We start from the raw sequence: 107768 nt of genomic DNA, 5'->3' as shown, positions 1-107768 counted from the left end.
GCTGCCGCCACCGGCGCCACCGGCGCCGCCGCCCGCCGCGGCCGCGCCGGCCAAGCCGGCGGCGCGGCCCGCGCGCATCGACTTCGCCAGCTGCGCGCGGCCCGACTACCCGGCCGCCGCACGCCGCGCCAACGTCGAAGGCGTCACGCGCATCCGCTTCACGATCGACGCCAGCGGTGCCGTCGTCAAGGCCGAGATCGAGCGCGCGTCGGGCACCTCGCGCGAGCACCGGCTGCTCGACCGCACCGCCGTCGACGCGCTGAGCGCGTGCCGCTTCGAGCCCGGCGTCGACGAGGACGGCCGACCGGTCGGCGCGACGTCGGTCGTCGAGTACGCGTGGCGGCTGGAGTGACCCCCTGTCCCTGTTCGTGACATCGAAGTGACCGTGACTGGAACCCCTGGAGAGAGCATGCCCCTGTCGAAGACCGTGCGCGCCACCCTGGCTGCGCTGCTGCTGGCGCTGACCATGTCGATCGCCGCGTGGCCGCCCGCCGCACGCGCGCAGACGGCGCCCGCCCCCGCCACCGCGCCGCTGCCCCCGCCGCCGCTGCCCGACACCGTCGTCGTCGACAACCCCTACGGCCTGCAGGCGCTGTGGGCGCAGGGCGACTGGGTCGCGAAGGCGACGCTGCTCGTGCTGCTCGCGATGTCGGTGGGCAGCTGGTGGGTCATCGTCGTCAAGCTCGTCGAGCAGCGCCGGCTGATGGCGCATGCCGCGGCGGCGCAGCAGTCGTTCTGGCGCGCGCCGACGCTGGCCGACGCGGCGCGCGCACTGCCCGGCGACAGCGCGCTGCGCTTCGTCGCCGAGCAGGGCCTGAAGGCCAGCGAGGCGCAGGCCGGCACGCTGGTGGCGAACGTCGACCGGCCGACGTGGATCGCGACGAGCGTGCAGCGCGCCGTCGACGCGGTGCAGCTGCGGCTGCAGAACGGGCTGGCGCTGCTGGCCACCGTCGGCTCGACAGCGCCCTTCGTCGGCCTGTTCGGCACCGTGTGGGGCATCTACCACGCGCTGGTGGCGATCGGCGTGTCGGGCCAGGCGTCGATCGACAAGGTCGCCGGGCCGGTCGGCGAGGCGCTGATCATGACCGCGATCGGGCTGGCCGTCGCGGTGCCGGCCGTCATCGGCTACAACGCGCTCGTGCGGCGCAACAAGGTCGCGATGGAGAAGGTGCGCGCCTTCGGCGCCGACCTGCAGCAGGTGCTGCTCGCGGCCAGGCCCTGAACCCCGCACGGACGCACCGCGATGGCCATCCCGCTGCCCGGCACCGACGGCGACGACGACGCGCTGAACACGACGATCAACACGACGCCGCTGGTTGACGTGATGCTCGTGCTGCTGATCATCTTCCTGATCACGATCCCCGTCGTCACCGCGTCGATCCCGCTCGAGCTGCCGAAGGAACGCACGACGCCGGCACAGAGCCCGCCGCCGACGATCGTGCTCGCCGTCAACCGCGACGGCGCGATGTTCTGGGGCACCGAGCACGTGCCCGACGTCGCGACGCTGGTCGAGCGGCTGAAGGCCGAGGCCGTGAAGACCCCGCAGCCCGAGGTGCATATCCGCGGCGACGCGCAGGCGCGCTACGAGGCGGTCGGCCGCCTCGTGCTCGCGTGCCAGCGCGCGGGCATCCGCAAGGTGGGCTTCCTGACCGAGCCGCCGGCGCGGGCCGCGGCGCGCTGACGGGAGGGCCCGACGATGGCGATCCCGCTCGGACCCCAGCGCGACGACGACGAGCCGATGGTCGACATCAACACCACGCCGCTGATCGACGTGATGCTGGTGCTGCTGATCATGCTGATCATCACGGTCCCGATCCAGACGCACGCGGTGAAGATGGCGATGCCGGTGCCCGCGGCGCAGCCGCCGGCCGAGCCGCGCGCGCCGGTGCGCATCGACATCGAGGCCGACGGCACGCTCGGCTGGAGCGGCGAGGTGCTCGCCGGCCGCGCTGAGCTCGAGGCGCGGCTCGCGCGCGTGGCCGCCGACCCCGACCCACCCGAGGTCCACGTGCGCCCGAGCAAGGACGTGGCCTACGAGCACGTCGCCGCCGTGCTCGCGAGCGCGCAGCGCGTGGGCGTCGCGAAGATCGGCATCGTCGGGCACGAGCAGTTCGTCGACGCGCTGCGCTGAACGCGCGGGCGCCCGACGGGCCGCTGCCTAGAATGCCGCACATGACGGCCACCCTTCCCGCCTGGATCGAGCCGCTGGGCCACGGCATCCACGCGATCGACACCGGCTTCCACCGCGCGCGCTTCGACGCCGCGTACCTGATCGTCGAGCGCGGGCGCGCCGCGTTCGTCGACACCGGCACGCATTTCGCGCTGCCGCGGCTGCTCGGCGCGCTCGACGCGCTGGGCATCGCGCGCGACGCGGTCGACTACGTAATCCCGACGCACGTGCACCTGGACCACGCCGGCGGCGCCGGCTCGCTGATGCGCGAGCTGCCGCGCGCGACGATGCTCGTGCACCCGCGCGGCGCGCGGCACATGATCGACCCGAGCGCGCTGTGGGCCGGCGCGACCGCCGTCTACGGCGCCGACGAGATGGCGCGTTCCTACGGCGAGGTCGTGCCGGTGCCGGCCGAGCGCGTGCGCACGACCGACGACGGCATGACGGTCGAGCTGGCCGGCCGGGCGCTCGCGTTCATCGACACGCCGGGCCACGCGCGCCACCACCACTGCCTCTGGGACGAGGCCAGCCGCGGCTGGTTCACCGGCGACACGTTCGGGCTGAGCTACCGCGAGTTCGACGTCGACGGCCGCGCGTGGATCGTGCCGACGTCGACGCCGGTGCAGTTCGAGCCCGACGCGCTCGAACACTCGATCGGCCGCCTGCTCGCCCGCGCGCCGGCGTGCATGTACCTGACGCACTATGGGCGCGTGGACGACGTGCAGCGGCTGGGCGCGCTCGAGCTCGGCCTGCTGCGCGAGATGGTCGCGATCGGGCAGCGGCTGCGCGACGCCGACGACCGCCACGCGCGGCTGAAGGCCGCGCTCGCGGCGCTGTACGTCAACAGCCTGCACGACCACGGCTGCACGCGGTCCGCGGCCGACATCGAGGCGCTGCTGGCGATGGACATCGAACTCAACGCGCAGGGCATGGCCGCGTGGCTCGACCGCGACCGCCGCAAGGAGCGTGCATGACGGCGATCCGCTTCGGGCTCGACGGCCGCGTCGTCGTCGTCACCGGCGCCGCACAGGGCATCGGCGAAGCCTGCGTGCGTCGGCTCGTCGACGACGGCGCCGCCGTCGCGCTGTGGGACGTCGCCGACGACGCCGGCCGCGCACTCGCGCAGTCGCTGAGCCAGCAAGGCGCACGCACGCACTACGTGCACTGCGACGTCGCGCGCAAGGCCGACGTCGACGCGGCGCTGGCCGCGACGCTGGCCGCGTTCGGGCGCGTCGACGGGCTCGTCAGCAACGCCGGCATCTTCCGCGCGGCGCCGTTCCTCGAGATCACCGAGGCCGACTGGGACGCGGTGATCGGCGTCAACCTGAAGGGCGCGTTCCTCGTCGGGCAGGCGGTCGCGCGCCAGATGGTCGCCCAAGGCCGCGGCGGCGCGATCGTGCAGATGAGCTCGGTCAACGGGCGGCTGGCGATCCCGACGATCGCCAGCTACAACGCGAGCAAGGGTGGCATCGACCAGCTCACGCGCGCGATGGCGCTCGCGCTCGTCGACCACGGCATCCGCGTCAACGGCGTCGCGCCGGGCACGATCGCCACCGAGCTGGCGAAGAACGCCGTGCTGACCAGCGACGAGGCCAAGGCGCGCATCATGAGCCGCACGCCGATGCGGCGCCTGGGCGAGCCGCGCGAGGTGGCCGACGTCGTCGCGTTCCTGCTCAGCGATGCGGCGAGCTACGTCACCGGCGAGACGGTGCTCGTCGACGGCGGGCGCATGACGCTGAACTACACGATGCCGCCGGCCTGAGCCGCGCCGCGCTCCCCGGCCCGCCTGCGTCCGCCTCCTTGCTCGAAGCCTTCTTCGTCTCCACCGGCGTCGTCGCGCTCGGCGAGGTCGGCGACAAGACGCAGCTGCTCGCGCTGCTGCTGGCCGCGCGCTACCGCAAGCCGCTGCCCATCATCGCCGGCATCCTCGTGTCCACGCTGCTCAATCACGCGGCCGCGGCGGCGCTGGGCGCGTGGCTCGCGCGCACGATCGACCCGCAGTGGATGCGCTGGGGGCTCGGACTGTCGTTCCTTGCGGTCGCGGTGTGGATGCTGATCCCCGACGAGGCCGACGAGGTCGAAGGCCGAAGCAGCGGGCGTCTCGGCGTGTTTGGGCTGACGGTCGTCGCGTTCTTCCTCGCCGAGATGGGCGACAAGACGCAGGTCGCCACCGTGATGCTCGCCGCGCGCTTTGATGACCTCGTCGCCGTCACTGTCGGTACGACGCTGGGCATGATGATCGCCAACGTACCCGCGGTGCTGCTGGGCGACAAAGCCGTGAAGTTCATGCCGGTGCAGTGGGTGCACCGCATCGCGGCCGTGGTGTTCGCGGCGATCGGCGTCGCGGTGCTGGCGGGAGTCGGCGCACCTTGACCGGTGCCAGCGGCCCCGGGACGTGCGGAGCGCCGACGATGCGTCTGCGGCAGCGGCCGCTGCCGCAGCCCGCTCTGAAGATATCGCCACGGCACTCGGGCGCTGGCGACGTGGGTCGCGCACGGCACGTCGTCCAGGTCGCAGGCGTGCAGCAAAGCGTGGATGTCCGGCCCGTGCCGTGCGATTGCGGCGTCACCGGCGCGAGCACCGCCGCGTGCTCGCGCGCCGGTGCCACCATCGCGTCCGGTCGTGAACGATCGGCGCGACGCGCGCGGCCTCACTTCCTGCGCAGCCTTGCCAGCTCGGCTTGGGTCTCGTCCCACAGCGCCTGGCCGACGTTGGCGGCGATGCCGGCGTTGATCCGGGCCAGCCGCTCGCGCATGCGCGCCGCCTCGGCGGCGGGCAGCTCGTTGACCTCCATGCCCTTGGCCTTCAGCTCGGCGAGCGCCTTGGCAGCCTCGTCGCGCGTGTCCTTGCGCTCGAAGTCGCGGCTCGCCTTCGCAGCGTCGAGCAGGATCTTCTGCTCGTCCTTGCTCAGTCCGTCCCACCACTTCTTGCTCGCGAGCACGACCCACGGGCTGTAGACGTGGTTGGTCACCGTCAGGTATTTCTGGACCTCGAAAAACTTGCTGCTCAGGATCGTGTTGAACGGGTTCTCCTGGCCGTCGACGGCCTTCGTCTCGAGCGCACTGAACAGCTCCGAGAACGGCAGCGGGATCGCATTGGCACCGAGCGACTTGAAGCTGTCGAGGTAGACCGGGTTCTGCATCACGCGCAGCTTGATGCCTTCCATGTCCTCGAGACGGTTGACGGCGCGCCGGTTGTTGGTCAGGTTGCGGAAGCCGTTCTCCCAGTACACGAGGCCGACCAGCCCCTTGTCCTGCAGACGGTCGAGCACCTTCTGGCCGATCGGGCCGTCGAGGATCGCGTCGGCCTCCTGCACGTTGTTGAACAGGAACGGCGTGTCCCACAGCGCCATTTCCTTCGTGATGCCGACCAGCGTGGCGGTCGAGCCGACCATCATCTCCTGCGCGCCGCCGATCAGCGCCTGCTGCATCTGGGTGTCGGGACCGAGCGCGGCTGCGCCGATCGCGCGCACGCGCATCTTGCCGCCGCTGGCCTTCTCGACGTGCTCGGCGAAGACCTTCACCGCTCGGCCCTGGTTGCTCTGCTCGTTCAGGCCGTAGCCGAAGCGGATGATGCGCGGCTTGATGTCCTGCGCGTGGGCGGCCAGTGGCACGGCGAAGGGAATGGCAGCCGCGGCGATGGCGGCCACGAGGGTGCGACGCAACATCGGGAAGTCTCCTTGGGAGCGAAGGGGTGGGGAAGTCGATCAGCGCATCCACGCCAGCGGCGCGGTGACGATCTGCGGGAAGGCGACGAACAGCGAAAGGATCACGAGGTAGGTGAGCAGGAACGGCGCGACGCCGCGCACGACCTCGTCGAACCGCAGCCGTCCGACGCCGGCCACGACGTTGAGCACGGTGCCCACCGGCGGTGTGATCAGGCCGATGGCACCGTTGAGAACGAACATCAGCCCGAAGTACACCGGGTCGATGCCAGCCTTGACGGCGATCGGCAGCATCACCGGCGCCAGGATCAGGATGCTCGGCGTGAGGTCCAGTGCAGTGCCGATGACCAGCAGCGTGAGCATCATCACCGCCATCAGCAGGCGCGGGTGGTCGACCAGCGGGCCGAGCAGGCCCGCCAGCGTGTTCGGCAGGTCCGCCAGCGTGACCATGTAGCTCGCCACCGCGGCGCCGGCGCACAGGAACATCACGATCGCCGTCGTGCGCGCGGCGCGCACGAGCACACCGTGCAACTGCGCCAGCGTCAGCTCGCGGTGGACGAACAACGCGATCACGAGCGCATAGAACGCAGCCACCACCGCCGCTTCGGTAGGGGTGAAGACGCCGGTCTTCATGCCGCCGATGATGATCACTGGCATCAGCAGCGCCCAGAACGCCTTCGCGGTGGCGCGCAGCCGCTCGCCCAGCGGCAGCTTCGGATCCTGCTGCACCCGCAGGTCGCGCAGCACCAGCTTCCACGCGATCACGAGGCCGATGCCCATGATCAGTCCCGGCACGATGCCGGCCAGGAACAGCTGCGAGATCGAGGTGTTGGTCGTCACGCCGTAGATCACGAACGGCATCGACGGCGGAATGATCGGCGCGATGATGCCGCCCGAGGCCATCAGCCCGGCCGAGGTGTGCATCGGGTAGCCGTGCTGGCGCATCATCGGCAGCAGGATCGTCGCCAGCGCCGCGGTGTCGGCGAGCGCCGAGCCGCTCATGCTGGCCATCAGGATCGCGGCGCCGATCGTCACGAAGCCGAGCCCGCCGCGCACGTGGCCGACCCAGGCCTGCGCCATCGCGATGATGCGGCGGCTGATGCCGCCGGCGTTCATCAGCTCGCCGGCGAGGATGAAGAACGGCACCGCCAGCAGCGGGAAGCTGTCGACGCCGGCCACCAGGTTCTGCGCGAGCAGCTGGGTGTCCCAGAAGTCGAGCGCCCATGCCATCGCCGCGCCGGTCAGCAGCAGCGCGAAGGCCATCGGCACGCCCAGCCCCATCAGGCCGATCATCGAACCGACGAAGACGAGTGCGACCCAGCCTTCGCTCATCGCGGTGTCCCTGCGCCGGGCGCGGCGCGCGGCGGCGCGTCGGCGCCAAGGTCGATCGTCCGTCCGCGCCAGAGGTTGACGAGCGCCATCACGCCGATCGCGACGGCGGCGAAGAGAGCCGGCAGCGGCAGCAGCGCGGTCGGGTAGCCGAGCACGACGCTGCGGCTGGAAAGGCCGACGACGACCTGCTGCCATGCCCCCCACCCGACCAGCACGCAGCCCAGCAGCACGAGGGCGTGAACAACCCGCGTCAGCACCGCCAGCACGCGCCCGCCGGCGGCGTGGCGCCACAACCGCAGCAGCCCGGTGAACGCCATGTGCTGCCCGTACGGATAAGCCAGCGTCGCGCCGATGAAGACCACCCAGACGAAGAGCAGGCGCGACAGTTCCTCGCTCGCCGCGATGCCGCTGCCGAAGCCGTAGCGCAGCACGACGTTGATGAACACCGCGGCAGCCATCACCGCCAGCGTGAGGCCCATCACCGTCTCGCCGATGCGCACGACCAGCGGCGCGCGGGGTGGCGACGCGCTCATCGCGGCGCTCCCGCAACAGTGGCCGCCGCCAGCGCGCCGAGCCAGCGCACGGCATGCGCCGTCAGCTCGACCAGCGGCCGGGTGGCGTCGAGCGTCAGCACGGCGCTTTCGTGCAGCGGCGGCTCGAGGGCCTCGAACTGGCTGTCGACGAGCGCGGGCGGAAACAGGTGCTCGGCCGCGCGCGCGGTGACGCGGCGCAGCGCTTCGTCGCGGTCGAGCGTCAGGTGCACGAAGCGCACGCCGGGCGCGGCGGCGCGCAGGCGGTCGCGATAGCTGCGCTTGAGCGCCGAGCAGGTCAGCACCGCACCGCCGGGATGCGCGCGCAGCGCATCGGCCAGCGCGTCGAGCCAGCCGGCGCGGTCGGCGTCGGTGAGCGCGACGCCGGCGCGCATCTTGGCGACGTTGGCCGGCGGGTGGAAGTCGTCGCCCTCGATGAGCGGCCGGCCGAGCGACGCGGCCAGGGCACGGCCGAGACTCGACTTGCCGCAACCGGCCACGCCCATGACGATCACCGAATCCATCGGAGTTGTGCGTAAGGTCGATTCACGATTGGATAGCGCTATCTCACGCGACCCGAAAAAGGAGCGGACTCGGTCCGCTCCTGCCGTCGCGAAATCTCTGCATTCCCGTCCTTCGACGGGTGGACGCGAACTTGCGCGAGGTCGTTGGATAGCGCTATCCTAGACCTCCGCGCCAACGCCGAGACTCCGTGTTTACCCTTGCCCAGCCGATCCGATGACCACCGTCCCCGCCCCCGCGCCACGGGTCGCGTGACGCTCGACGACGTCGCGCGCGAAGCCGGCGTCAGCCGCATCACCGCATCGCGCGCGCTGCGCGGCCAGCGCAGCGTCGATCCCAGCCTCGCGCGCCGCGTGCGCGACGCCGCCCAACGCCTCGGATACGTGCCCGACCCGGCGGCCCGGGCGCTCGCCTCGGCGCGCAGCTCGCACGTCATCGTGCTGGTGCCGCTGCTGTCGAACACCCTCTTCGTCGATCTGCTCGAAGCGGTGCAGGCCACGCTGATGCCGGCCGGCTTCCAGACCCTGATCGGCATCACGCACTACGACCGCGACGAGGAGGAGCAGCTGCTGCGCAGCTACATGGCGCACCGACCGGCCGGACTGCTGGTGACCGGCTTCGACCGCAGCGAGGCAAGCCGCCGCCTGATCGCCGCCAGCGGCGTGCCCTGCGTGCACCTGATGGAGACCACCGACGCGGCGGGCGTGTACAGCGTCGGCTTCTCGCAGACCGCCGCCGGACGCGCGATCACTGAACACCTGCTGGCGCGGCGACGGCAGCGCATCGCCTTCGTCGCCGCACAACTCGACCCGCGCGTGATGCAACGTGCCGAGGGCTATCGCCAGGCGCTGCGCGCCGCCGGCCTGTACGACGCGCGGCGCGAACTGCTGAACCCGCAGTGTTCGTCGATCGCGCTCGGCGCACAGCTGTTCGAACAGCTGATGGCACAGCAGCCCGACACCGACGGTGTGTTCTTCTGCAATGACGACCTCGCGCAGGGCGGGCTGCTGGCCGCGCTGCGGCTGGGGGTCAAGGTGCCGCACAAGGTCGCCGTGGCCGGCTTCAACGACCTGCCCGGCAGTGACCAGATGTGGCCGCCGCTGACGACGGTGCACACGCCGCGGCGCGAGATCGGCGCCGCGGCAGCGGGCATGCTACTGGCACTGATGCGCGGCGAGCCGGTCGCGAAGCCTTGCGTGGACGTGGGTTACTCGATCGTCGTGCGCGGCAGTACCTGAAGCCACACGCCTGGCCTTCGACGAAAAAGCGCAGGCCCACCGCGCGGCGGGCCGACTGGGTGCAGTCCGGCCCTGGATGCGCTCACGGCACCGGCCCCTCGCACTCGAGCACAGCGACGAAGGGGTCGACGTGACGGAGACGGTGCTGTCAGCCGGTGCCTCATGCCAGCCGGACGGCTCGCCTTCGGGCGTGGCGTCGCGCGCGCGGACAGCGGTCCCGGCACGCACAGATCATGCGGCAGGTCGTCAAGACCACCAGCAAGTCGGTGTCGCTGTCGGAACCGGCCCCAAAGCGAACGCCGCGTTTGGCCCGTCGGCAGCGGCGAACAGGCCGCGAGGCACGGCAGCGGCACAGTCGGCTGCTGGCCATCGTGCAGCGCCCGCATGCGGCGCGCGCAACGCAGTGGCTCGCCGCCGTGCGGTCGGTGCAGCAGGCACCGACGCGTTACGCTCGCACCTTCATCCACCCCGAAGCTTTGCGAAGCCCCACGACGATGAGACTGCTCCACACGATGCTGCGCGTCGGCAACCTGCAGCGTTCGATCGACTTCTACACCCAGGTGCTGGGCATGAAGCTGCTGCGCACGACGCGCCGGCCCGACCAGAACTACGACCTCGCGTTCGTCGGCTACGCCGCGAACCCCGAGCAGGCCGAGATCGAACTGACCTACAACTACGGCGTCGACCGCTACGAGATGGGCACCGCCTACGGGCACATCGCGATCGGCGTCGACGACGTCTACGCGACCTGCGCCGCGCTGCGCGAGAAGGCCGCGCAGTACGGCGGCGCGATCACGCGCGAGCCGGGGCCGGTCAAGGGCGGCACGACGGTGATCGCGTTCATCACCGACCCCGACGGCTACAAGATCGAGCTGATCCAGCGCGACGCGTGAACCTCCGCCTACGCGCTTCGCGCGCCCCCTCCCGGGGAGGGGGCACCGCCAGCGGACCGGCCGAGCCGGATCCGCGGCGGTCGCTTGAAGGCGCGAGGCTTATTGGCGACGTGTGCCACATGCTCGACGTGGACCCCTGACATGTACCGGCCCGCGCACTTCGCCACCGACGAGCCCGCGGCGCTGGCCGCGCTGATGCGCGCGCACCCGCTGGCCACGCTGGTGCACCGGCACGACGGCGCGCTCGACGCCGACCCGATCCCGCTGCTGTACGACCCGGCCCCGTCGCCCGAAGCGCCGCACGGGTGGCTGCGCGGCCACGTCGCGCGCGCCAACCCGCTGTGGCGCACCGCGGACAGTCGCGACGTGCTCGCCATCTTCCACGGCCCGCAGGCCTACGTGACGCCGTCGTGGTACGCGAGCAAGGCCGCCACGCACAAGGTCGTGCCAACGTGGAACTACGCCGTCGTCCACGCGCACGGGCCGCTGCGCGCCGTCGACGACGCGGCGTGGCTGCACGCGCTCGTCACGCGGCTGACCGACACGCACGAGGCGGCGCGCGCGCAGCCGTGGGCCGTGTCCGACGCGCCGCCCGACTACGTCGCGCAGATGCTGCGCGCGATCGTCGGCATCGAGATCGCGGTGACGCGGCTCGAGGGCAAGTTCAAGCTGAGCCAGAACCGCGACGCCGCCGACCGGCGCGGCGTCGCCGACGGGCTCGCGCACGACGATGCGCCGCAGGGCGCCGACCTCGCACGCTGGATGTCGCGCTGAGCACCGGCGGCGCAGCCCTCAGCGCGTGCCGCCGGCGACGTCGATGCGGCGCTGGATGCGCGCCGCCTCGGCCGCGTCGCCGGCGCGCTCGGCCTGCCTGCGCTGCACGTGCAGCCACGCGAGCAGCGCGCGCCGCCAGCCCTGCGCCGACGCGGCGTCGACGGCCTGCGCGACGACCTCGGGCGTCGCGCGTCCCGACTGCAGCAGCACGGCGGCGGCCACCAGCCGTCCCAGCGGGTCGTCGGTGGCGGCCGGCGCCTTCGCGTCGCCTGCTGCGGCGCGGCGGTGGTGCTCGGGCAGCCGCGCGGCGTCGGCCCGCTCGAGGCGGCCGGCGAGATAGTCGGCATACGCGCGGTCGGCTGCGGTCGCGTCGGCGCGCAGTGCCTCGAAACCCGTGCACACGCCGAGGTCCAGCCGCGCGGCGTGCGCCGCGCAGCGCATCAGCTCGACGCGTGCGAGCAGCTCTGGCCGGCCGGTGCGCGCGATCTGCGTGCGTGCGCGCTCGAACTCGACCGCCTCGACGCGCGCATGGCCCTCGAGCGCTGCGGCCACCGCGCGGTCGAGCGCGCCCTTCGCGTCGGCGGCCCAGTCGGGCGGCGGCGTGCCGGCACAGCCGGCCAGCGCCGCGGCCATCACGAACGCCGACACCGCACGGCCCGTCATGGCAGCTTCACCTCGGTGTCGCGCGCGAACGGCCAGCGGCGGTTGACCTCGCCGATCAGGTGGTCGATGCGGCGCAGCGTCGCCTCGACCTCGGCGCGCAGCGCGTCGAGGTCGACGGTGGCCGCGCGCACGTTGCCGGCGATGCCCTTCGTCTCGTCGAGCACGGCGTTGACCTTCTCGACGCTCGTGCGCGCGTCGGCGAGCAGCGCGCGCAGCTCGACGACGCCGGCCTGCACGTCGGCGAGCACGCCGCCGTCGCCGAGCACGCGCGCGTCGGCGCGCGCGACGACGCCGTCGATGCGCGCGATCAGCGCGTCGGTGCGCGCGACGGCGCCCTCGAGGCGGCTCACGAGCCGCTTCGCCTGCTGCTCGTCGCCGACCACGGCCCCGAGTGCACCGCCGGGGCCGTTGAGCCGCTCGGCGAAGCGCTGCGCCTGCGCCAGCGTGCCGGCCAGCGGCGCGTCGGCCGCCGTCAGCGCCCTCAGGTTGGCGATCAGGTCGCGCGCATCGCGCACGAGCTGCGGGATCTCGGCGGTGGCGTCGCCGACCAGCACGCGCCGCTCGGCGCCCGGCGGCAGCGGCGGGTCGCTCAGCACGCCGCTGTAGGCGCGCAGGCTGGTGCCGCCGACGAGGTTGCGCACCAGCACGAACACGCTCGACTCGCGCAGCCACTTCGCGTCGCGCACCGGCACGTCGACGACGATGCGCACGCTGCCGTCGTCGGCCAGCGCGATGCGGCGCACGCGCCCGATCGCGAAGCCCGAGAACGTCATGTCCATGCCGACGCTGACGCCCTCGGAGTCGTCGGCGACGAGCACCAGCTCCTGCGTGCGCTCGAACGCGCCGCGCGCGTACAGCAGGTACGTCACCGAGGCGGCCAGCAGCAGCGCGAGCGCGACCAGCAGCAGCGTGGCCTTGAGCTCGAGCCGCGCATCGCGCGCCGGCGTCGGCGGCGCAGGGCTGTCGGGCGCGGGCAGCATCGCGTCGTCAGTAGTAGTTGCCCATCAGCGAAGCGATCTCGACGAGCAGCAGCAGCACGAACATGCGCACGAGCGCGCGCAGCTCGACGCGCGTGCGCGAGGCGCCCGGCGGCGCGTCGTACACCGCCGAGGCGATCGGGATCAGCGCGACCGTCACGCTGAAGGCGAGCGTCTTCAGGCTGAAGATCAGCACCACGGGCGGGTTGAAGATGTGGCCCACCGTGCGCGTGTAGCCCGCCAGCGCCCACGGCGTCAGGCCGTGGATCGACACGTACGCGATCACGAGCGCGACGACGCAGCTGACGCCCGCCAGCATCAGCACCGCGAACACGCCGGCCGCCACGCGCGGCAGCAGCTCGCCCGCGAGCATCGCGCGCGAGCGCATCGCGGCCGTGTCCAGGCCCAGGCGCCGGCGCAGCCCCACCAGCTCGGCGCCGGCCGGCAGGCTGTAGCGCAGCGCGACGAACAGCGCACCGGCCAGCGGAATCAGTTCGAGCACGAGCACGCGCACGACCATCTCGAGCGCGTACTGCGACAGGCCGTAGCTTTGTGCCGTGACGATCACGATGCGGATCAGCACGACGCTCAGGAACGCCGACAGCAGCGTGAACCCCGCCAGCGTCGGCGCCGTGCCGAGCACGAGCTGGCGCGCCATCTGCGGCCGCTGGCGCGCCGCGTAGCTCGACGGCGACAGCGCGAGCACGAGCAGCACCGCACCGAGGTGAATCACGCGCCACCAGCCGGCGAGCCAGCCCGCGACGGCCCGCCACGGCGCCAGACGCGGCAGCGACGTCCATGCGTCGCGGGCGTCGGCGTTCGAGTCGAGGCGCACCATGGCCGGATGATAGGCAACGCCCGCGCGGCGTCCCGGCGGCGTCAGTCGGCCAGCCTTGGCGCCTGCTGGAACTGCGCGTGCAGCCACGCGACGAAGGCCTCGACGTGCGCGCGCCGCGCCGTCGCCGGGTTGACGACCAGCACGTGGCGAAAGCCCGCAGGCATGCGCAGCTGCGGCAGCGGCATCACGAGGTCGCCGCTGGCCACGCAGTCCTGCAGGAACGGCGAGCGCACCAGCGCGACGCCTTGGCCGCGGATCGCGGCCTGCACCGCCTGGTCGACGAACGAGAACACGAGCCGCCCCGCGCGCGGCGCGACGACGCCGGCGCCGGCGAACGCGAACCACGACGCCCAGTTCAGCCGTCGCGCGCCGGCGACGCTGTCGTCGAGGTCGAGCAGCGGCCAGCGCGCGAGGTCGGCCGGCGCGTGCACCGCGGCCTGCTCGAGCAGGCGCGGGCTGAGCGCGGGGGCGACGACGTCGTCGACGAGCAGCGTCGCACCCGGCGGCGTGCGCTCGTGCGGCACCCAGCGGATCGCGAGGTCGACGTCCTCGGCGCGCAGGTCGACGACGCGGTCCGACGCGTCGAGGCGGATCTCGATGTCGGGGTGCGCGCGCTGGAACCCGGCCAGCCGCGGCACCAGCCACAGCGACGCGAACGACGCGTAGGTCGTCAGCGTGACGCGGCGCGCATGGCCGACGCCGCGGATCTCGCCGACGCACTGGTCGATCGACGCGAGCGCCTGCTGCACCGCGCGCTGCAGCGCGGCGCCGGCGGCCGTGAGCTCGAGCGCGCGCGTCTTGCGCACGAACAGCGCCGCGCCGACCTGGCGCTCGAGCGCCGCGACCTGGCGACTGATCGACGACTGCGTCAGGTGCAGTTCCTCGGCCGCGGCGGTGAACGACAGCCGCCGCGCGGCGGCCTCGAAGCCGCGCAGCGAAGCGAGCGCGATCGGGCGCGTGCGTCGGGCGCGGGGAGTGGATCGCGTCGGCATCGCCGCACGATACATGCACGAAGCGCATGCATCAACTGCGTTCTTTTCGTTTGTCGTCTAGGGTGTCCTCGTCGTTCAATGCCTGCGTGCGTCACTCACCGATGCACGCAACGAATGGAGAACGCGATGGACACGATCGAACTCTCCGCCGGCCAGCTGCTGGTGATCGACTGCGCTGCACGCCTGCGCGTGCAGTGCGGCCGCCTGTGGCTCACGCGCGAGCGCGACGCGACCGACACGGTGCTGCACGCCGGCGACGAGGTCGCGCTGGGCAGCGGCCGCGTCGTCGTCGAGGCGCTGGCTGCCGCGCGGCTGCAATGCCTGCCCGCCGAGCCCACCGCCGTCGCGGCGCGGGCGCTGCCGGCACTCGCGCGCGCGGCGCAGCGCGTGCGCGCGCACCTGGCCGCCGCGATCGTGCGGCTGCAGCTCGGCCCGGCGCCATGCCACTGACCCGCGGCGCACCATGGCACCCGGCGCAGGGTGCCCGCGGCTGCGCGACACCGCAGCCCGCTCGGGCGCCTCGCCCGTGGCGACGCTTTGCGGCGGTGTGGCTGCTCGGCGCCGCGGGCGTCGCTTCGCTGCTGCTGCAGGCGCCGCCGCCGGCCGTCGTCGCCGCCGCGCCGCCGACGGTGGCCGCATCGCCGCTGGCACTGCGCGCGCTGCTGGCGCTGCCACCGCTGGCCCTCATGACGCTGGCGGCGCTGGCCGGTGCGGCCTGGGCGCACCGCGTCGGGCTGCGCAGCGTGCTGGCCGGCACGCAGGGCAGCGGCGGTGGCCGCGTCGCGGCGATGCTCGGTGCAGGCGGCGCCATCGGGCTGCTGCTGGGGACCGCCATCGGCGTCGTTGAGGTCGCGCTGCCGCGCGCAGGTAGCAGCACGGCACCATCGGCGTGGACGCCGCTGGCGGTGGCGCTTCTCTACGGCGGCCTGGCCGAAGAGGTGCTGATGCGCTGGGGCCTGATGGCGGCGCTGACGCTGGCGCTGGCGAGGCTGCTGCCGCGCCCGCGCGCTGCGGGCACGCGGCGCGTCGACCGCAGCGTCGTCGCGGTCGCCGTCGTCGTGACGTCGCTCGTGTTCGCCGCCGCGCACCTGCCGGCGCTGGCGGCGCTCGTCGCGGCGCCGACAGCGGCCGACGTGCTGCGCGTGCTGGGGCTCAACACCACCGCCGGCGTCGTCTATGGCGCACTCGCGTGGCGGCACGCGCTCGAATCGGCGATGGCCGCGCACGCCGCCACGCACCTCGGCCGCGTCGCGGTGCACGCCGCGTGGGTCTGACGGCGGTGGCCGTCAGACGCCGGCGGCGATCCAGCGCGCGGCCTTCTCGGCGATCATCAGCGTCGGGCTGTTGGTGTTGCCGCTCGTGATCGTGGGCATCACGCCGGCGTCGACGACGCGCAGCGCGCGCACGCCGCGCACGCGCAGGTGCGGGTCGACGACGGCCAGCGGGTCGTCGGCGCGGCCCATGCGCGTCGTGCCCACCGGGTGGAAGATCGTGCTCGCGATGTCGCCGGCCAGCCGCGCGAGCTCGTCGTCGCTCTGGTACTGCACCCCCGGCCTGAACTCCTCGGGGCGGAAGCGCTGCATCGCCGGCTGCGCGACGATGCGCCGCGTCACGCGCAGGCTGTCGGCGGCCACGCGCCGGTCGGCGTCGGTGCTCAGGTAGTTCGGCGCGATCGCCGGCGCGTCCTCGAAGCGCGGCGTCTTGATGCGCACGTGGCCGCGGCTGGTCGGGTTCAGGTTGCACACGCTCGCGGTGATCGCATCGAAGCGGTGCAGCGGCTCGCCGAACGCGTCGAGCGACAGCGGCTGCACGTGGTACTCGATGTTGGGCCACGGCTGCTGCGCGTCGCTGCGCGTGAAGGCGCCGAGCTGGCTCGGCGACATGCTCAGCGGGCCGGTGCGCCACAGCGCGTACTCGAGCGCCATGCGCGCCTTGCCCCACCCCGAGTGCGCCAGCGTGTTGAGCGTGCGCGCGCCGTGCACCTTGTAGACCGCGCGGATCTGCAGGTGGTCCTGCAGGTTCTCGCCGACGCCGGGCAGATCGTGCGCGACCGCGATGCCCAGCGACTGCAGCAGCGGCGCCGGCCCAATGCCCGACAGCTGCAGGATCTGCACCGAGCCGATGCTGCCGGCCGCGAGGATGACCTCGCCGCGCGCCCGCACCTCGACCGCGTGGCCGTCGCGCACGACGCGCGCGCCGGTGCAGCGCAGCGCGCCGTCGGCGTCGCGCTCGAGCAGCAGGTGCGGCACGCGCGCGCCGGTCCACACGGTGAGGTTCGTGCGGTGCCGCACCGGGCGCAGGAAGGCCTTCGCCGCGTTCCAGCGCCAGCCCCCCTTCTGGTTGACCTCGAAATAGGCGACGCCCTCGTTGTCGCCGCCGTTGAAGTCGCGCGTGGGCGGGATGCCCGCCTGCTGCGCCGCGAGCGCGAAGGCGTCGAGCACGTCCCAGCGCAGCCGCTGGCGGTCGACGCGCCACTCGCCGGTGCTGCCGCGGCGGCCGTGGCCGTGCAGCGCGGCGAATGCGGGGTCGTGCTCGCCGTCGCCGCCGGCGTCGAGCCGCCAGTGGTCTTCGTGCGCGACGAAGTCGGGCAGGCAGTTCGCCCACGTCCACGCGTCGTCGCCCGTCAGCGCGGCCCAGCCGTCGTAGTCGCGGCGCTGGCCGCGCATGTAGATCATGCCGTTGATGCTCGAGCAGCCGCCCAGCGTGCGCCCGCGCGGGTAGCGCAGCCGGCGACCGTTGAGCCCGGCGTCGGGCTCGGTGTGGTAGCACCAGTCGGTGCGCGGGTTGCCGATGCAGTACAGGTAGCCGACCGGGATGTGGATCCAGGGATAGTCGTCCTTGCCGCCGGCTTCGAGCAGCAGCACGCGCTTGGCGGGGTCGGCGCTCAGCCGGTTGGCGAGCAGGCAGCCGGCAGTGCCGGCGCCGATCACGAGGTGGTCGAACGTGAGGTCGCTCGGGGAAGGGTTCATGGGCTGGCATTGTCGGCGCGCGGCGGCACCGGTGCAGTGCGTCGGCGCGCCGATACACTGCGCGGCCTTGCCGGCGGCCGCCTTGCGCGCCGCGCACAGCCCACCGACCGCCCGCGATGTCCGACCGCCTCGCCGTTCTCGCCCAGCACCTGCTGCCCAAGCTCGCGCTGACGCGACTGATGGGGCGCCTGGCCGACGCCGAAGCCGGCGCGGCGACGACGGCCGTGATCCGCTGGTTCGTGCGTCGCTACGGCGTCGACCTGACCGAGGCGGCGCAGCCCGACGCCGCGGCGTACCGCACGTTCAACGCGTTCTTCACGCGCGCGCTCAAGCCGGGCGTGCGGCCGCTGGCGGACGCGGCGTGGATCTGCCCGGTCGACGGTGCGATCAGCCAGTTCGGCGCGCTCGACGGCGAGCGCCTCGTGCAGGCCAAGGGCCACGACTACACCGCCACCGCGCTGCTCGGCGGCGACGCCGGGCTGGCACGGCGCTTCCACGGCGGCCACTTCGCGACGCTGTACCTGAGCCCGAAGGACTACCACCGCATCCACATGCCGGCCGACGGCCGGCTGCGGGCGATGACGCACGTGCCGGGGTCGCTGTATTCGGTCAACCCGACGACGGCACGCGCGCTGCCGGGGCTGTTCGCGCGCAACGAGCGCGTCGTGTGCGTGTTCGACGGCGCGACGGGGCCGTTCGTGATGGTGCTGGTCGGCGCGACGGTCGTCGGCAGCATGGCCACCGTCTGGCACGGCGTCGTCAACCCGCCGCGCCCGCGCACCGTGCGGCGCTGGACCTATGGCGACGACGCGCCGCGGCTGCGCCAGGGCGACGAGATGGGCCGCTTCCTGCTCGGCTCGACCGTCGTGGTGCTGCTGCCGCCGGGGCCGCTGGCGTTCAACCCGCAGTGGGCGCCGGGCCGCCCGATCCGCATGGGCGAGGCGATGGCCGGCGCGCGCTGAGCGCGCTGCGCGTCAGCCGCGCAGCGCCGCCGCCGCGCGCGCGAGTGCCGTGATGCGCGCCCAGTCGCCCGCGTCGACCGCGTCGGTGGGCGTCAGCCACGAGCCGCCGACGACCCGCACGTTGGGCAGCGCGAGGAACTGCGGCGCCGTCTCGGCCGTGATGCCACCGGTCGGGCAGAACGCGACGTCGGGAAACGGGCCGGCCAGCGCCTTCAGCAGCGGCACACCGCCGGCCGCGGTGGCCGGGAAGAACTTCAGGAACGAGAAGCCGTCGGCCTGCGCGCGCATCACCTCGCTCGCGGTGGCCACGCCGGGCAGCAGCGGCAGGCCCGCGTCGCGGCACGCGGCGCCGACCTCGCCGGTGTAGCCGGGGCTGACGGCAAACCGTGCGCCGGCATCGCGCGCCGCGCGCGCGTCGCCGACGCTGCGCACCGTGCCGGCGCCGACGATCGCGTCGGGCACCTCGCGCGCGATCGCCTCGATGCACGCCAGCGCCGCCGGCGTGCGCAGCGTCACCTCGAGCACGCGCACGCCGCCGGCCACGAGCGCGCGCGCCAGCGGCACCGCGTCGGCGACGCGCTGCAGCACGATCACGGGAATCACCGGGCCGTGGCCGGCGAGCTCGAGCGGGTCCATCGGCAGCGTGCTCATGCGGGCAGCCAAGTGCAGGCGCCCTGCTCGGCGCTGGTGACGAGCCGGCGCATGCCGGCGAACAGCTCGCGCCCGAGGCCGTGCGCGTGGTCGTCGGCCTGCGCGGCGTCGATCGTGGCCGGTGTGCGCGCCGCCCACTCGGCCGCATCGACGAGGGCCTCCAGCGTGCCGGCCACCGCATCGACGCGGACGCGGTCGCCGTCGCGCAGCTTCGCGAGCGGCCCGCCGTGCAGCGCCTCGGGCGTCACGTGGATCGCCGCCGGCACCTTGCCCGACGCGCCGCTCATGCGCCCGTCGGTGACGAGCGCGACGCGAAAGCCCTTGCCCTGCAGCACGGCCAGCGGCGGCATCAGCTTGTGCAGCTCGGGCATGCCGTTGGCCGCCGGTCCCTGGAAGCGCACGACGACGACGACGTCGCGCTCGAGCTCGCCGGCCTTGAACGCCGCCTGCATCGCCTCCTGCGACGCGAACACGCGCGCCGGCGCCTCGACGACGTGGCGGTCGTCGGGCACGGCCGAGGTCTTGATCACCGCACGGCCGAGGTTGCCGACGAGCAGCTTGAGCCCGCCGGTGGGCGAGAACGGCCGCGCGGCCGGCCGCACGATGGTCTCGTCGCCACTGGCCGCCGGCAGCGGCTGCCAGCGCAGCGCGTCGCCGTCGAGCGCGGGCACGCGGCCGTAGGCAGCGAGGCCGCCTTCGGCCACCGTCGTCACGTCGGGGTGCAGGCAGCCGGCGTCGAGCAGCTCGCGCAGCACGAAGCCGGGGCCGCCGGCGGCCTGGAACTGGTTCACGTCGGCGCTGCCGTTGGGGTACACGCGCGCCAGCAGCGGCACGGCGGCCGACAGGTCGGCGAAGTCGGTCCAGTCGATCACGATGCCCGCGGCGCGCGCGACCGCGACCCAGTGGATCAGATGGTTCGTCGAGCCGCCGGTGGCCAGCAGCGCGACCATCGCGTTGACGATGCAGCGCTCGTCGACGAGCCGCCCGATCGGCGCGAAGCGCGGCGTGCGCGCCGTGATGCCCAGCAGTGTGCGCACCGCCTCGCGCGTCAGCGCCTCGCGCAGTGCGGCGTGCGGGTGCACGAACGCGCTGCCCGGCACGTGCAACCCCATCGCCTCGAGCAGCATCTGGTTGCTGTTGGCGGTGCCGTAGAAGGTGCAGGTGCCCGGGCCGTGGTAGGCGGCCGACTCGGCCTCGAGCAGCTGGTCGCGGCCGACGAGCCCCTGCGCGGCGAGCTCGCGCACCCGGGCCTTCTCGCTGTTCGACAGCCCCGAGCTCATCGGCCCGGCCGGCACGAACACGCACGGCAGGTGGCCGAAGTGCAGCGCGCCGATCAGCAGCCCCGGCACGATCTTGTCGCACACGCCGAGCAGCAGCGCGCCGTCGAACACGTCGTGCGTCAGCGCGACCGCGGTGGCCATCGCGATCGTGTCGCGCGAGAACAGGCTCAGCTCCATCCCCGGCGTGCCCTGCGTGACGCCGTCGCACATCGCCGGCACGCCGCCGGCGACCTGCAGCGTGGCACCCTGGCGGCGCGCCTCGTCGCGCAGCACGGCCGGGAAGCTCTCGTACGGCTGGTGGGCCGACAGCATGTCGTTGTATGCGGTGACCACCGCCAGGTGCGGTGCGCGCTCGGCGACGACGCGCAGCTTGTCGGCCGCGGGCAGCGCCGCGAACGCGTGCGCGACGTTCGCGCAGCCGAGGCGGTCGCTGCCGCGCGGGCGGGCGATCAGCCGCTCGACGCGCTCGAGGTACGCGCGCCGCGTGGGCGCGCTGCGGGTGCGGATGCGCTCGGTGATCTCGGCAACGGCGGCTCGCATCGGGGGGCTCTCCGGGGGCGCGGCAGGGCGGCCAGAGGCCGCCTGTAACCAGTTTGGGGATTTTGATGTAACCGAGTTACAACGTCAAACGCTGTGCACGGGAACGCAGGCTCGCGCGCTGAGATCATTGCCAGACGCGTCCCGGTTCCGATGATCCCCCAGCCGCCCACCGTCCATCGCGACCCGCAGCACCTGCTGCACCACGTGCGCGCGCAGTGGGGCGGGCGTGGCGACCTGTGGGTGTTCGGCTACGCGTCGCTGATCTGGCGCCCGGAGTTCGAGCCCGACGAGCAGCGCCCGGCCTTCGTGCACGGCTATCACCGCGCGCTGCGCATGGTCTCGCGCATCAACCGCGGCACGCCCGAGCGCCCGGGGCTGGTGTTCGCGCTGCTGCCGGGTGGCGCGTGCCGCGGGCTGGTCTACCGCATCGACGCCCACCGCGCGCACGACGAACTCGAGCGGCTGTGGGCGCGCGAGATGCCCACCGGCGTGTACGACCCGCGCTGGCTCGACTGCCGCACGCCGCAGGGTCCGGTACGCGCGCTGGCGTTCACGCTCAGCCGGCGCAGCCCGAGCTACACCGGGCGGCTCGGCGACGACACGATCGTCGAGATCCTGCGCGAGGCGCGCGGGCGCTACGGCACGACGCTCGACTACCTGGTGCGCACCGCGCAGGCGCTGCGCCACCACGGCATCGCCGACCGCGAGATCGAGCGGCTGGTGGCGCTCGCGCGCCGCCACCGGCTGCTCGACTGAACGCGGCGCGCCGCTAACGCGATGCGCTCGTCGCCGCAGTGCCGCCGGCGGCGGCGTGCAGCAGCGACATCGCATCGACCGGTCCGGCCTCGCGCAGCGTGCCGGGGTCGTCGACATCGACGCCCACCGACGGGTAACGTGCGACGAGGCGGCGCGCACCGGCGGCACCGTCGAGCACGACGAGCTCCGAGAACAGCTCGGCGGCGAAGCCCACCGGTTGCCCGGGCCGGCCGGCGTGCTGCGCGTAGGCCACCGGATGCTCGTCGAGCGCGCGCGCGACGGCGGCGATCGTCGACGGCTGCACGAGCGGCATCTCGGCCGGCAGCAACACCCAGCCGCGCGCATCGGCGCACGCGGCCACGCCGGCAGCGATCGTTCGGCCGAGCCCGCGTGCGGCGTCGTCGTCGCTCAGCACGACGACGTCGTGCACGGCAGGGTTCGCGCGCACCTGAGGCGCGTGCGCCAGCGTCGTGACGACGACCACCGGCAGCAGGCTCGCGAGCGCGTGCTCGATCGTCGTGGCCAGCACCGCCGGCACGAGCCCGAAGGCCCTCGCACCGCCACCGGCAGCGAGGACGACGACGAAGGGTCGGGACGGCGACATGGCGTTGCGGGCTTCGGGCGGGCAGCGCGTGGGCGCCCGCCTGCTGCACCGAGGATCGCCGTCATGTGCTGCCGACGGAACCCGGACCTGTACCTAAGGCCCACTCCGTACGCGCAACGGCGTACCCCGTCGGGGGGATGGCCACGCGCGGGCGGGTATCCTCTTCGCATGAACCCCCGCATCGCCGAACTGCGCAAGAGCTACGAGAAGGCCGAGCTCGACGAGTCGAGCGCGCTGCACGACCCGCTGGCCCAGTTCCACCTCTGGCTGACGCAGGCCATCGAGGGCGAACTGCCCGAGCCCAACGCGATGACGCTGGCCACCGTCGGCGCCGACGGCCGGCCCTCGACGCGCGTCGTGCTGATCAAGGGCTACGACGAGCGCGGCATCGTCTGGTACACGAACTACGAAAGCCGCAAGGGGCGCGAGCTCGCCGTCAATCCCTATGCCGCGCTGCAATTCCACTGGGTCGAGCTCGAGCGGGTCGTGCGCATCGAGGGCCGCGTCGAGAAGACGAGCGCCGAGGAGTCCGACGCCTACTTCGCCAGCCGCCCGCTCGATTCGCGCATCGGTGCGTGGGCCTCGCCGCAGAGCCAGGTCATCGCGTCGCGCGCGGTGCTGGTGGCCAACGCGGCGCAGTACGCGGCGCGCTTCGCGTTGCACCCGCCGCGCCCGCCGCACTGGGGCGGCTTCCGGCTGGTGCCCGACGCGTGGGAGTTCTGGCAGGGCCGCAAGAGCCGGCTGCACGACCGGCTGCGCTACCGCCGCGACGGCGACACCTGGGTGCGCGAGCGCCTGGCGCCCTGATCAAAGCGTCGTGTCGGCGCCACCGGCGCGGCGCTGGATCAGCGCGTCGATGCCGGTGAGGAAGCGCGTGACGTCGATCGGCTTGGTCCAGTAGTCGTCGCAGCCGGCGTCGAGCGCGGCGCGGATGTCGTCGGGCAGCACGTTGGCCGACAGCCCGATCACGGTGCAGTCGACGGTGCGCGGGTCGGCGCGCAGCCGCCGCAGCACCTCGTGGCCGTGCAGGTCGGGCAGCTGCATGTCGAGCAGCACGACGTCGGGCGGGTCGGCGAACGCCTGCGCGAGGCCGTCGGCGCCGTCGACCGCGGTGCGCAGCCGCAGCTGCGGCCGCAGGCCGAACAGCCCCTCGAGCAGCGCGCGGTTGACCTCGTTGTCCTCGATGCACAGCACCGACAGCGGCTCGAGCGCGCCGGGTGCGGTGTCGACCGCCGGCGGCGGCATCGACGCCGACGCCTTCGGCGCGGCGGCGGCCGCGGGCAGCCAGACGCAGAACTCGGAACCCTCGCCGGGCGTGCTGTCGACCTCGATCGAGCCGCCCATGCGCTCGACGAGCCGGCGCGCGATCGCCAGCCCGATGCCGTTGCCGGCAATGCCTTCGCGCTCGACGCCGAGCCGCTCGAACGGCTGGAACAGCCGCGCGCGCTGCTCGGCGCTCAGGCCGCGGCCGCTGTCGCGCACGACGATGGCGCACTGGCGCTGGCCGTCGCGCGTGCGCTTGCGGCTCTCGAGCCGCACCCAGCCGCCGCGGCGGTTGTACTTGACCGCGTTGGTCAGCAGGTTGCTCGCGACCTGCAGCAGCCAGCGCGCGTCGGCGCGCACCGTGCCGCCCAGCCGTGCCGGCGCCTCGACGCGCACGCCATGCTGCGCGGCCAGCGTCGCGACCCACGGCAGCGCCTGCGCGGCCACCGACGCCAGCGACACCGCCTCCCACTGCGGCACGCGGTCGGCGGCGTCGACGGCGGCGAGTTCGAGCAGGTCGTCAATCAGCGACAGCAGGTGGCGCCCGGCCTGGCGGATGCGCGCGACGTGCTCGGCCTGCGCCGGCGACAGCGCGCCGCCGGCGTCGGCGGACAGCAGGTCGGCGAAGCCGAGCACGGCGTTCATCGGCGTGCGCAGCTCGTGGCTCACGCGCGCCAGCAGCGCCGCCTGCGCGCGGCCGGCCTGCTCGAGCCTTTCGCGCTCGCGACGCTCGGCCTCGGCGACGTGGCGGTCGGTCACGTCGACGTTGACGCCGAAGGCGTAGCGGCGGCCGTCGCGCTCCTCGCGCCCGGCCCAGCTGTAGATCCAGCGCTCGCGCCCGTCGGCGGTGCGCACGCGGTAGTCGTGGTGCCGCACCGGACGGCCGCTGCGGTCGGCCTGCGCCGCCTCGGCCAGCACGCGCTGGCGGTCGTCGGGGTGGACGAAGCGCTCGACGAACTCGGCCCACGACGGCGCCGCGTCGTCGTGCAGCAGGCCGTGCAGTTCGAGGTTCGGCACGTTCCACCACATCTCGCCGGTGTCGACGTCGCGGCTGAACAGCCCGATGCCGGCGGCATCGGTGATCAGTGCGAGCCGCTCGGCCAGCCGCGCCGCGTTCTCGCGCTCGGCCACCAGCTCGGTCAGGTCGATCGACACGCCGTGCAGCTGCGTCGCGCGCCCGGCGGCGTCGCGGGCGGCCACGCGCCGGGTCAGCAGCGTGCGCCAGCTGCCGTCGCTGCGGCGGTAACGCGCGATCACGTCGACCGGGGCGTCGCCGCGGACCGCCTGCTCGAACGCCGCGGCAACGGCGGCGCGGTCGTCGGGGTGGATCGTCGCGCGCACCTCGTCGAGCGGCACACCGTCCGGCGGCGGCGCCGCACCGCGCACGGCGCCACCCGAGGTGCTGAAGTGCAGCCGCATCGTGGCCAGGTCGATGCGCCACACCGTGATGTCGGCCAGGTCGACGGCACGCTCGAGCTCGGCGCTGCGTTCGCGCGCGGCCTGCGCCTCGGCGGCGGTTTCGGTCTCATCGATCAGCACGCCGCGCACCAGCACCGGCGTGCCGTCGTCGTCGAAGTGCACGTCGACGTACGAGCGCACGTGGCGCACGACCCCGTCGCGGCGGCGCAGGCGAAAACGAATGTCGGCGCGCGGCTGCCCCGTGGCGCGCACGTGGGCGTGGAACTGGCGCAGCCGCTCGACGTCGTCCTCGTGCGCGTACGACAGCGCCTCGTCGAGCGACGGCGTGCCCTGCGCCGGGTCGAGCCCGTGCAGCGCGAACATGCCTGCATCCCAGCGGCCCGCGCCGGTGCGCAGGTCGCGCTCGAACACGCCGATGCGCCCGGTGCCGCGCAGGGCGTGCGGCACCGGCGGCAGGCGGGACGGCGGTCGGCGGGGAGCGTCCATCGGCGGGGGTCGGGCGCCGCGCAGTGTAGCGACCGCGGCGCCGCGGGCCGACCCCGCCGCCCCCCGGCTCAGCGCACCTCGGCGGCCTCGCTCAGGCGGTAGAACAGACCGTAGCGGTCGTCGGTCAGCACCGCCAGGCGCCCCTCGAGCGTCACCGCATCGACGCTGTAGCGCACCGGCGCGCGCGTGCGCACCTCGACCAGGCCTTCGGGTCCGGCGGGCACGCAAAACGAACACGTCGTCGGCACCGCCGACAGCAGGAAGTGCGACTGCCGCTCGCCCGGCTCGAGCGGCAGCATGAAGCCCTGCAGCTTGACCTTCTGCCCGTCGAGCGCCTTGACCGGGTCGGGGAACGTCGGCACGACGCGGTGGCCACTGACGCGCGTCGTCACCATCGCGAGCAGCTTCCACGAGACGACGCCCTCGCGCTCCTGCAGCGGCGGGATCGCGCTGCGCGGGTCGTGGTAGCCCGGCCCCTGCCCGGGCACCGGCGGCGTGGCGGGCTGCGCCACGGCGGCCAGCGCAGCGGCCAGCAACGCCGCCGCGAGGCCGGCGCGGCCGCCCCTGCCGCTCGCAGAGCTCGCGGCCTTCGCGCCGTCCAAGCCCGCGCAGGCGGGCTTGGAGCCGCGGCGCTCAGTGTTCATGGCGCATGCCGCAGTAGCGGCCGATCGCCAGTCCCTTGCACTCGGTGCGCAGCCGCTCCTGGCACTCCTGCTCGGGCCTGCCCGCTTCGAGGCAGCGCGCCGCGTTCTCGTGCGCGGCAGCCATCGCGCGGTGGCGCTCGATGTCCTTGCGCACATGCTCCGACACCTTGGGCTGCGCGAATGCACTCGCCGACGTGGCGATTGCCGCCAGCGCCAGCCACCATCTCCATCGGGCCTCGTTCATGGTCGACGAACTTCCCTGTTCCTTCATCGTGCCGCCTGCAGCAGCGTCGTCACGTCCAGCGTCGCGGCACGCCGCGCCGGCCACGCCGCCGCGATCCACGCAAGCGCGAACGCGGCGATCACGAGCACGGCCTCGGCAGCGCTGAACCACACGCCGGTGACCGCCAGCGAACGCTCGGCGGCCAGATACCAGCCTAGCAAATGTGTCAAGCCATGGCCGAGCGTCAGGCCACCGGCGACGCCGAGCGCCGCGAGCCACGACGCCTCGGCCGCGACCAGCGCCGCGACGCGCGCCGGCGGCGCGCCCAGCATGCGCAGCATCGCGAGGTCGCCCTCGCGTTCGCGCACCGCGTGCGTCAGCGCGACGAACACCGACAGCGCCGCCACCAGCACCATCAGCGCGCCGAAGCCGCGCAGCACCTCGGTGCCGGCGCCCACCAGCCGCAGCAGCCGCGCCGACTCGATCGCCGGCGCCGCCGCCTGCAGCCCGGCCTGTGCGTTGACCCAGCGCGGCAGCGTGGCTGCCGCCAGCGGCGAGCGGTAGCCCACCAGCAGCAGCGTGACCTCGCGCTCGGCTTCGAGCACGGCGCGGTCGGTCTCGTCGGTCGCGGTGTCGTCCTCGTGCACCTGCCACACCGACTCGAGCGCGGTCAGCACGAGGCGGTCGAGCACGCAGCCGCAGCGCGCGAGCACGCCAGCGACGGTGTACGGCGTGTCGCCGTGCGGGTGGCCGTCGCGGCCGAGGCCGTGCTGGCCGGCGAACGTCGCGCCCGGTGCGAGGCCGGTGGCCGCAGCGACGTCGGCGCCGAGCACCGCCTGCATCGATGCGTCCCACGCGCGGCCGCGCGCGAGCGTCGCGCCGTACAGCGCGAGGTAGTCGGGCGTCGTGCCGACGATGCGAAAGCCCTGCACGCTGTCGCCGAGCGCGAGCGGGATCACGCGCTCGACGAGCGGGTGCGCGCGCAGCGTCTGCACCGCCGCCAGCGGGATGTTGCCGGTGGGCACGTCGAGGTGGAACACGCCCGACAGGATCAGCTGCAGCGGGCTGCCCTTGGCGCCGACGACGAGGTCGATGCCGGCCAGGTCGCGCTGCACCGCGCGCTCGACCTGTTCGCTCACGAGCAGCACGAACGTGATCGCGCCCAGTCCGAGCGCCAGCAGCGCGAGGTTCAGCGCCGCGGCCAGCGGCCGCGCCCACAGGTAGCGCCACGCGAGTGCGGCCAGGCTCATGCGTGCGCCTGCAGCCGCAGTTCGACGGCGTCGGGCAGCGCGGCGGCCACGCGTGCGTCGTGCGTGGCGACGACCAGCGTCGCGCCCTGCTCGGCCGCCCCCTCGGCGAGCAGCGCGACGACCTCGCGCGCGTGGTCGTCGTCGAGGCTGGCGGTGGGCTCGTCGGCCAGCAGCAGCCGCGGGCGGCGCAGCAGCGCCCGCGCGAGCGCGACGCGCTGCGCCTGGCCGACGCTCAATTCGCGCGGCCGCCGCGCGCCCAGCCCCGCGAGGCCGAGCCGGCGCATCAGCGCGTCGATGCGCGCACGGTCGACCGCTTCGCCGGCGGCCACGTACGGCAGCGCGAGGTTGTGCGCGACGTCGAGCGCCTCGCTCAGGTGCAGCCGCTGCGGCACGAAGCCCAGGTGCGCGCCGCGCCACGCGTCGCGCTCGCGCGCGCTCATCGCGAGCAGATCGGCGCCGGCGGCGACGACGCGCCCCGCGGTGGGCGTGAGCAGCGCTGCGACGATCGCCAGCCAGGTCGACTTGCCGCTGCCCGACGACCCGCGCAGCAGCACGCGCGCGCCCTGCGGCACGTCGAGGTCGGGAAAGGCGATCGCCGGCCCGCCGCGGTAGGCGTGGCGCAGCCCGTGCACCGCGAGCATCGGTCGCCCTTCAGCCGCGCACGCGCGCGGCGAACTGGCGCCGGAACTTGTCGACCTTCGGTGCGACGACGAACGCGCAGTAGCCCTGGTGCGGGTGCTTCGCGAAGTAGTGCTGGTGGTACTCCTCGGCGCGCCAGTAGTTGGCCACCGGCAGCAGCTCGGTCACGACGCGCCCGCCGTGCGCGGCATTCGCCTCGGCCAGCACCTCGCGCGCGACCGCCTCCTGCGCCGCGTCGTGCACGTAGATGCCCGAGCGGTACTGCGGCCCGACGTCGTTGCCCTGGCGGTCGCGCGTCGTCGGGTCGTGGATCGCGAAGAAGATCTCGAGGATCTCGCGCAGCGAGATGCGCTGGGGGTCGAAAGTCACGCGCACGACTTCGGCGTGGCCCGTGGTGCCGGTGCACACCTGCTCGTAGGTCGGGCGCTCGACGTGCCCGTTGCTGTAGCCCGACTCGACGGCGAGCACGCCGTCGACCTGCTCGTAGACCGCCTCCAGGCACCAGAAGCAGCCCCCGGCCAGCGTGATCGTCTCGGTCGTCATCGTCGTCGTTCCTGCGCGGCGCATTGGGTCAGCGCAGCGCGAGCGAAAGTTCCGCGCGCGGCGTCCACGGTGCCGTGTCGCCCGCCGCGTCGGCGGCGCCATCGGCCGCCGGATCGCCCGCCGCGGCGCTCGCCGCACCGGCCGGCACCGCGGCGCCGCCGGCGCGCAGCTTCGGCGCACCGAGGAACAGGCGGTCGGGCTCCATCCCGCGTGCGACCAGCGCCTCGCGCACCGCCAGCCCGCGCTGCAGCGCGAGCTCGCGCACGGCATTGTCGTCGACGGGGATCGCGGCCAGCAGGCGCGCCTCCATCTCGGCCAGCGGGATCGCCTTCGGCAATCCGAGCACGTTGCGCGGCTTGTCGGGCAGCGGCGTCTCGCGGTACAGGCGCGCGATGAGGGCCTCGCGCGCCTCGCCCGTCAGCGGCGGCAGCGGCGCGTCGGCCGCCGCGCCGGCGCGCAGCGCGTCCTTGCGCTGCTCGGCCACGAGGCGCGCCTGCAACGCGGCGCGGCGGATCGCGTCGCGCTCGAGTTCGCGGTCGGCGCTGCCGGCCACCGTCATGCGCAGCGCCGGGCGGTCGGCCATCGCCTTCGCGACACGGTCGAGCACGTCGGCGGCCGACGGCGCGAACGCGGAGGTGCCGGCGGCGAATTCGACGCGGCTGAGCTCTGGGCCGCCGCCGCCGGCAAAGACCGCGAACGGCGCCGTGACGACCTTGACGATCAGGTTGCCGACGATGCGCCACACCAGCCCCCAGATGCTGAACTGCGGGTCGTTGATGCTGCCGCGGATCGGCAGGTTGATGTCGACGACGCCGTTGCGGTCCGACAGCAGCGCGAGCGCGAACTTGATCGGCAGCTTGGTGGCCAGCGGCGAGTCGACCTTCTCGCCGAAGGTCAGCTGGTTGAGGATGACCTGGTTGCGCGCCTCGAGGCGACCGTCGGGGTCGATGCGGTAGGCCACGTCGACGCTCAACTTGCCGCGCTCGATCGTGTAGCCGGCGTACTTGCCGGCGTACGGCGACAGCGGCGCGAGCTCGAGCCCGGTGGCGCGCGCCTGGATGTCGAGCGCGAGCGGGTCGGCGCTGGGGTTGAGCGCGCCGCGGATCTCGAGGTCGGCGGTGCCGGCCGCCTTGCCGCGCAGCTCGAGTGCGGCCATCTCGCGCGTGCCGCTGCGAAACGCCCCGAGGCGGCCGTTCAGCGCGGTCAACTCGGCGTGGTAGTTCGGGCGGATGAAACGGTCGGTGAAGTCGACACGGCCGTTGACGAACTGCACGCCACCGACGGCGAGGTCGAACGGCCACGACGCGCCGAACCCCGCCGAAGCGGCCGCAGCGCTCGGTGCCGCGTCCGAAGCGGGCGCGGCAGGAGGCGGTGCCGCATCCGGCGCCGCACCGCCCGGCGCCGCGGGCGCGGGGGTGGGCGCGCCGCCCGCCGCGCGCGCGGCAGCGACGTCGCGCAGGTTGAAGCGGCCCTGCTCGTCGAGCAGCAGCCGCGTGTCGAAGTCCGACCACACGACCTCGCCGAGCTCGATCGAAGGCCGCCCGCCGGCGGGGACCTCGACGGCCACCTGCCGCAGCGCCAGCGACTGCCAGCCGATCAGCTCGCTGCCGGTGCGCGCGTCGCTGCCGCGCGTGTGCACGCGCACGTCGCCGAGCGCGCCGTCGCCGCGCACCGACACGGCCCAGCCCTGCGGCGCCTGCCGCACGTCGAGCGGTCCGCGCCAGCTCGCCTGCGCGCGCACGACGTCGACGTCGAGCGCGGTGCCGACGTAGGGCATGAACGCGTGCAGCGGCAAGCGCTCGGCGTCGAGCGTGCCGGTGAAGCCCAGCGGCTGCACGCGCGCGCGGCCGCGCAGGTCCAGGCGCCCCTCGGTGCGCGTGGCGGTGGCGTCATCGGCGGCCGTCGCGGCCGCCGACGTTTCGATGCGCGTGGCCAGCTGCACGCGCGCTGCGGGCGCCTGCGGCCCCTGCGGCCACTGGAAGTCGCGCACGTCGGCGCGCAGGCCGCGCAGCTCGAAGGCGACCGCCGCGGGGGTCGACGCGCCAGCGGGCGCGGCGGCCGCCGGCGGCGCCGGGCGCTCGTCGGCGAATTGCAGCCGGCCGCCGTCGATGCGCAGCTGCGCGGCCTGCAGCTGCCACGGCGCCTGGCCCGCGCCGGCCGCGGCGGACCCACCGGCCGCGTCGGCCCCGCTGGCGCCGGCGGCGGCGAACCACTGCTGCACGTTCCAGCGGCCCTGCGCGTCGCGACGCAGCCGCGCGCTCGGCTGCGTCAGCGTCAGTTGCGCCAGGCGCACGCGCCGCGCGCGCAGGTCGACGGTGGCGTCGGCGACCTCGAGCCGCCGCCACGCGGCGGCCGGCTCGCCGCGCGGCGCGTCGCGCACGCGCAAGCCGTCGACGGCGGCCGACGGCAGCGCAACGACGAGCGCCGGCGCGTCGCCGCCGGCCCACTCGAGCGCGAGCTGCCCGGCCAGCCGTCCCTCGACGCGTGGCGTCAGCGCCGCCGCCAGATACGGCGCGACGCGCTGCAGCTCCAGCGGCTGCACGTCGACGCGCACGCGCGCACGCTCGGCGGTGAACTCGCCCTCGCCGCTGACCGTCGTCGCCGCCGCCCCACCCGCTTCGACGGGGCCGGCGACGCTGAACTGCAGCGGCACCGGCGCCGTCGTCGGCCACGCCAGCGGACCGGCCGCGGCCGTGATCGGTGCGAACTGCCAGTCGACCGCCGGCCGCACCGCGGCGTCGCGCCAGCGCAGCCGCGCGTCGTCGAGTTCGACGCGCTCGACGGCCACCTGCCACGGCGACGCCGTGGGCGGCGGCGACGTCGAGGCGGCGCTCGGCGAGGCGGTGCCCCACGCGGGCACCACCAGTTCGCCGCGCGCGTCACGCCCGAGCTCGAGCTGCAGCCCCCGCAGCGCGACGCGGCCGAGCTGGACGCGCCGCTGCAGCGGCTGCACGTCGGCGAGCGCGACGTCGAGTGCAGCCCAGCGCACGCGCGGCGCGAGCGTCGCGTCGCCGCTCACGACGCCTTCGAGCGCGACGTCGCGCGCCGTCGCGTGGCCGCTGAGCGTCACGCGCGGCTGCCGGTCGGCACCGACCTCGAAGTCGACCCGAACCTCACCGGCCAGCCGTGCCGAGCGCAGGGCGAACGGCCAGTCGCGCGGCAGGTACGGCAGGTACGGCGCGAGGTCGAGGTCGCCGATGCGCAGCGTCATGCGCGTGCGCCGCTGGGGCGCGAACGGCGTCGACACGCCGCCGGTGTCGAACGCGGCACCGTTGAGGACGAACGCGAGCCGCGGCTCGACGTCGATGTCGGCGTCCAGCGGCAGGCTCGACAGGAACGGCAGCCCGAGGTCGATGGCACGCACGTCGTGCACCACGCCGGCACCTTCATCGGCAACGTGCAGTTCGCCATCGCTGACGCGGATGTTGTGCAGCGCGAACTTCGGCGGCGCGTCGGCGGGCGGCGCCGCCCCGGCGTCGGCTGCGGTCAGCCGGGCGCGGATGTCGTCGACGTCGGTCGAACCGTCGGCGCGCACGCGAAGCCGCAGCCGGGGCGCCTCGACGGTGAGCCGATCGAGCACCGGCGCGCCGGCCCACAGCGAGCGCCAGCGCGCATCGACCGTCAGGCGCCGCAGCTCGAGCTGGGGCGGCTGCGCCGCGTCGCGCGCGGCGACGCGCACGTCACCGAAGTCGACCAACAGACGCCACAGCGACGTCTCGACACGGCCGATCGTCACCTCGCGGCCGAGCAGCGCCGACAGCCGCTGCTGCGCCTGCGACTGCACCAGCGCGGGCAGGCCCCAGACGACGGCCGCCGTCGCGGCGGCCGCGAACACCGCCGCCGATGCCAGCCAGACCCTGATGCGACGACTCACGCGGTCAGTGTAGTGGCGCCCGCAAGCGCCACCGGCGGGCGGCCACCTGGGCAGGCGACACAGTGGGCGACACGGATCCAGCGCGGCCCAGAAGAGAAAAAAGCCTCTGTTGAATTCCGAGTGGGTAAGCCAAGGGGAGTTCAGGCCAAGGACCGGGGTCAAGGGCGGACGAAGCCCGGCGCAGCGAACCCTTGACGCCGGGTCTTGGCCGGTACGCTGACTGTCATGGCCGATGCGGCATCCTGACGCATCGGCCATGACGAGCGGGAGCGATCGAGATGCATGACAGGTTGTTCGAAGCGGCGCTGGGCATCGCCGCGCCGTGGTTCGTCGCCGGCGTGCGCTTCGACGAGGCTTCCAAGGTGCTGACGGTGGGCGTCGACTTTGCTGTCGGCAGCCGCTTTGCGGTCGAAGGGGTGGCTGGCGAGCACCCCGTGCACGACACGCTCATCAAGACCTGGCGGCACCTGAACTTCTTCCAGCACGAGTGTTTGCTCGAAGTGCGCACGCCGCGGGTGAAGCTGCCCGACGGGCGGGTCGTGCTGGTCAAGCCGCCGTTGGCGGGCAAGCTGTCGGGCTTCACGCTGCTGTTCGAGGCGCTGGTGCTGATGCTCAGCGTGCAGATGCCGTTTGCCGCCGTGGCGCGCATCGTGGGCATCTCGGCGTACCGGGTGCTGGCCATCTGCCGGCGCTATGTGGCGCTGGCGCTCGAGCAGGCCGACTTCAGCCAGGTCAAGGCGCTGGCCATCGACGAGACCTCGCGCGCCAAGGGTCACCACTACATCACGCTGGCGGCCGATGCGATCGCGCGCAGAGTGCTGGCCGTGGCCCAGGGGCGCGAGCTCAAGACCATCGAGGCGATCGCCGGCGAGCTGGCCGCACACGGCTGCGCGCCCGAGCAAGTCGAATCGGTCAGCATCGACATGTCGCCGGCGTTCATCAAGGGCTGCACCGAGCAACTGCCCAACGCCCGCATCACCTTCGACAAGTTCCACGTCGTCTGGCACGCCAACGCGGCGGTGGACAAGATGCGGCGCATCGAGCAGCGCGCCGACAAGTCCCTCAAGGGCCTGCGCTGGTCGCTGCTGAAGGACCGCGCCAGCCTCGAGCCCGAGGCCGCCGCCGACCTGGATGCGCTCATCGCCCGCATGAGCACGGTGCGCACCGCGCGCGCCCGGGTCTACAAGGAGCAGTTGCGCGAGATCCTCGAGCGCAGGCAGATCAATGTCGTGCGCGCGATGCTGCGGCACTGGTGTGCCTGCGTCATGCGCTCCAAGGTCAAGCCGATGAAGGAGGTCGCCGCGCTCGTGCGCCGCCACCTCGAGGGCATCGTCGCCTGGGCCCAGACGCGCCAGACCAACGGCTTCCTCGAGGCGTTCAACGGCCTGTTCCAGGCCGCCAAGCGTCGCGCCAGAGGCTACACGCGCTTCCAGACGATCAGGACCGTCATCTTCCTGATCGCCGGCAAGCTCGACTTGCGCGCGATCAACCCTCATGCCCCGCAACCCACTTGAAATTCAACAGAGCCGAAAAAAGGAAACCCCTCCGCGCCGAAGCGGGGAGGGGCTGGCGGCTGACGCCGCCGATTCGGGGATCCGGAGAGATGTGGTCCGGGGCCCCTGGGGGGCAGAAGACTGCCCCCGCCTTGAAGGCCTGCCTGCGGCAGGCGAGCCAACCTTACCGCCACCGCCTGCGGCGGACAAGCCCGATCGGCAGGCGCAGCGCGAAATTCGATCTATCGCGACCGGCTCAGCGCTTGGCCGGCTGCATCAGGTCGTCGAACAGGCCGGTCACGCGCGCCTCGACGGCCGCGTCCATCGCGATCGGCCGCCCCCACTCGCGGGCCGTCTCGCCGGGCCACTTGTTCGTCGCGTCGAAGCCGACCTTGCCGCCCAGGCCCGAGACCGGCGACGCGAAGTCGAGGTAGTCGATCGGCGTCGAGTCGACGAGCGTCGTGTCGCGCACCGGGTCCATGCGCGTCGTGATCGCCCAGATCACGTCCTTCCAGTCGCGGATGTCGACGTCGTCGTCGGTGACGACGATGAACTTCGTGTACATGAACTGGCGCAGGAAGCTCCACAGCCCGAACATCACGCGCTTGGCGTGGCCGGGGTAGCTCTTGCGGATGCTGATGACGGCCAGCCGGTAGCTGCAGCCCTCGGGCGGCAGGTAGAAGTCGACGATCTCGGGAAACTGCTTCTGCAGGATCGGCACGAACACTTCGTTCAGTGCGACGCCGAGCACGGCCGGCTCGTCGGGCGGCTTGCCGGTGTAGGTCGAGTGGTAGATCGGCTCGCGCCGGTGCGTCAGGCGCTCGATGCGAAACACCGGGAACCAGTCCTGCTCGTTGTAGTAGCCGGTGTGGTCGCCGAACGGGCCCTCCAGCGCGTGCCAGTAGCCGCCGATTTCCTTCATCGGCACGCCGTGCTCGCTGGTGGCGGTGGCCCCCGGCTCGGCCGGCGGGATGTGGCCCTCGAGCACGAACTCGGCGCTGGCCGGCACGTCGAGCCTCGTGTCGCCCTCGCCGACCGACGACGCGACGACTTCGGTGCGTCCGCCGCGCAGCAGACCTGCGAACTGGTACTCCGACAGCGTGTCGGGCACCGGCGTCACGGCGCCCAGGATCGTCGCCGGGTCGGCGCCGAGCGCGACGGCGATCGGGAACGGCTGTCCCGGGTTCGCGCGCGCGAAATCGCGGAAGTCGAGCGCGCCGCCGCGGTGCGCGAGCCAGCGCATGATGACCTCGCGCCGGCCGATCACCTGCTGGCGGTAGATGCCCAGGTTCTGCCGCCGGCGCGGGTTGGGCACCGACTGCGGCCCGCGCGTGATCACCAGCCCCCACGTGATCAGCGGCCCAGCGTCGCCGGGCCAGCACCACTGCACCGGGATCTGCCCGAGGTCGACCTCGGCGCCGTCGCGCACGACCTCCTGACACGGGGCCGAGCGCACCGTCGCGGGCTTCATGTCCCACAGCGCCTTGGCCATCTGCAGCAGCCGGCCGGCGTCCTTCAGGCCCTTCGGCGGCTCGGGCTCCTTCAGGCTCGCCAGGACGCGGCCGACGTCGCGCAGGTCGGCGAGGCTGTGCGCGCCCATGCCGCGCGCCACCCGTTCGGGGGTGCCGAACAGGTTGCCGAGCACCGGCGTCGTGTAACCGTCGGGCCGCTCGAACAGCAGCGCCGGGCCGCCGGCGCGCAGCACGCGGTCGCACAAAGCCGTCATTTCGAGGCGCGTTGACACCACGTTGGCGACGCGACGCAGCTCGCCGGCCGCCTCGAGCTGTCCGATGAAGTCGCGCAGGTCGCGGTACTTCATGCCGTATTGGAATGGATATGGTTTTCTTTATGCTTGACCGGTTATTTTTGGCGTTCCTAGAATCCGCCCAACCCGAACCGATCAGGGTTTACCCGTCGCCGCCGCAAGTTGGGACGCCGACGACGGACGCTGCAGCGCAGGCCATGCGCGCCGCTGCAGGCTGCACCGAGGTGCAGCAAACCATTATCGCCACCGCATCGCGGCCGTCTGCCGACGACCGCCTCCGCAGCGGTGACTTGAAGAAAGGAGCGTGTGATGAGCGTTCGCGATATCGCACACAAGGCCCGCGAAGGCGCGTCGGTGTTCTTGCGCGACGTCGGCCATGGGCTGCTCGCAGTCGGGCACAACGGGCTGGCCCTGCTGGGCTTCACGGTGCTGCTGGCCGCGGTGTTCGCCGTCGGGCACGACGACCTGCGTCACCGCGCCGAGGTCGCCGCGCTGGACTGGCTGCAGTCGCGGCAGGAAGCGCGCATCGACGCCGACGCCGACCTCACGGTAGCGCTGGCCGAGCCGACGGCGGTCGAACGCGCCACGGCGACCGACCCCGGCGCCCTCGACCGCCAGCAGGCGGCGGTCGCGCAGTGGATCTCGCGCCGCTACCGCGTCGCGCTCGAGCCCGTGAGCCGCCTGGTGCAGGAGGCCTGGCACCTGGGCGAGCGCGCCGGGCTGGACCCGACGCTGATCCTCGCGGTGGTGGCGATCGAGTCGCGCTTCAACCCTTTCGCGCAAAGCCCGGTCGGCGCCCAGGGCCTGATGCAGGTCATGACGCGCGTGCACACCGACAAGTACGAGCCCTTCGGCGGCGCGCACGCCGCGTTCGACCCGGTGGCCAACCTGCGCGTGGGCGTGCAGGTGCTCAAGGAATACGTCGCGCGCAGCGGCAGCGTCGAGGACGGGTTGCGCTGGTACGTCGGCGCGGCCAACCTCGACAGCGACGGCGGCTACGTCGGCAAGGTGCTCGGCGAGCAGAGCAAGCTCGCGCAGGTCGCGCAGGGCAAGTCGCTGTCGCCGTTCACGCCGCTGCGCCCGCAGCCGCCGGCCACGCCGGTGGCCGCGCCCGAGGCGCCCGCCGATGACGGCGCGGCCGACGCCGCGCACCCGGCCACCGCGGCCCCGGCGCCTGCGCCGGCGTCGGACGGCCCGCAGGGCTGGCCCAAGCTCGCGATGAACTGAAAGCCGCCGGGCGCGCGCGGCCACGCGGCGTCCGAGACGCGTCCGATACACTTTCGCCCTCTGCGCGACTGGCGATAGGCGCGCCCTCCCTGCGGCCCGCGGGCCGGGGTCGGCGCCCGAGGTGGACGACCACCGGGAAGCGCGGGCCGCCGTGCCACCGCCTGCGGTGCCGCGGCGGCGTGTGCCGTTCGCCTGGGCAGCCCTCGCCCCGCGCCGCCACGGCGGCTGTGCGCGGTGCGCGAAGGCCCTTCACTCCGACGCCTTGCGTGACTGTCCACGAGAAGGGAACTGCCATGTTCGACCGCACCCACCACACCCTCGCCACCATCGATCCCGAGATCTGGGCCGCCATCGAGGCCGAGAACCGCCGCCAGGAAGAGCACATCGAGCTGATTGCCAGCGAGAACTACACCAGCCCGGCCGTGATGGCCGCGCAGGGCTCGCAGCTGACCAACAAGTACGCCGAGGGCTACCCCGGCAAGCGCTACTACGGCGGCTGCGAGAACGTCGACGTCGTCGAGACGCTGGCCATCGAGCGCTGCAAGCAGCTGTTCGGCGCGAATTTCGCCAACGTACAGCCCAACTCGGGCAGCCAGGCCAACCAGGCCGTGTTCTTCGGCCTGCTGCAGCCCGGCGACACGATCATGGGCATGAGCCTGGCCGAGGGCGGGCACCTGACGCACGGCATGCCGCTGAACATGAGCGGCAAGTGGTTCAAGGTCGTCAGCTACGGGCTCGATGCGAACGAGGCGATCGACTACGACGCGATGGAGCGCCTGGCGCACGAGCACAAGCCGAAGCTCATCATCGCCGGCGCGAGCGCGTACAGCCTGCGCATCGACTTCGAGCGCTTCGCGCGCGTGGCCAAGGCCGTCGGCGCGTACTTCATGGTCGACATGGCGCACTACGCGGGGCTGATCGCCGCCGGCGTCTATCCGAACCCGGTGCCGCACGCCGACGTCGTCACCAGCACGACGCACAAGAGCCTGCGCGGCCCGCGCGGCGGCATCATCGTGATGAACGACGAGGCCATCGCGAAGAAGGTCAACAGCGCGATCTTCCCCGGCATCCAGGGCGGGCCGCTGATGCACGTGATCGCCGGCAAGGCGGTCGCGTTCAAGGAGGCGCTGTCGCCCGAGTTCAAGGCCTACCAGCAGCAGGTCGTGGCCAACGCCAGGGTGATGGCCGACACGCTGATCGAGCGCGGGCTGCGCATCGTCAGCGGCCGCACCGAGAGCCACGTGATGCTCGTGGACCTGCGCCCGAAGGGCCTGACCGGCAAGGAGGCCGAGGCCATCCTCGGTGCCGCACACATCACCTGCAACAAGAACGGCATCCCGAACGACCCGCAAAAGCCGATGGTCACCAGCGGCATCCGCCTGGGCACCCCGGCGATGACGACGCGCGGCTTCAAGGAGGAGCAGGCGCGCCTGACGGCGCACCTGATCGCCGACGTGCTCGACCGCCCGCACGACGAGGCCAACATCGCCGCGGTGCGCGCGAAGGTCGCGGCACTGACGCGCGATTTCCCGGTGTACCGGTAATCCGACCCGGGGCCCCATGCGCTGCCCCTTCTGCGGCCACGAGGAGACGCAGGTCGTCGAGACGCGCGACACCGACGAGGGTGGCGTCACGCGCCGGCGCCGGCGCTGCCTGAAGTGCGACAAGCGCTTCACGACCTACGAGCGGCCCGAGCTCGCGCTGCCCACCGTCGTCAAGAAAGACGGCTCGCGCGTCGACTTCGACCCGGCCAAGCTGCGTGCGTCGATGCAGCTCGCGCTGCGCAAGCGCCCGGTGAGCACCGAGCAGATCGACGCCGCGCTCGAGCGCATCCAGGACCGACTGCTCGCCAGCGGCGCGCGCGAGGTGCCCTCCAGCCGCCTGGGCGAACTCGTGATGCGCGAGCTCAAGCGCATCGACAAGGTGGCCTACGTGCGCTTCGCCAGCGTCTATCGCAGCTTCGAGGACGTCGACGAGTTCCGCCAGCTGATCCGCGACATCTGACGCGGTCCCGGCGCCCGCTGCCGCGCGCGCCCACCGGCAGGCCAACGGCACGGCGCGTGCGCTGGCGCTGCGCCGCACTGCGGCGTGCCGTCCCCCCGTTCTGACGCCCTCCTCGTTCCCCCCGCGCCTCCCACCGGCGCGGGACGCGCCGGGCGCGGCCGGTTCCTACAGTGACGCCATCGTCCACGCGTCACCCGCCGCCCGCCATGCACACCGCACCGCACCCCACCGCCCGCCGCCAGCGCGGCATCACGCTGGTCGAATCGACGACCGTGCTCGCCGTCGCCGCCGTCGTCGTCGGCATCGCGGTGCCGTCGTTCGACCAGATGCGCCAGCGCCAGCACCTCGAAGGCATCGCGCTGCAGTTCGAGACCGACGTGCACCACGCGCGCAGCGTCGCGGTCGCACGCCAGCAGACGGTGCGCATCAGTTTCGCCAGCGACGCCGCGGCGAGCTGCTACGTGCTGCACACCGGCGCGGCCAGCGCCTGCCACTGCGGCGCCAACGGCGCACCGGTGTGCGGCGCGGGCGCCGAGCCGCTGCGCACGGTGCGGCTCGACGCGGCGCGCGAGGCGCGGCTGACCGCCAACGTCGCGTCGATGGTCTTCGACCCGGTGCGCGGCACCGTGACGCCCACCGGCACCGTCACCGTGGCCACCGCCAACGGCCGCGCGCTGAAGCACACCGTCAACATCATGGGCCGCGTGCGCTCGTGCTCGCCCGACGGCGCCGTGCCGGGCTACCGCGCCTGCTGAACATCGCCACGCGCCGCCAAGCGCCTGCCGACGAGCGGTCGACCGCAGGGGACGAACGGCAGCCGCGTCCCGCTGCCCCGCCGGCGGCTTCCTGCTAAGGTGTGACCGATGTCACGGCAAGTATCCGGGTCGTTGGGAAGAAGGCACCGGCAGGCAGGCTTCACGCTGGTCGAGCTGCTGATCGCCGTCGTCGTGGTCGGCATCCTGGCCGCGGTGGCGCTGCCGTCGTTCGTCGACTCGGTGCGCAAGAGCCGCCGCACCGACGCCTTCGCCGCGCTGTCCGCGGTGCAGCAGGCGCAGGAGCGCTGGCGCAGCAACCGCGCCGCGTACGCGTCGTCGCTCACCGCGGCGGCCACCGACGACCCGCCCGGCCTCGGCCTGCCGGGCACCAGCGCCAAGGGCTACTACACGCTGGCGATCTCCGATGCGACGGCCACCGGCTACACCGTCACCGCGACGGCCAACGAAGGCACGACGCAAGCCGGTGACGGCAGCTGTCAGCGCCTGCGCGTGCGCGTGGCCGGCGGCAACATCTTCTACGGGTCGGCGGGTGCCAGCGGCGACTTCGACGAGTCGGCGGGCAACCGCTGCTGGGCGCGGTGATGAAGTCGCCGCGCGGGTTCACGCTGGTCGAACTGATGGTCGTCCTGGCCGTGCTCGGTGTCATCGTGGTGCTGGCGGCGCCGTCGCTGCGCGATTTCATCCTCACCCAGCGCCTGAAGAGCATCAACGCCCAGCTGGTCACCGACCTGCAGTTCGCCCGCAGCGAGGCCATCGCGCGGCGAACCTGGGTGCGCGTGGCGTTCCGCTCGAACAGCAGCGTGACCTGCTACACGCTGTACACCACCGTCAACAACGTCAACAGCGTGCGCTGCAACTGCCTGCTGGGTGCCGGCGCCGCCTGCGGGACCAACGCCACCGAGATCAAGACCGTGCAGGTGCCGGCCAAGCTCTCGGTGCGCGTGACGCCCGCGCAGTCGGACACCGCATTCGCGTTCGACCACATCACCAACTCGATCGCGCGCATCCCGACGGATGACTTCTCGCAGCCGGTCAACCGCTTCATGGTCGATGCGTCGATCGATTCGAGCCGCGTGCTGCGCACCATCGTCAATCGCGCCGGGCGCACCTCGGTATGCAGCCCGCCCGGGTCCACGCTGTCGGAGCCGCCATGCACGTGATGCACACCCGTCGGCATCGCACTGCGGCGCCCGGGCCGGCGCGTCAGCGCGGTCTCACGCTCGTCGAGCTGATGGTGGGCATCGCGGTGGGCCTGTTCATCGTCGCCGCCGCCGCGATGCTGGTGGTCACGCAGCTCAACGACAACCGCCGCCTGCTGCTCGAGACCCAGCTGCAACAGGACCTGCGCGCCGCCGCCGAGATCATCACGCGCGAGCTGCGCCGTGCCGGTCACTGGACACTGTCGGAACGCCTGGTGTGGACCGCCGCCGGCCCCAACGAGAACAACCCGTTCGCCGCCGTCACTCCCGACGAGGAGGCAGCGACAGAAGCCCAGTTCCGCTACATGCGGCGCCCCGGCGAGGAGGGCCCGTTCGGGTTCCGGCTCGCCACCGTCGGCAGCGGCAGCGCGGCGCGCGGCGTCGTGCAGACGCTGCTGGCCGGTGGCGGCTGGCAGGACTTGACCGACAGCCTCGTGCTCGACGTCACGACGTTTTCCGTGACGCCGCGCCACGGTGCGGCGCTGCCGATCGCGTGTGCGCGCCTGTGCGCCGACGGCAGCACCGACTGCTGGCCGACGCTGACGGTGCGCGAGTTCGTCGTCGACATCGTCGCGCGCTCGGTGCGCGACCCCCTCGTCGAGCGCCGCCTCACCACCGTCGTGCGGCCGCGCAACGACCTCGTCGAGTTCCGCACCGGCGTCGCCAACCAGGCCTGCCCCGGCTGACCCCATGCGCCACGCCGCTTCCATCCCCACTGCGCGCCCCAGCGCCGCCCGCCAGCGCGGCGCAGCGACGCTCGTCGTCGTGATGGCGCTGCTGTTCGTCGTCGCGCTGACGGCGGCCTACACCGCGCGCAACCTCGTCTTCGAGCAGCGCACCGCGGCCAACCAGTACCGCTCGACGCAGGCCATCGAGGCCGCCGAGGCCGGCATCGAGTGGGCCATCGGGCAGCTCAACAGCGGGCGCATCGACGAGTTCTGCCGCCCGCACGACGACGCCAGCGCCGCCGCGCTGCCCACGAGCTTTCGCCAGCGCTACCTCGCGATCGACGCCGCCACCAGCGCGATCACGGTGCGCACGAGGTCCGACGGCGGCGTGCTCACGGCCGGCTGCGTGTTCGAAGCCGACATCGACCCGCCGTCGTGGCGCTGCAGCTGCCCGCTCGACGGCCCGGTCGATCTGACACCCCCCACCGGCGCCGACGCGGCCCCGGCGTTTCGCGTGCGCTTCGTCAACGTGCCGAGCCGCCCCGGCGTCGTTCGCATCGAGGCCAACGGCTGCACCCGCCTCGACGATGCGTGCCTGGCCTTTCCGGCGCAGGCGGTCGGTGGCGAAAGCCGCGCGACCGTCTCGACCCTCGTCGCGTTGAAGAGCGCGCTCGTCACCCCCCCGGCAGCCGCCGTCACGGTGCGACGCACGATCGGCGGCGCGTCCGCGCTCGAGGCGTACAACGCCGACGCGGCGTCGGGCGGCCTCACGCTGCACGTCGGCGTCGGCATCGACGAGGCCCCCGCGGCGGTCGCCGGGCCGGCGGGCACACCGCCCGAGCGCACCCAGCTGCTCGGCGACGCCGCGATGGCGGCGCTGACGCCCGAGCGCATGTTCGTCTCGGTATTCGGCATGTTCCGCTCGACGTACCGCGAGCAGCCCGCGGCCCTGCGCCTGGACTGCGCCAGCGGCTGCGGCCGCGCGATGCTGGCCGATGCCGTGCGGCTGAATCCCGGGCGCCTGCTGTGGATCGACGGCACCGCCGACCTCGACACCAGCGGCGCGATCGGCGCGGCGGGCGAGCCGGCGCTGCTGGTCTTCAACGGCGACGTCGTCGTGCGCGCCGGCAGCGACGTGCGGCTGCATGGTCTGGCGCACTTCGTCAACGCCGGCGGCGGCTCGGCTTGGGACGGCGACGGGCGCCTCGTCGTCGTCGGCGGCCTCGTCGCCGAAGGCGACTGGACGCTCACCGGCACCGGTCGCACGGTGGTCGCCTACGACGGCGCGGCGCTCGCGCGGCTGCGCACGACGCACGGCTCGTTCGTGCGCGTGCCCGGCAGCTGGAAGGACTTCTGACGATGGCACGGCAGCGCCAGCTCGGCATCTCGCTCGTCGAAGCGCTCGTCGCGCTGGCGGTGATGGCCTTCGGCCTGGTGGCCTATGTCGGCGTGCAAAGCGCGCTGCGCGCCAACGGCGACATCGCGCGCCAGCGCGCCGAAGCCACGCGCATCGCCCAGGAAGCCATCGAGTCGTGGCGCGCCTTCACGGCGATGCATGCCGACCCCGACCACCCCGAGTTCGTCACGTACGACGCCGTCGCGACGCAGCCGAGCGACACCGTCGAAGGGCTCAACGCCACCTACACCGTCGAGCGCTTCGTGCTCGACGACGCGCCGCTCAACGCGAAGACCGTCGTCGTCGACGTCGACTGGCGCGACCGCAACGACGAGCCGCAGCGCGTGCGCCTGGCCACCGCGATCGCCGCGGTGCCGCCCGAGCTGGCCGGCACGCTGAGCGTGCGCGGCGCCGGCAACCCGGGGCGGCTGCCCGCCGGCCGCCACCCGGCCATCCCGCTCGATGCGGTGCCGATCGAAGGCGGCCGCAGCCGCCTGCAGTTCGAACAGCCCGGCGGCGGCACGGTGGCCCTCGTCTTCAACGACCTGACCGGCGCGATCACGACGGTGTGCAGTCCCGCCAGCGTCTGCGCCGCCGTCGACGCACTGCTGCTCACGGGCCATGTGCGCTATGCGACGACGTCCACCGCCCCCACCGCGGCGGACGCCGAAGCGCCGCCGAGTCCGGTCGACCCGGTTGTAGGCGTCACGCTGCAGCGCACCGCACCGTCGGCGCGAACCGTCACCTGCTTCGTGCAGCGCCGCACGACCGACCTGCGCTACCTGTGCGCGGTGCCGGTGGCCACCGAAGGCGACGGCGCGCTGCGCTGGTCGGGCCGGTCGCAGCTGATGGGGCTGCCCTTGGCCGTCGACCGCGACGACGCCAGCGCAGCGCGCTACCGCGTGTGCCGCTACACCACGCAGCGCTCGCACGAGACGCTGCCCAACGACCAGCACCCGCTGGACTACACCGACGTCACGGTGCCGCTGGCCAACCAGAACTTCCTCGTGATCCGCGCCGGCGACGGCACGCTCGCCTTCGACTGCCCCGACGACGACCCGGCCACCGAGTTCGTCAACGGGCGCACCTGGCACCACCAGCCGCCGAACTGAGCCTCGGCGGCGAGCGCCGCCCCGCCCGTAGACTGCGCGCATGCTCAGCGACGCCGACCGGCAACACCTGCAGCGCGCGCTCGCGCTCGCGCACCAAAGCATCGGCCTGAGCGACCCGAACCCGCGCGTGGGCTGCGTGATCGTCGGCGACGGCTGGCAGGCCGAGGGCTTCACGCAGGCCGCCGGCCAGGCGCACGCCGAGGTGATGGCGCTGCGCGCCGCGCGTGCGGCCGGGCGCGACCTGCGCGGCAGCACCGTCTACGTGACGCTCGAGCCCTGCGCCCACTTCGGCCGCACGTCGCCGTGCTGCGACGCGCTGGTCGAGGCGGGTGTCGGCCGCGTCGTCGTGGCCGTCGGCGACCCGAACCCCCAGGTCGCCGGCCAGGGCATCGCCCGCCTGCGCGCGGCGGGTATCGCGGTGGACATGGCCGACGACGAGCTCGCGACCGCGTCGCGCGAGCTGAACATCGGCTTCTTCTCGCGCATGGAGCGCGGGCGGCCGTGGGTGCGCGTGAAGGTCGCCATGTCGCTCGACGGGCGCACCGCGCTGCTCAACGGCGCCAGCCAGTGGATCACCGGCGAGGCGGCACGCACCGACGGCCACGCGTGGCGCAGGCGCGCCGGTGCCGTGCTCACCGGCATCGGCACCGTGCTCGCCGACGACCCGCGGCTCGACGTGCGGCTGGTTGCGACCACGCTGCAGCCGCTGCGGGTGGTGGTCGATTCGAGCCTGCGCCTGCCAACGACGGCACGCCTGCTCGCACCGCCAGGCTCTGTGCTCATCGCGGCTGCGAGACCGTCACCGCAGCAGGAAGCCGCGCTGCGCAACCGCGGCGCGGAGGTGGTGACGCTGCCGAACGCACTAGGAGGGGTGGACCTGCCCACCCTTCTCGCACTGCTCGGCGAGCGCGGCGTCAACGAAGTGCACGTGGAAGCCGGCGCACGGCTCAACGGCGCGCTGCTCGACGCCGACCTCGTCGACGAATGGCTCGTCTACCTGGCCCCGTGCGTGCTCGGGCCAGGGCGCGAGTTCGCGCAACTGCCCGCCCGCGAAGACCTGGCCCAGTGCACGCGGCTGCAGTACGTCGACATCCAGCCGTGCGGCAGCGACCTGCGCGTGCGCGCACGCCCGCAGGCCGGGGCGCTCGGGCCTCGCTGACCCGGGTGAAGCGCGTTGACGGAACTGCCGACGACGCAGCTCACGGTCTGGGTCAGACACGGTCCCGACCGAATCGACGGCGGCCGCCGGTGTCGCCACATTTGACACGCGAACGGGCGTCCATCCCCAAGTTGTTGATTCATGAGGCGGTCTTCTTTGGCTTGAACTTTGCTACCCACGCTTACCGCGTACTGCGAACCCGCAATTCAAGGCAGCCATGAACAACAGCATCCCGTCACGCATCGCCAGCACGATCGGCGCCGTCCTTCTCGTCGCCCTCGGGCTTTCGGCGCACGCGGCGACGTCGACGTATGTGGGCAGCGATGCCGACGCGAATGGGACGGTGCCGGATACGGGCGCGTCGGTGACGGCTCGCAACGATTTCTTGTCCGCCCTTGATCCCGCCCAAACTCCTTGGGAGGAGGGCTTCGAGTCCTTCAACAAAGATGACCTCGCGCCGTTGACCCTGTTTGGAGGTCGCGCTTCGCTGGGTTTCTCGAGTCCCGCCAGTCCCGCAGACAGTTCCGGGCGCATTGAGAACGCGCTTACCGGCGACGACGGATCATTTCCAGGCCGATTCAACACGACGCCCAATGGCAAGACCAAGGCCTGGTGGCAGTCATCGGGCAGCTTCACGATCACGTTCAAAGAGGCCGTCGAAGCGTTCGCCTTCTTCGCGACCGACCTCGGCGACTTCGACGGGTCGCTGTTGGTCGAGTGGTTCCTCAATGAGCAGTCTCAAGGTGAACAACAATTCGATGGATCAGCAACCGGGCCGAACGGCTCCCTCTTGTTCTTCGGCTTCACCAATGCGGACGGATTCAATAGGGTCGAGTTCACGATCACTCAGAACGCGAATGGGGCTGACGAATTCGACATCATCGGCTTCGACGATCTCATCGCCGGCTACTTGAAGCAGCCCACGAACGGCGTTCCGGAGCCCGCCTCGCTGGCCCTGCTGGGCCTTGGCTTGTGTGGTGTCGCCGCGTTCCGGCGCCGCCGTCCCTGAAGACTCGGCCGCGGCCACGCGCCGCCGCCCTGCCACAATGCCGGCATGTTCACCGGCATCGTCACCGCCGTCGGCCGCATCGTCGACTCCGCCCCGCTGGGCACCGAGCGCGAGCACGGTCGCCGGCTCACGGTCGAGACGCCGGCCGGCTACCTCGCCGACGTCGCTCTGGGCGACAGCATCGCGCTCAACGGCGCGTGCATGACGGTCACGTCGCTCGACACGGCGGCCTCGCGCTTCACCGTCGACGTCTCGGCCGAGAGCCTGGCGTGCACCGCCGGGCTCGCGCAGACCGGCCCGGTCAACCTCGAGAAGGCGCTGCGCGCGAACGACCGGTTGGGCGGCCACCTGGTCAGCGGCCACGTCGACGGCATCGGCACCGTCACGCACTTCGCCCCCGTGGGCGAGTCTTGGGAGCTGCGCGTGCTGGCGCCGAAGGAGCTGGCGCGCTTCGTCGCCTACAAGGGCTCGATCACCGTCAACGGCGTGAGCCTGACCGTCAACCGCGTCGACGACCGGCCCGACGGCTGCGAGTTCAGCATCAACCTGATCCCGCACACGGTCGCCCACACGACGCTCGGCACGCTGGCGCCCGGCGCGCGCGTGAACCTGGAAGTCGACCTGATCGCGCGCTACGTCGAGCGGATGCTGCGCCCGGCGTGAAGACACCCCCCGATTCGCGGGGCAGGCGCAGGCAGTTTGGCACGCCGGCCGGCGCCGCCGGGATCTTCCGGGCTGCGACGCGGGTCTCGACGGCTACGATGACGGCCGTGAAGTCAAGATTTCCGACACCGGCACTGCGAGCGCTCGCTTTGGCCGCGCTCGTGGCCAGCGCCCCCCTCGCCGACGCCGCCGTCGACACGCGCACGTCGCGCTACTACGAGGACGCGCTCGCGCGCTACGAGAAGAAGGACCTCGCCGGCGCGATCATCCAGCTGAAGAACGCGCTGCAGATCGACAAGAACTTGCTGCCGGTGCAGGTGCTGCTCGGGCGCGCCTTGCTCGACAGCGGCGACGTGGTCCAGGCCGAGGTGGCGTTCAGCGAAGCGTTGCGGCTCGGTGTCAACCGTGCCGAGGTCGTGGTGCCGCTGGCGCAGGCGCTCGTCGGCCAGGGCAAGCCCGATGCGGTGCTCAACGACCACCGATTCGCGCTCGACGGGCTGCCGCGAACGACGCAGTACCGGCTGCTGCTGCTGCGCGCCGGGGCGGCAGCCGAAATGGCCGACATGCGCACGGCGCTGAAGGCGGTCGACGACGCGCGCGCCATCGATGCCACCGACGCCGGAAGCTGGATCGCGGAAGTGCCGATCCGCATCCGCTCGCGCCAGCTGCGCGAGGCGCTGGCTGCCGCGGACCGCGCCGTGGCGCTGGCGCCGCGGCTCGCCGAGGCGCACTACACACGCGGCGAGGCGCTGCACGTGGTGCCCGACCTGCGCGCCGCGCTGGCCAGCTACGACAAGGCGATCGAGCTCGACCCCGGCCACGTCGCCGCGCGCGTCGCGCGAGCCGGCATTCACGTCGACCAGAACCGCCTCGACGCCGCGCTACGCGACATCGCCGAGGTCGACAAGGCCGGCGCCGGTGACCCGCGCGCGTTGTTCCTCAAGGCGGTCGTTGCCGAGCGCCAAGGTCGGACGGCCGACGCGCGTGCCGCACTCAACGAGGTGACCGCGCTGGTCGACCGCGTGCCGTCGCAGTTCCTGCGCTACCGGCCGCAGACGCAGATGCTCGGCGGCCTGGCGCACTACGGTCTGGGCCAGCGTGAGAAGGCACGGCCCTATCTGGAAGGCGTGCTGCGTTCGCACCCCGGCAGCCCGGTCGCCAAGGTGCTGGCAAGCCTCTACATCGCCGATCGCAACCCCGACGGCGCGATCGACGTGCTGGGCAAGTACGCGCGCGCCAACCCCGGCGACACACAAGCCCTGGTGCTGCTGGCCAGCGCGCACATGGCGCAGGGCCGCCATGGCCGCGCAACGCAGATCCTGCAGGACGCGCTGAAGCAGACGGACCAGCCGCAGCTGCGCACCGCGCTCGGACTGAGCCTGGTCGGCGGCGCGCGCTTTGGCGACGCGATCAAAGAGTTCGAGGCCGCCTTCGCGAAAGACCCGAAGTCGCTGCCCGCCGGATACGCGCTGGCCTCGATGTACGTGCACGCCGGCCAAGGCCGGCCGGCAGTGCGCGTGGCCGAAGCGGTGAACAAGGCACACCCCGGCAACGCCGGCGTGCTGGCGCTGCTCGGCTCGGCACGGCGGCTGGCCGGGGACTCGGCCGGTGCCCGCAGCGCGCTGCAAGCGGCGGTCGACGCCGACGCGTCGCTCGTTGCCGCCCACCTCGAGCTGGCACGACTGGAGATCGACACCGGCGCGCTGCCGCGCGCGCGCGAACACCTCGACCGTGCGCTGAAGCTCGACGCCAACAACACCCAGACGCTGATGACACTGGCCGAGGTGGCCGAGCGCGCCGGCCAGTTGGCCGACGCACAGCGCTGGCTGAGCCGCGCCGACGAAGTGGCCGGACCGAGCAGCGCCGCGCCGGCGCTGGCCCTGGTCGACTTTCACCTGCGGCATCGGCAACTCGACGCGGCGCGCGAGGCCGTGGCCAGCGCGATCGGCAAGGCGCCCGAGGCGGCACCGACCTCACTGGCCGCCGCCCGGGTCGCGCTGGCGCGCGGCGAGGCCGCGGCCGCGCGCAGCCACCTGCAGCGCGCTGCGACTTCGGCAGGCTACAACGTGCCGCTGCTCAGGCAGATCGCGGCGCTGCAACTGCAGGCCGGTGCGCCGCAGGCGGCGGCGCACCGGCCTGGACAAGGCGCTCGACGAGCGGCCGGACGACACCCCGTTGTTGGTACTGCGCACCGCAGCCGACATTCAGCTCGGCAACCTGGCCGCGGCCGAACAGCGCGCCCGTCGCGTCCTGGCGAGCCAGCCGCGCTCGGGGCTGGGGCACGCGCTGCTCGGCGACGTCGCCGCCGCTCGCGGCCAGCGCGATGCGGCGCTCGCAGCCTATCGACAGTCGCACGAACTCGAGCGCAGCTCGGCCAGCCTGATGCGCGTCTTCGCCGCGATGGCGCCGCGCGACACCGCTGGGGCCCTCCGCTTGGCCGAGCAGTGGCTCGCCAGTCACCCGGGCGACGCCGTGGTCTGGCGCGCGCTGGCCGACACGCAGCTCAACGCCGGCCAGGTCGCCGCCGCCCGCCGCAGCTACGAGGCGCTGCTGAGGCTCAGGCCCGATGACGCCGACGCGGTCAACAACCTCGCCAACATCCTCGTGCAGCAAAGCGACCCCGCCGCGCTGCCGATGGCCGAGCGCGCGCTCGCGCTGGCGCCGGGAACCCCGCACATCGTCGGCACCGTCGGCTGGGCGGCGTTCAAGGCCGGGCAGACCGACCGCGCGGTGCAGCTGTTGCGCGACGCGCGGCTGCGCGACCCGTCCAACGGCGACACGCGCTACTTCCTCGGCAGCGTGCTCGCGAGCCTGGGGCGCGACGCCGAGGCACGGGAGGAACTCAATGCGGCACTGGCCGCCGGGACGGGTGGCCAGCACCGCGCGCAAGCCCAGCAACTGTTGGCCACGCTGAAGTAGCCCCGAAGCCCGCCGTCCAAGGCCGGGGGCCGTGCGGCAGCCGCTGACGAGGCATCGGGCGACTGGCGCCGGCAGTGCGTCCGCCTTGCGTGGCCGGCGTCGACAAGGCGCGAGGCACCGGATCACGGGGTATCTGGATCTGTCGGCGCGGCTTACACTCCGTCACGCCTGAGCTGGATTCGAACTGCAAGTCCACGTCAGGCAAAGACTTTTCACCGTGGCCCGCTGATTGCTTGAAGCTGCCAAAGCCCGCTCTTGCGGCGAGCACCGCGATCCAGAAGGATTCCATCATGCCGAGCTTGCGCCTTGCCTTCGCCGCCCTCGTGATCGGCTCTGCGTTCGCCGCCCCGGCGATGGCCCAGACCAAGACCTGGAGCTTCGGTGATGCCACTTCGCCCGGCTCATGCTCGATCAACAACGGTTCGTACGGCAACGTGGCCAGCTGCACTCAGCAACCGGCCGGGACGGTCACCGACTTGACCGTGCGTGCCTACAGCTCGACGGGCACTGGGACCGTCTATGAGACAGCAGCGCTGAACTATTGGGGCCCTGATTCCGGGTTCGGTGTCTACAACCAGCTTGAAGGCACCAGTGTGGGATCCCCCAATCATTCGATGGACAACAGCACCAGCGTTGGCGCCATCGACATGATGTTGCTGAGCTTCACCAGCGCCGAAATCCTCAAGAGCGTCACGATCGGCTGGTCCGGCACCGATGGCGACTTCCAGGTGCTGGCTTACACCGGAAGCGCACCGTTCTCGACCGACTCGATTGTCGGCAAGACGGCTGCCCAGATGCTGACGGGAGGCTGGTCGCTGGTGACGACGGTCAACGGCGCCGGCAACATCTCGACACCCGATCTGAATTACGCGGTCAACGCAGGCAAGGTGTCGTCGAGCTACTGGCTGATCAGCGCCTTCAACAGCGCCTTCGGAGGATCGGGCGCAACCACGGGCGTTGATGCAATCAAGGTGCTGGCTGTCACGACGCAAGGCTCCACGAACGTGCCGCTGCCCAACACGCTGGCCCTGGCCGGACTCGGCCTGTTCGCCATCGCACGCATGCGCCGCCGTCAATCGATCTGAGGTGCAGCGGCGCGTTCGCCGCCGGGACTCAAGACGACAGCCCGACCCCGATCGGGCTGTTCGGCTTCTTGCCGCCCCTTCGCCGACCCGAAGCCATGGGCTCGCTCTCGCGCGAGTCGGCTGCCGTGCCGGTGGTGACCGTCCGGCAGGCTGACGGACCGCCTCGGGCGGCGACTTGCACCCGCCACCTACAATCCACCCCATGATTTCCCCCATCCCCGAGCTGGTGGCCGAGCTGGCCGCCGGCCGCATGGTGATCCTCGTCGACGAGGAGGACCGTGAGAACGAAGGCGACCTGGTGCTGGCCGCCGACCACGTGACGCCCGAGGCGATCAACTTCATGGCCCGTTTCGGCCGCGGGCTGATCTGCCTGACGCTCACGCGCGAGCACTGCCAGCGCCTGCAGCTGCCACCGATGGCCGCGCGCAACGGCACCAAGCACGGCACCGCGTTCACCGTCTCGATCGAGGCCGCGCAGGGCGTGACCACCGGCATCTCGGCGGCCGACCGCGCGCACACGATCAAGACCGCGGTGGCGCGCGACGCCAAGCCGAGCGACCTCGTGCAGCCGGGCCACGTGTTCCCGCTGCAGGCACAGGACGGCGGCGTGCTGATGCGCGCCGGGCACACCGAGGCCGGCTGCGACCTCGCGGCGATGGCCGGCTGCACGCCCGCAGCCGTGATCTGCGAGATCATGAAGGACGACGGCACGATGGCGCGGCTGGACGACCTCGTCGTCTTCGCGCGCGAGCACGGGCTGAAGATCGGCACCATCGCCGACCTGATCGCGTTTCGCAGCCACAACGAGTCGCTGATCGAGCGCATGGGCCGCCGCGTGCTCGTCACGCCGTGGGGGCCGTTCGACTGCACCGTCTTCAAGGACCGCACCGGTGGCGTGCACCTGGCGCTGGCCATCGGCCAGTGGAGCGGCGCCGACGAGGTGCTGGTGCGCGTGCACGAGCCGCTGTCGCTGATGGACGTGCTCGACGCCGGCAGCAGCCCGCACTCGTGGCCGCTGCCCGAGGCGCTGCGCGCGCTGCAGTCCGAAGGCCGCGGCGTCGCCGTGCTGCTCAACGCCGGCGACGACGCCGATGCGCTGCTCGCGCGCGCGCTGCCGGCCAGCGCCGCGCCGGCGCCGCGCGGGCAGATGGACCTGCGCACCTACGGTGTGGGCGCGCAGATCCTGCGCCAGCTGGGCGTCGTGCGCATGAGGCTGCTGGGCCACCCGCGCCGCATGCCGAGCATGACTGGCTACGGGCTCGAGGTGACCGGCTTCGTCGCCGGCCCCGCGGCCGCACTGCAGCGGGCCGCGGCATGAAGCACGCCGACCAGGGCCGCGCCGCGCGGCTCGACGGCTCGCGGCTGCGCGTGGGCATCGTGCGCGCGCGCTTCAACGACGCGATCACCACCCGGCTGCTCGACGCGTGCCGCGCCGAGCTCGCAGCGCTGGGCGTGGCGGCCGACAACACGCGCGTCGTCGAGGTGCCCGGCGCGCTCGAGGTGCCCGTCGCGCTGCAGGCGCTGGCCGAGCGCGACGAGTTCGACGCGCTCGTCGCACTGGGCTGCGTGATCCGCGGCGAGACCTACCACTTCGAGCTCGTGGCCAACGAGAGCGGCGCCGGCGTCACGCGCGTCGCGCTCGACCACGGCGTGCCGGTGGCCAACGCCATCCTCACCGTCGAGGACGAGGCCCAGGCCTGGGCGCGCGCCGAGGACAAGGGCCGCGACGCCGCGCGCGTGGCCGTCGAGATGGCGCTGCTGCTGGACGACCTGCGATGACCACCGAGCCCACCCCCACGCCGCCGCCGCGCAGCGGCCGCCGCGCCAACCCGCGCCACGCGCGCCGGCGCGCGCGCGAGTTCGCGCTGCAGGGCCTGTACGAGTGGCTCGTCGGCAAAGCCGACGCCGGCGCGATCGACGCCCACGTGCGCGAGCAGGACGGCTTCGCGCACTGCGACCGCGTGCACTTCGACGCGCTGCTGCACGGCTGCATCGAGCAGGCGGCCGACCTCGACGCGCAGCTCGCGCGCCACGTCGACCGCAAGACGAGCGAGCTCAGCCCGGTGGAACACGCGGCGCTGCTGATCGGCACCTACGAGCTGCGGCACTGCCTCGACGTGCCGTACAAGGTCGCGATCAACGAGGCGGTCGAGCTGGCCAAGACCTTCGGCGGCACCGACGGCCACAAGTACGTCAACGGCGTGCTCGACAAGGTGGCCGCGGACCTGCGCCCGGCCGAGGTGCGGGCGGCGCGCGGCGGCTGATACCCGCAGACGCGACGCGGCAGCGAGCCGCGCCACCGCCCCAAGGCTACGCCGTCTTGCGCACACGGCCTGTGACCATGCCTTCGTGACTGGCGTGTGACCATCGTGTACCAGTGCACGGTTCGTCTAGCGGGCACCCATTCGCGGGGATGACGCACGCGGACCCGTCCTGCACGATCCGCTCGCATCGAGTGTCAAGTGCACCGACACCCCGCGGGGTGATCCAGGGCACCCGGGCAGCCCCCAAGGCGCCCCGCGACGTCCGCAGTCAAGCCGTCAATGATCCGCATCTTCAACCACTACCTGCACCGCCGCACGCTGCTGCAGGTGATGATCGACCTCGGGCTGATCGTGGCGCTGGTGCTGGCGCTGAGCCTGGGGCCGCTGGGCGATGCCGGCCAGGGCATCGCGCTGCCGCTGCTGGCGGCGCTGGTGCTGGCCGCGTGCGTGTTCGTGATCAACTCGGCCACCGGCTTCTACGAGTACGCGCACAACCGCACGCTGCTGCAGTCGCTCGCGCGTGCGACGGCGGGCATCGTCGTCGGGCTGCCGCTGGCGTGGCTGATCTTCGGGCTGCTGCCGGCGGCGGTGCCCGGACGCGAGCTGATGCAGCTCGCGGCGATGGGCGGGGTGGCCGCCGTGTTCGGCCAGCGCGTGTTCTTCTCGCACTCGAAGGCGCAGTCGCTGATCCGCACGCGCATCCTGATCTATGGCGCCGGCCCCGCGGCGCAGCTCGTGGCGCAGACGCTGACGCAGTCGGACCCGCACGCCGAGATCGTCGGCTTCGTCGTCGGCCCGAACGAGACCGAGATCGCGGTGTCGTCTCACGAGATCCTGAAGTCCGACCGGCCGCTGTCGGAGCTGGCGCGCGACCTGCGCGTCGACGAGATCGTCGTCGCGCTGTCGGAGCGCCGCGGCGGCAGCATGCCGCTGCGCCAGCTGCTCGACTGCAAGCTGTCGGGCGTGCGCGTGCTCGACATCTCGGCGCACTTCGAGAAGTCGCTGGCGCAGATCCGCATCGACCACGTGCACGCCGGTGCGCTGATCTTCGGCGAAGGCTTCAACCAGGGCTGGCTGCGCACCGTCGTCAAGCGCGTGTTCGACGTCGTGTGCGCGCTGGTGCTGCTGTCGCTGGCGCTGCCGGTGATGGTCGTCACCGCGATCGCGATCAAGCTCGAGTCGCGCGGGCCGGTGTTCTACCGCCAGGTGCGCGTGGGCTACAACGGCAAGCCGTTCGAGGTCATCAAGTTCCGCAGCATGCGCAGCGACGCCGAGGGCGACGGCAAGCCGCGCTGGGCCAAGGCCAACGACGACCGCGTCACGCGCGTCGGGCGGCTGATTCGCAAGCTGCGCATCGACGAGCTGCCGCAGCTGATCAACGTGCTGCGCGGCGAGATGAGCCTCGTGGGCCCGCGCCCCGAGCGGCCCTACTTCGTCGAGCAGCTGACGCAGCAGGTGCCGTTCTATGCGGTGCGCCACAGCATGAAGCCCGGCGTCACCGGCTGGGCGCAGGTGCGCTACCACTACGGCGAGTCGGTCGAGGACGCCAAGCGCAAGCTCGAGTACGACCTGTACTACGTGAAGAATCACTCGCTGTTCCTCGACCTCGTCATCATCCTCGAGACGATCGCGGTGGTGCTGACGGCGCGCGGCTCGCGTTGACGCCGCCGGTCCTGCTCGGGCACTTCGGCGCGCTGGCGCCGTGCGGGTCGCCGCGGCGCCGGCCCTAGACTTTCGGCCATGGACACCGCCGCCACCGACCTGACCGGCTACGGCTTCGCCGTCGCGGCGCTGCTGTACGCGGCGTTCGGCGCCCATCTGGCCTCTACGGGGCTGCTGAAGAAGTCGCAGCCGGCGGCGCCGTGGACGTTCCTCGGCGCCGTCGCGGCCACGGCGCTGTGGGGCGTCGTCGGCGCGGTCGAGATGTGGGTCACCGGCGACGCGGCGGCGCCGTCGATCGTCGGCGCCGACCTGGCGCGGCACGCGCTGTGGTTCGGCTTCCTGCTCGGGCTGCTGCACCCGGGCACGGGCGCGCGGCCGGCGTGGCGGGAGTTCGGCATGCTCGGCGTGGCGGCCGCGGCGCTGATCGTGGCGGCGGGCGCGCTGATCGCCCTCGATGCGGCGCGCGTGCTGCACCCCACCTGGCGCCTGCGCGTCGAGCCGCTGCTGCTGCTGGGCATCGCGGTGCTCGGCCTGATCCTCGTCGAGCAGCTGTTCCGCAACCTGCCCGAGGACTCGCGCTGGAGCGCCAAGCCGCTGTGCCTGGGGCTGGGGCTGCTGTTCGTCTACGACATCTACCTGTACTCGCAGGCGGTGCTGTTCGCGCACCTGGACGGCGACGCGCTCGCGGTGCGCGGCGTCGTGCACGCGCTGGCGGTGCCGCTGCTGTTCGTCGCATCGAAGCGCCACGCGAACTGGATCGCCAAGCTGCGCGTCTCGCGCGCGGCGGCGTTCCACTCGGCGACGCTGCTGCTGGCCGGCGCGTACCTGCTGTTCATGTCGGCGATCGGCTACTACGTGCGCTACACCGGCGGCGAGTGGGGCCGCGCGCTGCAGATCGCGCTGCTCGTCGCGGCGCTGGCCGCGCTGGCGGTGCTCGCGGTGTCGGGCACCGTGCGCGCGAAGCTGCGCGTGTTCCTCGGCAAGCACCTGTTCCACTACCGCTACGACTACCGCAAGGAGTGGCTGCAGTTCACGTCGCGGCTGACGGCGACCCACTCGCCGCAGGAACTGGGCACGTCGGTGACGCACGGGCTGGCCGACCTCGTCGAGAGCCCAGCCGGCGCGCTGTGGCTCAAGAGCGCCGACAGCCGCGCCTTCGTGCAGGCCGCGGGCTGGAACATGCCGCCCAGCGCCGCGCGCGAGCCGGCCGACTCGCCGTTCGCCGCGTTCCTGCTCGAGCGCGGCTGGATCGTCGACCTCGACGAGTGCCGCGACCGGCCGGCGCGCTACGACGGCCTCGTCGTGCCCGACAGCGTGCGCAGCGCGCCGCAGGCGTGGCTCGTCGTGCCGCTGATCGTCGCCGACGCGCTGATCGGCTGGGTCGTGCTCGCGCGCGCGCGCACGCCGCTCGAGCTCGACTGGGAAGTCACCGACCTGCTGAAGACCGCGGCGCGCCAGGCCGCGGCCTTCCTCGCGCAGATGCAGGCCACCGAGGCGCTGCTCGAGGCGCGCAAGTTCGACGCCTTCAACCGCATGTCGGCGTTCGTCGTGCACGACCTGAAGAACATCGTGACACAACTCTCGCTGCTGCTGAAGAACGCGCAGCGCCACCGCGACAACCCCGAGTTCCAGCAGGATATGCTGGCCACGGTCGAGAACTCGCTCGACAAGATGCGCCAGCTGATGCTGCAGCTGCGCGAGGGCCAGGCGCCCGCGGCCGGCCGCCCGAGCGGCGTGGACCTGGCGCCGATCGCGCAGCGGCTGGCGGCGATGGCGCGCGAACGCGGCCGCGAGGTGGAGGTGATGGTGATCGACCGCGTGATGACCCGCGGGCACGAGGAGCGCGTCGAGCGGGTGCTCGGCCACCTGGTGCACAACGCGCTCGACGCGACGCAGCCCGACCAGCGCGTGTGGCTCAAGCTCGAGCGCGCCAGCGGCCAGGCGCGCATCGAGGTCGGCGACACCGGCTGCGGGATGTCGCAGGAGTTCGTCAACACCCGCCTGTTCAAGCCGTTCAGCACGACGAAGAAGACCGGCATGGGCATCGGCACGTTCGAGAGCTTCCAGTACGTGCAGGAACTGGGCGGCAAGATCGAGGTCGACAGCCGCGAAGGTGCCGGCACCGTCGTCACGCTGCTGATGCCGCTGTTCGACGCCGGCACCGAGGACCGCCCGCTGGCCCTGCAGGCCTGACCCCCCGCCCCCGATGAGCGCCACCAAGCCCCCTCCGCTGCTGATCGTCGAAGACGACCTCGCGCTGCAGAAGCAGATCAAGTGGTCGCTCGACGGCTGGGAGTCGGTCACCGCGCACGACCGCGACAGCGCGCTGGTGGCGATGCGTCGCCACAACCCGGCGGTCGTCACGATGGACCTCGGGCTGCCGCCCGACCCCGACTCGACGTCGGAGGGCTTCAAGCTGCTCGAGCAGCTGCTCGATGCCGACCCCAACGTCAAGGTCATCGTGCTGACCGGCCAGAACGACCAGGCCAACGCGCTGAAGGCCATTGCACTGGGCGCCTACGACTTCTTCGCCAAGCCGTTCGAGCCCGAGCTGCTGAACCTGACGATCGCGCGCGCGTACCGCGTGTGGGAGCTGCAGACCGAGAACCAGCGCCTGCAGCAGATGCACCAGCCCGACGCGCTTGCGGGACTCATCACGCGCGATGCGGCGATGCTCAAGATCGCGCGCACGATCGAGAAGGTCGCGCCCAGCGACGCCACCGTGATGCTGCTCGGCGAGTCGGGCACCGGCAAGGAGGTGCTCGCGCAGGGGCTGCACCAGGCGAGCAGGCGCAAGGGCAAGTTCGTCGCGATCAACTGCGCGGCGATCCCCGAGAACCTGCTCGAAAGCGAATTGTTCGGCTACGAGAAAGGTGCCTTCACCGGCGCCGCGAAGACGACGCCGGGCAAGATCGAAACCGCACACGGCGGCACGCTGTTCCTCGACGAGATCGGCGACCTGCCGGCGGCGCTGCAGTCCAAGCTGCTGCGCTTCCTGCAGGAGCGCAAGGTCGAGCGGCTCGGCGCGCGGCAGGAGATCCCGATCGACGTGCGCGTCGTCTGCGCGACGCACCAGGACCTGCAGCAGCAGATCCGCGACGGCCGCTTCCGCGAGGACCTGTACTACCGGCTCGCCGAGATCGTCGTGCAGATCCCGCCGCTGCGCGAGCGCCAGGGCGACGCGGTGCTGCTCGCGCACGCGTTCCTGCGCCGCTTCGCGCAGGAGCAGCGCAGGAGCCTCGCCTTCACCGACGAGGCGCTGACCGCGATCGACCGCCACCCGTGGCCCGGCAACGTGCGCCAGCTGCTCAACGTCGTCAAGCGCGCGGCGATCATGGCCGAGAGCAACCGCGTCGGCTGCGACGACCTCGGGCTGCCGGCGCCGGCCCCCGCCGACCCCGCCGCGGCCGACGCCGACACGCTGGACCTGCGCACGGTGCGCGAGCGCGCCGAGCGCGCCGCCGTCGTCGCCGCGCTGGCGCGCACCAACGACAACATCGCGAAGGCGGCCGAGCTGCTCGGCGTCAGCCGCCCGACGCTGTACGACCTGCTCAACCGGCTGGCGATCAAGACCTAGCCGCCGCCGCACCGACACCCGAACGGACCCACCCGATGCGCACGCCCCGCCCCCTGATCGCCGCCCTTGCGGCCGCCGCGCTGCTTGCCGCCTGCGGCGACTCGAAGGACCCGCAGGCCCTCGTCGCGTCGGCGCGCGAGTACCTCGCGAAGAACGACCACGCCGCCGCGATCATCCAGCTGAAGAACGCGCTGCAGGCCGACACCAACTCGGCCGAGGCGCGCTTCCTGCTCGGCCGCGCGCTGCTGGCCAGCGGCGACGCCGCCGGCGCCGCCGTCGAGCTGCGCAAGGCGCGCGAGCTCAAGCACCCCGACAACGAGGTCGTGCCGCTGCTGGCGCGCGCGATGCTCGCGCAAGGCCAGTTCAAGCCGCTGAACGACCAGTTCGACGACGTGCGCCTCGACGACCCGAAGGCGCAGGCCGACCTGAAGGTCACGCTGGCCAACGCCTACGTCGCGCGCGGTCTGCCCGAGCAGGTCGACGCCGCGGTCAAGGCCGCGCTCGCGGCGCAGCCCGACCATCCCGGCGCGCGCGTGCTGCAGGCGCGGCGGCTGGCCGGCCAGCGCGACGTCGACGGCGCGATGAAGATCGTCGACGAGGTCATCGCACAGTACCCGCAGGACGACGGCGCGTGGAAGTTCAAGGCCGACTTGCTGCTCGCCGCGCGCAACAACCGCGACGGCGCGCTCGACGCGTACCGCAAGGCCGCCGGCTTCAACCCGCGCAACCTCGACGCGCACGCTGGCGCGCTGGCGATCCTGTTCACACGCAACGACGCCGCGCAGGTCAAGCCCCAGCTCGAGCAGCTGCGCAAGGTCTACCCGAAGCACCCGCAGACGCAGTACTTCGACGCCCAGCTCGCGTTCCTCGAGCGCGACTTCAAGAAGGCGCGCGAGACGGTGCTCGCGCTGGTCAAGGTCACGCCCGACAACGTGCGCGTGCTGCAGCTGGCCGGCGCCGTCGAGCTGCAGGCCGGCTCGCCGCTGCAGGCCGAGACCTACCTCGCTCGCGCGCTGCAGCTCGCCCCCGATCTGCCGCTGGCGCGGCGGCTGCTGACGCAGGCGTACCTGCGCAGCGGCCAGGCCGACAAGGCGCTCGAGACGATCGGCCCCGCGCTGAAGGCGCCCAGCGCCGATGCGGTCACGTTCGCGCTCGCCGCCGAGGCCCACCTGCTGGCGGGCAACGTCAAGGAGGCCACCGACTACTTCGGCCGCGCCGCGAAGCTGAACCCGACCGACATCCGCAGCCGCTCGGCGGTCGCGCTGGCCGACATCTCGCGCGGCAACGTGGCCGACGGCTTCGAGCAGCTCGAGGCGCTCGCCGCCGAGGACAAGACCGGCACCACCGCCGACATGGCGCTGATCAGCGCGCACTTGATGCGCCGCGAGTTCGACGCGGCGCTCAAGGCCATCGCCGGCCTCGAGAAAAAGCAGCCCGACAAGCCGCTGGCGCACAACCTGCGTGGGCGCGTGCTGCTGGCACAGAAGAACACCGACGCGGCGCGTGCGAGCTTCGAACAGGCCCTGAAGCTCGATCCGGTGTACTTCCCGGCCGCCGCCGCGCTGGCCGCGCTCGACCTGGCCGACAAGAAGACCGACGCGGCGCGCGCGCGCTTCCAGGGCATCCTCGCGAAGGACGCGAAGAACGTGCCGGCACTGCTCGCGCTGGCCGAACTGAGCGCGCGCACCGGCGGCAGCAAGAACGAGGTCGGCAAGCTGCTCGCCGACGCCGTCGCCGCCGCCCCCGACGCGGTGCGCCCGCGGCTGCTGCTGATCGAACACCACCTGCGCAACAATGACATGCGCGCCGCGACGACCGTCGCGCAGGCCGGTGTCGCCGCACAGCCCAACAGCCCCGAGCTGCTCGACGCGCTGGGCCGCGTGCAGATGGCCGCCAACGACCACCAGCAGGCGCTGGCCACGTTCAACAAGCTCGCGAGCCTGCAGCCGCAGGCGGCGCAGCCGCACCTGCGCGTGGCGGGCGTGCAGCTGGCGATGAAGAACGAGGCCGCGGCCCGGCAGAGCCTGGACCGGGCGCTGAGGATCACGCCGAACCTCGTGGCCGCCCAGCAGCAGCTGATCGCGCTGGACATGGCGGCCAAGAAGCCCGACGCGGCGCTGGCCACGGCGCGCACGGTGCAGAAACAGCGCCCCGGCGAGCCGGTGGGCTTCGTCTTCGAGGGCGACATCCACGCTGCGCAGCGCAACTTCGACGCCGCGGCTGGCGCCTACCGCACCGCGCTCGCGAAGGCACCGAACCAGAGCGAAACCGCGGTCAAGCTGCACTCGACGCTGCGCGCGGCCAACAAGCCGGCCGAGGCCGAGCGCTTTTCGGCCGGCTGGATGAAGGACCACCCGAAGGACGCGCGCTTCCTGTTCCACCTCGGCGACCTGGCGCTGTTCCAGCGCGACTACGCCGGTGCCGAGGCGCGCTACCGCGCCGCGCTCGAGATCAACCCCGACAGCGCGATCGCGCTGAACAACGTCGCGTGGACGATGGCGCGCCAGGGCAAGCCCGGTGCGCTCGAGTACGCCGAGAAGGCCAACCGGCTGGCGCCGAACCAGCCGGTGTTCATGGACACGCTGGGCTACGTGCTGTCGGAAGCCGGCCAGCACGAGCGCGCGATCGAGGTGCAGCAAAAGGCCGTCGCCGCGCAGCCCGACACGCCGATGTACAAGCTGACGCTGGCCAACATCTACATCAAGGCCGGGCGCAAGGCCGACGCCGAGAAGACGCTCAACGAACTCGCCGCGCTGGGCGACAAGTTCAGCGGCCAGGCCGAGGTGAGCCGGCTGCTCAAGTCGCTGAAGGAAAGCTGACGCGCGCGGCGCGGGCGCGGGGCGGCCGCCGGCCGCCCGCCTCAAGTCGGGGTCGGAGGCGGCCGAAAACCCGACGGGCGGTCCGCACGCCGCCCGTCGCGTCACCGATGGCCCGCCTCGCCCACCCCTGCCCCACCCGGCACCCGTGCCGCGGTGCCGCCGCGCGATGAAGCGCACGCTGCGCTCGCGCTGGCGCCGCGCCGTGCACGACGGCGTGCGCCGCGCGCTCGGCTTCCTGCCGCGCGAGTCGCGCTTCGCGCTGTACCGCGCGCTGGTCGACTGCGACCCGCACCCCGACCCGCGCCTTTCGCTGCACATCGCCGACACGCGCGACGACCTCGAAGCGTGCTTCGCGCTGCTGCACGACGCCTACGTCGCCAGCGGCTTCATGACGCCACACCCGTCGGGACTGCGCGTGACGCCATACCACGCGCTGCCGACGACGACGACGCTGTGCGCGAAGTTCGACGGCGAGGTCGTCGGCACGCTGTCGCTGATCCGCGAGGGGGTGTTCGGCTTTCCGCTGCAGTCGGCGTTCGACCTGTCGGCCGTGCGTGCGCGCGAAGGGCGCATCGCCGAGGTCTCGGCGCTGGCAGTGCACCCGGCGTTTCGCAGGACCGGCGGCGCGGTCCTGTTCCCGCTGATGAAGTTCATGTACGAGTACTGCACGCGGTACTTCGACACGCGCCACCTCGTCATTGCGGTGAACCCGAACAAGATCGAGCTGTACGAGTCGCTGCTGCTGTTCCAGCGGCTGCCGCAGCACACCGTCGATCACTACGACTTCGCCAACGGCGCACCCGCGGTGGGTGCGACGCTGGACCTGCAGCAGGCGCGGCTCGACTTCCAGGCGGTCTACGGCCACAAGCGCGAGCGCAAGAACCTGCACCGCTACTTCGTCGAGACGCGCATGCCCCACATCGAGCTGCCGGCGCGCCCGTACCACACGACGAACGACCCGGTGATGACGCCGCAACTGCTCGACCACTTCTTCAACCGGCGCACGCAGGTGTTCGAATCGCTCGACCTGCGCCGGCGGCTGCTGCTGCACTCGATCTACGACCTGCCCGAGTACCGCGACGTGCTGCCGGCGCTGCCGGCGCGCCGCCCCGCGGGGCTCGCGCTGCGCCGCCACCAGCGCTATTCGCTCAAGTGCCCCGGCCGCCTGCACCTGCACGGCTGGAGCGATGCCGGGCCGTTCGACATCGACGTCGTCGAGGTCTCGCTGTCGGGCTTCCAGGCCGTCGTGCCGCGGCCGCTGCCGCTCGACGTCTGGGGCACGGTGTCGATCGAGCTCGGCCTGGGTGTGCGCTCGACGCTGCAGGTGGCCGCCGTGCGCGGCGTGCGCCCCGGCGGCTCGTGCGTCTACGGGTTCCGCATCGACGAACCCGACGCCGCGTGGCGTGCCTGCGTCGCCGCGCTCGAAAGCGGACGCACGCACCGCGACCTGCGCGCTGCGGTGACCGACGTGCCGACCGAACCCGACGTGCGCATCGTGATGGCCTGAGGCCGTGGCACGTCAACTGCGCCCGGCGCGCGTCGCCGCACCACGGCGCAGGCCGAGCATCGCGACGAGCATCGCCACCAGCGCGACGCGTGGCACGTCGAGCACGCTGCTGACCGCCCCGACGAGTGCGACGCCGGCCAGCGCGGCGGCGAGGAACGGCGCGAGCGCATCGCCGCGCCGCGCCGCATCGAGCAGGCGCTGTAACGCCAGCCCCGCCAGCGCCAGCAGCGCGAGCGCGCCCGCGGCACCGCGCTCGATCAGAAGCTCGAGGTACAGGTTGTCGATGTGCCACGGCACGTACCACGCCTGCGCCGACGGGAACCAGCGCGCCGCGCCGCGTGCGAAGTCGCCGTGGTGCAGCAGGTCGGCACCGCCGCCGGCGCGCAGCTGCACGCGCTCGAGCAGCGCGGCGGTGCCGGCGTCGTAGACGGCGATCGACAGCAGCGCGCGCCGCGCCGGCCACCACGGCTGCACGTCGAACGCGGGGCCGTCCAGCGGCACGTCGAGCGTCGCCACCGCCTCGGGCGGCGGCAGCGTGACCAGCGCCTCCTGGCAGCGCGCGTCGTACAGCAGGTGGCGCTCGCACACGCGCAGCCACAGCCGCGCCGGGGGGGCTTCGGCGGCGCCGGCGCGCAACGCCTGCGACCGCGCCTGCAACGACACCACGTAGCGCGCGCCCGGCACGTGCGGCACCCGCTGCGTCAGCGCATACAGCCCACCGATCTCGTCGACGACGGCCGGACCCTCGAGCCGCGGACGCACGCCCTGCGGCGTCGCGACCCAGCGGATCGCACCCGAAAACTCGCGCTGCACGTCGGCGGCGGCGTAGCGCGCCGGCAGGCGGCCGAGCCCAATGCCCAAGGCCACGTCCAGTGGCGAGTCCAGCACGCCCAGGCCGTGGCGCCAGTGCGCGATGCGGCCGCCGGCGTCGAGCGTCGTCTGCGCCAGGCGCTCGACGAGGAACGAGCCTCCGGCCACCACCGCGACGACCTCGGTGGCCAGCGCCAGCGCGAGCAGCGCACCCGCCGGCGCGCGCCAGCCGAGCGCGCGCACCCGCCGCCACGCGAGCAGCAGCAACGCGCTCGCCGCGAGCCACACCCAGCCGAGGCCCGCGTAGCCCTCGATCGCGAAGGCACCGACGAGCACGACGACGGCAAGCAGCCCGAACCCGACCACCGCGCCGCGCGGCCACGGCGCAGCGGATTGCCGCGAAGACGGTGCCGCCCCCGCGCCGGGCCGCGCCGCGTCCCTGGGGCCGGGCCCGACGCGCTGCCACAGCCACGCCAGACCCAGTCCCAGCAGCGGTCCGCCCACCGCCAGCAGCACGCCGCGCGCGAAGGTCACCAGCGCCGCATGCACCGTGAGCACGGCCAGCAGCGCCGCGACGGCGAAGCGCACCGGCGTGCGCGCGCGCCACACCGCCCACGCGACGACGGGCGCGGCCAGCGCGAGGTACGCATCGATCGCCGCGCCACCGACGTGCATCTCCCAGAACCGCGCCGTGATCCGGTACGGCCCCGAGAACTCGAGCAGGCCGGGGTACGCGATGCGCTCGCCCAGCGCCGCGACGCCGACGACGGCAACGCCGAACGCCATCCCGAGCGCGAAGCGCCGCGCGGCCGCGGCCAGCGCCGCCGGCTCGCGCGGCAGCAGCGGCCACAGCGCGAGCGCGAACGCCAGGCTCTTGCCCACGCGCAGCGCGTTGGTGGCATCGGTGTAGCCGTCGAACGTGCTCGGTGCGCCGCCGCCGGCGTCGAGCCAGCCGCGCACGACGCCGAACCCGAGCAGCACGGCCAGCAGCGCGGCGAGGCCAAGCTCGCGACGCGGCAACGGCGGCGTGACGCCGCGCCACCGCGCCACCGCGCGCGCCGCGTGAGCGCCGGCCAGCAGCGCGAGCACGAGCAGGTCGAACTCGTCGACCATCGTCCAGCCGGTCCACGGGTTCAGCGCGACCCACGGCATCGCCGCGGGCAGCACGAACCACGTCAGGCCGGGCCAGCGCGCCGCCAGCGCGACGGCCAGCGCCACCGCGGCCAGCGCGACGCCCGGTGCGAGCGGGTGCGAGGCACCCAGCGCGAGCGCGAGGCCTGCGGCCGCCGATGCGAGCAGCGCGCTGGGCAGCGCCGCCGCCCAGCGCGGCGCCGTGGCGGTGGTCAATGGCGGCGGCGACACGCCGTCGACCTCGACGCCGCCCGGGCCGCCGAACGGCCACGGCCGCCTCGACGCAGCCCCGAGGGCGCGCCGCTACGCGGCGAAGACCTCGGCATCGGCGAGGCCGACCGCGGCGGCGTCCTTGGGCGCGAGCAGCGGCGCGCGCAGGCCCGGCGGCAGCGGCCACGCGATGCCGATCGCCGGGTCGTCCCAGCGGATCGCGCGCTCGCAGTCCTTCGCGTAGACGTCGGTCGTCTTGTAGAGGAAGTGCGTGTCGTCCTCGAGCGCGACGAAGCCGTGCGCGAAGCCCTCGGGGATCCACAGCTGGCGGCGGTTGTCGGCGCTGAGCTCGACGCCGACCCAGCGCCCGAACGTGGGTGAGCCGCGGCGGATGTCGACCGCGACGTCGAACGCACGGCCGCGCACGACGCGCACCAGCTTGCCCTGCGCGTGCGGCGGCAGCTGGTAGTGCAGCCCGCGCAGCACGCCGGCCTTCGAGCACGAGTGGTTGTCCTGCACGAACGCACGCGGCACCGGCAGGCCGAGCGCGCGCAGCCCCTGCTCGAAGCGCGGCTGGTTGTAGCTCTCCATGAACCAGCCGCGCTCGTCGGCGAACACGGCGGGCTCGACGACGACGACGTCGGCGATGGCGGTGGGCGTGAGCTGCATCGCTTCAGTACACCGTCTCGCGCAGCACCTGCAACAGGTACGCGCCGTAGCCGTTCTTCAGCATCGGCTGGGCGAGGCGCTCGAGCTGCGCGGCGTCGATCCAGCCGGCGCGAAACGCGATCTCCTCGGGGCAGGCGACCTTCAGGCCCTGGCGCTTCTCGAGCGTGGCGATGAACTGGCCCGCGTCGAGCAGGCTGTCGTGCGTGCCGGTGTCGAGCCACGCGTAGCCGCGGCCCATGATCTCGACGTTCAGCTCGCTTTGGCGCAGGTAGCGCGCGTTGACCTCGGTGATCTCGAGCTCGCCGCGTGCCGAGGGCTTGATGTCGGCGGCGATGTCGCACACCTGCGCGTCGTAGAAGTACAGCCCGGTGACGGCGTAGTTGCTCTTGGGCGCCTTGGGCTTCTCCTCGATGCTGATCGCGCGGCGCTGCGCATCGAACTCGACGACGCCGTAGCGCTCGGGATCGTGCACGTGGTAGGCGAACACGGTGGCGCCGTGCGTGCGCGCGTGGGCGCGCTGCAGCGCGGCCTTGAGGTCGTGGCCGTAGAAGATGTTGTCGCCGAGCACGAGGGCGCTGGGCGCTCCGCCGACGAACGAGCGCCCGAGGATGAACGCCTGCGCGAGCCCGTCGGGGCTGGGCTGCACGCAGTAGCTCAGGTTCATCCCCCAGCGGCTGCCGTCGCCGAGCAGCGCCTCGAAGCGCGGCGTGTCCTGCGGCGTGCTGATCACGAGCACGTCGCGGATGCCGGCGAGCATCAGCGTCGACAGCGGGTAGTAGACCATCGGCTTGTCGTACACCGGCAGCAGCTGCTTGCTCAGCGCGAGCGTGGCCGGGTGCAGCCGGGTGCCGGAGCCGCCGGCGAGGATGATGCCTTTGCGTTGCATGAAGCCGTTCCTCGTTCAGTGATCGAGCACTTCGGCGAGCATGCGCTCGACGCCCGCCTGCCACGGCGGCAGGTGCAGGCCGAACGCGGCGCGCAGCTTCGCGGTGTCCAGGCGCGAGTTCAGCGGCCGGCGCGCCGGCGTCGGGTACTCGCGCGTGGGGATCGGGCGGATCGCGTCGGGCGCGACCTTGATCGGGTGGCCGCGCGCGCGCGCCCACTCGACGACGAAGCGCGCGTAGTCGAACCAGCTCGTCTCGCCGGCGGCCACGCAGTGGTAGGTGCCGGCGAGCGCGGGCCGCGCGGCGATCGTGCGCAGCGCGTGCGCGGTGACGTCGGCCAGCAAGTCGGCGCCGGTGGGCGCGCCGATCTGGTCGTCGATCACGGTCAGCACCTCGCGCTCGGCGGCGAGCTTGAGCATCGTGCGCGCGAAGTTGCCGCCGCGCGCCGCATAGACCCAGCTCGTGCGCAGGATCAGGTGGCGGCAGCCGCTGGCACGGATCAGCTCCTCGCCTTCGAGCTTGGTGCGTCCGTAGACCGACAGCGGCGCGGTGGGCGCGTCCTCGCCGCGCGGGGCGTGGCCGGAGCCGTCGAACACGTAGTCGGTGCTGTAGTGCACCAGCGTCGCGCCGATCGCGGCCGCCTCGCGCGCGAGCACGCCCACCGCCGTGGCGTTGATCGCGCGTGCGAGCTCGGGCTCGCTCTCGGCCTTGTCGACGGCGGTGTGCGCGGCGGCGTTGACGACGACCTCGGGCGCGGCCGCACGCACGATCGCCGCCAGCGTCTGCGGCTCGCTGAAATCGGCGCGCCACGGCGCGGGCGTGTCGACGTCGAGCGCCGTGACCTCGCCCAGCGGCGCCAGCGCGCGCTGCAACTCCCAGCCGACCTGGCCGTTCTTGCCGAGCAGCAGGATCTTCATCGCGTCAGCACCGCCCGGCCGCTGCGAAGGTGCTGACAGCCCCTCGGGGGCTGCGAACGCAGTGAGCATGGGGCTGTTTCACTTCAGGCCAGCAGCGTGTCGCGGTAGTTCGTCGCCAGCCACTCGCGGTAGCTGCCGCTTTGCACCTCGGCGACCCAGTCGGGGTGGTCGAGGTACCACTGCACCGTCTTGCGGATGCCGCTCTCGAACGTCTCGGCCGGGCGCCAGCCGAGCTCGCGCTCGATCTTGCGCGCGTCGATCGCGTAGCGGCGGTCGTGCCCGGGGCGGTCGGTCACGTACGTGATCAGGCGGCTGTAGGGGCCGGCGGGGTCGGGGCGCAGTTCGTCGAGCAGCGCGCAGATCGTGTGCACGATCTCGCGGTTGGTCTTCTCGTTCCAGCCGCCGATGTTGTAGGTCTCGCCGATGCGGCCGCGCTCGAGCACGGCGCGGATGCCGCTGCAGTGGTCGCGCACGTACAGCCAGTCGCGCACGTTCAGGCCGTCGCCGTAGATCGGCAGCGGCTTGCCGGCCAGCGCGTTGACGATCATCAGCGGGATCAGCTTCTCGGGGAAGTGGTACGGCCCGTAGTTGTTCGAGCAGTTCGTCGTCACCACCGGCAGCCCGTAGGTGTGATGCCACGCGCGCACCAGGTGATCGCTCGCGGCCTTGCTCGCCGAGTACGGGCTGTTGGGCTGGTAGGGGTGCGCCTCGGTGAACGGCGCATCGTCGGGGCCCAGGCTGCCGTAGACCTCGTCGGTCGAGACGTGGTGGAAGCGAAAGCGCGCTTTAGCCTCAGCGTTGAGCGCCGTCCAGTACGCACGCGCCGCCTCGAGCAGCGTGAACGTGCCTTCGACGTTGGTCTTGATGAACGCAGCCGGCCCGTGGATGCTGCGGTCGACGTGGCTCTCGGCGGCGAAGTGCACGATCGCGCGCGGCCGGTGCTCGGCCAGCAGGCGATCGACCAGCTCACGGTCGCCGATGTCGCCCTTGACGAAGACGTGGCGCGCATCGCCCTGCAGCGACGCGAGGTTGCGCAGATTGCCGGCGTAGGTCAGCGCGTCGAGGTTGACGATGGGCTCGTCCAACCGCTCGAGCCAGTCGAGCACGAAGTTGCTGCCGATGAAGCCGGCGCCGCCGGTGACGAGGAGGGTCATGGGTGGTCGCAGTCGCTGTCGAGACGGAAGGCACCAGACCGGGTTCGACCCGGCGCGCCCGATTCTGGCCGATTCGCCCCGCGCAGCGGCCCCCGCAGACGTGCGGCATGCCGCTGCCTGCAGCGCCGCCGAACGCTCAGCCGCGCGATTCGGCGAATACCTCGCGCGCCAGGCGGAAGCTGTCCACCGCCGCCGGCATCCCGCAGTAGACGGCCGCGTGGAGGAACACCTCGCGGATCTCGTCCTTCGTGGCGCCGTTGCGCAGTGCGCCCCGGATGTGCAGCTTCAGCTCGTGCGGGCGGTTCAGCGCCGTGAGGATCGCCAGGTTCAGCAGGCTGCGCGTGCGGCGGTCCAGCCCGGGGCGGTTCCAGACGTCGCCCCAGGCGTACTGCTTGACCAGCTCCTGCAGCGGGCGGCTGAAGTCGTCGGCGTCGCGGATCGCGGCATCGACGTAGTCGGCGCCGAGCACCTCACGGCGCGTGGCCAGCCCGCGGTCGAAAAGCTCCTGATTCATCGGCAGATCCCTTGTCGTGTCGGTCGGCTTGCAGCTTACCCGGATGGCGCCGCCGGCGCGCCGCACGCACACTCGCCGCGACGCGACAGACCACCACACACCGAGGAGACCCCGATGACGCTGACCCGCCGCCGCCTGCTCGCCGCTGCGAGCGCCACCGCCGCGCTGCCGATCGTGCTGCCGCACGCCGCGTGGGGCCAGGCCCCGTGGCCGACGCGGCCGGTGCGCATCGTCGTCCCGTTCCCGGCCGCCGGCACCACCGACATCCTCGCGCGCGCGCTCGCGCCCGAGCTGCAGCGCGTCTTCGGCCAGCCGTTCGTCGTCGACAACAAGCCCGGCGCCGGCGGCAACACCGGCAGCGCCGAGGTCGCGCGCGCCCCGGCCGACGGCCACACGCTGCTGATGGGCACGGTGGGCACGCACGCGATCAACGCGTCGCTGTACGCGAAGATGCCCTACGACCCGGTGAAGGACTTCGCGCCGGTCACGCTGGTGGCCAGCGTGCCCAACGTGCTGGTGGTCAACCCGGCCAGTGCCCAGAAGTACGGCATCGCCAGCGTCGCCGACCTGGTGCGCGTCGCGCGCGCCAACCCCGGCCGGCTCAACATGGCCAGCTCGGGCAACGGCACCAGCATCCACCTGTCGGGCGAACTGTTCAAGGCGATGACGGGCACCTTCATGGTCCACTTCCCGTACCGTGGCTCCGGCCCGGCGCTGATGGACCTGCTGGCCGGCAACATGGACCTGATGTTCGACAACCTGCCCAGTTCGATGCCGCACATCAAGGCCGGCAAGCTGCTCGCGCTGGCCGTCACCAGCGCGCAGCGCTCGCCGGCGCTGCCCGACGTGCCGACGGTGGCCGAAGCCGGCGGCGACGCGCTCAAGGACTACGAGGCCAGCTCGTGGTTCGGCCTGTTCGCGCCGGCGGGCACGCCGGCCGACGTCATCGCGCGCCTGCAGCAGGAAACGGCCAAGGCGCTGGCGCTGCCCGCCGTCAACGAGCGCCTCGTCGCGCAGGGCGCGGTGCCGGTGGGCAACACGCCGGCGGCATTCGCCGCGTTCGTCGACGCCGAGACCAAGAAGTGGGCGCGCGTGGTCAAGACCTCGGGCGCGAAGGTCGACTGACGCGCCGCCCCGCTCAGCGCAGCGGGAAGAAGACGGGAATCGCCACCAGCGCCGTCGCCTGGTAGACCAGCGCCAGCGGCGCGCCGGCGCGCGCGAAGTCGCGCAGCGTGTAGCGCCCCGGCGACATCACCATCAGGTTGGTCTGGTAGCCGTACGGCGTCAGGAAGCTGCAGCTCGCGCCGTAGATCACGGCCATCACGAACGGCTGGGGGTCCAGCCCCGTCGTCTGCGCGACGCCCAGCGCCACCGGAAACGACAGCGCGGCTGCGGCGTTGTTGCTCATCAGCTCGGTGAGGATCCACGTGACGACGAGGATCAGCGCCAGCGCCCCGTACGGCCCGAACGCGTCGATGCCGGCCAGCAGCGCCTGCGCGAGCAGCACCGCCGCACCGCTGGAGACCATCACCTCCGAGATCACGAGCGATGAGGCGATGATCAGGATGATCGCGTACGGCATGTTGCGCCGCAGGTCGGCCGGCTTCGCCAGGCCGAGCAGCAGGAACGCCGCCAGCAGCACGAGCAGCGCCTTGAGCAGGTCGACGACGCCCAGCGCCGCGAGCGCGACGGCGCCGACGAAGCCGGCCATCGCGAGCAGCCCCTTGCGCGGGTCGGTGAACTTCTGCACCTGCCGGCGCGAGACGATGACGAAGTTGCGCTGCAGGTTGTTGCGCTTCTCGAAGTCGTTGCCGACGACGAGCACCAGCGTGTCGCCGACTTCGAGCGGCACGTTGGCGATCGGCCCGCGCAGGCGCTCGCTGCCGCGGCGCACCGCGATCACCGCGGCGTCGAACTGCGCGCGGAAGTTGACGTCCTTGAGCGTGCGGCGCGCCAGCGTCGAGTCGGCCGCGATCACGACCTCGACGAGGTTGTCCAGCGGCAGCCGGTAGTGCTGCCCGTGCGTCTCCAGGCCCTCGAAGCGCGTGAGCACGTCCAGCCGCGTCAGGTCGCCGGTGAAGACGAGCAGGTCGCCGGCGCGCAGCATGCGGTCGGGCTGCACCGGCGCGATCGTGAAGCCGTCGCGCACGATCTCGGCGAGGTACAGGTGTGCGAGGTTGCGCAGCCCGGCGGCCTCGACCGTCTTGCCGATCAGCGGCGAGTCGGGCCGCACGGTGGCTTCGAGGAAGTAGTCCGACGACGTCTCCTCGGCCGGTGGCTGCGCGGGCAGCAGCCGCGGGTACAGCAGCACCATCGTCGCGCCGCACGCGAGCACGATCAGGATGCCGACCGGAAAGAGGTCGAAGATGTGCAGCGCGGGCATGCCCTGCCCGATCACGAGGCTGTTGACGAGCAGGTTCGTCGACGTGCCGACCAGCGTCAGGATCCCGCCCAGCGACGCGGCGAAGCACATCGGCATCAGCAGCCGCGACGGCGCGTGCGTGCGCAGCGAGCGCAGCGGCCCGATCAGCGACGCGACGACGGCGGTGTTGTTGAGGAACGCCGAGTAGGCGGCGGTCGCGACGTACAGCTTGGCCAGCGCCCAGCGGTACGGGCCGCGCACGAGCCAGCCGGCCATCGTCTCGAGCAGGTGCGAGCGGTCGAGCACGACCGACAGCAGCAGCAGCACGACCACCGTCACGAGCCCGCTGTTGGTCAGCTGCGCCAGGCCCTTCTGCACGCTGACGAGGTCGAGCAGCACGAAGGCGAACGCGACGCTGGCGAACACCGCCGCCGGCGCGCGCTTGCCGCGCAGCAGCTCGACGACGAGCGCGGCCAGGCCGACGAAGACGGCCACCTGCTGCCAGGTCACGGCGCGCTCAGTCGATCAGGCCCAGCGCGCGGATGCGCTCGATCACCGCGTCGGCGGCCTGCTCGGGCGTGCACTCGACGGTGTTGACGCGCAGCTCGGGCGCTTCGGGCGCCTCGTACGGCGAGTCGACGCCGGTGAAGTTCTTCAGCTCGCCGCGGCGCGCCTTGCGGTACAGGCCCTTGACGTCGCGCATCTCGGCCACGTCGAGCGGCGTGTCGACGTGGATCTCGACGAACTCGCCGTCGGCCAGCAGGCTGCGCGCGAGCGCGCGCTCGGCGCGGAACGGCGAGATGAACGCGGTGAGCACGATCAGCCCGGCGTCGACCATCAGCTTGGCGACCTCGGCGACGCGGCGGATGTTCTCGACGCGGTCGGCCTCGGTGAAGCCGAGGTCCTTGTTCAGCCCGTGGCGCACGTTGTCGCCGTCGAGCAGGTAGGTGTGGCGCCCCATCGCGTGCAGCTTCTTCTCGACGAGGTTGGCGATCGTCGACTTGCCCGCGCCCGACAGGCCGGTGAACCACAGCACCCCCGGCTGCTGGCCCTTCAGGCGCGCGCGTGCGGCCTTGTCGACGTCGAGGTGCTGCAGGTGGATGTTGTGCGCGCGGCGCAGCGCGAAGTGCAGCATCCCGGCGCCCACCGTGTTGTTCGTCAGGCGGTCGATCAGGATGAAGCCGCCGGTGTCGCGGTTGACGGCGTACGGGTCGAACGCGACCGGGCGGTCGAGCGCGAGGTTGCACACGCCGATCTCGTTGAGCGCGAGCTGCTTGGCCGCCAGGTGCTCCAGCGTGTTGACGTTGACCTTGTACTTCGGCTCGGTCACGCTCGCGCCCACGGTGCGCGTGCCGATCTTCAGCACGTACTGGCGCCCCGGCAGCATCGGCTCGTCGGCCATCCAGACGATCGTGCACTCGAACTGGTCGGCGACCTCGGCGGGGCTGTCGGCCGCGACGATCATGTCGCCGCGCGAGATGTCGATCTCGTCGGTGAGCGTCAGCGTGACCGACTGGCCCGCGACCGCGAGCGGCAGGTCGCCGCTGGCGGTGACGATGCGCGCGACGCGGCTCTCGCGCCCCGACGGCAGCACGCGGATGCGGTCGCCCGGCTTGACGACGCCGCTGGCGATCGTGCCGGCGAAGCCGCGGAAGTCGAGGTTGGGCCGGTTGACCCACTGCACCGGCAGGCGCAGCGGGCCGGCCTGCTGGCGCGCCTCGTCGACCTCGACGGTCTCGAGGTAGGCCATCAGCGTCGGGCCGCGGTACCACGGTGTGCGATCGCTGTGGGCGAGCATGTTGTCGCCCTTGAGCGCCGACAGCGGAATCGGCGTGACGTCGGCGAGACCGATGCGCTGCGCGAACTCGCGGTACTCGTCGACGATGCGGCGGAACACCTTCTCCGAGTAGTCGACGAGGTCCATCTTGTTGATCGCGAGCACGACCTTGCGGATGCCGATCAGGTGCACGAGGTAGCTGTGGCGGCGCGTCTGCGTCAGCACGCCCTTGCGCGCGTCGATCAGGATCACGGCGACGTCGGCGGTGGAGGCGCCGGTGACCATGTTGCGCGTGTACTGCTCGTGGCCTGGCGTGTCGGCGACGATGAACTTGCGCCGCTCGGTGCTGAAGAAGCGGTACGCGACGTCGATCGTGATGCCCTGCTCGCGCTCGGCGGCCAGCCCGTCGACGAGCAGCGCGAAGTCGATGTCGCCGCCTTGCGTGCCCCACTTCTTGCTGTCGGCCTCGACGGCGGCGAGCTGGTCCTCGAACAGCATCTTGCTGTCGTACAGCAGGCGGCCGATCAGCGTGCTCTTGCCGTCGTCGACGCTGCCGCAGGTGATGAAGCGCAGCAGGCTCTTGTGCTGGTGCTGGTGCAGGTACTGCTCGATGTCGGTGGCGATCAGGTCGCTGACGTGGGCCATGGTGGTGTTCCCCGTGCAATGCTGGTGATGACGTCCGTTTGGCTGCGACGGCCTTCAAGCGGCCGCCGCGGATCCGGCTGCGCCGGTCCGCCGGCGGCGCCCCCTCGAAGGGGAGGCGCCGCAGGCGCTTCGGGGGTGGTCAGAAATAGCCTTCCTGCTTCTTCTTCTCCATCGACGCGGCCTGGTCGTGGTCGATCAGCCGCCCCTGGCGCTCGCTGGTGCGCGCGAGCAGCATCTCCTGGATGATGTCGGTCAGCGTCTCGGCGTCGCTCTCGATCGCGCCCGACAGCGGGTAGCAGCCCAGCGTGCGGAAGCGCACCTTACGCATCACCGGCACCTCGCCGGGGCGCAGCGGCATGCGCTCGTCGTCGACCATGATGAGGGTGCCGTCGCGCTCGACGACCGGCCGCTCCTTGGCGAAGTACAGCGGCACGATCGGGATGTTCTCGAGGTGGATGTACTGCCAGATGTCGAGCTCGGTCCAGTTCGACAGCGGGAACACGCGGATCGACTCGCCGCGGTGCTTGCGCGCGTTGTACAGGTGCCAGAGCTCGGGGCGCTGGTTCTTCGGGTCCCAGCGGTGCTGCGCGGTGCGGAAGCTGAAGATGCGCTCCTTCGCGCGGCTCTTCTCCTCGTCGCGCCGCGCGCCGCCGAACGCGGCGTCGAAGCCGTAGTGGTCCAGCGCCTGCTTCAGGCCCTGCGTTTTCCACATGTCGGTGTGGATCTGCGAGCCGTGGTCGAACGGGTTGATGCCCAGGCGCTCGGCCTCGGGGTTGCGCCACACCAGCAGCTCCATGCCCATCTCGCGCGCCATGCGCTCGCGCATCGCGTACATGTCGCGGAACTTCCACGTCGTGTCGACGTGCAGCAGCGGAAACGGCGGCGGCGACGGGTAGAACGCCTTCTTCGCCAGGTGCAGCATGCACGCGCTGTCCTTGCCGATCGAGTACAGCATCACCGGCTTCTCGCACTCGGCGACGACCTCGCGCAGGATGTGGATGCTCTCGGCTTCGAGGCGTTGCAGGTGGGTCAGCTTCATCGTGCCGGTCCTTGCGGGAGTCGAAGGGATGGGGTTGGGGGGCGCATCGCGGCGATGCGCCGTGGCCAGCGGTGCGGCAACGGCAGGCGCCGATGCGGCAGCAGCGGGTGTGACCGAAGGGGCCGTGGCAGCGCTTGGCGACGGCACGCGCGCCGCTGGCGCGGTGGGCGCCGCCACCGGTAGGCCGACCGGGCACGGCAGCAGTTGCAGGTCGCCCGCGGCGTCTTGCGCCAGCAAAGCGGCCAGCGGTTCGATCGGCACGCCGTGCCACAGCAGCGCCAGCGGCCCGGCCCAGGTGCGGCGCAGCCGCTGCGCGAAGTCGAACAGCCGCTGCGTGTCGTTGATCGTGCGCACCGGCAGCCACGCGAGGCTGCCGCGCAGCGTCTGCACGACGAGCAGCCGGCCGGTGCCGCCGGGCACCGCGGTGTCGGCCGCCCACAGCAGCGCGCGGCCTTCGGCGCGCGCGCGGCGCGCCAGCGCCGGATACGCGTCGCGCCACCACGCCGCGCCTTCGCTCGTGGACTGCGCGGCCTCGCGCAGCGCAGGCGGCTGCAAGCCCCAGCGCGCGAGCGTGCGCAGCACCGTGCGCTCGCTGACCTCGACGCCGAAGCGCGCCGCGACGAGCGCGCGCACGCCCTGTGGCGTCCACAGCCGCCCGTCGGCGGGCAGCGCCTCGAGCACCTCGTGGCGCAGGTGCGCGTCCTGCGCCGCCGTCAGCGCGCGGCCCTCGCCCGGCGCGCGACCGCGGCCCTTGCCCGCGATCGCCGCCCAGCCGCCGGCCAGGAAGGCCTTGTGGGCGGCGATGATCGTCGGCGCACTCAGCCCCGTCTCGGCGCGGATCTGCGGCAGCGGCCGGCCGGCCAGCCGCAGCTCGACGGCGCGGCGGCGCCGCTCGGGCAGCGGCAGCGACGACGGCGGCGACGAACCCACTGTCATGACAGTTAAACTTTAAACCTTGAGAAAGTCAGCAAGATTTTCTGACGCCGATTATCCACGCCACCCGGGAGTCCCATGAACGCGAAGGCCCAATCCATGCAAGAACTGCTCGACGCCGTGGCGCAGATCACGCGCGACGCCGGGCGGGTGATCCTCGAGGTCTACGCAACCGACTTCGCCGTGCGCGGCAAGGACGACGCGTCACCGGTCACCGAAGCCGACGAGCGCGCCGAGCGGCTGATCGTCCCGGCGCTGGCGGCGCTGACGCCGGACGTGCCGGTCGTCGCCGAGGAGGAAGTCGCCGCCGGCCGCGTGCCCGCGATCGGCGAGCGCTTCTGGCTCGTGGACCCGCTCGACGGCACCAAGGAGTTCATCGGCCGCAACGGCGAGTTCACCGTCAACGTCGCACTCGTCGAGCGCGGCGAGCCGGTGCTCGGCGTCGTGCTCGCGCCGGCGCTGGGCGCACGCGGGCGGCTGTTCGCCGGCGCCGCGGGCCTGGGCGCCTGGGTCGACGACGACGCCGGCCGGCGGCCGATCCGCTGCCGCGCCGTGCCACCCGAAGGGCTGACCGTCGTCGCGAGCCGCTCGCACGGCGACGCCGCGGCGCTCGACGCCTTCCTCGCCGGCAAGAAAGTTGCGTCGCTGGCCAGCGCCGGCTCGTCGCTGAAGCTGTGCCTGATTGCGGCCGGCGAGGCCGACCTGTACCCGCGCCTGGGCCGCACGATGGAGTGGGACATCGCCGCCGGCCACGCCGTGCTGCGCGCCGCCGGCGGCGAGGTCACGCGGCTGGACGACGGCCAGCCGCTGCGCTACGGCAAGCCGGGCTTCGACAACCCGCACTTCGTCGCCGCGGGCTTGCGCTGACCGCGGCCGCGGCGGCAAGGCGCCGGTACGTGGGCCCCTATCGGCGCGGCCGTTAGACTGCGCCGCATCGCTTGCCCGCGCCGACCGCCGATGCGCCCTGCCCACCTCGCCCAGGTCCTCGACCGCGAGTTCCTCGCCACCGCCGAGGGCCAGCACACGCCGGTGATGCTGTGGGGCCCGCCCGGCGTGGGCAAGTCGCAGCTGGTCGCGCAGCTCGCGCAGCGCCACGGCGTGCCGGTGGTCGACGTGCGGCTGTCGCAGATGGAGCCCTCCGACCTGCGCGGCATCCCGTTTCGCGTCGGCGACCTCGTGCAGTGGGCCACGCCCGCGATGCTGCCCGACGCGCAGCGGCACGGGCCGCGCGGCGTGCTGTTCCTCGACGAGATCACGAGCGCGGCGCCCGCGGTGTCGGCCGCGGCGTACCAGCTGATCCTCGACCGGCGCCTGGGCGAGTACGCGATTCCCGCGGGCTGGGCCATCTTCGCCGCCGGCAACCGCCAGGGCGACCGCGGCGTGACCTACGCGATGCCGGCGCCGCTGGCCAACCGCTTCGCACACCTCGAGGTCGAGGTCGACCTCGACGACTGGGTGCAGTGGGCGTGGAGCGCCGGCATCGACGAGCGGCTGATCGGCTTTCTACGCTTCAAGCCCGAGCTGCTGTTCGACTTCGACCCCGCGCGCACGCTGGCCGGCGAGATGGCGTTCCCGAGCCCGCGCTCGTGGGAGTTCGCGCACCGCGCGCTGCGCAAGTTCGCCGACAAGCCCGCGCTGCTGCAGGGCGCGCTCGCCGGCTGCGTCGGGCAGGCCGCCGGCGTCGAGTGCGCGGCGTACCTGGCCACGCTCGACCGCCTGCCGGATCTGGACGCGATCGTCGAGGGCCGCGACGCCGCGGTGCCCGCCGAGATCGACCTGCAGTACGCGGTGGCCGCCGCGCTGGTGGGCCGCGCGCTGCGCGCGAAGGACACGGCGGACGCCGCACGCACCTGGGGCCACATCCTCGACTACGCCGAGCGGCTGCCCACGCGCGAGATGGGCGTGATGCTGGTCGCCGACCTGCACCGCAGCCTGGGCACCGCGCTGTTCGCCGTGCCGGCGTTCAAGCGCTGGGCCGAGCGCGCGGCCGACGTGCTGCTCTATGACTGAGCCGGCCGACGACGCCGCGCGCCGGCTCGCGGCGGCGCGCACGCGGCTGATCCTCGACCACCCGTTCCTCGGCGCGCTGGCGCTGCGCCTGCCGCTCAAGCCCGCCGGGCGCTGGTGCGCCACCACCGCCACCGACGCGCGGGCGCTGTACTACAACCCGCAGTGGATCGCGGCGCTCAAGCCCGCCGAGCTGCAGTTCGCGCTCGCGCACGAGGCGCTGCATTGCGCGCTCGGCCACTTCGCGCGCCGGGGCCACCGCGTGCAGCGGCGCTGGGACCTGGCGTGCGACTTCGCGATCAACCCGCTGCTGCTCGACGAGGGCCTCGCGCCGCCGCCTGGCGCGCAGGTGCTGCCGCTGTACCGGGGCCTGAGCGCCGAGGAGATCTACCCCTGCCTCGACGACAGTCTGGAGAGCGACACGCTCGACGAGCACGCGTGGGACGGCGACGACGGCGGCCAGGGTGGCCGTGGCGACGGCGCGCCGCGCGACGATGCCGGCGGCGGTGGCGGCGCGCAGGGGCGGCCGTCGGGTGCCGGCGACGACGACGGCGACGCGCGCCCGCCGCCGCTCACGCCCACCGAACGCGAGCACCTGCACCGCCAGTGGCAGCGTCACCTCGCCGCCGCGGCGCAGCGCGCGCGCGAGGCGGGCAAGCTCGCCGGCGCGCTCGCGCGTCTCGTCGACGAGGGTCTGGCGCCGCGCGTGTCGTGGCGCGCCGCGCTCGCGCAGTACCTCGCGCAGACCGCGCGCGACGACTACGCGTGGTCGCGCCCGTCGCGCCGCGAGGGCGACGCGCTGCTGCCGAGCCTGCGCAGCGCCGCCGGCGACCTCGTCGTCGCGGTCGACACCTCGGGCTCGATCGGCGAGGCCGACCTCGCGCAGTTCGTCGCCGAACTCAACGCGCTGAAGGGCACGCTCGCCGTGCGCACGACGCTGCTCGCGTGCGACAGCGCGCTCGCCGCCGGCGCGCCGTGGGTCGCCGAGCCGTGGGAGCCGCTCGCGCTGCCGGCGCTGGCCGGCGGCGGCGGCACCGACTTCCGCCCGGTGTTCGACTGGGTCGCGCGCGAGGGGCTGCGCCCCGACGCGCTCGTCTACTTCACCGACGCCGAGGGCACGTTTCCGGCGCGCGCGCCCGACTACCCGGTGCTGTGGCTCGTCAAGGGGCGCGCCCCGGTGCCGTGGGGCCGGCGCGTGCCGCTGGCCTGACGCCCTCCCCTCGCGCTCCCCTTGTGAGTAGCCCGAACGGGCAGCAGGCCGGGGCCACGGCCGGTGCCATCATCGGCGGCTGCAAATGTCGCTCGACCAACTCGCCTCCGAGGATGCGCTGCGCCTGGCCGTGCTGCTGGCCAGCGACGTGCACGCGGTGCGTATCGACGAGGGCGCGCTGACGCTGCACGCGCTGACGCCGCGCGGCGAGGCGCGCGTGGCGCTGCACCCCGACACGCGCGCCGAGCGCTACCTGATGCGCGTGCGCGAAGTGCTCGCCGGCCACGCGATGGGCTCGCCCGGCGGCTACCCGGTGCATCTGCGGCGCTGGACGCGCAGCGGCCACGCGAGCCCGAAGAACCTCGAGGCGTTGCTGCGCCTGGGCGAACCCGAGGCGGTGACCGCGGTGTCGCTGTCGGCGCACCTGACCGACGAGCTCGCCCGCCGCGCGTGGTGGGCGCAGCCGACCAGCGACATCGCGCGCGCGATGCTCGGCCACGACGCCGTGCGCCGCGGCGCGATGGGCCCGGTGCTCGCGCAGCACCTGCTCGAGCACCTGCCGTTCGAGGAGGATCCCGACGTGGCGATCGCGTCGGTCGCGGCGGTGGCCGCTGCCGGGCTGCTCGACGACGCAGCGCGCGAGCGGCTGTGGCGCGCCGCGCAGCACCGCCCGCACTACCTGATCGGCTGGCTCGAGCACGCGCCGCTGACGCTGCCGCCGGCAGCAGCGCACGCGGTGCCCGCGGCCGTCGAGGACGCCGCGCGCGCCGGCCACCCGCTTGCCGCGCTGCTCGTGCGCTGTGCGTCGGCCGAGGGCCAGGGCTTCCTGCGCGCGCTCGCGCTCGCGCTCGAGAAGCCGCCGACGCACGATGCGACGTTTCGCGTGCTCGACGCGACAGCGGCGTGGTTCGCCGCCGCGCGCGATGCGCCCGCGCTCGCTGGCGTGCCGCCTGACGTGCACGCGGCCGTCGCCGCGCTCGCCGCCACCGGCCGTGCCGCGGCCGAGCCGATCCTCGGCCGCACGACCGCGGTGGGCCCGCTGATGCGCCGCCACCTCGCGCCGGTGCTGCAGCCGCTGCTGCAGCACCTGCAAGTGGTGCGCGCGGCGCCTTGAGCCGGCGGTGAAGGGCGGCCTGACGCTCGACCCCGAGGCGGCGCACCTCGTCACACGCTGCTTCGCCGTCGTCGCGGTGCGCCGCGGCAGCCGCAAGCGTTTCCCCGAGACCTGCGTCGAGACCATGCCCAGCGCCGACGCCGCGCTCGCCGCCGCCGACCCGGCGCGGCACCGCCACGCCGCCGAGGTGATGGGCCCGTCGCGCTCGTCGGAAGGCGTGCGGCTGTACTACCTCGTGCGCTGGCTCGACGGCGATTGAGGTCCGCCGCCCTGCTCGCGACGCCGTCCCGATCCTGGGCCGGCGCGAGGACGCTTCGCGCCCACGAGCACAGCCACCTCAAAGGTCGAGGCGTGCCAGGAGTTGCGCGACCGTCAGCCCGTGATGCATCGCCACACTGCGCAGGATGCTTTGCAGCGTGCCGATCTTGATCGGGCTGTGATTCGGGATCACCTCATGATGCTGGCCGTCCAACTCGGTCGTCACCCGCAGGTGCGAACCCGTCTGCCGTGTGATGGTGTACCCGAGGACTTCGAGCGCCTTGGCCAGCTCGCGCCCGTCGAGGTCTCGCGGCAACCTCATACCGTCAGGATTTCGTCACGAACGAAATGCAAACGGATGAGCTTGGGCGCTGTTTCGGGGTCGTCGAAGTAGCAGGCCACCGCATCGCGCACCATCGCGCGCAATTCGTCCAGTGTCTGCGCCTGCGTGTGAATACCGTGGCCGAGGGCCGAGGCCACATAGCCACCCTCGTCGGCTTCGGTGACCTGGAAGATGATCTCGGACGTCTCGGACGACATGACGGCTCATATTAGCCCATGCCCACTGCTCACCGGTACGAGGCAGCGAATCGGAATTCACCTCCCTTCGTGAGCCGCACGACGGGGATCCATCCCGCCTCGTTCGCCGAATGCGCGCCCCACACACGGCTGAGCCCGCGAATCGAACCCGTCAGCGCGGCGGCGCGTCGTGCTCGTGCATGCGGTCGCGCTGCACGAGCGACGGGAACAGCCGCCACCACAGGCCCACCACCGCCAGCGTGCCCGCGCCGCCGACGACGACGGAGGCCACCGGCCCCCACCACGCGGCGGTGACGCCCGACTCGAACTCGCCGAGCTGGTTGCTCGCGCCGATGAACACCGAATTGACGGCACCGACGCGACCGCGCATCGCCTCCGGCGTCTCGAGCTGCACCAGCGTCTGGCGGATCACGACGCTGACCATGTCCGCCGCGCCCGACGCCGCCAGCGCGAGCCAGCTCAGCACCAGGCTCGTCGACAGCCCGAAGACGATCATGCACGCGCCGTACACCGCCACTGCCGCGAGCAGCCAGCGCCCGACGTGCCGCTGCAGCGGCCGGTGCGCGAGCGCGATGCTCATCGCGAGCGCCCCGACGGCCGGCGCGGCGCGCAGCAGGCCGAGCGCCGTCGGTCCGGCGTCGAGGATGTCGCGCGCGAAGATCGGCAGCAGCGCCGTCGCGCCGCCGAGCAGCACCGCGAACAGGTCCAGCGAGATCGCGCCGAGCATCACCGGGCGGCCGCGGATGTAGTGCACGCCAGCCAGCAGCGTGGCCCAGGTCGCGGCCTCGCGCAGCCGCTCGACCGGCCGCGGCCGCAGGCCCGCCATGCACGCGACCGCGACGCCGAACAGCGCCGCGCTCGCGCCGTAGACCGTCACCGCGCCGCCGGCGGCGTACAGCGCACCGCCGAGCGCCGGGCCGGCGATGATCGCCGCCTGCAGCCCGCTGGAGGCCAGCGCGGTGGCGCGCGCCAGCTCGCGCGGCAGCACCACCGACGGCAGCAGCGCCTGCTGCGCCGGCATCTGCAGCGCGCGCATCGCGCCGAGCACGACCGACAGCGCGAGGATCAGCTCGCGGCCGACCCACTGCTGCCACGAGCCGAGCGCGAGCACGAGACCCACCGCGGCCTGCACCGCCAGCGCCAGCACGACGAGCCGCCGGCGGTCGTGGCGGTCGGCCCAGTGGCCGGCGGGCAGCGTCAGCAGCAGCGCGGGCACGAACTGCGCGAGGCCGACCAGGCCCAGGTCCCACGCGCTGCCGGTCAGGTCGTACATCTGCCAGCCGAGCGCGACCATCAGCATCTGGCTGCCGCCGGTGCCCGCCAGCCGCGTGGCCCACAGGCGCAGGAACTGCGGCTGGCGCAGCAGCGCCAGCGCGGAATCGTCGAAGTCGCTCATCGCAAGGCGCGCGAGCATAGGCCAAGCCCGTCCCCCACACCCGCGCCTTGCCGCGCACCGGCTGCCGGGCTCCAATCGGCGCCACGATGAGTGCGCACGACGCCGCCACCCCCTCGCCCGCGCCGCGCGTGGCCGTGATCGCGGTGCACGGCGTCGCCGACCAGGCCCCCGGGCAGACGGTGCGCGAGCTGGCGCGGCTGCTGTGCCACGGCCGCGACGGCGCGCCGCGCTACGTCGACGGCGAGGTGCACGAGGTGCTCGTGCCGGTCACGCCGCTGGCGCCGACGCCGCGCGCCGGCGGCGCAGCGTCGGTGCCGCCCGAGGCCACGCTCGAGCCCGGCCGCCCGAGCGAGTTCTACCTGCGCCAGCGCGGCGCGAACGAGCGCCCCAGCGACCTCGGCCTCGCGCTGACCGACCACCTGCTCGCGCGCTACCGCCCCGACGACGCCGACGGCCTGTACGCGTCGACGCGCGTGTCGCTGCGCCGGCGCGCTGACGGCACCGGCGTCGATCTGTACGAGCTGTACTGGGCCGACTGCTCGCGGCTGCAGCCCGGCGGCATCCGTGCGCTGTCGGCGGCGTACCAGCTGCTGTTCCACCTCGGCACGCTCGCGCGCGACGTCGTCGACCACGTCGCGCTAGCCGCCGCAAGCGACGGCAGCGACGGCACGGGCCGGCGCGCGCTCGCGGCGCTGCAGCGCCTGCACGCGTGGTCGGCGTGGCTGCTCACGGGCCCGGCCGCGCTGCTGCAGCTGGCGATGCTGCTGCTGGTGGGCTACGGCGCGGCAGCGTTCGTGCCGCACGAACACGCGCAGCTGCTGCTCGCGCTCGGCGGCGGCGTGGCTGCCGTCGTGCTCGCGATCGCGGCGTGGCTGGCCACGCAGCGCGCCGAGCCGGCGACCGCCGCGCTCGCGCGCGCGCTGCCGTCGCTCGCCGCCGCGCTGGCCGGCGCCGGCATCGCGGCCACCGCGCTCCTCGACCCGACGCCGCCGGTGACGCTGTACGCGCTGACGGCGGGGCTGGCGATGCTGGCCGTCGGTGCCGCACTGCTGCAGCGCTACGTGCGCACCGTGCGCGGCGCGGGCGCCGTCGGCGTCGCGGTGCTCGCCGCCACCGCGGCACTGCTGCTGTGGCACGGCCGGCGCGATTTCGCGCACGCGACGACGCTGCGCGAGTGGATGCTCGCCACGCTGCTGCACGTCGGCGAGGCGCTGCTCGTCGCGCTGCTCGTCGTGTGGGGCGTGCTGGTCGTCGTGCAGATGGCGGCGCTGGCGCTGAGCTTCGCGCTCGCGCGCGCCGGCGGCGCGGTCGCGGCGTCGCTGGCCACGGCGCGCATCGCGCTGTCGGTGTCCACCGCGCTGTTCGTGATGCTGAGCCTCTTGCTGTGGTCGGTGGTCGCCTACGTCGGCGGGTTCGCGCTGGCCGACCTGCGCTTCGAGCCCGCGCTGCTGGTCGCCGGCGCGTACCCGTCGGGCGCCGCGTTCCTCGAGGCGCAGGTGCGCGACGTCGGCGCGCTGTTCACGCCGCTGATGGCGCTGGCCGGCGTCGTCGGCACCGTCGCGGTCGTCGCGGTGGCGCCGTCGCTGCGCGAGGAACTGGCACCCACCGCCGTGCAGCCCACCGCGCGCGGCGACGTGGCCAGCGCGCGGCTCGGCCGCTGGTGGACGCGCGCGCGCGGCGCGGTGGCCGTGCTGTTCGGCGCCGTCGTGCCGGCGCTGGCGCTGGGCAGCGGCGCCGTCTACCTGCTGTTCGCCGTCGACAAGCTCGGCGGGCTGCCGCTGCTCGATGCGCTGGTGGGCGAGCTGCGCGCGCCGTGGGGTGCACTGCTCGTCGACATCGGCAAGGGCCTGGCCGCACTCACCGCGGTCGTCGTCGCGCTGGGCGCGCGCTTTTCGCGCACGTTCGGCAAGCTGCGCGTCGCGCTCGACGCCGTGCTCGACGTCGACAACTACTTCCGCGACCCGAGCGACCGGCGCGCGCCGCGCGCGCGCATCTTCTCGCGCTACGCGTCGCTGCTCGACCACGTGCGCCGGCTCGGCTACGCGCGCGTCGTGATCGTCGCGCACAGCCAGGGCAGCGTGATCAGCGCCGACTTGCTGCGCCACCTGCAGCACGACGGGCGGCTGCGCGCGCTGGCCGGCGACGCGCCGCGCGCGCTGGTGACGCTCGGCTCGCCGCTGCGCGATCTGTACGCGGCGCGCTTCCCGCTGCTGTACCGCTGGATGGGGCCGGCGCCGGCCGCGTTCGCGCACGCGGCGCCGCAGCCTTCGCTGCTCGGGCTGCACGAGTGGGTCAACGCGTACCGCTCGGGCGACTACGTCGGCCGTGCGCTGTGGACGCCGCCCGACGCTGCCGGCGCGTTCGACGTCGCGCGCATCGACGCGCAGCAGCACGCGGTGGCCGCGCGCCGCGACGGGCGCAGCGAGTTCTGCCTCGGTGCCGGCGCGCACACGCACTACTTCGCCGACGACGCCGCGGCGCTGGCCGCCGAGATCGACCGGCTGATCGCCGGCGCGTCCCCCCACGCGCACCGGCCAGCCTGAGGCGCGCCTACACTGCGCGCCCATGCCCCGCCCGCACCTCGAACTGCTCGCCCCGGCGCGCGATGCCGCGATCGGCATCGAGGCCGTCAACCACGGCGCCGACGCCGTCTACATCGGCGGCCCCGGTTTCGGCGCGCGCGACAAGGCGTGCAACAGCGTCGCCGACATCGGACGGCTGGCCGCGCACGCGCACCGCTTCGGCGCGCGCATCTTCGTCACGCTGAACACGATCCTGCGCGACGACGAGCTCGAGCCCGCGCGGCGCCTCGCGTGGCAGCTGTACGACGCCGGCGCCGACGCGCTGATCGTGCAGGACATGGGCCTGCTCGAGATCGACCTGCCGCCGATCCAGCTGCACGCGAGCACGCAGACCGACATCCGCACCCCGGCCAAGGCGCGCTTCCTGCAGGACGTGGGGTTCTCGCAGATGGTGCTCGCGCGCGAGCTCGACCTCGCGCAGATCCGCGCCATCGCCGCCGAGGTGCGCGAGGCCACGCTCGAATTCTTCGTCCACGGCGCGCTGTGCGTGGCCTACAGCGGGCAGTGCTACATCAGCCACGCGCTGACCGGGCGCAGCGCCAACCGCGGCAGCTGCTCGCAGGAGTGCCGCCAGCCGTTCACGGTGCTCGATGCGCAGGGCCGCGTCGTCGCGCACGACAAGCACGTGCTGAGCCTGAAGGACAACGACCAGAGCGCCAACCTCGAGGCGCTGGTCGACGCCGGCATCCGCAGCTTCAAGATCGAGGGCCGCTACAAGGACATGGCGACGGTGAAGAACGTCACCGCGCACTACCGCCGGCTGTTCGACGCGCTGCTCGAGCGCCGCCCCGAGTTCGCGCGCGCGAGCAGCGGGCGCTGCCGGTTCACGTTCACGCCGCGGCCCGAGCTCGGCTTCAACCGCGGCGGCACCGACTATTTCGTCCACGGGCGCCGCGCCGACATCGGCGCGTTCGACACGCCCAAGCACGCCGGACTGCCGGTGGGCCACGTCGTGGCCGTCGCCGCCGACCACTTCGACCTCGACACCGGCGACGCCGCCACCGTGCTGCACAACGGCGACGCGCTGACCTGGTGGGACCGCCAGGGCGAGCTGCACGGCGTGCCGGTCAACACCGCCACCGCGCTCGACGGCGCCGGCGGCACGCGCTGGCGCATCGTGCCGCAGCTGCCGCGCGGGCGCACCGTGGCCGACCTGACGCGCGAGGCCGACCTGCGGCGCGACACCGCCGTCAGCCGCAACCGCGACATGGCGTGGGAGCGGCTGCTCGCCAAGCCGTCGGCCGAGCGGCGCATCGCGGTCGATGCGACGCTGGCGCAGGCCGAGGTGGACGGCCGCCCGGGCTTCGAGCTGACGCTCAAGGACGCCGACGGCCACCGCGGCGTCGCGCGCGTCGCGCACCCGCACGAGGTCGCGCGCGACGCGGCGCGCGCCGAGGCGCAGCTCAAGGACGCGCTCGCGCGCCTGGGCGACACGATCTTCGAGGCGCGGCGCGTGCGGCTGGCGCTCGCGCGGCCGTGGTTCGTGCCGGCCTCCGCCGTCAACGCGCTGCGCCGCGACGCGGTCGCTGCGCTCGAGGCCGCGCGCGCCGCCGCATGGCAGCGCCTGCCGCGCGCCAAACCGGTCGAGCCGCCGGTGCCCTACCCCGACGACGCGCTGACCTACCTGGCCAACGTCTACAACCACCGCGCCGCGGCGTTCTACGCGCGCCACGGCGTGCGCGTGATCGAGGCGGCCTACGAGAGCCACGAGGCGCTCGGCGACGTGAGCCTGATGATCACCAAGCACTGCGTGCGCTACAGCCTGAGCCTGTGCCCGAAGCAGGCCAAGGGCGTCACCGGCGTGCAAGGCACGGTGCGTGCCGAGCCGATGACGCTGGTGCACGGCAACGACCGCTTCACGCTGCGTTTCGACTGCAAGCCGTGCGAGATGCACGTCGTCGGCGCGATGCGCAAGCACGTGCTGCGGCAGCTCAAGAGCGAACCGCTGACCTTCTACCGCACACGCCCAGCAGCCACCCCGGCATCCCGATGAACACCACCGCCTTCCCCGATGCTGCCGAGCACTGGAACCGCCGCTTCGAGCGCGACGACTTCCTCTTCGGCACCGAGCCCAACGCGTGGCTGCGCGAGCACGTGCACGCGCTGCCTGCGGGCGGGCGCGTGCTCAGCGTCGCCGACGGCGAGGGACGCAACAGCGTGTGGCTGGCCAAGCAGGGCTTCAGCGTCGACGCGTTCGACATCGCCGAGGTCGGCGTCGCGAAGGCGCGCGCGTTCGCCGCGCGCGAGGGCGTGCAGGTGAACTTCCACGTCGCCGACGTCGACGGCTTCGCGTGGCCGACGGCGGCCTACGACGGCGTCGTCGCGATCTTCGTGCAGTTCGCCGACCCGCCGCTGCGCGCGCGCATGTTCGAGCGCATCGTGCACAGCCTCAAGCCCGGCGGCGTGCTGATCCTGCAGGGCTACACGCCCAAGCAGCTCGAGTACAGGACCGGCGGCCCGCCGGTGGCGTCGCACCTGTACACCGAGGCGATGCTGCGCGAGGCCTTCGCCGCGCTGCAGATCGTCGAGCTGCGCGAGTACGAAGCCGACATCCACGAAGGCAGCGGCCACCACGGGCGCTCGGCGCTGATCGGCCTCGTCGCGCGGCGCTGACGCTGCGCGCGGCGCGCGCCGCACCACGGGCGGCGCGGTCGGCACCGCGCACGCCGGGTTCACTCGGCGCGCGCAGGCGCCGGCTCCGGCGCGCGGACGCCTTCGCGTTTACGCAACTTCACACATCGGCGGTCCACCGGCGCGCGGGCTGCGCCGTTGTGACGCACGGGCCGCCACGTTTCGTTCGTCGACCGCGGCCGGCAAAGGAGCTGCGATGACCCGTTCCCGAAAGACCCTGTGGATCGCCGCGCTGGCGCTCGGTGGCGCGCTGGCCGGCGGCGCCGCGCACGCACGCGGCGACGTGTACTGGTCGCTCGACATCAGCGCCCCCGGCTACCCGGTGGGCGTGGGGGTGAACCTGTCCAACGCGCCGCGCGTGGTGGCCTACCCGGCGCCGGTGGTCGTCGCGCCGCCACCGGTGGTCTACGCCCCGCCGCCCGTCGTCTACGCGCCCCACCCGGTCTACGTGGCGCCCCGGCCCGTGGTGTATGCGCCCCCGGTCTACGTCTACGAGCGCAGGCACTGGAAGCGCGGCCACCGGCACGACCACCACCGCCACCGCCACGGGCACGACGACTGACCGCGCCCGCACGCGCCGTCAGGGCTCGAGCGTGTAGACCTCGGCAGCGCGACGCTCGGCGTCGCTGTGGCCGGCGAGTGCGGCGTCCCACTCCGGGCCGGCGGCGCCGTGCGCGGGCGTGCGCCCGCCGGTCAGGCGCACGAGGTCGTCGGTGCCGGCGTCGAACTCGCCGACGGCCTCGCGCTGCGCGGTGAACAGGCGCGCGATGCGTCCGCCCTCGCTGTCGATCACGACGAGGTAGCGCGCCGCCGGCCGGTGCGGCTCGCCGCCGTGGTGGCCCGGCACTTCGATGCCGTAGGTCTGGCTCATGGTTGGACTCCCGGTGCGGTCTCGACCGCCGCGAGTATCGCGGCAGCCGGCCCGCAGGGTCACCGGCCGTCGAGCGGCGCGAGCGGCGTCGTCAGCGGATGCAGTGCAGGCGCAAGGACGCGCGGGACGATGCGGGCGGTCCTTACTGCAGGCGCGACCCGGCGGACGGCGCCCCGTCGCCGCAGTCGACCTGCTCGAAGATCACACGGCACAGGCGCCGCGACGACGCGTCGGACAGGATCGCGAAGCCGAGCAGCGGACGTGGGCCGTGCAGTTCGGCGCCCACCGGCAGTGCGTCGTGCAGCGCCCGCGCGACATGGCGCCGGCCGACGGCGTCGACCAGCATGATTCCTTGGTCGTTGGCGTCCAGCACCCGATACAGCGCCATGGTCTTCCCCTCCTGCAACTGCGGTCGACAGTGTGCCGCTGCACCGATGGCAGGTGCGTGACGGTCCCATGACCGGCCGTGCGCAGCGGCCGGCGGCGTGACGGCGTTCACGCGCACCGGCTGCCGACTGCGCCGAGGTCGCCTGCACGCTGGGCGGCGCCGCGCACGTCGACGGGGGCTGCGCCTCGGCGGTCGACGGGCTGCGGCCGCGGGTCGGTGTGCGGGCTCAGGCGGCAGCCGGCAGTACCGTCGCGCGGCACTCGCCGAAGCCGATGCGCGCGCGCCCCGGGGCCTCGCACCCGCCACGGAAGATCACGGTGTCGCCGTCGGCGAGGAAGCCGCGCGTCTCGACCGTGCCGTCGGGCCCTTCGAGCTGCAGCGGCACGCGCCCGGCCTGCGTGAGCTCCATCATCGCACCGGCCTCTCCAGCGGTCGGGCCCGAGATCGTGCCGCTGCCGAGCAGGTCGCCGGGCTGCAGGTTGCAGCCGCCCACCGTGTGGTGGGCGAGCATCTGCGCCGGCGTCCAGTACTGGTGGCGAAAGCTCGTCTCGGTCAGCCGCACCGGCCCGAGGCCGCGCGCGCGCCGCGCGGCCGACTCGAGCCACACCGACAGCCGGATGTCGAACGCGCCGGCGGCGCGCACCTGCGGCGCATCGAGGTACGGCAGTGGCTGCGGCTCGCCCGCATCGCGGCCCCAGGCACAGCGGTACGGCGCCAGCGCATCGAGCGTGACGATCCACGGCGAGACGGTGGTCGCGAAGTTCTTCGCCTGGAACGGCCCCAGCGGCGCCATCTCCCAGGCCTGGATGTCGCGCGCCGACCAGTCGTTGAGCAGGCACACGCCGAACAGGTGGGAGTCGGCCTCGGCCACCGGCACGCGGGTGCCCAGCGCGTTGCCGACGCCGACGACGAGGCCCAGTTCGAGCTCGTAGTCGAGCCACTGGCACGGCGCGAACACCGGCGCGTCGGCGCCCGGCGGCTTGATCTGCCCCATCGGCCGGCGCACCGGCGTGCCGCTGACCACCACGCTGGAGGCGCGCCCGTGGTAGGCGATCGGCAGCCAGCGGAAGTTCGGCGACACGTCGGGGATGCCGAACAGCTTGCCGATGTTCAGCGCATGGTGGATCGAGGTGTAGAAGTCGGTGTAGTCGCCGATGCGCAGCGGCAGCGCAAGTGCGGCCTGCGCCTGCGGCACGAGCAGCGCGTCGGCGTGCGGCTGCGCCGCGCCGCCGTCGGCAAAGAGCGCGAACAGGCCATGGCGCAGCGCACGCCATGCGCCGGGGCCGAGCGCGAGGAAGTCGTTGAGCACCGGCTGCGCGGCGGCCGCGCAGGCGCGCTGCGCGTCGCCGGCCAGCAGGCCGCTGGCGGCCAGTGCCGCGAGGTCGACGATGCGGTCGCCGAGCGCGACGCCGCCGCGCCAGGGCTCGGTGCTGCCGGCGCGGCGGAACACGCCGAACGGCAGGTTCTGCAGCGGGAAGTCGGTGCCGGGCGCGTTGGCGCTGGCCAGCCAGCTGCGCGCGGCCGGATCGTGCGTGTGGTCCAGCGCGCTCATCTCACGCCTTCATCAGCGCGTCGTCGAAGATGGCCACCGCGCGTGTCCAGCCGGCCGACGCGCCGCGGATCTTGTGCGGGAAGCAGCTGATGTAGAAGCCGTCGGGCGGCAGCGCCTCGAGGTTGTGCAGCTTCTCGAGGTGGCAGTAGCCGATGTCGCGCCCGGCCTTGTGGCCCTCCCAGATCAGGGCGGCGTCGTGGCTTTCGGCGTACTTCTTCGCGGTGTGGACGAACGGCGCGTCCCAGCTCCACGCGTCGGTGCCCGTCAGGCGCACGCCGCGCTCGAGCAGGTACATCGTCGCTTCGTAGCCCATGCCGCAGCCGGCCGAGACGTAGTCGGACTCGCCGTAGCGGCTGCCCGCGCGCGTGTTGACGACGACGATCTCCAGCGGCTTCAGCTCGTGGCCGATGCGCTTGAGCTCCGCCTCGACGTCGGCCGCGGTGACGACGTAGCCGTCGGGGAAGTGGCGGAAGTCGAGCTTGACGCCGGGCTGGAAGCACCACTCGAGCGGCACCTCGTCGATCGTCGTCGCGGGCTTGCGGCCGCCGAGCTTGGCGTCCATCGTCGAGTGGAAGTGGTACGGCGCGTCGAGGTGCGTGCCGTTGTGCGTGATCAGCGTGACCTGCTCGATCGCCCAGCCCTCGCCGTCGGGCAGGTCCTCCTTCTTCAGCCCGGGGAAGAACGGCGCGATCTGCTCGAAGGTCTGCCCGTGCGTGAAGTACTGGATCTTCGGGCCGTAGCCGGGCGGGTCCGACAGCACGTCGTTCTCGAGGTAGATCGACAGGTCGACGAAGCGGCGGGTCATGGGTCTCCTCCTGGGGGTGCGGCGCTACGGACGCTCGTGCCAGTGCACCATCGGCAGGCCGGGCACCGGCGAGCGGAAGTACGGGATCGTCGTGCCGAGCAGGCTGCCGACGTAGACGGTGCGCAGGTCGGGCCCGCCGAACGTGATGCTGGCCATCCACGGCGCGATCGTGCCGCGGGCACGGGCCATGTCGTCGGCACTCACCTCGCCGGCGGCCATCTTCGCGAGCAGGTGGCGGCTCGCGTCGGGGTCGCCGTCGTCGAGCAGCACGCGCAGGTCGCCCTGCGGCGTCAGCGCGACGAGCTTGTCGACCATCACCAGCGTGCACCACAGGTTGCCGTGCGCGTCGAACGCGATGCCGTCGGGGTAGCCGCCCAGGTGCGACGGCCCGAACACCTCGCGGTCGACGAGGCGCACGCCGTCGGCGCGCTCGTCCAGTCGCATGCGCGTGATGTGCGGGCCTGTCGTCTCGACGATGTACAGCCACTGCTCGGCCGCGTCGAGCCGCACCTCGTTCGTGAAGTGGAAGCCGTCGGCGACGACGCGCAGGCCGTGCTCGTCGACGACGGCGATGTAGCCGTCGCGCACGCGCGTGGCCGCGGCCTTGGTCCACGGGTTCACGCGCGTCGACACCGTCAGCCACAGCCGCTGCTTCGAGTCGCGCAGCACGAAGTTGACTTTGCCGATCGGCTGGCCGTCGATGCGGTCGTACAGCGTCCGCGTGCGCCCGTCGCGCGTCATCAGCTCGAGCCGGTCGGTACCGAAGTTGGCGATCAGGATCGAGCCGTCGGCGGCGAAGGCCAGCCCGTTGGGCAGCGTGCCCTGCGTGAACTTGGCTTCGAACGCGTCGGCGGTGTCGGCCGCCGCGGTCGCGAAGCGCTCGTCGACGCGCTGGCCGACGAACTGCTGCGCTCCGTCGGGCGCGATGCGCATCACGCCGCCGCGCGCGTCGGCGGCCCACAGCGTGCCGTCACGCTCGGCGAGGATGCACTCGGGGCGCTGCAGGTCGCGGCCGATCGTGCGGATCGCAGCGCGGTCGACCTCGAAGCCGTCGAGCGGGTTGGCGATGGACATCGGCGTCACCTCCACGCGGGCTACTTCAGCAAGACGAGGCTCAGCGACGGGAACGCGATCAGCAGCGCGAGCACCGCGAGCATCACGAACGTGAACGGCGCCGCGCCGCGGAACACGTGGCCGATCGGCACGTCGTGCGCCGCCGCGAGCGAGCTCTTGACGACGTAGGCCGACAGCCCGAACGGCGGCGTCAGCAGGCCGACCTCGACCGCGACGACCGTGACGACGCCGAACCAGATCAGGTTCAGGCCGAACTGCTCGGCCAGCGGCAGCGCCAGCGGCAGCACGATCAGCATGATCGACGACGAGTCGACGATCGTGCCCAGCAGCAGGATCAGCGCGACGTAGCACAGCAGGAATCCGGTGACGCCGAGCCCGGCGGCGGCCATCGCCTCGACGAGCGCCTGCGGCGTGCCGCTCATCGCGAGCATGCGCGTGTAGATGCTCGCGCAGATGATCAGGAAGCTCACCGCCACCGTCACGTGGCCGGTCTCGGTGAGCACGCCCCAGAAGCTGCGCCACGTGAGCTTGCGCCGCAGCACCGCGATCAGCAGCGCCACCAGCGCACCGACCGCGCCGGCCTCGGTCGCGGTGAACAGGCCCGTGTAGATGCCGCCCAGCACCGAGGCGATCAGCAGCACCACGGGGAAGGTCTTGAGCGCCATCTCGCCCCAGCCCATCGCCGGCGTGTCGTCGCCGGCGGCAGCGGCCGTGGTGTCGAACACCTCGCCGGGGCGCCAGCGCGCGAGCGCGACGATGGCTGCCGAGAACGCCAGCGCGAGCACGACGCCGGGCACGATGCCGGCGGTGAACAGGTCGCCCACCGACTGGTTCGAGATGAACGCGTACAGGATCATCAGCAGGCTGGGCGGGATCAGCATGCCCAGCACCGACGAGCCGGCGACGACGCCGACCGCGAAGCGCGTGCGGTAGCCGAAGCGCACCATCTGCGGCACCGCGACGCGGCTGAACACCGCCGCCGACGCGATCGAGATGCCGGTGATCGCCGCGAACACGGCGTTGGCCGCGACGGTCGCGATGCCCAGCCCGCCGCGCAGCCGGCGCAGCAGCTGGTTCGCGACGTCGAAGGCGTCCTTGCCGATGTCGGCGTAGGCGACGAGGAAGCCGGTCAGCACGAACAGCGGCACGACGCCGAAGACGTGGCTCGCGATCGCGTCGCTGACGGCCTGCGCGAGCAGGTTGGCCGCCACCGTGACGTCGTCGCGGATCAGCCACACGCCGACGAAGCTGACCACACCCAGCGCGATCGCGACGTGCAGGCCGGCGTAGATCAGCGCCAGCATCAGCAGCAGCGAGGCGAGCGCGATCGTCGTGTTGTCCATCGGCTCTCTTACGCGGCGCGGCGGCGCGACCGCGCGCGCCGCAGGTCGGCGGCCAGCAGCAGCAGGTAGCACAGCGCCGTCACGCCCAGCCCGATCAGCGTGATCAGCCGGATCGGCCACACCGGGGCCTGGAAGTCGCCGATCGCGCCGGTGTACTCGCGGATGCGCACCGACTCGACGAGCGGCGTCCAGCTCGCCCACAGGATCACGAGCATCAGCGCCGCGCCCACCGCGTGGTACAGCGCGTGCAGCACGTCGGCCACGAGGGGGCGCGCCTTCTGCAGGTGGCCGAGCAGCACCTCGGCGCGCGTGAAGCGCCCGCGGTGCAGCGTGTCGGCCAGCTGCAGGAACACGATGCCGACGATCGACAGCGCGACGAGCTCCGGCACGCCGCGCAAGGGCGCCGCGAACAGGTTGCGCCCGGCGACGTCGACGTTGATCAGCACCATCAGCGCCAGGATCCACAGCGTGCCGAGCGCGTTCATCGCGCCCGTCACGCGGTGCAGCGCGAGCGGCAGCGGCTGGCCGTACGACGTGGCCTGCGGCTGCGGCGCGTCGAGGCTCGCCGCCACGTCAGCGTGACCAGTCGCGGGGCAGCTTGACGCCGGCCTTCGTCAGGCCGCCCATGTAGGCCTCGAGCACCTGCTGCCCCGGCAGGCCCTTGGCCGTCACGTCGTCGGCCCAGGTCTTCGCGACGTGGGGCAGCGCGTCGGCCCAGCGCTTGCGCTCGGCCTCGCTCAGGTCGGCGACCTTGGCGCCGGCGCCCGCCATGTTCTGCAGCAGCGTGCCGGCCGCGGCGCTTTGCGCCTTCGCGAACTCGGCCGAGTACGCGTCGCCGACCTCGCGCAGCACCTGCTGCACCTCGGGCGGCAGGCGGTCGAAGCGCGACTTGTTGATCGCGATGCCGCCGGCGAACATCGCACCGAAGTTGACCTTGGTGATGTGCGGCGCGACCTCGTGCAGCTTGGCGCCCCACGCGCCGGTCGTGAACACGATGACGCCGTCGGACACGCCCGACTTCAGGTCCTCGTAGTAGCTGTTGAGGTTGCCCGCCACCGCGACCGCGCCGGTGTTGCGGATCCAGTTGGCCGCCGGGCCCGGCGCGCTGATCTTCTTGCCCTGCAGGTCCTCGTACTTCGTCACGGGGAACTTGGTCCACAGGTGGTAGGTGTCGAGCGCGGCGCCGCCGAGGTAGACGAGGCCGTTCTTGGTCCACGCGTCGGCCATCGCCGGGATGCGCTTTTGCATGTCGGCCACGGTGCGCGTGACCAGGCCCAGGTCGTCGGTGCCGAACGGCGTGAAGTACGAGACGTTTTGCAGCGGGAACTTGGGCGCCTCGAACACGGTGCTGACGAAGCCGAGGTCGCCCACACCGTCGGCGATGCCCTTCGACTCGCCGCCGAGCTTGACGAGCGTGCCGCCCCAGGCCTTGGTCCACTCGATCTTGTGCTTGTTGCCGGCCGCGGCCAGGCGCTTGTCGACCTCGGGGATGTAGAACTCGTCGAGCAGCTTGACCCACAGGAAGGCCGGCGGGTGCCCGGCCACGGCGGTCAGCTTGATGACCTGCTGCGCGTGCGCGGCGGTCGCGCCGGCGGCCAGCGCGGCAGCGGCGACAAGGAAGGCGAGGCGGTGCTTCATGGGCGTCTCCGGGTTGGGGTCGTGGAAGTCGGGGCGGCAGCGGGCGGCGCCGCCAGCACCGCCTTGAGCCCCGCGGTGATGAACGCCGCCAGCAGCGGCGCTGCGGCGGGATCGTTCGGCCGCGCCTGCCGGCGCGACAGCTCGCCGACGCGGCGGTCCGACAGGTGGTGCAGCAGCGCGCCGAGCGCGAACTGGTAGCCCCACGCGACCTGCGCGCGCGTCGCGTGCGGCGCGGCGCGCTGCAGCGCGTCGATGAAGGCGTGCGCCATCGGGTCGAAGTATTCCGACAGCACGCTGTCGACGCCGGGCGTGCGGTACTGCAGCTCGCGCGCGACGAGCAGCGCGTAGAACTCGCCCTCGGCGCTGGCGCGCAGCCGCAGCACCGGCGTGACGAACGCGTCGACGATGCGCTCGAGCAGCTCGGGACCGCCGGCGTCGACCGCCGCGCGCAGCCCCGCCATGCGCTCGTCGATCGTGCCCTTCCAGTGCTCGAACAGCGCGCGGAACAGCTCATGCTTGGCGCCGAAGTAGTAGCCCACCAGCGCCAGCGGCACACCGGCGGCTTGCGCGATCTGGCGGATCGTCACCGCGTGGTAGCCGCGCTCGGCGAACAGCCGCTCGGCGGCGAGGAGGATGTCGGCGCGGCGGTCGCGCCGCTCGGGCGCGACGGCGCGCGCTGCGGTGCGGCGGGGGCGGGCGGTGGCGGGCACGGGGGCGCGCATGCCGCGATTGAACGGTCGTACCGAAAGTTTTGACAAGCGTACAAACCCGCGCCGGGTCAACCCCGATGCGGCCGCACCCCGTGGCCGCGATCGCGCCCCTGCCGCCGACCGGGCCGCTCGGCATCGCGCACACTGGCGGATCCGTCGCTACCCGCCACCTGCCCCCATGAACGCCCTGCCCGCCGCCGAAGCCCCCGTCGAGACGCCACCCGACGCGGCGCGCGGCCCGCGGGTGTTCGCGTTCGACAACACCTACGCGCGCGAGCTGCCCGGCACCTACGTCGCGTGGCCGCCAGCCCGCGTGCCGGCGCCGAAGACGCTCTACCTCAACCTCGAGCTCGCGCACGAGCTCGGCGCCGACGCCGCCTTGCTCGACGGCGACGCGGGCGCCGCGGTGCTCGCCGGCAACGTGCTGCCCGACGGTGCGCAGCCGATCGCGCAGGCCTACGCCGGGCACCAGTTCGGCGGCTTCTCGCCGCAGCTCGGCGACGGGCGCGCGCTGCTGCTCGGCGAGGTCGTCGACCGCCACGGCCGGCGACGCGACATCGCGTTCAAGGGCTCGGGGCGCACGCCGTTTTCGCGCGGCGGCGACGGCAAGGCCGCCGTCGGCCCGATGCTGCGCGAGGTGCTGATCGGCGAGGCGATGCACGCGCTGGGCATCCCGACGACGCGCGCGCTCGCCGTGGTGGCCACCGGCGAGCGCGTGCGGCGCGAGCGCGCGCTGCCCGGCGCGGTGCTCACGCGCGTGGCCGCGAGCCACCTGCGCGTGGGCACGTTCGAGTTCTTCGCCGCGCGCGGCGACGTCGAGCACCTGCGCCGCGTCGCCGACCACGCGATCGCGCGCCACGACCCCGCGCTCGCCGGCGAGCCGCAGCGCCACCTCGCGCTGCTGCGCGCCGTCGCGCAGCGGCAGGCCGCGCTCGTCGCGCAGTGGATGAACGTGGGCTTCATCCACGGCGTGATGAACACCGACAACACGACGATCTCGGGCGAGACGATCGACTACGGCCCCTGCGCGTTCCTCGAGGCCTACGACCCGCGCACCGTCTTCAGCTCGATCGACCACCACGGCCGCTACGCGTTCGGCAACCAGCCGCACATCGTGCGCTGGAACCTCGCGCGGCTGGCCGAGGCGCTGCTGCCGCTGCTCGCCGACGACACCGAGCGCGCCGTCGCGCTCGCCACCGAGGTGATCGACGCGTTCCCGGCCTGGTACCGCCACGCGCTGCTGCAGGGCCAGCGCGCCAAGCTCGGGCTGCAGCGCGCCGACGCCGAGCTCGACGACGCCGACGCGACGCTCGCGGCCGACTGGCTCGCGCTGCTGCAGGCGCAGCGCGTCGACTTCACGCTCGCGTGGCGGCGCCTGGCCGACGCCGCCGCCGGCGACGCGGCACCGCTGCGCGCGCTGTTCGCCGACCCGCAGGCGCCCGACGCCTGGCTCGCGCGCTGGCACGCGCGCTGCGCGCTCGACGACGGCGGCGCGACGACGCCGCAGGCCGCCGCCGCCCGCGCCGCGCGCCTGCGCGCCGTCAACCCGCTCGTGATCCCGCGCAACCACCGCGTCGAGGAGGCCCTGGCGGCTGCCAGCGACGACGGCGACCTCGCGCCGTTCGAGCGCCTGCTCGCGGCGCTGAAGCGCCCGTACGACGACGCGCCCGAACTCGCCGCCTACGCCGAGCCGGCGCCGGCGCACGTGACGGCGGCGTACCGCACGTTCTGCGGAACCTGACCGGACACCCGGCCGCGCCGCCGGCGCTGCTCAGCGTCGACGCACGGCGGGCAGCGCCGCGGCCACCAGCACTCCGGCGGCCGACAGCCCCGACAGCGCCAGGTGCGCCAGCACGAAGCGCAGCGCGAGCGACGCCCCTTCGACGTAGACGCTGCGGTCGGTGCTGAGCAGGAACTGCAGCGTCGAGAACACCCGGCCGTACTTCACGACGGCCGACTCGGTGCCGGCCGCCAGCAGAGCCCAGCCCAGCAGCGTGCTCGCCGCCAGCATCGCAATCGCCGCGCCCGCGCGGCCCCACCGGGGCTCGCGCAGCATGCGATGGATGACGCTGCCCGTCGCCCCCAGCACCGTGGCGTATCCGAGCAGACACGCTGTGGCCATCGCGCCTCCGCCACCGGCCATCAGCTCGGTCAGGTTGTCGGTGCCGGCCCAGCGCACCACCACCTGGTGCCACAGCGGTACCACCCAGCACCCGTGCAGCAGCAGGTGCGACACGCTCGCGCCGCGCTGGCCGGGACGCAGCAGGCCTCCGTGCAGGGCATGGCCCAGCGCCAGGCTCCAGACGAACCCGAGCATCAGCACCGCCAGCCGGCCGACGGTCTCGACCGCCGCCCCGATGCCCAGCACCGGGCTGCCGACGACGTCGTACACGCTTTCGCGCGGTGCTCCCGCGAACAGCAGCACCGCCAGCACCAGCGGCACCCCGAGCAGGCCGCCGACGGTGGCCGCCACCGGCACGGCCGGCCGGGGAACCGCGACGCGTGCCAGCCAGCTCGGCACGCCGAACAGTGCCAGCGCCGCCGCGGTGACCGTCACGGCCGGCCAGGGCACGCCGCCCGGGGCCAGCAGCTCGCGAAGGTTGTAAGGCACCTGGGGCACATAGGCCACGCCCACGGCGGCCGCCAGCACGGCGAGCGAGACCGCGATCGCCCATCGCCGGTCCAGCCGAGCCGGGTCGTCGCGGCCACCGGGTGGTCGGAGGGCCGACACCCGGCTTGCCGCTGCCGCGTCGCGCCCCGCCGCCTGGCCTGCCCGGCTCGCCGTCGCCGCAGTGGCGCCCGGCCACAGCCCGGCCGTCAGCGCCCCGACGACGGCTGCGATCAGCACGTCACCGGTGTCGACTACGCGCTGCGGCAGGAACACCTGCAGCCCTTCGATCGCAGCCGCCAGTGCGGCCGCGGTCGTCGCCACCACGACGGTCGCGGAGGTCCGCGACAGGTGCCAGGGCCTCGCGGCCCACAGGCACACCGCCGCGAACGCCGCGAACTGGGCGACGCGCCGCAGCACGTTGGTCACCAGGTACAGCTCGGTGTTGGTCGCGTAGCTGGCGAACGGGATGGCGCTCAGCGTGTCCAGGCGTGCCCGCAGGGCCTGGGTGTCGGTGGCGAAATCGAACGGCCACGTGTGCAGCGCGAGCAGCGCCAGCGCCGCCAATCCCGGCAGCGCGAGCCGACCGAACCGCGCGCGGCGGTCGCCCGCCGCGTCGGGAATCAGCCCGACGGCCAGCACCCCGACGGCCGCCGCGACGATGTCAGTCGTGTCGACCACGCGCGACAGCACCAGCAGTTGCGCCCCCTCCAGCGCCGCCGCGACCGCCACCAGCGCCCACCCGGCCGTGCCGAGCGAGCCGCCACGGGCGCGCCGCGCCAGCCATGCGGCCAGGCCCCAGATCGCGGCGTCCAGGACGAAGTCGGTCAGACCGGCGAGCGGCCGGCCCTGCCAGGCCAGGAACGGCACCGGGTTCACGAGGCCCTGCGTCCACTTGGCCGCGATCTCGGAGCGGCTGACGGTCAGGTCCAGCGGCAGCACGCCATACAGCACGACGCACGCCAGGTAGGCGCCGAACGCGCGCCGCCAGGCGCCGTGGGGTGAAGTGCTGCGCTGCCAGAACGACGCCGGCACGGCGAACCACGCGCCCACGCCCAACGCCGCCCCGAGCGCCTGCGCGACGCAGTCCGACAGCGCCGGCTCGCGACCGCTGAAGAACAGCTGCGAGAACTCGAGCACCAGCGCCAGTGCGACGCAAGCCACCCAGACGGCCACCGCCGCCAAGCCGACGGCCCACGGGCGGCGCAGCCGCAGCACCGCCACGACCGCAGCCAGCCACAGCAGCGCCAGCGGCAGCGCCAGCAGCACGTTGGCCGCGAAGTCGGCCCGTGAGGCCACGGTCAGCGGCCCCCGCAGCAGCGCCCCGAAGCTCGCAGCGGCGTCGCCGATCGGCTGCGGTGTCCAGCGAAACGGGATGAGGCTGCCGTAGACCGGGAAGGCCGTGTAGGCGAGCGCGGCACCCAGCGGCCAGCGTGCGGGCGGCGAAACATGGCCTGCATTCATCGCGGCGCCAGTATCCGGCAGCCTCTCCATCAGGTACGGGGTTCCCGGGACGCCGTCTGGCCGCGATACTGGAGCGATCGTCTGGTTCCGACACCCCGACCGCGCGCCGATGGTTCCCGCGTCCGTCCCACCCCGCACTCCCCGCGCAGCGACACGCAGCCGGCCGTGCCCGACGCATGGCCATGCATCTGCCGTCGCCCTCTGGCGTCGGCTCGGATGCCTGCTCGCCGCCGCGTGGCTCGTGCTGCCAGCGGCTGCGCCGGCCCAGACCGTTGCGACGGCAGCGCGGCAGGTGGCCGCGGGCGCGCCGGTGCCCGCGGTGCTCCAAGTGGGCCCACAGCGCGAGATCAAGACCCTCGCCGAAGCCGCCAAGCGCGCCCGCGACGGCGACACGATCGAGGTCGACGCGGGCGAATACCGCCGCGACGTCGCGGTGTGGACGCAGAACGACCTGACGATCCGCGCCGTCGGCGGGCGGGTGCGGATGATCGCGGTGGGCGGCTCGGCCGAGGGCAAGGCGATCTTCGTCGTGCGCGGCGGGCGCGTCGTGATCGAGGGCTTGGACTTCGAGGGCACGCGCGTGCCCTCGCGCAACGGTGCGGGCATCCGCTTCGAGGCCGGGCAGCTCACCGTGCGCGACTGCCGCTTCGTCGACAACGAGATGGGCCTGCTGACCGGCAACGACCCGAAGGCGGAGCTCGTCGTCGAGCGCAGCGAGTTCGCGCACAACAAGCGGCTCGACGGCCACAACCACCAGCTCTACGTCGGCACCATCGGCAAGCTGACGGTGCGCGGCAGCTACTTCCACCACGGCCACATCGGCCACCTGCTCAAGAGCCGCGCGGCGGTCAACCACATCTTCTACAACCGCCTGACCGACGAGATGGGCGGCACCGCGAGCTACGAGCTGGAGTTTCCGAACGGCGGCGTCGCGGTCCTCGTCGGCAACTTGATCCAGCAGAGCTCGACGAGCGAGAACGGCATCATGATCTCGTTCGGCGCCGAGGGCTTCGAGGGCAGCGTGCACAAGCTGGTGCTCGCACACAACACGCTGGTCGACAACCGCCCGAAGGAAGGCGTGTTCCTGCGCGTGATGCGCGGCGAGGGCCGGTACACCGCACCAGTGACGATCAAGGCCGTCAACAACCTGCTGGTGGGCAACCCTGGCAAGCTCGAAGCCGCCGGCCCCGGCGAGTACGTCAATAACTTCCACGTCGACTGGGACGTGTTCGTGCGCGCCGCGCGCGAGGACTACCGGCTCGCCGCCGGCGCCGCGGTGGCCGGCAAGGCCGTCGACCCCGGCGCGTTCGAGGGCCTGCCACTGGCCCCGACGCACGAGTACGTGCACCCCCGGTCGCTGGCCGCGCTCAACGGCGGGGCCCGCCATCCCGGGGCGCTGCAGGCCACCGGTGCGCCTTGAGCTGCCGACAAGGCAGCGCAGCCGCGACGCCGAAGCGGTGAATTCGCACACACCCGATCCAGGGGGGTGGGCGGGCCGCCCTGAACGCCGCGGGTAGCATCCCGCGCTGCAGCCGTGCCCTGCGCACGCCCGCAGCCCGGCCCCGGGCCACACCGCCTTCCATGTCGATGAGCATCGCCACCGCCGTTCCCCGCACCGCCACACCGGTGGCCACGCTGGCGCTGGGGGCGCCGCGCTTCGACGACACCGCGCTGGCGCACCTGGCGCGCGGCGCCGACGCAGCCACCGCGTGGCAGGCGCTGCACGCGCGCGTGGTCGCGGGCGGTGGCGCGGCGGCGCTGCCCGCCGCGCTGGCCGGCGTGCAGGGCGACTTTGCGGTGGGCGTGCGCGACGAGCGCGGGCGCACGCTGCTCGCGGTGGACCGCTTCGCGATGCGCACGCTGTGCTGGCGCGTCATCGACGGGCGCATGCACTTCGCCGAGCGCGCCGACGAGCTCGCCGCGCTGCCGCCGCGCGCCGCCATCGACCCGCAGGCCGTCTTCGACTACCTGTACTTCCACGTCATCCCGTCGCCGCGCACGATCTTCCAGGGCGTGTACCGCCTGCCGCCGGCGCACGGGCTGTGGTTCGACGGCGGTCAGGTGCACATGCAGCCGTACTGGGTGCCGCGCTTCGTCGAGCCCGAGCGCGCCGACTTCGCGACGCTGGCCGCGCAGTTCCGCCAGCACGTACGCGACGCGGTGAGCGCGCAGCTCGACGGCAGCAAGCCGGCGTGCTTCCTGAGCGGCGGCACCGACAGCTCGACGGTGGCCGGCATGATCCGCGACGTGGCCGGCCGCGCAGCCACGTACAGCATCGGCTTCGAAGCCGAGGGCTACGACGAGATGCAGTACGCGCGCATCGCGGCCAAGCGCTTCGGCACCGAGCACCACGAGTACTACGTGACGCCCGACGACCTGGTGCGAAGCATCCCGGCGGTGGCGGAGCACTACGACCAGCCGTTCGGCAACAGCAGCGTGCTGCCCGCGTACTACTGCGCGAAGATGGCGCACGACGACGGCGTGACCAAACTGCTGGCCGGCGACGGCGGCGACGAACTCTTCGGCGGCAACGCGCGCTACGCGAAGCAGCGCGTCTTCGGCTGGTACGAAGGCGTGCCCGCGCCGCTGCGCCGCGGGCTGCTCGAGCCCGTGCTCGAGCGCACGCCGATCGGCCGCCTGCCGCTCGCGCGCAAGGGCCGCAGCTACGTCGAGCAGGCCAAGGTGCCGCTGCCCGACCGCATGCAGCAGTACAACCTGCTGCTGCGCCTGGGCCTGGACAACGTCTTCACGCCCGACTTCCTCGCGCAGGTGGACGAGGCCGACGCGCTGCGCCAGCAGCAAGCCGTGTGGCAGCAGGTGCAAGGCGCCAGCGCGCTCAACCGCATGCTGGCCTACGACTGGCGCTACACGCTCGCCGAGGCCGACCTGCCCAAGGTACGCGGCAGCACGCAGCTCGCCGGCGTGCAGGTGGGCTTCCCGTTCCTCGAGCAGGCGCTCGTCGACTTCTCGCTGCGCCTGCCCAGCGACTACAAGCTCAAGGGCCTGAAGCTGCGCTGGTTCTTCAAGGAGGCGCTGCGCGGCTTCCTGCCCGACGAGATCCTCACGAAGAAGAAGCAGGGGTTCGGGCTGCCGTTCGGGGTGTGGGCGACGCGGCACGAGGGGCTCAAGGCCTTCGCACGCGACTCGCTGCACGCGCTCGCCGAGCGCGGCATCGTGCGCGAGCCGTTCGTGCGCCGCCTGCTCGACGAGCGGCTGGCCGAGCACCCCGGCTACTACGGCGAGATGGTGTGGATCCTGATGATGCTGGAGCAGTGGATGCGCGGGCAGGCGGAGGATCGGCCTTGACGCCGTTCGCCGTCGAGACAGCCGTCGGGAGCCTTGGCCTCCGGATGCGCACTTCACGAGGCAGGGACACTATCGAATGAACCTAGGGGACTCCATCCGCTCTGGCGCCAAATGGCTGCTGTTCGGATCGATAGGCAACCAGGTGATCCAGTTCGCGATCGGCGTCGTGCTCGCGCGATTGCTGACACCGGCTGATTTCGGCTTGATCGTCACCGTGCAGATCTTCACCGGCCTGGCCGGTCTCATTGCTGGCGGCGGGATGGGGCAGGCCCTGATCCGCGAGAAGGATGTCGAGCGGCTCGACTTCCACGCGGTCTTCGTAGCGCAGCTTCTCATCGGTGCCGTCATCTACTTCGTCTTCTTCGTGACGGCACCGCTCATCGCCAAGGCCTTTGGCGATCCGGTGTATACGGACCTCGTCCGCATCTCCACGCTGGCCTTCCTGCTTCGGCCGCTGGTCAACATTCCTTCCGTCATCCTTCGCAGGGACATGCGATTCAAGGAGACGTCGATCGTTAACGTGGCTGCTGGACTCCTCACCGGCGCCGTCGGCATCGCCCTGGCCTGGCTGGGCTGGGGCGTGTGGAGCCTCGTGATCTCGGGCTATGTGGGCTCGCTCGCGACCATCGCGGCACTGATGTGGCTCGCACGGTACTCGCCCAAGCCTGTCCTTGCGCTGGAACGTGCCCGCCGCTTCGCCGCCTTCGGCCTGAAGTTCTCGCTCAACGACATCGTCAGCTACGCACGCGCGCAATCGGCGAACTTGGTCATGAGCCGCGAGATGGGCCCGGCGGCGGTTGGCACCTATAACAAGGCAGACAGCCTCGTCAACATCCCGTTCCAGACGATCAGCGGATCCGTCTACGAGGCGCTCTTCCGCGGCTTGTCGACGGTGCAGGACGATCTGGCCGAATCCAAGCGCCTGTACCTGCGAAGCATCGAATTGCTCGGGGTCTACACGCTGCCGATCTACATCGGCATGGCATGGCTGGCAGAGCCGTTCATCCTGGGCATCTATGGTCCGAAGTGGGCGGACGCGGCCATACCGCTGGCCGTGCTGGCGCTGTCTGGCATCTTTACCTGCGTGGGTCACCCGGCCGGGGCGGTACTGGCCGCCCAGAACATGCTCGGGCGGGAGTTGGTCGTACAGCTCACCTTCCTGGGAACCACCGTCTTGGGCATCCTCATTGGGATGCACTGGGGAGTCGCCGGCATCGCCACGGGCATCGTCATCGCTCGCGGCATCGCTGCCGTGCACATCACCTGGCTCGTCGCGACCCGGCTGCCTCTGAGCGGATGGGAGGTGGTCCGGGCTCTACGCTCCAGCATCTTCCTCTCGCTATTCATGCTGGCAGCGTTCCTGCTCATGAAGTATCTCGTGCTGCCACGCTTTGCGTGGAGCTGGCCGCTGCTCGAGCTCGCGCTGGGCTGCCTCGTCGGAGGCGCCGCCTACGCCGCCGCGTTCCTCACGATGCCGATTGCCTCGCTTTCCGGCGAACGCGCCCGGTGGATGCAGTTGCTGCGACTGCAGCGTGCCTAGACGCCTATGGATATCGCTGCACTGTTCACGTCCACCGTTTCGGATGCCCACGACACGGCACGCCCTGGTCAGCTGAGTAATACCCGATTCGGCGAGCACGGCGCCGCGACTGCGCGCTCGGCTTCGCGAGTTGCCGGGCCAGAGGCATCACAGCGGGCAGCAAGCGTCACGGGTGACGGTGCGCTCAGGCTTGTCAGAGGCCAAGGCTTCTGCAGACAGGTCCATCGCGGGGACTTCGACCTGCTGTTGGATCACTTCGCTGAAGGTAGAGTGGCTTGCGCGGCCCTCCGCTTTCCCACGCCAGGTGGAGAGCAGAGGGTCCTAAGCCTCAGTGGCGGGTACCGGGTCAAGAGTGCCGCCGCCGGCGGATGGCTGCTGACGCCGGCGAGGCAAGGTGTCTACGCGTACTGGATTCCGCGCGCCCCTGTCGTTCGTCGGCTGGACAAGGATGGCCACATCCTCTCGCACCGGACGGCGGACGTATCAGGACTGGAGGCCTCGGCCGACGGCCTGCAGGTCACCTTGGATCATCCGGTGGGCCACGTCCTCGATTTGGTCATCTGGCGCCTGCCGGCGAACGACGAGTCGACACGAGCGCTGATGCAGTTGTCCTCCCTGGAACGTCAACGCTACTTCCTGTGGAGTTCGCACACCGCCTACGCCCGACCGGCGGACCTCTACCTACATTGGGTTCACGGTCATATCTATGAGAATCATGAGGTCTGGCCGAAATACTGGCGAGTGTGCTCCGAACTGGACGCCTATGCCTTATATGTCGTGCTGACCGGGCTGTGGCGCGCGACGCGAAAGCCCCTCTACGACTGGCTCAGGACCCAGGTCGTTTTCTCCGTGATCGACCGCCAGTCCAACGATGGCGGCTGGTATCACGGAGAGTGGACCGACGAGATGGAATCTCACTTCCGGCTGCATGCCGCGGGGGTGCATCTGCTGGCAGCACACTATGAGGAGTCGCACGACCCCGTCGTCAGGGTCGCACTGGAGAAGGCCGCCGCCTTCGCAGCCAGCAAGAAGGATCATCTGCACAGCGGCGCGTGGTACCTGCACGACTCGCTCGAGGAGACGTGCGAAGGGCTCAGGCGCTATCCGTTCAAGTGCCTGCCCAGCCGCGCGCTCGGCAAATCCGAGAGCAACCTCTTGGTGCTCAACACGCACCTGGACACAAACATCGCGATGGTGCGGTACCGACAAGTCACGGGTGACGCGCGGTACGATGGGCTGGTGCAGTCTGCCGCCGACTCGACGCGCGCGGTGCTGGGCCTGCGCCCTGCTGAGTGGCTCTATCGGCCCTTGTTCCGTGCCGTCGCACTGACTTTCCTGCCGGCAGAGCGGGCACGCACACTTCCACTGCACTTGCGCGCGATCAAGCGCATCGCGTGGAGGCATCTGATTCCCTGGCTGCCCCGCATCAAGCGCTGGCGGCCGCGTCTGGTGATGCCAGGGGGCTACATCGAGCGCGAGCTCTCGATGCAGGCGTTCTCGGTGCGATACCAACCGGTCAACCTGATGGACCTGGCCCGCACACGGCGCGCACTCGACGACCGATCCCTCGATACGCTCCTGACTGAGAGCTTCGCCTTCACGAATGCCTGCGGGTTGGTCGACCGCTGGAAGGCGCTGAAGGGCAAAGAGGACGACTCCCTAGGCTTCTGGGCAGAAGCGCTTTACCACCTGGCCTTGGCGCGCCCCGACGCACGCTACCGCGAATGGCTCGCGCAGGCCATGCTCCACCTCGAGGACAACGGCCTCGGTTTGCCCCCGTCGCTGTTGGGTTCGAACGCGGAAGCCGTCGGATCCACTGAGCAGCACCCATGTCCCATGCCAGCCGATGACAGGCTGCGCGTAGCCAACCTGAGCTGCAGCGGATCCACGGAATGGCTCGTGGTCAATCCTTCCGACCGCCCAATCGAACTGCGATGGGCGACAGCGCCGCCAGCTGCCGTGGACTGGCGCACACCATCGGGCACCCCCGCCGTGGACGTATTGCCGGTCCTCGCGCCGAGGGCGTGGCTTTGGGGTAGGAAGCAGCAGGCCGAGGCAGCATGAGCGGTTCGGGAGACGCGCTGATCCGGCCGCACCACGCCTTACGAGGTCTAGCCGCCCTTTTCGTGGTCCTCTACCACTTCAGAGATGTCACGCCCTATTTAGGCAAGGTGATCGATGAGCAGACTGCTTTCTTTACCAACGGTCGCGTCTGGGTCGATTTCTTCTTCATCCTGAGCGGCTTCATCCTGTCCCATGTATATGCCCGCTCGTTCGCGGCCCCGTATTCAAGCGGTCGCGTGAGCCGAGCTTTCTACTGGGCTCGATTTGCCCGCATCTACCCACTGCACCTAGCTACCTTGTTCGCCATGATCGGGGTTGAGCTGTCGGCTTACGTGGCCCGTCCAGCGATTGCCGATGCCTTTGCTAGCGACCGAAAGTCTTGGCTTTCCATCCTCCAGCATCTGTCACTGACACATGCGTGGCGATCCTTGGATCGACTGGAGTGGAATGTCCCGTCTTGGTCCATCAGCACAGAAACTCTCGCGTATCTGTGCTTCCCGCTGCTCATGCTGATGGTGCATCGCCAGAAGGGGCTCTATGCCGTTTTGTGTGGAAACGCTTCGCGTCATGTTGGCATCGCCGGCGCGAACGGACTGGCCGGCAGGTGCTTGAGCTTGGACAT

At 72.7% G+C, this 107768-nt stretch carries 96 protein-coding genes and 2 pseudogenes; 55 read left to right on the top strand and 43 right to left on the bottom strand.

Features of this window, described 5'->3' with window-relative positions; genetic code table 11:
* The 7 genes from MOJ79_RS08235 to MOJ79_RS08205 all read left to right on the top strand — a co-directional run.
* Positions 1-352: energy transducer TonB (locus MOJ79_RS08235; RefSeq protein ID WP_241923721.1), on the top strand; the 352-nt coding region annotated here is incomplete at its 5' end.
* 57 nt (positions 353-409) lie between these two features.
* Positions 410-1222, top strand: a complete 813-nt coding sequence (locus tag MOJ79_RS08230; RefSeq protein WP_241923720.1) for a MotA/TolQ/ExbB proton channel family protein — start codon at positions 410-412, stop codon at positions 1220-1222.
* Between the two features lie 21 nt (positions 1223-1243).
* Positions 1244-1681, top strand: coding sequence for an ExbD/TolR family protein (locus MOJ79_RS08225; protein ID WP_119354879.1), 438 nt, complete (start codon positions 1244-1246; stop codon positions 1679-1681).
* 15 nt (positions 1682-1696) lie between these two features.
* Positions 1697-2131: an ExbD/TolR family protein gene (locus MOJ79_RS08220; protein ID WP_241923719.1), complete on the top strand. Its 435-nt coding sequence runs from the start codon at positions 1697-1699 to the stop codon at positions 2129-2131.
* 41 nt (positions 2132-2172) lie between these two features.
* Complete coding sequence (locus MOJ79_RS08215; protein WP_241923718.1) at positions 2173-3144, top strand: MBL fold metallo-hydrolase; 972 nt, start codon at positions 2173-2175, stop codon at positions 3142-3144.
* The gene (locus tag MOJ79_RS08210) at positions 3141-3932 is read left to right on the top strand and encodes an SDR family NAD(P)-dependent oxidoreductase (RefSeq protein ID WP_241923717.1); all 792 of its coding nucleotides are present in this window, start codon (positions 3141-3143) and stop codon (positions 3930-3932) included. Before MOJ79_RS08215 ends, MOJ79_RS08210 begins: the two co-directional genes overlap by 4 nt.
* A 38-nt stretch (positions 3933-3970) precedes the next feature.
* Entirely contained in the window at positions 3971-4543 is a 573-nt protein-coding gene (locus tag MOJ79_RS08205; RefSeq protein WP_241923716.1) for a TMEM165/GDT1 family protein, read from the top strand.
* A 277-nt stretch (positions 4544-4820) separates the two neighbouring features.
* Here the strand turns inward: MOJ79_RS08205 and MOJ79_RS08200 are convergent, their stop codons facing one another.
* The 4 genes from MOJ79_RS08200 to MOJ79_RS08185 are packed head-to-tail and all read right to left on the bottom strand — an operon-like array spanning position 4821 to position 8220.
* On the bottom strand, positions 4821-5837 hold the full coding sequence (locus MOJ79_RS08200; RefSeq protein ID WP_241923715.1) for a TRAP transporter substrate-binding protein: 1017 nt from the start codon (positions 5835-5837) through the stop codon (positions 4821-4823).
* Between the two features lie 39 nt (positions 5838-5876).
* Entirely contained in the window at positions 5877-7166 is a 1290-nt protein-coding gene (locus tag MOJ79_RS08195) for a TRAP transporter large permease (protein WP_241923714.1), read from the bottom strand.
* The gene (locus tag MOJ79_RS08190; RefSeq protein ID WP_241923713.1) at positions 7163-7699 is read right to left on the bottom strand and encodes a TRAP transporter small permease subunit; all 537 of its coding nucleotides are present in this window, start codon (positions 7697-7699) and stop codon (positions 7163-7165) included. Before MOJ79_RS08190 ends, MOJ79_RS08195 begins: the two co-directional genes overlap by 4 nt.
* On the bottom strand, positions 7696-8220 hold the full coding sequence (locus MOJ79_RS08185) for a gluconokinase (RefSeq protein WP_241923712.1): 525 nt from the start codon (positions 8218-8220) through the stop codon (positions 7696-7698). The genes MOJ79_RS08190 and MOJ79_RS08185 overlap by 4 nt, the downstream gene beginning before the upstream one ends.
* Positions 8221-8418: 198 nt before the next feature.
* On the opposite strand from MOJ79_RS08185, the gene MOJ79_RS08180 reads away from it, so the two are divergent.
* The 3 genes from MOJ79_RS08180 to MOJ79_RS08170 all read left to right on the top strand — a co-directional run bounded on the left by MOJ79_RS08180 (position 8419) and on the right by MOJ79_RS08170 (position 11123).
* Entirely contained in the window at positions 8419-9456 is a 1038-nt protein-coding gene (locus tag MOJ79_RS08180) for a substrate-binding domain-containing protein (RefSeq protein ID WP_241923711.1), read from the top strand.
* A gap of 494 nt (positions 9457-9950) precedes the next feature.
* On the top strand, positions 9951-10349 hold the full coding sequence (gene gloA / locus MOJ79_RS08175) for a lactoylglutathione lyase (protein WP_119354889.1): 399 nt from the start codon (positions 9951-9953) through the stop codon (positions 10347-10349).
* A gap of 141 nt (positions 10350-10490) precedes the next feature.
* The gene (locus MOJ79_RS08170; RefSeq protein WP_241923710.1) at positions 10491-11123 is read left to right on the top strand and encodes an FMN-binding negative transcriptional regulator; all 633 of its coding nucleotides are present in this window, start codon (positions 10491-10493) and stop codon (positions 11121-11123) included.
* Positions 11124-11141: 18 nt separating this feature from the next.
* Here MOJ79_RS08170 and MOJ79_RS08165 read toward each other — a convergent pair whose 3' ends face one another.
* The 4 genes from MOJ79_RS08165 to MOJ79_RS08150 are packed head-to-tail and all read right to left on the bottom strand — an operon-like array spanning position 11142 to position 14593.
* Entirely contained in the window at positions 11142-11786 is a 645-nt protein-coding gene (locus MOJ79_RS08165) for a hypothetical protein (protein WP_241923709.1), read from the bottom strand.
* Positions 11783-12766, bottom strand: coding sequence for an MlaD family protein (locus tag MOJ79_RS08160; RefSeq protein WP_241923708.1), 984 nt, complete (start codon positions 12764-12766; stop codon positions 11783-11785). The genes MOJ79_RS08165 and MOJ79_RS08160 overlap by 4 nt, the downstream gene beginning before the upstream one ends.
* A 7-nt stretch (positions 12767-12773) precedes the next feature.
* Positions 12774-13601: an MlaE family ABC transporter permease gene (locus MOJ79_RS08155; RefSeq protein WP_241923707.1), complete on the bottom strand. Its 828-nt coding sequence runs from the start codon at positions 13599-13601 to the stop codon at positions 12774-12776.
* 41 nt (positions 13602-13642) lie between these two features.
* A complete protein-coding gene (locus MOJ79_RS08150; protein WP_241923706.1) occupies positions 13643-14593 on the bottom strand; it encodes a LysR substrate-binding domain-containing protein in 951 nt (316 codons plus the stop codon).
* Positions 14594-14719: 126 nt separating this feature from the next.
* On the opposite strand from MOJ79_RS08150, the gene MOJ79_RS08145 reads away from it, so the two are divergent.
* Both MOJ79_RS08145 and MOJ79_RS08140 read left to right on the top strand, forming a co-directional pair.
* Complete coding sequence (locus tag MOJ79_RS08145; RefSeq protein ID WP_241923705.1) at positions 14720-15043, top strand: DUF2917 domain-containing protein; 324 nt, start codon at positions 14720-14722, stop codon at positions 15041-15043.
* A gap of 95 nt (positions 15044-15138) precedes the next feature.
* Positions 15139-15867 carry a CPBP family glutamic-type intramembrane protease gene (locus MOJ79_RS08140; protein WP_241923704.1) on the top strand — a complete coding sequence of 243 codons (729 nt, stop codon included), beginning with the start codon at positions 15139-15141 and terminating at the stop codon, positions 15865-15867.
* Positions 15868-15879: 12 nt separating this feature from the next.
* Here the strand turns inward: MOJ79_RS08140 and MOJ79_RS08135 are convergent, their stop codons facing one another.
* The gene (locus tag MOJ79_RS08135; protein ID WP_241923703.1) at positions 15880-17562 is read right to left on the bottom strand and encodes a GMC family oxidoreductase; all 1683 of its coding nucleotides are present in this window, start codon (positions 17560-17562) and stop codon (positions 15880-15882) included.
* Between the two features lie 116 nt (positions 17563-17678).
* Between MOJ79_RS08135 and asd the strand changes: the two genes are divergently transcribed.
* On the top strand, positions 17679-18524 hold the full coding sequence (asd, locus tag MOJ79_RS08130; protein WP_241923702.1) for an archaetidylserine decarboxylase: 846 nt from the start codon (positions 17679-17681) through the stop codon (positions 18522-18524).
* A 12-nt stretch (positions 18525-18536) separates the two neighbouring features.
* Here the strand turns inward: asd and eda are convergent, their stop codons facing one another.
* Both eda and edd read right to left on the bottom strand, forming a co-directional pair.
* The gene (gene eda / locus MOJ79_RS08125) at positions 18537-19175 is read right to left on the bottom strand and encodes a bifunctional 4-hydroxy-2-oxoglutarate aldolase/2-dehydro-3-deoxy-phosphogluconate aldolase (RefSeq protein WP_241923701.1); all 639 of its coding nucleotides are present in this window, start codon (positions 19173-19175) and stop codon (positions 18537-18539) included.
* A complete protein-coding gene (gene edd / locus MOJ79_RS08120) occupies positions 19172-20995 on the bottom strand; it encodes a phosphogluconate dehydratase (protein WP_241923700.1) in 1824 nt (607 codons plus the stop codon). The genes eda and edd overlap by 4 nt, the downstream gene beginning before the upstream one ends.
* A 150-nt stretch (positions 20996-21145) precedes the next feature.
* Here edd and MOJ79_RS08115 point away from each other — a divergent pair, with 150 nt between their 5' ends.
* Positions 21146-21751 carry a gamma-glutamylcyclotransferase gene (locus MOJ79_RS08115; protein WP_241923699.1) on the top strand — a complete coding sequence of 202 codons (606 nt, stop codon included), beginning with the start codon at positions 21146-21148 and terminating at the stop codon, positions 21749-21751.
* 13 nt (positions 21752-21764) lie between these two features.
* On the opposite strand, the gene MOJ79_RS08110 is transcribed toward MOJ79_RS08115, so the two are convergent.
* Positions 21765-22355 (bottom strand): nucleotidyltransferase family protein, encoded by a 591-nt coding sequence (locus tag MOJ79_RS08110; RefSeq protein WP_241923698.1) that lies wholly within the window; start codon positions 22353-22355, stop codon positions 21765-21767.
* 168 nt (positions 22356-22523) lie between these two features.
* Here MOJ79_RS08110 and pdxH point away from each other — a divergent pair, with 168 nt between their 5' ends.
* On the top strand, positions 22524-23162 hold the full coding sequence (pdxH, locus tag MOJ79_RS08105) for a pyridoxamine 5'-phosphate oxidase (RefSeq protein WP_241923697.1): 639 nt from the start codon (positions 22524-22526) through the stop codon (positions 23160-23162).
* Here pdxH and MOJ79_RS08100 read toward each other — a convergent pair whose 3' ends face one another.
* The 7 genes from MOJ79_RS08100 to MOJ79_RS08070 all read right to left on the bottom strand — a co-directional run bounded on the left by MOJ79_RS08100 (position 23163) and on the right by MOJ79_RS08070 (position 32696).
* Complete coding sequence (locus tag MOJ79_RS08100; protein WP_241923696.1) at positions 23163-25523, bottom strand: PAS domain-containing hybrid sensor histidine kinase/response regulator; 2361 nt, start codon at positions 25521-25523, stop codon at positions 23163-23165. It abuts the gene before it with no gap.
* A 68-nt stretch (positions 25524-25591) separates the two neighbouring features.
* Positions 25592-26167, bottom strand: a complete 576-nt coding sequence (locus MOJ79_RS08095) for a DUF3299 domain-containing protein (RefSeq protein ID WP_241923695.1) — start codon at positions 26165-26167, stop codon at positions 25592-25594.
* A complete protein-coding gene (locus MOJ79_RS08090) occupies positions 26157-26411 on the bottom strand; it encodes a hypothetical protein (protein WP_241923694.1) in 255 nt (84 codons plus the stop codon). The genes MOJ79_RS08095 and MOJ79_RS08090 overlap by 11 nt, the downstream gene beginning before the upstream one ends.
* 23 nt (positions 26412-26434) lie before the next feature.
* A complete protein-coding gene (locus MOJ79_RS08085; protein ID WP_241923693.1) occupies positions 26435-27640 on the bottom strand; it encodes an ABC transporter permease in 1206 nt (401 codons plus the stop codon).
* Positions 27637-28281, bottom strand: a complete 645-nt coding sequence (locus MOJ79_RS08080) for an ABC transporter ATP-binding protein (protein ID WP_241923692.1) — start codon at positions 28279-28281, stop codon at positions 27637-27639. The genes MOJ79_RS08085 and MOJ79_RS08080 overlap by 4 nt, the downstream gene beginning before the upstream one ends.
* 10 nt (positions 28282-28291) lie before the next feature.
* On the bottom strand, positions 28292-28822 hold the full coding sequence (gene msrA / locus MOJ79_RS08075; RefSeq protein ID WP_241923691.1) for a peptide-methionine (S)-S-oxide reductase MsrA: 531 nt from the start codon (positions 28820-28822) through the stop codon (positions 28292-28294).
* 28 nt (positions 28823-28850) lie between these two features.
* The gene (locus tag MOJ79_RS08070) at positions 28851-32696 is read right to left on the bottom strand and encodes a DUF748 domain-containing protein (protein WP_241923690.1); all 3846 of its coding nucleotides are present in this window, start codon (positions 32694-32696) and stop codon (positions 28851-28853) included.
* A 278-nt stretch (positions 32697-32974) separates the two neighbouring features.
* Between MOJ79_RS08070 and MOJ79_RS08065 the strand changes: the two genes are divergently transcribed.
* Positions 32975-34210, top strand: coding sequence for an ISL3 family transposase (locus tag MOJ79_RS08065; protein WP_241923689.1), 1236 nt, complete (start codon positions 32975-32977; stop codon positions 34208-34210).
* A 235-nt stretch (positions 34211-34445) separates the two neighbouring features.
* Here MOJ79_RS08065 and MOJ79_RS08060 read toward each other — a convergent pair whose 3' ends face one another.
* Positions 34446-36008: a UbiD family decarboxylase gene (locus MOJ79_RS08060; protein WP_241923688.1), complete on the bottom strand. Its 1563-nt coding sequence runs from the start codon at positions 36006-36008 to the stop codon at positions 34446-34448.
* A gap of 255 nt (positions 36009-36263) precedes the next feature.
* Here MOJ79_RS08060 and MOJ79_RS08055 point away from each other — a divergent pair, with 255 nt between their 5' ends.
* The 23 genes and pseudogenes from MOJ79_RS08055 (at position 36264) to MOJ79_RS07945 (ending at position 63000) form a co-directional block, all read left to right on the top strand.
* Positions 36264-37181 (top strand): lytic transglycosylase domain-containing protein, encoded by a 918-nt coding sequence (locus MOJ79_RS08055; protein ID WP_241923687.1) that lies wholly within the window; start codon positions 36264-36266, stop codon positions 37179-37181.
* A 293-nt stretch (positions 37182-37474) separates the two neighbouring features.
* Entirely contained in the window at positions 37475-38725 is a 1251-nt protein-coding gene (glyA, locus tag MOJ79_RS08050) for a serine hydroxymethyltransferase (protein WP_241923686.1), read from the top strand.
* 16 nt (positions 38726-38741) lie between these two features.
* On the top strand, positions 38742-39185 hold the full coding sequence (gene nrdR, locus MOJ79_RS08045) for a transcriptional regulator NrdR (RefSeq protein ID WP_119291230.1): 444 nt from the start codon (positions 38742-38744) through the stop codon (positions 39183-39185).
* 206 nt (positions 39186-39391) lie between these two features.
* Positions 39392-39940 (top strand): pilus assembly FimT family protein, encoded by a 549-nt coding sequence (locus tag MOJ79_RS08040; protein WP_241923685.1) that lies wholly within the window; start codon positions 39392-39394, stop codon positions 39938-39940.
* A gap of 132 nt (positions 39941-40072) precedes the next feature.
* Positions 40073-40543, top strand: coding sequence for a type IV pilin protein (locus MOJ79_RS08035; protein ID WP_241923684.1), 471 nt, complete (start codon positions 40073-40075; stop codon positions 40541-40543).
* Positions 40543-41121 carry a GspH/FimT family pseudopilin gene (locus tag MOJ79_RS08030; RefSeq protein ID WP_241923683.1) on the top strand — a complete coding sequence of 193 codons (579 nt, stop codon included), beginning with the start codon at positions 40543-40545 and terminating at the stop codon, positions 41119-41121. The genes MOJ79_RS08035 and MOJ79_RS08030 overlap by 1 nt, the downstream gene beginning before the upstream one ends.
* Complete coding sequence (locus MOJ79_RS08025) at positions 41112-41846, top strand: PilW family protein (RefSeq protein WP_241923682.1); 735 nt, start codon at positions 41112-41114, stop codon at positions 41844-41846. The genes MOJ79_RS08030 and MOJ79_RS08025 overlap by 10 nt, the downstream gene beginning before the upstream one ends.
* Positions 41847-41850: 4 nt before the next feature.
* Positions 41851-43185 carry a pilus assembly PilX family protein gene (locus tag MOJ79_RS08020; RefSeq protein ID WP_241923681.1) on the top strand — a complete coding sequence of 445 codons (1335 nt, stop codon included), beginning with the start codon at positions 41851-41853 and terminating at the stop codon, positions 43183-43185.
* Between the two features lie 2 nt (positions 43186-43187).
* Positions 43188-44336 carry a type IV pilus modification PilV family protein gene (locus MOJ79_RS08015; protein ID WP_241923680.1) on the top strand — a complete coding sequence of 383 codons (1149 nt, stop codon included), beginning with the start codon at positions 43188-43190 and terminating at the stop codon, positions 44334-44336.
* 40 nt (positions 44337-44376) lie between these two features.
* Complete coding sequence (gene ribD / locus MOJ79_RS08010) at positions 44377-45495, top strand: bifunctional diaminohydroxyphosphoribosylaminopyrimidine deaminase/5-amino-6-(5-phosphoribosylamino)uracil reductase RibD (RefSeq protein ID WP_241923679.1); 1119 nt, start codon at positions 44377-44379, stop codon at positions 45493-45495.
* A 217-nt stretch (positions 45496-45712) separates the two neighbouring features.
* Entirely contained in the window at positions 45713-46504 is a 792-nt protein-coding gene (locus tag MOJ79_RS08005) for a PEP-CTERM sorting domain-containing protein (protein WP_241923678.1), read from the top strand.
* Between the two features lie 45 nt (positions 46505-46549).
* Positions 46550-47167 carry a riboflavin synthase gene (locus MOJ79_RS08000; RefSeq protein WP_241923677.1) on the top strand — a complete coding sequence of 206 codons (618 nt, stop codon included), beginning with the start codon at positions 46550-46552 and terminating at the stop codon, positions 47165-47167.
* 98 nt (positions 47168-47265) lie between these two features.
* Positions 47266-48969: pseudogene (locus MOJ79_RS07995) on the top strand (tetratricopeptide repeat protein); the annotation flags it as partial.
* A gap of 580 nt (positions 48970-49549) precedes the next feature.
* Positions 49550-50086 carry a tetratricopeptide repeat protein gene (locus MOJ79_RS19160; protein WP_442863102.1) on the top strand — a complete coding sequence of 179 codons (537 nt, stop codon included), beginning with the start codon at positions 49550-49552 and terminating at the stop codon, positions 50084-50086.
* 233 nt (positions 50087-50319) lie between these two features.
* Positions 50320-51171 (top strand): exosortase-dependent surface protein XDP1, encoded by an 852-nt coding sequence (xdp1, locus tag MOJ79_RS07985; protein WP_241923675.1) that lies wholly within the window; start codon positions 50320-50322, stop codon positions 51169-51171.
* A gap of 202 nt (positions 51172-51373) precedes the next feature.
* Positions 51374-52489: a bifunctional 3,4-dihydroxy-2-butanone-4-phosphate synthase/GTP cyclohydrolase II gene (gene ribBA / locus MOJ79_RS07980; protein WP_241923674.1), complete on the top strand. Its 1116-nt coding sequence runs from the start codon at positions 51374-51376 to the stop codon at positions 52487-52489.
* A complete protein-coding gene (ribH, locus tag MOJ79_RS07975; protein ID WP_241923673.1) occupies positions 52486-52950 on the top strand; it encodes a 6,7-dimethyl-8-ribityllumazine synthase in 465 nt (154 codons plus the stop codon). Before ribBA ends, ribH begins: the two co-directional genes overlap by 4 nt.
* Complete coding sequence (nusB, locus tag MOJ79_RS07970; RefSeq protein WP_241923672.1) at positions 52947-53435, top strand: transcription antitermination factor NusB; 489 nt, start codon at positions 52947-52949, stop codon at positions 53433-53435. The genes ribH and nusB overlap by 4 nt, the downstream gene beginning before the upstream one ends.
* Positions 53436-53714: 279 nt before the next feature.
* Positions 53715-55097 (top strand): TIGR03013 family XrtA/PEP-CTERM system glycosyltransferase, encoded by a 1383-nt coding sequence (locus tag MOJ79_RS07965; protein ID WP_241923671.1) that lies wholly within the window; start codon positions 53715-53717, stop codon positions 55095-55097.
* A gap of 78 nt (positions 55098-55175) precedes the next feature.
* Positions 55176-57290: an XrtA/PEP-CTERM system histidine kinase PrsK gene (gene prsK, locus MOJ79_RS07960; RefSeq protein ID WP_241923670.1), complete on the top strand. Its 2115-nt coding sequence runs from the start codon at positions 55176-55178 to the stop codon at positions 57288-57290.
* A 13-nt stretch (positions 57291-57303) separates the two neighbouring features.
* Positions 57304-58674 (top strand): PEP-CTERM-box response regulator transcription factor, encoded by a 1371-nt coding sequence (prsR, locus tag MOJ79_RS07955; RefSeq protein ID WP_241923669.1) that lies wholly within the window; start codon positions 57304-57306, stop codon positions 58672-58674.
* Positions 58675-58709: 35 nt separating this feature from the next.
* A complete protein-coding gene (prsT, locus tag MOJ79_RS07950) occupies positions 58710-61493 on the top strand; it encodes an XrtA/PEP-CTERM system TPR-repeat protein PrsT (RefSeq protein ID WP_241923668.1) in 2784 nt (927 codons plus the stop codon).
* A 166-nt stretch (positions 61494-61659) separates the two neighbouring features.
* A complete protein-coding gene (locus MOJ79_RS07945) occupies positions 61660-63000 on the top strand; it encodes a GNAT family N-acetyltransferase (RefSeq protein WP_241923667.1) in 1341 nt (446 codons plus the stop codon).
* Between the two features lie 12 nt (positions 63001-63012).
* On the opposite strand, the gene MOJ79_RS07940 is transcribed toward MOJ79_RS07945, so the two are convergent.
* The 6 genes from MOJ79_RS07940 to pcaC all read right to left on the bottom strand — a co-directional run bounded on the left by MOJ79_RS07940 (position 63013) and on the right by pcaC (position 69289).
* Positions 63013-65157, bottom strand: a complete 2145-nt coding sequence (locus tag MOJ79_RS07940; RefSeq protein WP_241923666.1) for a hypothetical protein — start codon at positions 65155-65157, stop codon at positions 63013-63015.
* Between the two features lie 87 nt (positions 65158-65244).
* Positions 65245-65820 (bottom strand): dTDP-4-dehydrorhamnose 3,5-epimerase, encoded by a 576-nt coding sequence (rfbC, locus tag MOJ79_RS07935; RefSeq protein ID WP_241923665.1) that lies wholly within the window; start codon positions 65818-65820, stop codon positions 65245-65247.
* Positions 65821-65824: 4 nt separating this feature from the next.
* Positions 65825-66706: a glucose-1-phosphate thymidylyltransferase RfbA gene (gene rfbA / locus MOJ79_RS07930; protein ID WP_241923664.1), complete on the bottom strand. Its 882-nt coding sequence runs from the start codon at positions 66704-66706 to the stop codon at positions 65825-65827.
* A 15-nt stretch (positions 66707-66721) separates the two neighbouring features.
* Positions 66722-67621, bottom strand: a complete 900-nt coding sequence (gene rfbD / locus MOJ79_RS07925) for a dTDP-4-dehydrorhamnose reductase (RefSeq protein WP_241923663.1) — start codon at positions 67619-67621, stop codon at positions 66722-66724.
* An 83-nt stretch (positions 67622-67704) separates the two neighbouring features.
* Positions 67705-68775: a dTDP-glucose 4,6-dehydratase gene (gene rfbB, locus MOJ79_RS07920; protein ID WP_241923662.1), complete on the bottom strand. Its 1071-nt coding sequence runs from the start codon at positions 68773-68775 to the stop codon at positions 67705-67707.
* A 136-nt stretch (positions 68776-68911) separates the two neighbouring features.
* Complete coding sequence (pcaC, locus tag MOJ79_RS07915) at positions 68912-69289, bottom strand: 4-carboxymuconolactone decarboxylase (protein ID WP_241923661.1); 378 nt, start codon at positions 69287-69289, stop codon at positions 68912-68914.
* A 114-nt stretch (positions 69290-69403) separates the two neighbouring features.
* Here pcaC and MOJ79_RS07910 point away from each other — a divergent pair, with 114 nt between their 5' ends.
* Entirely contained in the window at positions 69404-70414 is a 1011-nt protein-coding gene (locus MOJ79_RS07910; protein ID WP_241923660.1) for a tripartite tricarboxylate transporter substrate binding protein, read from the top strand.
* 13 nt (positions 70415-70427) lie between these two features.
* Here MOJ79_RS07910 and MOJ79_RS07905 read toward each other — a convergent pair whose 3' ends face one another.
* The 4 genes and pseudogenes from MOJ79_RS07905 to MOJ79_RS07890 all read right to left on the bottom strand — a co-directional run.
* A complete protein-coding gene (locus tag MOJ79_RS07905; protein WP_241923659.1) occupies positions 70428-72161 on the bottom strand; it encodes an SLC13 family permease in 1734 nt (577 codons plus the stop codon).
* A 7-nt stretch (positions 72162-72168) separates the two neighbouring features.
* The gene (cysN, locus tag MOJ79_RS07900; protein WP_241923658.1) at positions 72169-74073 is read right to left on the bottom strand and encodes a sulfate adenylyltransferase subunit CysN; all 1905 of its coding nucleotides are present in this window, start codon (positions 74071-74073) and stop codon (positions 72169-72171) included.
* A gap of 139 nt (positions 74074-74212) precedes the next feature.
* The gene (cysD, locus tag MOJ79_RS07895) at positions 74213-75142 is read right to left on the bottom strand and encodes a sulfate adenylyltransferase subunit CysD (RefSeq protein ID WP_336606316.1); all 930 of its coding nucleotides are present in this window, start codon (positions 75140-75142) and stop codon (positions 74213-74215) included.
* Between the two features lie 528 nt (positions 75143-75670).
* Positions 75671-76048: pseudogene (locus tag MOJ79_RS07890) on the bottom strand (winged helix-turn-helix domain-containing protein); the annotation flags it as partial.
* A gap of 96 nt (positions 76049-76144) precedes the next feature.
* Here MOJ79_RS07890 and cysQ point away from each other — a divergent pair.
* From cysQ to MOJ79_RS07865, 5 genes are all read left to right on the top strand, one after another.
* Positions 76145-76912 (top strand): 3'(2'),5'-bisphosphate nucleotidase CysQ, encoded by a 768-nt coding sequence (gene cysQ, locus MOJ79_RS07885; RefSeq protein ID WP_241923657.1) that lies wholly within the window; start codon positions 76145-76147, stop codon positions 76910-76912.
* Between the two features lie 90 nt (positions 76913-77002).
* On the top strand, positions 77003-78055 hold the full coding sequence (locus MOJ79_RS07880) for an AAA family ATPase (protein WP_241923656.1): 1053 nt from the start codon (positions 77003-77005) through the stop codon (positions 78053-78055).
* Positions 78048-79262 (top strand): vWA domain-containing protein, encoded by a 1215-nt coding sequence (locus tag MOJ79_RS07875; protein ID WP_241923655.1) that lies wholly within the window; start codon positions 78048-78050, stop codon positions 79260-79262. Before MOJ79_RS07880 ends, MOJ79_RS07875 begins: the two co-directional genes overlap by 8 nt.
* A gap of 85 nt (positions 79263-79347) precedes the next feature.
* Positions 79348-80376, top strand: a complete 1029-nt coding sequence (locus tag MOJ79_RS07870) for a hypothetical protein (protein WP_241923654.1) — start codon at positions 79348-79350, stop codon at positions 80374-80376.
* Between the two features lie 7 nt (positions 80377-80383).
* Complete coding sequence (locus MOJ79_RS07865; RefSeq protein ID WP_241923653.1) at positions 80384-80635, top strand: hypothetical protein; 252 nt, start codon at positions 80384-80386, stop codon at positions 80633-80635.
* A 78-nt stretch (positions 80636-80713) separates the two neighbouring features.
* Here the strand turns inward: MOJ79_RS07865 and MOJ79_RS07860 are convergent, their stop codons facing one another.
* The 3 genes from MOJ79_RS07860 to MOJ79_RS07850 form a co-directional block, all read right to left on the bottom strand.
* Positions 80714-80956 (bottom strand): type II toxin-antitoxin system HicA family toxin, encoded by a 243-nt coding sequence (locus MOJ79_RS07860; protein WP_241923652.1) that lies wholly within the window; start codon positions 80954-80956, stop codon positions 80714-80716.
* A complete protein-coding gene (locus tag MOJ79_RS07855; RefSeq protein ID WP_241923651.1) occupies positions 80953-81174 on the bottom strand; it encodes a type II toxin-antitoxin system HicB family antitoxin in 222 nt (73 codons plus the stop codon). Before MOJ79_RS07855 ends, MOJ79_RS07860 begins: the two co-directional genes overlap by 4 nt.
* A gap of 151 nt (positions 81175-81325) precedes the next feature.
* Complete coding sequence (locus MOJ79_RS07850; RefSeq protein WP_241923650.1) at positions 81326-82570, bottom strand: MFS transporter; 1245 nt, start codon at positions 82568-82570, stop codon at positions 81326-81328.
* Positions 82571-82656: 86 nt separating this feature from the next.
* Between MOJ79_RS07850 and MOJ79_RS07845 the strand changes: the two genes are divergently transcribed.
* The 4 genes from MOJ79_RS07845 to MOJ79_RS07830 all read left to right on the top strand — a co-directional run bounded on the left by MOJ79_RS07845 (position 82657) and on the right by MOJ79_RS07830 (position 88345).
* Positions 82657-85113, top strand: a complete 2457-nt coding sequence (locus tag MOJ79_RS07845) for a hypothetical protein (protein WP_241923649.1) — start codon at positions 82657-82659, stop codon at positions 85111-85113.
* A 22-nt stretch (positions 85114-85135) separates the two neighbouring features.
* A complete protein-coding gene (locus MOJ79_RS07840; protein ID WP_241923648.1) occupies positions 85136-87145 on the top strand; it encodes a peptidase U32 family protein in 2010 nt (669 codons plus the stop codon).
* Positions 87142-87765, top strand: a complete 624-nt coding sequence (locus tag MOJ79_RS07835) for a class I SAM-dependent methyltransferase (protein ID WP_241923647.1) — start codon at positions 87142-87144, stop codon at positions 87763-87765. Before MOJ79_RS07840 ends, MOJ79_RS07835 begins: the two co-directional genes overlap by 4 nt.
* 214 nt (positions 87766-87979) lie before the next feature.
* Positions 87980-88345 carry a hypothetical protein gene (locus MOJ79_RS07830; RefSeq protein ID WP_241923646.1) on the top strand — a complete coding sequence of 122 codons (366 nt, stop codon included), beginning with the start codon at positions 87980-87982 and terminating at the stop codon, positions 88343-88345.
* Positions 88346-88363: 18 nt separating this feature from the next.
* Here the strand turns inward: MOJ79_RS07830 and MOJ79_RS07825 are convergent, their stop codons facing one another.
* The 9 genes from MOJ79_RS07825 to MOJ79_RS07785 form a co-directional block, all read right to left on the bottom strand.
* Entirely contained in the window at positions 88364-88654 is a 291-nt protein-coding gene (locus MOJ79_RS07825; RefSeq protein WP_241923645.1) for a hypothetical protein, read from the bottom strand.
* A 142-nt stretch (positions 88655-88796) separates the two neighbouring features.
* On the bottom strand, positions 88797-89153 hold the full coding sequence (locus MOJ79_RS07820; protein ID WP_241923644.1) for a hypothetical protein: 357 nt from the start codon (positions 89151-89153) through the stop codon (positions 88797-88799).
* A gap of 115 nt (positions 89154-89268) precedes the next feature.
* Positions 89269-90594 (bottom strand): fumarylacetoacetase, encoded by a 1326-nt coding sequence (gene fahA, locus MOJ79_RS07815; protein ID WP_241923643.1) that lies wholly within the window; start codon positions 90592-90594, stop codon positions 89269-89271.
* 1 nt (position 90595) lies between these two features.
* Positions 90596-91399, bottom strand: a complete 804-nt coding sequence (locus MOJ79_RS07810) for a cyclase family protein (protein ID WP_241923642.1) — start codon at positions 91397-91399, stop codon at positions 90596-90598.
* A 24-nt stretch (positions 91400-91423) separates the two neighbouring features.
* Entirely contained in the window at positions 91424-92473 is a 1050-nt protein-coding gene (locus tag MOJ79_RS07805; RefSeq protein ID WP_241923641.1) for an SMP-30/gluconolactonase/LRE family protein, read from the bottom strand.
* A 20-nt stretch (positions 92474-92493) separates the two neighbouring features.
* A complete protein-coding gene (locus MOJ79_RS07800; RefSeq protein WP_241923640.1) occupies positions 92494-93816 on the bottom strand; it encodes a TRAP transporter large permease in 1323 nt (440 codons plus the stop codon).
* An 8-nt stretch (positions 93817-93824) separates the two neighbouring features.
* The gene (locus tag MOJ79_RS07795) at positions 93825-94388 is read right to left on the bottom strand and encodes a TRAP transporter small permease subunit (protein WP_241923639.1); all 564 of its coding nucleotides are present in this window, start codon (positions 94386-94388) and stop codon (positions 93825-93827) included.
* A 1-nt stretch (position 94389) separates the two neighbouring features.
* Positions 94390-95454: a C4-dicarboxylate TRAP transporter substrate-binding protein gene (locus MOJ79_RS07790; RefSeq protein ID WP_241923638.1), complete on the bottom strand. Its 1065-nt coding sequence runs from the start codon at positions 95452-95454 to the stop codon at positions 94390-94392.
* Positions 95451-96176 carry a TetR/AcrR family transcriptional regulator gene (locus MOJ79_RS07785; RefSeq protein WP_241923637.1) on the bottom strand — a complete coding sequence of 242 codons (726 nt, stop codon included), beginning with the start codon at positions 96174-96176 and terminating at the stop codon, positions 95451-95453. The genes MOJ79_RS07790 and MOJ79_RS07785 overlap by 4 nt, the downstream gene beginning before the upstream one ends.
* 166 nt (positions 96177-96342) lie before the next feature.
* On the opposite strand from MOJ79_RS07785, the gene MOJ79_RS07780 reads away from it, so the two are divergent.
* Entirely contained in the window at positions 96343-97905 is a 1563-nt protein-coding gene (locus MOJ79_RS07780) for a protein adenylyltransferase SelO (RefSeq protein ID WP_241923636.1), read from the top strand.
* A 30-nt stretch (positions 97906-97935) separates the two neighbouring features.
* Here MOJ79_RS07780 and MOJ79_RS07775 read toward each other — a convergent pair whose 3' ends face one another.
* A complete protein-coding gene (locus MOJ79_RS07775; protein ID WP_241923635.1) occupies positions 97936-100587 on the bottom strand; it encodes a VanZ family protein in 2652 nt (883 codons plus the stop codon).
* On the opposite strand from MOJ79_RS07775, the gene MOJ79_RS07770 reads away from it, so the two are divergent.
* The 5 genes from MOJ79_RS07770 to MOJ79_RS07750 form a co-directional block, all read left to right on the top strand.
* Positions 100556-101656, top strand: a complete 1101-nt coding sequence (locus MOJ79_RS07770; RefSeq protein ID WP_241923634.1) for a hypothetical protein — start codon at positions 100556-100558, stop codon at positions 101654-101656. The two genes, MOJ79_RS07775 and MOJ79_RS07770, sit on opposite strands and share 32 nt — an antisense overlap.
* Before the next feature lie 167 nt (positions 101657-101823).
* Positions 101824-103542 carry an asparagine synthetase B family protein gene (locus MOJ79_RS07765; protein WP_241923633.1) on the top strand — a complete coding sequence of 573 codons (1719 nt, stop codon included), beginning with the start codon at positions 101824-101826 and terminating at the stop codon, positions 103540-103542.
* A gap of 76 nt (positions 103543-103618) precedes the next feature.
* Positions 103619-105082 carry a lipopolysaccharide biosynthesis protein gene (locus MOJ79_RS07760; protein ID WP_241923632.1) on the top strand — a complete coding sequence of 488 codons (1464 nt, stop codon included), beginning with the start codon at positions 103619-103621 and terminating at the stop codon, positions 105080-105082.
* A gap of 534 nt (positions 105083-105616) precedes the next feature.
* The gene (locus tag MOJ79_RS07755; RefSeq protein ID WP_241923631.1) at positions 105617-107146 is read left to right on the top strand and encodes a hypothetical protein; all 1530 of its coding nucleotides are present in this window, start codon (positions 105617-105619) and stop codon (positions 107144-107146) included.
* A partial coding sequence (locus tag MOJ79_RS07750; RefSeq protein ID WP_241923630.1) for an acyltransferase family protein occupies positions 107143-107768 on the top strand: 626 nt, incomplete at its 3' end. The genes MOJ79_RS07755 and MOJ79_RS07750, both read left to right, overlap by 4 nt.

This window comes from Calidifontimicrobium sp. SYSU G02091 (assembly GCF_022631395.1).
GTDB lineage: Bacteria > Pseudomonadota > Gammaproteobacteria > Burkholderiales > Burkholderiaceae_C > Calidifontimicrobium > Calidifontimicrobium sediminis.
Note: the sequence above shows the minus strand (reverse complement) of the source record. Positions and strands in the feature narration are given on the sequence as shown.

What these genes read in the sequence shown, in the direction of transcription:
- MOJ79_RS08230 (WP_241923720.1), top strand. Translation starts at nt 410, where the DNA reads ATGCCCCTGTCGAAGACCGTGCGCGCCACCCTGGCTGCGCTGCTGCTG.
- MOJ79_RS08225 (WP_119354879.1), top strand. Translation starts at nt 1,244, where the DNA reads ATGGCCATCCCGCTGCCCGGCACCGACGGCGACGACGACGCGCTGAAC.
- MOJ79_RS08220 (WP_241923719.1), top strand. Translation starts at nt 1,697, where the DNA reads ATGGCGATCCCGCTCGGACCCCAGCGCGACGACGACGAGCCGATGGTC.
- MOJ79_RS08215 (WP_241923718.1), top strand. Translation starts at nt 2,173, where the DNA reads ATGACGGCCACCCTTCCCGCCTGGATCGAGCCGCTGGGCCACGGCATC.
- MOJ79_RS08210 (WP_241923717.1), top strand. Translation starts at nt 3,141, where the DNA reads ATGACGGCGATCCGCTTCGGGCTCGACGGCCGCGTCGTCGTCGTCACC.
- MOJ79_RS08200 (WP_241923715.1), bottom strand. Translation starts at nt 5,837, where the DNA reads ATGTTGCGTCGCACCCTCGTGGCCGCCATCGCCGCGGCTGCCATTCCC.
- MOJ79_RS08195 (WP_241923714.1), bottom strand. Translation starts at nt 7,166, where the DNA reads ATGAGCGAAGGCTGGGTCGCACTCGTCTTCGTCGGTTCGATGATCGGC.
- MOJ79_RS08190 (WP_241923713.1), bottom strand. Translation starts at nt 7,699, where the DNA reads ATGAGCGCGTCGCCACCCCGCGCGCCGCTGGTCGTGCGCATCGGCGAG.
- MOJ79_RS08185 (WP_241923712.1), bottom strand. Translation starts at nt 8,220, where the DNA reads ATGGATTCGGTGATCGTCATGGGCGTGGCCGGTTGCGGCAAGTCGAGT.
- gloA (WP_119354889.1), top strand. Translation starts at nt 9,951, where the DNA reads ATGAGACTGCTCCACACGATGCTGCGCGTCGGCAACCTGCAGCGTTCG.
- MOJ79_RS08170 (WP_241923710.1), top strand. Translation starts at nt 10,491, where the DNA reads ATGTACCGGCCCGCGCACTTCGCCACCGACGAGCCCGCGGCGCTGGCC.
- MOJ79_RS08165 (WP_241923709.1), bottom strand. Translation starts at nt 11,786, where the DNA reads ATGACGGGCCGTGCGGTGTCGGCGTTCGTGATGGCCGCGGCGCTGGCC.
- MOJ79_RS08160 (WP_241923708.1), bottom strand. Translation starts at nt 12,766, where the DNA reads ATGCTGCCCGCGCCCGACAGCCCTGCGCCGCCGACGCCGGCGCGCGAT.
- MOJ79_RS08155 (WP_241923707.1), bottom strand. Translation starts at nt 13,601, where the DNA reads ATGGTGCGCCTCGACTCGAACGCCGACGCCCGCGACGCATGGACGTCG.
- MOJ79_RS08150 (WP_241923706.1), bottom strand. Translation starts at nt 14,593, where the DNA reads ATGCCGACGCGATCCACTCCCCGCGCCCGACGCACGCGCCCGATCGCG.
- MOJ79_RS08145 (WP_241923705.1), top strand. Translation starts at nt 14,720, where the DNA reads ATGGACACGATCGAACTCTCCGCCGGCCAGCTGCTGGTGATCGACTGC.
- MOJ79_RS08135 (WP_241923703.1), bottom strand. Translation starts at nt 17,562, where the DNA reads ATGAACCCTTCCCCGAGCGACCTCACGTTCGACCACCTCGTGATCGGC.
- asd (WP_241923702.1), top strand. Translation starts at nt 17,679, where the DNA reads ATGTCCGACCGCCTCGCCGTTCTCGCCCAGCACCTGCTGCCCAAGCTC.
- eda (WP_241923701.1), bottom strand. Translation starts at nt 19,175, where the DNA reads ATGAGCACGCTGCCGATGGACCCGCTCGAGCTCGCCGGCCACGGCCCG.
- edd (WP_241923700.1), bottom strand. Translation starts at nt 20,995, where the DNA reads ATGCGAGCCGCCGTTGCCGAGATCACCGAGCGCATCCGCACCCGCAGC.
- MOJ79_RS08115 (WP_241923699.1), top strand. Translation starts at nt 21,146, where the DNA reads ATGATCCCCCAGCCGCCCACCGTCCATCGCGACCCGCAGCACCTGCTG.
- MOJ79_RS08110 (WP_241923698.1), bottom strand. Translation starts at nt 22,355, where the DNA reads ATGTCGCCGTCCCGACCCTTCGTCGTCGTCCTCGCTGCCGGTGGCGGT.
- pdxH (WP_241923697.1), top strand. Translation starts at nt 22,524, where the DNA reads ATGAACCCCCGCATCGCCGAACTGCGCAAGAGCTACGAGAAGGCCGAG.
- MOJ79_RS08100 (WP_241923696.1), bottom strand. Translation starts at nt 25,523, where the DNA reads ATGGACGCTCCCCGCCGACCGCCGTCCCGCCTGCCGCCGGTGCCGCAC.
- MOJ79_RS08095 (WP_241923695.1), bottom strand. Translation starts at nt 26,167, where the DNA reads ATGAACACTGAGCGCCGCGGCTCCAAGCCCGCCTGCGCGGGCTTGGAC.
- MOJ79_RS08090 (WP_241923694.1), bottom strand. Translation starts at nt 26,411, where the DNA reads ATGAACGAGGCCCGATGGAGATGGTGGCTGGCGCTGGCGGCAATCGCC.
- MOJ79_RS08085 (WP_241923693.1), bottom strand. Translation starts at nt 27,640, where the DNA reads ATGAGCCTGGCCGCACTCGCGTGGCGCTACCTGTGGGCGCGGCCGCTG.
- MOJ79_RS08080 (WP_241923692.1), bottom strand. Translation starts at nt 28,281, where the DNA reads ATGCTCGCGGTGCACGGGCTGCGCCACGCCTACCGCGGCGGGCCGGCG.
- msrA (WP_241923691.1), bottom strand. Translation starts at nt 28,822, where the DNA reads ATGACGACCGAGACGATCACGCTGGCCGGGGGCTGCTTCTGGTGCCTG.
- MOJ79_RS08065 (WP_241923689.1), top strand. Translation starts at nt 32,975, where the DNA reads ATGCATGACAGGTTGTTCGAAGCGGCGCTGGGCATCGCCGCGCCGTGG.
- MOJ79_RS08060 (WP_241923688.1), bottom strand. Translation starts at nt 36,008, where the DNA reads ATGAAGTACCGCGACCTGCGCGACTTCATCGGACAGCTCGAGGCGGCC.
- MOJ79_RS08055 (WP_241923687.1), top strand. Translation starts at nt 36,264, where the DNA reads ATGAGCGTTCGCGATATCGCACACAAGGCCCGCGAAGGCGCGTCGGTG.
- glyA (WP_241923686.1), top strand. Translation starts at nt 37,475, where the DNA reads ATGTTCGACCGCACCCACCACACCCTCGCCACCATCGATCCCGAGATC.
- nrdR (WP_119291230.1), top strand. Translation starts at nt 38,742, where the DNA reads ATGCGCTGCCCCTTCTGCGGCCACGAGGAGACGCAGGTCGTCGAGACG.
- MOJ79_RS08040 (WP_241923685.1), top strand. Translation starts at nt 39,392, where the DNA reads ATGCACACCGCACCGCACCCCACCGCCCGCCGCCAGCGCGGCATCACG.
- MOJ79_RS08030 (WP_241923683.1), top strand. Translation starts at nt 40,543, where the DNA reads ATGAAGTCGCCGCGCGGGTTCACGCTGGTCGAACTGATGGTCGTCCTG.
- MOJ79_RS08025 (WP_241923682.1), top strand. Translation starts at nt 41,112, where the DNA reads ATGCACGTGATGCACACCCGTCGGCATCGCACTGCGGCGCCCGGGCCG.
- MOJ79_RS08020 (WP_241923681.1), top strand. Translation starts at nt 41,851, where the DNA reads ATGCGCCACGCCGCTTCCATCCCCACTGCGCGCCCCAGCGCCGCCCGC.
- MOJ79_RS08015 (WP_241923680.1), top strand. Translation starts at nt 43,188, where the DNA reads ATGGCACGGCAGCGCCAGCTCGGCATCTCGCTCGTCGAAGCGCTCGTC.
- ribD (WP_241923679.1), top strand. Translation starts at nt 44,377, where the DNA reads ATGCTCAGCGACGCCGACCGGCAACACCTGCAGCGCGCGCTCGCGCTC.
- MOJ79_RS08005 (WP_241923678.1), top strand. Translation starts at nt 45,713, where the DNA reads ATGAACAACAGCATCCCGTCACGCATCGCCAGCACGATCGGCGCCGTC.
- MOJ79_RS08000 (WP_241923677.1), top strand. Translation starts at nt 46,550, where the DNA reads ATGTTCACCGGCATCGTCACCGCCGTCGGCCGCATCGTCGACTCCGCC.
- MOJ79_RS19160 (WP_442863102.1), top strand. Translation starts at nt 49,550, where the DNA reads ATGCGCGTCTTCGCCGCGATGGCGCCGCGCGACACCGCTGGGGCCCTC.
- ribBA (WP_241923674.1), top strand. Translation starts at nt 51,374, where the DNA reads ATGATTTCCCCCATCCCCGAGCTGGTGGCCGAGCTGGCCGCCGGCCGC.
- ribH (WP_241923673.1), top strand. Translation starts at nt 52,486, where the DNA reads ATGAAGCACGCCGACCAGGGCCGCGCCGCGCGGCTCGACGGCTCGCGG.
- nusB (WP_241923672.1), top strand. Translation starts at nt 52,947, where the DNA reads ATGACCACCGAGCCCACCCCCACGCCGCCGCCGCGCAGCGGCCGCCGC.
- MOJ79_RS07965 (WP_241923671.1), top strand. Translation starts at nt 53,715, where the DNA reads ATGATCCGCATCTTCAACCACTACCTGCACCGCCGCACGCTGCTGCAG.
- prsK (WP_241923670.1), top strand. Translation starts at nt 55,176, where the DNA reads ATGGACACCGCCGCCACCGACCTGACCGGCTACGGCTTCGCCGTCGCG.
- prsR (WP_241923669.1), top strand. Translation starts at nt 57,304, where the DNA reads ATGAGCGCCACCAAGCCCCCTCCGCTGCTGATCGTCGAAGACGACCTC.
- prsT (WP_241923668.1), top strand. Translation starts at nt 58,710, where the DNA reads ATGCGCACGCCCCGCCCCCTGATCGCCGCCCTTGCGGCCGCCGCGCTG.
- MOJ79_RS07945 (WP_241923667.1), top strand. Translation starts at nt 61,660, where the DNA reads ATGAAGCGCACGCTGCGCTCGCGCTGGCGCCGCGCCGTGCACGACGGC.
- rfbC (WP_241923665.1), bottom strand. Translation starts at nt 65,820, where the DNA reads ATGCAGCTCACGCCCACCGCCATCGCCGACGTCGTCGTCGTCGAGCCC.
- rfbA (WP_241923664.1), bottom strand. Translation starts at nt 66,706, where the DNA reads ATGCAACGCAAAGGCATCATCCTCGCCGGCGGCTCCGGCACCCGGCTG.
- rfbD (WP_241923663.1), bottom strand. Translation starts at nt 67,621, where the DNA reads ATGAAGATCCTGCTGCTCGGCAAGAACGGCCAGGTCGGCTGGGAGTTG.
- rfbB (WP_241923662.1), bottom strand. Translation starts at nt 68,775, where the DNA reads ATGACCCTCCTCGTCACCGGCGGCGCCGGCTTCATCGGCAGCAACTTC.
- pcaC (WP_241923661.1), bottom strand. Translation starts at nt 69,289, where the DNA reads ATGAATCAGGAGCTTTTCGACCGCGGGCTGGCCACGCGCCGTGAGGTG.
- MOJ79_RS07910 (WP_241923660.1), top strand. Translation starts at nt 69,404, where the DNA reads ATGACGCTGACCCGCCGCCGCCTGCTCGCCGCTGCGAGCGCCACCGCC.
- cysN (WP_241923658.1), bottom strand. Translation starts at nt 74,073, where the DNA reads ATGGCCCACGTCAGCGACCTGATCGCCACCGACATCGAGCAGTACCTG.
- cysQ (WP_241923657.1), top strand. Translation starts at nt 76,145, where the DNA reads ATGCAAGAACTGCTCGACGCCGTGGCGCAGATCACGCGCGACGCCGGG.
- MOJ79_RS07880 (WP_241923656.1), top strand. Translation starts at nt 77,003, where the DNA reads ATGCGCCCTGCCCACCTCGCCCAGGTCCTCGACCGCGAGTTCCTCGCC.
- MOJ79_RS07875 (WP_241923655.1), top strand. Translation starts at nt 78,048, where the DNA reads ATGACTGAGCCGGCCGACGACGCCGCGCGCCGGCTCGCGGCGGCGCGC.
- MOJ79_RS07870 (WP_241923654.1), top strand. Translation starts at nt 79,348, where the DNA reads ATGTCGCTCGACCAACTCGCCTCCGAGGATGCGCTGCGCCTGGCCGTG.
- MOJ79_RS07860 (WP_241923652.1), bottom strand. Translation starts at nt 80,956, where the DNA reads ATGAGGTTGCCGCGAGACCTCGACGGGCGCGAGCTGGCCAAGGCGCTC.
- MOJ79_RS07855 (WP_241923651.1), bottom strand. Translation starts at nt 81,174, where the DNA reads ATGTCGTCCGAGACGTCCGAGATCATCTTCCAGGTCACCGAAGCCGAC.
- MOJ79_RS07850 (WP_241923650.1), bottom strand. Translation starts at nt 82,570, where the DNA reads ATGAGCGACTTCGACGATTCCGCGCTGGCGCTGCTGCGCCAGCCGCAG.
- MOJ79_RS07845 (WP_241923649.1), top strand. Translation starts at nt 82,657, where the DNA reads ATGAGTGCGCACGACGCCGCCACCCCCTCGCCCGCGCCGCGCGTGGCC.
- MOJ79_RS07840 (WP_241923648.1), top strand. Translation starts at nt 85,136, where the DNA reads ATGCCCCGCCCGCACCTCGAACTGCTCGCCCCGGCGCGCGATGCCGCG.
- MOJ79_RS07835 (WP_241923647.1), top strand. Translation starts at nt 87,142, where the DNA reads ATGAACACCACCGCCTTCCCCGATGCTGCCGAGCACTGGAACCGCCGC.
- MOJ79_RS07830 (WP_241923646.1), top strand. Translation starts at nt 87,980, where the DNA reads ATGACCCGTTCCCGAAAGACCCTGTGGATCGCCGCGCTGGCGCTCGGT.
- MOJ79_RS07825 (WP_241923645.1), bottom strand. Translation starts at nt 88,654, where the DNA reads ATGAGCCAGACCTACGGCATCGAAGTGCCGGGCCACCACGGCGGCGAG.
- fahA (WP_241923643.1), bottom strand. Translation starts at nt 90,594, where the DNA reads ATGAGCGCGCTGGACCACACGCACGATCCGGCCGCGCGCAGCTGGCTG.
- MOJ79_RS07810 (WP_241923642.1), bottom strand. Translation starts at nt 91,399, where the DNA reads ATGACCCGCCGCTTCGTCGACCTGTCGATCTACCTCGAGAACGACGTG.
- MOJ79_RS07805 (WP_241923641.1), bottom strand. Translation starts at nt 92,473, where the DNA reads ATGTCCATCGCCAACCCGCTCGACGGCTTCGAGGTCGACCGCGCTGCG.
- MOJ79_RS07800 (WP_241923640.1), bottom strand. Translation starts at nt 93,816, where the DNA reads ATGGACAACACGACGATCGCGCTCGCCTCGCTGCTGCTGATGCTGGCG.
- MOJ79_RS07790 (WP_241923638.1), bottom strand. Translation starts at nt 95,454, where the DNA reads ATGAAGCACCGCCTCGCCTTCCTTGTCGCCGCTGCCGCGCTGGCCGCC.
- MOJ79_RS07785 (WP_241923637.1), bottom strand. Translation starts at nt 96,176, where the DNA reads ATGCGCGCCCCCGTGCCCGCCACCGCCCGCCCCCGCCGCACCGCAGCG.
- MOJ79_RS07780 (WP_241923636.1), top strand. Translation starts at nt 96,343, where the DNA reads ATGAACGCCCTGCCCGCCGCCGAAGCCCCCGTCGAGACGCCACCCGAC.
- MOJ79_RS07765 (WP_241923633.1), top strand. Translation starts at nt 101,824, where the DNA reads ATGAGCATCGCCACCGCCGTTCCCCGCACCGCCACACCGGTGGCCACG.
- MOJ79_RS07760 (WP_241923632.1), top strand. Translation starts at nt 103,619, where the DNA reads ATGAACCTAGGGGACTCCATCCGCTCTGGCGCCAAATGGCTGCTGTTC.